The sequence below is a fragment of the Rickettsia australis str. Phillips genome, from assembly GCF_000273745.1.
Classification (GTDB): Bacteria; Pseudomonadota; Alphaproteobacteria; order Rickettsiales; family Rickettsiaceae; genus Rickettsia; species Rickettsia australis.
This window is the reverse complement of sequence record NZ_AKVZ01000013.1, coordinates 1-87,923: the sequence shown is the minus strand read 5'-3', so window position 1 is coordinate 87,923 and position 87,923 is coordinate 1. Positions and strand designations below refer to the sequence as shown.

The following is an 87,923-nucleotide window of genomic DNA, read 5'->3' as shown; positions in this document are numbered from 1 at the left end:
ATCATCATCCGGCATTAATTCATTTGCATTTTCCATTATTGCTTGACTGAGTTTATGTAATTGCTCTTGATTAAGCTCTTTATCTAAAAAACTTATAAAAGCTTTTCTTTGTTTTTGCTTACTTGCAATGCTAAAAGCCTGCTGCATCTTTTGTAAAATCCTCAAATCAAAATTTTCGTTATCTATTTCTTGGATAACTAAATTTGCTAAATTATGTGATGCTTCATCACATAATTCTTCTCTTTCTAAGTTTCTTTGACCTAACCCGGAATAAACAGTGAATCCTGATTCTGTTTTTTGAGCTAATCTAGGATATTTTTCTTCAATTTCTATAGGTTTACTAATACAAGAGAGCATAATGTCTTTTAGCTTCATATAATTTATTCCTTAAATTCAAAAGACGTATTATATTTAGTTAAAAAAATATTAACAAGCACTTTATAAAAGATCAATATAAATTAATTTTTGTTAAGAGGGTGATGCAATAATGCTTTTTTTAGATGATTAGTTTGAAGATGAGTATATATTTGGGTCGTTGATATATCAGCATGGCCGAGTAGCTCTTGAATTACTCTTAAGTCTGCTCCGCCCTCAAGTAAATGACTTGCAAAGCTGTGGCGTAATATATGAGGAGAAATATGTTCAGGGTTAAGATTGGCATAAAGAGCAGCAGATTTTAACAGAATTGCAAAATTTTGCCTAGTCATATAACCTGCTAAAGCTGATGAGGGAAATAAATAAATTAGATTTTTTGGTTTAGCTTTATTCACAAAAATATCTCTAATTGCAAGATATTTAGCAATAGAGATAACTGCCTGTTCATTTATTATTATGACTCTTTCCTTATTACCTTTACCAAGTACCGAAAATATTTTTCTTACTTCTCCTTTAGATGTTTTATTAGTAAGAATATCGCTAAGTTTAAGACTCACAAGCTCCGAGACTCTAAGGCCGCTAGCATAAAGCAAATGAATCATCGCATTAAGCCTTATACCTTCAGGAGAATTATCTTGCGAGCAATATTCAAGTAGCGATTTAATTTGATCTATAGACAGTATTTCAGGAAGTTTATTTTGGTATTTCGGTAAATCTACGTTAAGAACCGGATTAAAGGCAGTATGATTTTCGCTAATTAAAAATTCATAGTAGCTTTTTATAGTTGAGATTTTTCTGTTGATTGAGCGTGCTTGTAAAGCATTACTTGTTAGATACTCAATCCAATCTCTAACATTTTCTGTGGTAATATTTAATTCGGATAATCTTTGTTTAGCAAGATAGTTTTGAAAATCGAATAGGTCACGCTTATAGCTAAGTATAGAATTTTTTGATAATGCTCGCTCGGCTAAGAGCATTTCTAGGAATTGCAAAATAAATTCCATAAGATTTTTTAATTTCTATAATGGAGGCCAGGGTCGGAATCGAACCGACGAATAGAGGATTTGCAGTCCACGGCATTACCACTTTGCTACCCAGCCTAGGTATCGTCCATTGCTAGGAGAAGCAAAGCCTCGACGTGGCAATCTCAGTAGTTTGTTATTATTTCATAAGATTGTCACGCTCCCTATGGTCGCTCGCAATGACGTTTTCAAAACACAGTAATACTACCAACATTCATCCAAAAAAGCAACTATTTTTATATTAAACTCCTAATCCTTGCAGGATATTTAAAACGATTTATCCTTCATCAAATTCAGGCACTGGCTAACGGAATCCACTATATCGTCATTTTTAATATGAGAAAAATTCAGTAATTCATTTAAAATTATGCTTGATTGTTTGGGTATTAGAACACTAGCTGATTGAAATAAAGGAACTACCGAGGCGCATCTTGTAACTTTATCGAGCCTTGGATTAATCCCAATCACGCTAATATTCTCGCCTAAACCCTATATCTTGAATCAATTGTTGACCGCTTGCTTTATCCTCGATTAATATAAATTTTGGCTGCTATTCTCTAGCTAATTTTTCCGTTATATTTTTAAGCTCAGGATAATTAATTTTTTTCCGTACTAATGATACTAGATAATATTTCTGATCAAAAATCCCCCATATAGTACAAACACGATAATCAAAATCTTTAGAAATTTTAATTGCCGTATCCCAGCTTTGCATAAAATAATCAAACTTCTCAGGTAGAATTTCATAAAAGCTAATATCCTCCATATTAAGCAAAGATGTCCCTAGCTATAGGTTCTTGTAAATATTGAGCATTATAATTATAGATACCTATTTCCTGCTCTAACTTTGCTAAGTAATCAGGAGGTTCTTTATAGCTATCTAAAATCTCACCGCTAAGATATTGATATTCTTTATTCATTAATTTAAAGGAGTAATCTTGAATGCTAATAGCTGGAATTTTCAAATAATGCCATGAATTGCTACTACTAAGTAGATAACCGGATAAATCATCTGTATGAAGAAGCTGTATAATTAGAACTATCGCTCCCTTATTACAATTATTTAGTCTATTCACAAAAGTTTGCTCAAACCAATCTATAATTTTCTTACGTATTTTATAAGAATGAATTTGTGTAGGATTATGAGGATCATCGATAATTAATATATTACCGCCCTCACCTGTTGCCAATCCTCCAACCGATGTTGCAAATCTAAAGCCGTTAGCTTTCGTTAAAAACTTACTTTTGTGATTATGGGTTTTACTAAGGATAGTATTTGGAAAAAGTTCCTTATACCAATCGGAATTTAAAATAAACCGGCAATCTAGTGAGTATTTAATGCTAAGTATTTGAGAATAGGTGGCAGTCATAATCCTTTTGGTGGGTTTAACCCCAAATAGATAAGCAGACCAAGCAACACTAACACAAATAGATTTTAAGCTCCTTGGCGGTATATTGATTATTAAACGATTAATATCACCGCTTTGCACGGCATTTAAATAATCGGTAATTATTCTTATATGTTGACTTGGGTAATACTCTGCTCCCTGATTAATAGTATTAAATACCTTAATGATAAAGCTATGAAAATCCTGCCGTAAAATAGAAATTCAGAATTCTTTAGAGTGGAGCATATAATAGTGTCATATAATGATTTACTGTCAGCCTGTGGCTTGACCACGGGGTCCATAAAAATAATAATAAAAAAAAGCCTGGATACCGTGGTCAAGCCACGGTATGACATATATCACAAATTATCATTGCCATTAATCCCCTATAGTATATAATTTTAAAAATAATATGTTTATTTATGAAGTTACTACGAATTGTTTTTATCACGATCATATGTGCTTACTCTTCTATATTTGCAGAAAATTTAGAGTCGGTTACTACAACTGAAGATATTGAAAATGATGTATTTATCCCGCTTGATGAAAATCATCCTATTCTAAATCCAAACGATAATATTAATAATAGTTCTGAATTTAAGAATTATACAAATGGTAAAATTATTGCATTAAATAAAATTACCGCTACTTCTGAAGAAATTAATTTTAAAGTCGGGGAAGAGAAATATTTCGGTAATATAAAAATCAAATTGCATAAATGTATAAAAAACCTTGATCCGTATAATGAAGATAATTATTTGTTGATGACCATAACGGAATATAAAATAGACGAAGATCCTAATTTACTCTTTCAAGGATGGATGATTTCTTCAAGCATTTCACTTTCAACATTTGAACACCCAATCTACGAAATTTTTGTTAAAGATTGTTTTTAATTGAAATGATAAATTATTTAACTTCAACTTTAATATTCCTAATTCCAAGCCTTGGAATGGTAGCGGGCTTATCGGTTGCAGCTACTGTTACAATTTTTTTGCTAATGTTATTTCTGCGAAGTATTAATCGTCATTGCGAGCGACTAAAAGGAGCGTGGCAATTTCATAAAGCAGGGCTCCTGAGATTGCTTCGTCAAAACTTACAGTTTTTCCTCGCAATGACAATAAAAACCGAACTATTATTCGTCGCTTGGTGCTTTATATCTTGTTTATTCGGAATTCATCCTATTAATAGCCTAGTTACTTTTGCTCAAGTTTTCATACTTTTATTTCTTGGATTTATAGTTAGTGATTCTGCTCTTTTCGGGAATCGCTTGCAGTTTAAAAAAGCTTTAATACTCGGAATTCTCACGGCAATATTATTATTCTTCATTGAATATTCTTCTCATGGTTTTTTAACAAGAATGTCCAAAACTAGTTTTGGCTTATATATGCTAGATCGAGGCTGTGCTTTACTTTCAATTACTTCTTGGGTAGCGATGATCATTTTACTCTCTAGCGGTAAAAGAAGACATGCATTAATGCTATATATATTAGTGCTTTATTTATTAAGTATTTCCGATAGTTTAGCAAGTTTTTTAGGCTTTAGTATAAGCGGAGTAATATTTATTTTAGCAAGAGTTATAAAGCCGATATTTTTCAAATTAATTGCAATAAGTTTAATTACCGGCTCGTTACTATTTCCAGTTATAGCTAAACAAATAGAACCACAAGATTTATCTGAAAAATATTTAGCTACACAACCTTCCGCTGCTCATCGTTTATTTATTTGGCATTTTGTTGCAAATAAAATCATCGAAAAACCGATTTTAGGCTATGGCTTTGCTTCTTCTAAATATATCAAAGTCAATAATAGTGCAATGATCAACTACAACGGAGAAAAATGGCATCCTTTGCCGCTACACCCTCATAATAATATATTACAAATTACTCTTGAACTCGGTACAATAGGTTTAATATTATTTTTATGCTTAGTTTATAAATATCTCAAACAAATTAGTAATCTCGAAAATAATAATTTCAAAGCAATTTCCTATGCATGTTTTATAAATTACTATATTATCAGCATGATTTCATATAATATTTGGCAAATATGGTGGATATCAAGCGGTATTTTGGTACTAGTGTTAATGAAATTACTAGTTAAACCTGATATTGTCGTTGATAATTGATGCTATTTGGTATAGATATAGAAATAAGTGTTTTATGTCATTCCCGCGTAGGCGGGAATGACATAAACCGCACTTATACTCATACAATAAAAACATATGCTACAAAACTCAGAGCTTTTACAAGAATATCTACCGATTGCTATATTTTTCGGTATTGCGGTATTGGTTTCCGGCTTAATAATGATTCTACCTAATCTATTATCAACAAAGAACTATAATAAAGATAAGCTAGAGCCTTATGAGTGTGGTTTTGAACCTTTTAGTGATGCAAGGTCAAAATTTGACATACGCTTTTACTTAGTTGCCATTTTATTTATCATATTTGACATTGAAATCGCATTTTTAGTGCCTTGGGCTATTAGCCTTAATATGATAGGTAAAATAGGCTTTTTCTCAATGATATTTTTCTTATTCGTACTTACTATCGGGTTCATATATGAATGGAAGAAAGGAGCTTTAGACTGGTAATTATATGAAACACAGTTTTTATCAAGAAGATGAATTATTAAATAATGGGCTTTCTAATAGAGGATTCTTACTCACTAAAGTTGACGACGTTATAGGCTGGGCGAGAGCTAATTCCTTATGGCCTATGACTTTTGGGCTTGCTTGTTGTGCTGTTGAGATGATGCAGGCAGCAGCAAGTAGATATGATATGGATCGCTTCGGTATGTTATTTAGACCAAGTCCAAGACAGTCCGACCTTATGATAGTTGCAGGAACACTTACTAACAAAATGGCACCAGCTCTACGTAAAGTATATGATCAGATGGCTGTGCCTAAATGGGTGCTTTCAATGGGTAGCTGTGCTAATGGCGGCGGCTATTATCATTTCTCCTATTCGGTAGTGCGTGGCTGTGATAGAATCGTACCTGTTGACGTATATGTCCCTGGCTGCCCTCCTACCGCCGAAGCATTAATTTACGGGCTTATGCAATTACAGAAAAAAATTAAACGCACTACAGGTTTTAAGTATGACGCTAGACAAACTCATTGAAAAACTTGCAGCTAAATCTAGCATTTTAATAACTCCGGTTATGGTTAAAGATTACCTAGCTTATAAAATCGAGCTGAATTTTTTATTACCGTTTTTAAAAGCTTTAAAAGAATCGGAAGCATTACGTTTTACCGTACTTACTGATTTATTTGGAGCTGATTTTCCTGAAAGAGATAAAAGATTTGAAGTAGTTTACAACTTATTAAGCTTAAAATTAAATAAGCGTCTTATAATAAAAGTATATATATCTGAAAAAGAAACTATACCTTCGGCAATGAATATATTTAGTACCGCTTGTTGGTATGAGCGTGAAGTGTACGATATGTACGGGGTAAATTTCGATGGCAATGACGATAAAAGACGGATACTAACCGATTATGAATTTGAGGGACATCCATTACGTAAAGATTTCCCGTTAACAGGTTATACACAAGTTAAATATGATGAGCAGCTAAAGAAAGTAGTTTATGAGCCGGTTAATTTAGATATAGAATATCGTGAGTTTGATTTTAGCTCTCATTGGCATAACCCGACTTACGTATTACCGGGGGATGAGAAGGCAGCCGATGTTATTCCCAAGAAAACAGAAGCTCGGAAATAGAATTACATCAAAACTGTCATTGCGAGGAGGGACATAGTCCCGACGCGGCAATCCAGGAAAGCAATCAGCTGTATATATTATTGCTAATAAATGAAACGGTACTATTTACATAGGAGTAATTTCTAATATTATCAAACGTATATATGAACACAAAAATAATACAACTAATGGGTTCAGTAAAAAATACGATTGTATAATGCTAGTATTTTATGAAATCCATGAAACTATGGATTCTGCAATAACTAGAGAAAAACAAATTAAATCAGACTCAAGAGCAAAAAAGCTTAATTTAATTGAGCCAATGAATGTAAATTGGAAAGATTTATATGATGAAATTATTTAACTGGATTGCCGCGTCGCTTCGCTCTTCGCAATGACAGTTTGGGTCTCCATGTAACAACACCTACTGCTTCTCTCAATGATGGATACTATGACTAACAACACAAAAACTATAACTCTAAATCTTGGTCCACAGCATCCGGCAACTCATGGAGTTTTAAGGTTAATTCTTGAGATGGACGGGGAAGTAGTAAACAACGCCGATCCTCATATTGGGTTACTGCATCGTGGTACGGAAAAGCTTATTGAGCATAAAACATATTTGCAGGCTATACCATATTTTGATCGCCTTGATTATGTTTCACCAATGTGCCAAGAACATGCGTTTGCTTTGGCAGTCGAGTCGTTATTAGAATGCGAAGTCCCACGAAGAGCTCAGTTTGTCAGGGTACTATTCTCAGAACTAACAAGAATTTTGAACCATACTTTGAATATTGGCAGCCAAGCTTTAGATATCGGTGCTACTACTCCTTTATTATGGCTTTTTGAAGAGCGAGAAAAAATTATGGAATTTTATGAGCGTGTTTCCGGCTCTCGTATGCATTCAAACTACTTCAGACCTGGAGGCGTTGCAGAAGATTTGCCTGACGGTTTACTTGAAGATATAGATAAGTTTATAAATCAGTTTCCTCCTAAACTTCATGATATTGAAAGTCTATTAAATGAAAATAGATTATGGAAACAGCGGCTAGTAGATATCGGCGTTGTGTCTCAAAAAGAGGCAATGGATTGGGGGTTTTCAGGACCGATGCTTAGAGGTTCAGGCATAGCTTGGGATTTACGCAAGTCAAACCCTTATGACGTTTATGATGAAATGGACTTTGAAGTACCAATTGGCAAAAACGGTGATTGTTACGACAGATATTTCGTTCGTATGCTTGAAATTTATGAATCTATTAAGATAATCAAGCAATGTATAGAGAAAATGCCGAAAGGTGCAGTTAAAACCGATGATCCTAAATTAACACCGCCGACAAGAGCCAAAATGAAAGAATCTATGGAAGCGATGATTCATCATTTTAAGCTCTATACGGAAGGATATGACGTACCCACCGGTGAGACTTATAAAGCAGTAGAAGCTCCTAAAGGCGAGTTTGGTGTATATTTATACTCGCAAGGAGTTAATAGACCTTACAGATGTCGTATTAAAGCACCCGGCTTTGCTCATTTGCAAGGACTAGATTTTATGTCTAAAGGTCATTTAATGGCAGATGTTATTACTATTATAGCTACGCTTGATATAGTATTTGGTGAGATAGATCGGTAGACTCGTTTACTACACTATTCATAATATTAGGAGTATATGAATACAAAAATTACAAATTTTACATTTGATAAGAAAAATTTAAATCTAGCAGAAGATATTATAAAAAAATATCCACCGGAAGGTAAAAGAAGTGCTATATTACCGCTGCTTGATTTAGCACAACGTCAAAATGGCGGTTGGCTACCCGTGCCTGCTATAGAATATGTCGCAAATATGCTAGAAATGCCTTATATACGAGCTTATGAAGTTGCAACTTTTTATACTATGTTTAACTTAAAGCGAGTTGGTAAATATCATATTCAAGTATGTACTACTACCCCTTGCTGGCTACGCGGTAGTGATGATATCATGAAAATTTGTGAAAAGAAATTAGGTATAAAACTCAAAGAAACCACAGAAGATCAAAAATTTACTTTAAGTGAGATAGAATGTTTAGGAGCATGCGTTAACGCTCCGGTCTTACAAATCAATGACGATTATTATGAAGATCTGACTCCAGAAAAAATGGAAAAACTAATAGATAAATTGCAAAATGAGTAAAATACTTTTATTAATAATTAAATTCTATCAATATTTCATTTCCCCGCTACTTGGCAATAATTGCCGATTTCATCCCTCCTGTTCTGAATATGCCAAAGAAGCTATAACAATACACGGCAGCACAAGAGGCTTGTGGCTTACCTTTAAAAGAATCATCAAATGCCAACCGTTTTGCAACGGTGGATATGATAATGTTCCAATCTCTATAAAAAATTATAAATCACTTAATAAAAAAATATAAATTATGTTTATTGTAAATCTTAAGTATAACAAAGAAATATTGATCAATGAAGGTGCAGCCCCTTCCTTCCGTTGAAAAATTTATTACGGAACATAGAAAATTTTTAAATACATGTTATGACAAAGGATATTTTATTTTATCAGGTCCTATATATCCAAGGATTGGAGGTATTATTTTAGCTAATATAGAAAAACTAAGTCAACTTAAAGATATATTAAGAGAAGATCCTTTTTATATAAACAATATAGCTGGATATGAAATTACTAACTTCACTCCTACAAAATGGCATAGCAACTTAAATATTTTTTTCAAAAACATGAATAAATTAATCCCATTACCTCGTGAATTTTTTACAAGAGATACTAACTTAGTAAGTACTGAGTTAATAGGTAAAGTCTTATATTTTCAAGATAAAACAGCCATCATTACAGAAACTGAAAGTTATATAGGGCAGGATGATCCTGCTTGCCATGCAGCACGAGGACGAACCAAAAGAACAGATGTAATGTTTGGTCCTGCCGGATTTAGCTATGTCTATTTAATTTACGGAATGTATTATTGTTTAAATTTCGTAACCGAGACTGAGGGTTTCCCTGCTGCAACATTAATAAGAGGTGTACATGTTATTTCACCTAATGATTTATATACTGCAGATACTTCAAAAGTTGGAAGTCAAATAAGCGGTGAGCCTGCACAGCGTATAAGAATCCAGCAATTTGGTGTACCAAATCTTAAAGTATCAAAGGTATATCTCAACGGTCCTGGTAAGTTATGCAAATATCTTGGCATTAATATCTCTCATAATAAATGCGATCTTATCAATAATAACGAATTTTTTGTCGGCGATATCGGCTTAAAACTCCCCTACTCTACTACTACCCGTATCGGTATTACCAAAGGCACGGATAAATTATGGCGTTATGTTGTTACAGATATCACTAATTTAATCTCTCAATTATAATGTATAGCCTTAATAAGGTCATATTGATTTACGGCGAAAGGACCTTTAAAAAGTTTATCTAATATAAATAATAAAAAAGCATTGATGATGAAGTGACACAAACTAAACCAACCAAAATCTTATGTAAATAAAGCTTGGTGCCAAGCATACAGACAAAAATTAAATTAAGCGGTCATTACACATATAACTATCCAATATTGAATATTTAAGGAAAAATAGGATATTTTAATCGTGTTATACCTTACGATATAAAGCTCTTTTATCTACTCAATGATTTCCTGCTTAGTAAATAGCTGCATTTGCTCGCTTGTTTTATAAGCTTGTAGTCGCTTATTAATATCTTGGAGGAAAATAAGAGCTTCATGAACGATTTTCTTGCCGTCTTTCATTAATTGCCATTCACGCTTGCATTACATCTTTGATATAATTTTTAATATCTAGATAAATTGCAGGTCTCATTTCATGGGGAAGCCAACCTACACTATCTACAAGCCTCATCAACACTATAGATTTTGCTGCCACCCATTCTTGTGCTTTATTAAAATGACCGAGTAAATAAATTAATACAAAACCGGTTGATACCACATACATACTACCGACTACAACCCAAAACCACCAAGACTTCTAAGCTCTTCTTTTTGAAAATTATTAGAAATAATGTATTTTGTTAATATAAACATCCAGCACAAAAACTCATCAAAACAATATTTATTATGATGAATAAAACAATATTAGGAACAGTGTAGATAAAGTCAATTATATGATTAAGCATAAGCATCGTAATTTTTACATTATGTCATTCCCACGAAAAACCTGCTTGCGTGTATCAGTTTTTTCGTCATTGCAAGCAAAGTTATGAAGTAATTGTATTACCGCATGTCAGGAATTTGTTATTATCTCATGAGATTACTACGCAGCATACAGCTGCTTGCAAAGCATTGTTGCGCGGGTACGAAGGTCGTCATTGCGAGAAGAAACTGTAAGTTTTGACTAAGCAACCCAGTTAAAAATTCTGATTTACAGAATTTTTTTAATTATTTTCTAGATTGCCACGTCGCTTCACTCTTCGCAATGACGACCTTCAGTATCCACGTGGGCAATACCTGCTCGCAATGACGACTTGGTATTCACGCAGGCAATGCCTTACAAGCTACACTTCCGTCTCTTCTAAGACCACCATAGAATCAGCAAGCTTAGTAATTTTTTCAATTTTTAACCGAGCTTCTTTTAGCTTTTTCTCACAATGATTCTTAAGTAAAATACCTCTTTCAAAGCTATTAACTGCCATCTCTAGACTCTCTTGTCCGTTATCTATTTTCTTAACAATTTCTTCAAGCTCTTGTAAAGCTTCTTCAAAGCTAATATTTTCTTCTAAAGTTTTAGTATTAGTCATTTATTTTTATTTTTTAATGGTTATCTGTAGTAGTGTTGTTGTCAGTTATTTGTGGTATCAGTAATTTTTTTAGCTCACTACTATCAAACGTTTTCTTAGGAGCAAAAATACTACCTTGCATTTTTATATTAAGATGTGCCAAACTATCTTTATCGGAACTCGTATTTGAGGTATTTAACTTAACAAGCCTTGCTGGTACGTAAAATGATAAAATACTAGATGCATCCATATCAAAATTATATATATTAACTGCAAGAGAGGCCGCACCTCTACTATATTGTGTTGCAAATTTTACTTGCTTTAAAAGGGCAATGCCTTTTTGTAGTTCAATATCACCTCTTATACCTCTAACATTTTCTTGTCCTGTGGTTATAGCACTATTTATATCTTTATCTAAATTTTGTACCTTATAATCAGCTGTATTAATTTTTTCTATAAAAGAATCAATTGCAAAATTATTAATATCTATATTGTTTATAGCAAATTGTGATTTTGTAGTAAGGTTATATAGCTGGCTTTGAAGAGTGTTACCGTTAGTCCCTAAACTGCCGCTTACACTTACTTCTCCGCTACTTGCAGTAAATATTTTAGGCATAAGAGCCGAAACTTTATCTAAATCTATTGTATTTAAAGCATATACGAAATTTATAGAATAAGGTTCCAATAAAATATTGCCGCTACCTTGAAGCTTGCCGCCTAATAATTCTGCTTCAATATTATTAAATTGTAATAGATTATTATTATTTGCTACATAAAATTTAACATTTTTCAATATTAAATTATTCTGTGATAATGTTGATAATGTCCCGTAAAATTGCAATATAGTTTTATCTAAACTATATTCATTTATTAATTTATTTCTTAAATTAAGCATTCCTGCCGGTGATAATAAATCAGTAGTAAGATTACCATCCTTAATTTCTACGGTCAAAGACGGTAATACACTCGAAGCATCCAAGTTCCAGCTAGTTGATAAATAGCTACCCACGGTTTTAAAATCTAAATTACTAATTTTTATATTAGCTGGTACGATTTTAGCAAGCAAATTCATTTTGTCAAATACATGATCGTTATACTTAACACTATCTATCAAAATATCTAAATTAGCTAAATATCCTATTGTTCTAATAGGAATAAATTTACTTGGATAATCTAAAGTTTTCATATCTTTAGTTAAATTTTTTGTAAATTCGATAAGAGGCGAAATTATTGGATACGTCCTACCGCTTAAGTCAAGCGAAGATATATTAAGCGTAGCATCTAAACGAGGTGTTTGAGCAATAAATTTACTAGAGAAATTTCCTGATAAAGTTAAATGATCTGTTTTAAGTAATAAATTTTTAAAAAATAAATCTATTAAAGTGAGTTTTAAATCCGACGACAAGCTAAAAGGAATAGCTTCTTTAATAGTAACATCATTAAATCCTAAAATATTCAGTAACGAATTTATATCATTGTGCTTTAAATATAGCTGTCCATCAAACATACTTCTAACAGTATTCTGTGTTACATTACCTGTAAGCTTAAATTCTCCACCTGACTTAATATTACCTGAAAGTTCATTGATATTTAAAGTATCCTGTGATAAGTTAGAAGAAAAAACTATTTTTTCTAGTGCTTCATTACTACTTAAAATTATTTCGTTAATTGCTATGTCTGCTTTAAGTAATTTATCAGCAAAAATAAATCTAATATTTGAAGGAGAATTATTAAATGTTACCTCTGCATTTGGAGAAATTAACGAACTTAGATCTATTTTAGGAAAATCTAATTTCACATTAGTAGTAATATTATCATTTTTAGCAATGTTAACAAATCCATTACCTGTAATAAAAGAGGAGGCTATTGCTATATCTTTTAGCTCTATTGCATCTTCATTATTTGAAATATTAAATTTAATATTTACTTCCTCATTGTGACTAATTTTATTAAAAATATGGTTTAAATCTGGTAATATATTATACATTACCGATGCTAAATTTTTAATCTGATATTCACCGCTACCGCTAGTAAGCTTAAAATCTTTGTAAATTTGCGATAGCTTAAAACCATAATCATTATTATCAATATCAAGACTAAAATCTATTATATCATCATGTTTATTAATTGAAACTGAAATTTCACCTATATAGTTACTTGTAGTTTTAAATATGTAATTAGACGATAAAGCATTTTCTTTTTTTAATATACAATTATTAAAATTTAAAATAGAATAATCTTGTTTATTAATAATACTTAGATTAGTAACATTTAGATTTAAATTTTGTAATTTATATTTAAAGAAATTCTTTATTAACTCTTCATTATTGTAAATATTTAATACATTAGAATTAGAATAAAACTTAGCATCTAATATGTCTATTTTATTAATTTTAGGATTAAATTTTATAAGCGACCACAACGAAAAATGCATTTTAATCTGCTCTAAATCTAATTCTCCTCCTTCCTTTATCGTCTCAATAATTAAATAGGGCAAAGGAAATTTATTCATCTTGATTTTGCCAATATTTTCTTTTGCAATTCCTAAATGACTGGTAAAATTATTAGTAACCGAATTATAGTTAACAAACGATAATGCAGCCAAAATTATAAATAACAATAATAAGAAACAAATTATGATGCCGGCAGCTATTTTTTGTATCATGTCTATAAAAAGTTTTTAAATATATTATTATATAATTATCAAAATTTAAAGGCAAATTAATGAATTCTTTAGAAAATTTAATTTTAGTCGGTGTAATAAAATCATGTCATGGAATTAAAGGTCATGTAATTTTAAAATCTTTTACCGAACCTGCTACCAAAATACTTGCAAGACATTTAGTAAATGAGTCAGGAGAAGATATACATATTAAGCTAATTAGCCAAAATGCCAAAGGAGGATTAATTTGTAGATTTAATGATATAACTACTAGAAATGAAGCAGAAAACTTAAAAGGCTATAAAATATTTTGCTTAAGAGCAAGCTTACCGGAACCGGAAAAAGATGAATTTTATATAGCGGATTTAAATCATTTACCTGTATTAGACCAAAATCATAAAGAAATAGGCAAAATTAAAAATATTCTTAACTTTGGTGCCGGCGATATAATTGAAATAGAATTTTTAGATCAAACAACTGAGTTATTACCTTTCAATAAAGAGTTTTTTCCTGTTATAACTAAAGATTATGTGACTTTAAATTATCCAAGAGGAGTTTAAATACTTAAATTTTTGAAGCTGTTTTTGTAATTCTCCAATATTCTTTTTTGTAAAACCGGTAAATTTAATAATTTCGTCTAAAGGCTTGTTCTTGCTTAACATTCTTTTTGCCATCTCTGCTAATTTCATTTCACCGATATTTATTCCTTCTGGCCTACCTTTTTCTATGCCTTTTAGCTCCCAACTACGTGCTATACTTACCATAATTTCCTCTTCTACTTACAGGGTTTAAATGTGATTTATTTCTATTCCTATTATATTATTTTGACTAATTTGGGCAAAGTATAACATAAAATTAATTCTATATAATCAATGCCGATATTAACTAATTCTATGTCATTCCCGTGAAAAGCGGAGCATTGTTGCATGGATCAGAAAACCTACTCGCTGTCATCCCGTGGGCCTGACCACAGGATCTCAAAAACAACTAAAAATACTAACAATTTTAGTATTTTAAACTGGATCCCGCGATCAAGTCGTGGGATAACATCTGGTAATACTTAATTGAGTAAATTATATGAATTTGACAATTAAGTCTTAGATACTATAATCAATATATGTATATAAATAGAAGGTTAAGCTCTATGCCTAAAAATTTCAAATACTCACTTATTATATTTATAAGTATAATATTGTTATTGATTGTTATTCCTTTCTTTATTCCTTTAGATAATTATAAAGGAGTAATAATAGATAAAGTTAAAGAGGCTACCAATAGAGATTTAACTATTAACGGCGATATAAAATTATCTTTACTACCGAATCCCGCAATATCTCTCTCAGAAATTAAATTATCATCAATAAACGGTACAAAAGAACCTCATCTAGTTTCCGTTGAAAGTGCTAAAGCATCATTGCGGCTTTTTCCTCTTTTGAGAGGAGCAATTGAAGTAGCTTCTATAGAGTTGCAAAAACCGATGATAAATCTAGAAGTCTTGAATAACGGACAAAAAAATTGGCAGTTTGCTACATCTAATAATAAGCCTAAAGAAAATAATGTTAGTTATGCAGAATCTACTAATACTAAAACTGAATTAGAACTTCCCATTTTGATTAGTCATTTTAAAATTATAGACGGTAAAGTAATATATATAGAAAAAAATAGTGAGAAAATATTTAACGATATTAATTTAGAGACTAAAATTAAAAGCCTTAAAGGTCCTATAGATTTTACTTTAGCTTTAAAGGCTTTGCAGCAGCAGATTAATATAGAGGGAAATATTGAAGAACTCAGACAAATAATTCCGTTAAGTGCTAATATTAATCTTGCCGGTGAAAAAATTAAAATCAAAGGAAATTTTGATAGTGAAAATCATTCTTTTATAGGTAAAGCAAATATTAAAGGTCATACTAAAACTTTAGGTATGCCTGCTGATTTACAAAATGACTACGAGCTAACTACGACAATTACTGCCGATAATAAAAATGTAACTATTAGAGATGCTAGACTTAATTATACAAATATAAAATTACTAGCAAATGCAAATTATGATATAGAGCATAATAACCTAAAATCAAATATTATTGTAAATCCAGGTAACATTATAACCGAAATTAGCTCTAATTTAGATAAGACAAATATTATGCTACAAGCTGATAGTTTAAAACCTATACTTGATGCTTTAAAGCTAAAGACCGATAAATTACCGCCTATTATTAACCAAAAACTTATACTTACTTCTAATGTAATTAGTAATTCTCAAACAATAAAATTACAAAATATTAGTTTATCGGTTGCAAATAGTAATCTAACCGGAGATATTGAGCTTAAAAACTTGGCTCAAGATATAACTATTTCTCATAATCTAAAAATTAATAATTTTGAGTCGTTTATGTCTCCCATGGGAGTAAGTAATTTAAGCAAGATTGGAGTATTGCAGTTAAACGGGGTAGTACAAAAAGTTAAAGATACTTTCCATATTAATAATAAAATATCTGCTTTTAATACTAATATATCTATTAAAGGTGCTATTAATTTAGCATCCCAGAAACCAAATTTCAATCTTAACTTATACAGTCCGTTAGTTAATTTGGATAAAATTCTTGCAAGCCATCGCCCTACTCCTGCTTTAAATAAAACTAGTAGTCCTGCTAATCAAAATATAGCTACAGCTAACAATAATTCTCCTTGGTCAAACAATCCTATTAACTTAGGGTTTTTAAATGAAATTGAAGGACAATTATCCGCAAATATTGATAAATTAACTCACGACTCATTAATCATAAATAATTTAAAAGCAAAATTAAATCTCATCAGCGGTAAGCTAAATATTACTTCAGTTAATGCAAGCATTTACGGTGGCGAACTAAGTAGCACCGGTTATGTGAGTTCAGGAAAAGAGCAAGACGCTGTAATCAAAATCGATTTAAAAAATGCCTATCTCAAAAATTTAACTCCACAATCAGGTAAAATAAAAATAACTGATGGGCGACTAAGCTTTAAAGCCGATCTTACTTCTCGCGGTAATAGCATTTATACATATGTTAATAATCTAAATGGACAATTTAACGTAAATAGCGATAACGGGAAAATAAGCGGATTTGATTTAAACCGAATCGCAGATGCGGTGGGTAATGCTAAAAATACCGAAGGAGTATTACGACTTATTAACAGTTCCTTTAGCGGAGGATCTACATCTTTCAAAAATTTAATGGCCAGTGGAAATATAACGCAAGGCAAACTTAATTTAAATGAATGTAGTTTAGATGCTTCACCTGCTAAAGCAAATGCAAACGGTCAAATTAACTTACCGCAATATATGATGGAGATTAGTGCAAGCGTTACTATTGCGGACTTACCACCTATAGCTGTTAAATTATACGGATTTATAAATAATCCGCAGCATAAGCTAGATATTCAGGCTCTTCAAACTTATTTAGTTAACAACGTATTTAATAGCGTTATTAAAGATCTAAAAAGCGGTGAGAAAAAACCTGAAAATATTATTAAAGATGCTTTAGGTCTTAGAAAGAAAAAAGATACAAATGCAGAGGAACAAAGTAGCTCTCTGCAGGAAAACAAACAAGCAGATCCTATAAATAAACTACTACAAAAAGGATTGAAAAAACTGTTTTGATGTGACCGTCACGGGTGTTGTGTGACTTATTATCCCTCTCTGTGATCCCGTGTGTGTAACTAAATATCTTTCAGATAAACCTCATTTATTCGGCTTTGTTGCGTGGCTCAATGTCATTCACACATAGGCGTGAATCCAGTAATCCTTAATGTCAGCACGTGGCTTACCACGAGGTCCAAGCTTTTATTTTTTCCTAGATCCCGTGAATAAATCACGGGATGACAGAGAAAAAAACTGGATTCCTGCCGTTGCTAAGAATGACATTGTACGCTTTTTCTGAGCCATACAACAACGCCTTCTTACAATAATGACATCTATTTTAATTAGGCATACCAACTATTCGCATTTAAGTGCATTCCTCAATTGATAAACTTCTATTATTGCCTCAGTATCTAATACCAAATTAGGTATGTTTTTTAGGGAAATATTGAATTGCTTCAGTAATTTTTGCTGCTTCTTCATCATAATTTGCCTTTTTCCACAAAATAATAAAATCTTCATATAATGATTTTTTATTTGGATTTAACCCTATAGCTCTTTTGATAGAAGCGAGTGCTTCCTCCGTATTTATTTCATGTAACTTATTAAAAAACTCTTCGTGGTAGTATGCTTTACTTAGATCTAGTTCAATAGCTTTCTTTAATGATTTAATTGCATTATCTTGTTGTTTTTCCATTTAAATAGAACTTAAGCTATGAAACACTTCAGCTTCCCTGTTGTTATATTTTTCAGTTTTATTATAAGTTTCAATAAAATTTGAAAGTTCTTCAGAATCAGTTTCAACGAATTTTCGTAAATTATCTTTGTCCTCTTGGTATTGATATCTGTTATGTAAATTGATACATTTTTTAAATAGCTCCACAATTTCATGTTTAGTCATAATCTATCCTCTTATTAATCTACTACAATATAAACAAATGAACTTGGTAAAGCTAATATCTACCAATATTATTTTTTCCATTCTATTTTCATCTTTTTATATTTCTTATTATCTTCTGCCTCTTGCCATTTGTTGAAAAATATATCAGCACTTTTTACTTTTTTTTGGGTCCCCCTCCTCTTTCTAATTTCTTATAATCATGTTCTTTGTCATATTTTTTCCCACCTTTATAATTAGCATAACATCTACTTCTAGTAAAACCCATTTGCAAATATTTACGAGCCATATCAGCTTCAACAAAATCATTATCCTCTTTTTTTAGCAATTTCAGGAGTTTTAAACTTCCAATAAGGCAAAATTTCATTTTTATATGGTTGACAAATTAATACTCCTTGCTCACCTTTACCTACTCTATAGCTTTTCTGGGTATTTACGATAATCAATATCATTTTGCTATTTATAATTTTTATTATCAAAGTTTAGATAGCTTGGTTTTTCCATCACTTATGATATGTTTGTAATTAATAATTTATAACTACAATTTCAATATAAGTAAATAAATCTGAAGCTTGTAAAGCTAAGTAAGTATTTTAAATAAACTTTAATTTAAAATCGTATGATTAAGAAAATAGTACAAAATACGCAAACTTTGCACATACGTCCTAATGGAAGATCAGCGGATTACATAACGCCTAACTTCATATATGGCTGTGCCGGAGGTTGCAGAAATAGTTATTGTTATGTTATGCGTCATAACTATGAGATATTATATATAAATGAAAATATAGATCAAATACTTGACATATTAGATAAACATATAGTAAATTTACCGACTACAATTCCAATCAAACAGATTCTAAATATTAGACATATGATATAGGTTGTTCTACCGATGTAAGCTTGCATTGGAAACACACTAATTGGCTAAAGATTTTAATTTCTTTAAAGAACACCCACGTGCTAAAGCAACTTTTACTACTAAATATGTTAATCATAAACTGCTTAATTTTAATCCTGACGGCAAAATAAGAATTAGATTTATCTTGATGCCGGCTAGGATAAATAAGATATTAGAGCCAAAAACGAGTCCAATTATCTAAAAAATAAAAGCGTTAAATATTTTTATTGAAGCAGGTTATGAAGTTCATCTAAACTTTTCTCTTATTATTGCTTATGAAGGATGGCTTATCGAATACGAAAAGCTATTTGAAGATTTAGATCAATACATAAACAACCAATATAAACCGTTTATAAAGGCGGAATGCATATTTTGAACGTATAACGATAAGCAGCATGAAAGAAATATTGCTCCAAATAGATTAGAGAGTGAAGCTTTAATTTGACAACCAAATATACAGGAAAATAAAGTAAGTGAATATGGAGGCAAGACTGTACGTTATAAAGCCGGTATTAAGAGTAATTTTATCCAATGATGGAGTGTGTTGTATGACAGGTTACTCCCTTGGCATCAAATCCGATATATCTTCTAACTCTTCCTACTTATCAAAATTACGAAACACAAGCATAAAATTTAAAAATTAAAGCTATATAGTAATAAATGCAGTTGAATTATAAATAAAAAATCACTTGCATGAAAATAAGCTTATGATATGTTTCTTCACGTTGAGTTTCAATTTTATCTTCCATAAAAGTAACCCAACACTATTATCTCTTAGCTAATATCGGATATAGTGCTAGTTGAGGACAAAAGTAAAAATATAAAAAACAAATAAAATATCGAATAGACAAAAAATCGTTTAGCTTGTTTGTTATCAGGGGTGTCATAGAATAAAGAACTGGAATAATATAGAAATACTAACCCAAGAATACCGGCAATTATTAGATATATAAAATTATTCATTCCAATAAAAAAAGGCATTAACGAAACAATAAATAAAAGAATGCTGTAAATTAGAACTTGTGCCTTAGTATATAAAGTCCCTTTTACTGCAGGCATCATCGGTACTTTACAGTTTTTATAATCATCGTTACAGAATAAAGCAAGAGCCCATGAATGCGGCGGCGTCCAAATAAAAATAATTAAAAATAATATAATTGACTCTAGAGATATAGTATTGCTTACCGCTGCATAACCTATCACAGGAGGTAATGCTCCCGATACTCCGCCAATAACAATATTTTGTATAGAACGACGCTTTAACCAAATAGTATAAATACAGATATAATAAAAAATAGTGAATAGCAGTAAAAAGGATGCAAGTAGATTAACACATAAAGCCATAAAAAATACTGCAAAAAATCCTGTTATCAAACCAAAAGATAAAGCCTCATCAGGTTCTATAGCACCTCTGACGATAGGTCTTTTTTGAGTACGTTTCATTAAGCTATCGATATCTCTATCGTACCACATATTAATTGCCCCTGCACTCCCTGCCCCAAGAGATATGCAAGCAAGCACAATAACAGAAATAAAAGGATGCACAGAATAGGGAGCAAGCCACATACCTACAAAACCTGTAAAAATTACAAGCGACATCACACGCGGTTTCATAAGTAAGATATAGTCTTTAACGGTACTTTGTGAATGATTGATTTTATCTAAATTGATTGGCGTTACTAAAGAACTCATATGAAATATTTTTTAATTAAATATAAAAAGTTTTAGGGTAAAAATCAATGATTGACTTTGATATAAGAAATGTATATATTTTCTTGTAATTCAAATATAATAGTTAAGGATATTATCAGTGACAAAAATTGTTCGTTCTAAATATAAAGCTAGTAGAAGACTTGGAGTAAGCCTATGGAGTGATAGCAAAGATGCTTTCAATACACGAAATTATCGTCCCGGACAGCATGGACAAAATACCATGATTAAAACTTCAGATTATGGTTTACATTTAAAAGCTAAGCAAAGATTAAAATGCCACTACGGTCGTGTCACTGAAAAACAATTTAGAAATATTTTTGCACTCGCTCAAAAAATGAAAGGTAATACCGGTGAAAACTTTATTGGGTTACTTGAAAGCAGACTTGATACTGTCGTTTATAGAATGAATATAGCTCCAACTATTTTTGCTGCAAGACAGCTAGTTTCACATGGACATATTAAATTAAACGGTAAGAAAGCCGATATAGCAAGCATACGACTAAAGGCAGGTGATGTTATAGAAATTAAAGAATCCGTCAAACAAATACCGCTTATCCAAGAATCCGTTTCAAAACAAGGTCAAACAACACCGGGGTATTTATCATTTGATGTACCTTCATTAACCGGTAAATATTTAAGAGTTCCTGCTCTTTCTGATGTCCCATATCCTTTTGAAGCAGAAGTTCATTTAGTAATCGAGTTATATTCTCGTTAATAGTTACAAAAAGGTAGGTTTTATTTACCTGCCTTTTGACTTTTGTCCCTACACCTACATTTTTCCTTTATATTATAATACCACTTATCACCTAATTCAGAAAAGTTTATTAAAGATAGATTAGTTAAGAATTTAACGTCTGAGCTAAAGAAAAACTGTAAATTAAAATTTTTTTATTATTTTTTCTGGACTGCCACGTCGCCTACGGCTCATCGCAAGGTATTGTTGCGTGGACTGGTAAATGCTCTTTATGTCATTCCCGCGAAAACGGGCATCCAGACAAAATTATAAATACAGAAAATTTTAATAAAAATAATGCTGCTTCTAACTTTTCCAAGAAGTTAGCATATGGAACGCATTTAATAATTAGCAGTATAACTGGTTTTATTGTAAATGGGACAAAAGGAAGCAGTCTTTTTGTTTCGGCAACTCTTGCTGATGAAATCTTAACAACCGAAAGGTATTTTCAGAAACATTATCTTACTTCTTCCACATTTAAAGGAAGTTTAATCTATCCTATCACTAGAAATTTCATCACAACTTTTCCTAATTATTCAGTACCAATTTCTTCTACAGCTGCAATAGTGGGCTTAGCATATTATGGGACTGATTTCTTAAATTATCAGGCAAATTTAAACAAACTTAACCCCTAATATTAGGGGATCCTAATATACTTTCTAATAATTAGAAAAATGAAATTAAAGATGTAACGCAAGGATTTTATCATATTTATAATAATCCAATTATTAGAAATATGGTTATAACAAACGTTTTAGATTTAATTGAAGCATGCATAAATAGTAGTTTTAACTATACCGGAAATGACGGCAATACATTAATTGCATTAACCTTACTCATACAGGACCCTAATGCTGCTATAGGACCTCTTATTTCTCAAGGAGCAAAAATCAGTATTTTATGGTGTGGAAAAATATAATAAGCACACTACTCCACTCATATAAAACTTCTTTAACACAAAATACTCAAGATTTAATTGAACAAAAAGCTTTAGAACTGTTACTAAACAAGGAATATAAAAGTAAAATCTTAGGATTAAAGGATACAGAAGCTATTACTAATAATTTATTTATTGATCTTCATAATACTTTTACTATTGGAATTTTACCACTCAAAAAATTATACAGCTTATTGCATTACAAGATATAATGCATTTAGTTCCAGGAGCTATTATATTTAATGAGTTTGACAATATTATATCAATTGGATATTTCTTACAGGAAAGAAGCGGGGAAAATTAACGAAAATAAAACTTCTATACGTAAGCAATATATCCTCTAACACTTCAAAAATATCTTGTTAACTGATTCTGCTCAATTTGTACAAAATCAATATGCCAAGCAACTTAAAGCTAACAAAGAAATATCAAAGAAAATGTTGTTTTTAGATAGCACAAAAAATACTATAATTACTATATTAGATATCTCAGATAAATTCATAAAATCACTTTACTATATTGATAAAGTAAAAAATGGAGAGATTACACTTGAGCAAGCTCTACTACTTATCCTTGGCTTGAAACTTTAAAATCATTCTTAACAAGTTCTTCATTAAAAATAATCTTTAGTGGAGCAGCTATATCACAAGCAAGAATTACAAAATTAATAGAGGCAATTTCTTCTGAAGATAAAAAAGGAATAACATGGTCTACTAATGATACAAATGATGAACTTGTTATTTCTGATTATAACCTAATTATAGAAGAAAGAACTATTTTGAGTTTTAAAAAATTAGTATTAAAATTAGGAGCACATTATCTTCTTTCAGCTCCCTCAGGGAAAAGCAAAACCACTTTTTTAAAGAGTTTAGTAAATTGTATTGCTGCCCCCTGTCATAGTGTTGGTAAAATTTCCATACCTACTATAAAAATCCAAAAATAATATTTATTGATCAGAATAGTTACATACCGGTTCAATCTACTTTATTTGAAGTAATAACCTCAGGTCTTGATCAATCAATCATTAAAAGTAATAAACAATCATTAGAAGAAAAAATTAATACATTATTTATAAAATTGGATCTAGCTACATTAATTACGCACTTAAGTGATAAAAATTATGATGTAATAAATGCACCAAGTGGATGTCAAAAGAGAAAAATTGGAATCATTAAAGCTATAATGTCAAACCCTAAAATATTAATTTTAGACGAGGTGTTTGCCAATCTTGATAAAATATCTATAAAAAATGCACAACAAGCTTTAAAAGAATTTTTACTGGAAAATCTAATGCTTGTAGTGCATCATGACGGTAAATCTTATGATTATAATAATGTTGATGCTCAGTATATAAATCTTAAAGATTTGTATGCTGAAATAAACTGATTAGGAGAATAGCTATTCTATTCACTCCTATATACTCTACTTTTTATTTATCATGAGTATATACTAAATCTAACTGTTCAATTATGGGAGTTTTTGAAGATTTCTTTATAGACTTCAAGGTTTTTTCTTAGCATTAGATCAAGAGAGAAATTATTAATTACCGTATGTCTTGCTGCTTCTTGGATTTTCTTAGCAGCATCAGTACCTAAAATTGATAAACAATAATCGATTTTCTGTACTAACGCTTCGGCATTATTTGGTTCTACGTGGAAACCGGTTATATTATTATTTATCGTTTCTACTGCCCCGCCTATATTAGTTGCAATAACAAGCTTCTCCATCGCCTGCCCTTCTATAATAGTACGTCCGAAAGCTTCAGGCTCGATTGAGGCAGAAACGATAATATCGGAAATCCCGTACAGGTTTATTATATCCGAATCATTACCGAAAATTTGAATTTTATTTTGAAGTTTTAGAGTAGCTATAAGCTCTTTGACTCTATTAGTAAAATTGGGATGTCTAGATATATCACCGACCATTAAACAATAAAAATCTCTATGTTTTAACTTACTTAATGCTTCTACTAGAACAAGATGTCCTTTCCAGCTTGTCATTCTAGAAGGCATTAATATTATCGGCACGTTGCTCGGTGCATCATATTTATCACGACATTTTTTAAGTTTTTCAGGCGTTAAATTTGCCGGATCGAAATAATCACAATTTACTCCACGTTCAATTACTACTATTTTATCTTCATCAATTTTATAGTTTGCAAGCAAATGCTGTTTTACAAAATTAGATACGGCAATAACTTTATTGCCTTTTAGCATTATACTATTATAATATTTTTTAAAACTATTCGGAATATTGTAAACCCCATGAAAAGTAGTCAAAAATTTAGCGTTAGTCCATTTTGTTGCTAGATATGAACTCCATGCCGGTGCCCTTGATCTTGTATGAACTATATCAACATTATATTTTTTGATTATTTCTACTATCAATTTTGCATTATTCAGAATTACGAAAGGATTTTTACTGCTACTATTCATTTCAATATGTAATATATCTTCCTTATCTAACTCTTTAACTAGAGTACCGCCTGCTGAAATTATGATAGGAGTATGACCAAGAATTTTAAGATATTTTGCAACTTCTATAGTACCTCTTTCAACACCTCCTGAGACTAGAGCAGGAACTACTTGCAAAATAGTATATTTATTGTATCGTTTACTTGACTTTAATGAAGGCATTAAATCTCAATCTATTAAAATAATTATTTAAAATGCACAAGCTTTATAATAAAACACAAGACAAATTTATTGTCTATGATAATTATAGAATAATTAATACAAATATTCCATCTGTAATTTTTTTACACGGCTTGATGTCTAGTATGCAATCAACTAAGGCTATCTATTTAATAGATTATTGTAAAAAAAACAATTATAATTTTATTGTTTTTGATAATTTCGGTCATGGAAATGCATCGGAACAATTTGACGATCAAACAATTAGTGATTGGTTAGAAGGAGTATCACTAATTTTAGACAAATTAATTGATAAGGAGGCGATATTAGTAGGTTCGAGCATGGGAGGATGGCTAGCACTTCTGACAGCTTTAAAATTCCCCGATAAAATAAAAGGGCTTGTATGTGTAGCCCCTGCTCCGGATTTTACCGAAAATATTTGGCAAAATATATCGTTAGACGATCAAAATAAGATACAAAAAGAGGGAATATTAGAAGTAAACGGTAAAAATTGTGAGCATAAATATCCCATGAGCTATAAATTGATAGAAGATGCAAAAAAACATTTATTATTGACAAAGAAACAGATTGATATCAATATACCGGTACATCTAATTCATGGAATGTTAGATGAAGACGTGCCTTATAATGTTTCAGTAAAATTATTAGAAAAAATAACTAGTAAACAAATAGTAATGAAGCTAATTAAAGACGGCCACCATAATTTGTCTAGAGAAAAAGATTTAAAGGTAATGACAAATTCCTTAGAAGAAGTGATAAGTGACGTTACAAAATAAATATAGATACCCGTAGTTATTTAGAACTGTATTGTATGAATTAGACAACTTGCTTTGTGTCATTCCCGCGTAGACTGGAATCCAGACAAATAACATTAATGTTGATATAGTTAAGTTGCATATTTGATAAAATAAACGTATACAAAACAAGTTTTTTATATGTTTTACTGGATTCCCGCCTACGCGGGAATGACATAAAATTATTCACATAAGTAATATCTAAGGGTAATAACGCAATCTAGATTTTAAATCAAAAATAAAAGATAAATATGTATAGCAAAATAAATAAAGTTCATGATTTTAAAGAAGTTATACAAGCAATAGAGAAAGCCGATAATACTAGCTTGGTGCTTTTTGACATAGATGAAGTAATTGTAATGGATAGCGATGAATCTAGGTTAACACATGATTATAGAAAAGAATTAATGGAAGATATTGAAAAAAGACTTACTAGAAAAGAATGCGAATTATTACTTAGCGTTATTCTTAAAAAAAAAAAGCGAGATTCGTTAATTCAGACATTTTAAAAATATTTGCTCTACTTAAAGAAAAAAATATTCCGGCAATGGGACTTACTAAACTTCCTACCGGTAAATTTGGTATAATTGAAGATATGATTGAATGGAGAATTCATGAACTCACTGAATTAAAGGTAAATTTTCAAGAATTTTCACCGTCAAAAGATGAGATAATAATAGAAGATTTTAATGCCGGTTACGGTAAACCTACATTAAAAGACGGCATAATTTACACTGCAGAATATGATAAAGGAAGCATACTTGAATATGTATTACGCAAAACAAATTATTATCCGCAATCAATAATATTTATCGATGATATAGAAGAAAACTTATTTTCATTACAAGAAACTTGTAAAAAACTAAAAATTAACTATCAAGGATTTGAGTTTACTGGTTCTGCTATCATTCCTGAACCTGAGCTTGATTCACAATTAGAAAAAATGAGATTTGAAATTCTAGAAAAAGAATATAAATGGTTAACGGATGAGGAACTTAAAAAGCATACTTTGTCATAACTTGTAGGTATTGTTGTGCATGGAGCGGTAAACCCAATATGTCACCCCCGTGGCTTGACTACGGGGTGACATAGGTGCAATTTATCCACGCAACAATACCTAACGCAGACACACTAACTAGATGACACCTATTCACTTAGAGTATAATATTATGCCTACAAAACTTATTGTTCTTTTTACCTTACTTATCTCACTTTCTACTATGGCAAGTAAAACGGAAGAAGCAAAAATTATAGGAGTAAAAGCAACTAAAGTACAAATTGCCGAACTTTACGACATATTTAATATTGTAGGACAATGCCAAAATGATAATAGCCGTGATTATTATGCTAATGCTACCGGAATAGTTGAAAAAGTCTCGGCACATCAAGGAGAAATAGTAAAAAAAGGGGATATATTGCTGGTTATAGATAAAAACATAGCAGAAACCACTAAATCTAGAGCAGCAGCTTTATTAAATACAAAACAAGAAGATTATAATAGAAAAGAAGCGTTATTTGCTAAAAAATTTGTAAGCAATGAGGAATATAAAAGGTCAAAAAGCGAACTTGAAGATGCAAAATTTAATTATTCCAAAGCTCTAAAAACATATAACGACATGATAATTACTGCACCCTACTCCGGTAAAATAGGCGTAATTAAATTTATGGTAGGCGATGAAGTCAAAATAGGCGACTATCTTTTTAGCATTACCGGAACAGAAAATTCACAAAGTATTTTTATTGAATTGCCGGAGTCTTTAAGCGGAAAAGTTGGAATCAATACTGAAGTTTTAATTGCAGGAACAATTAAAAGCACAATCGGAGCAGTATCGCATTACTTATCAGATCAAGGTACTTTAACAGCTAAAATTATTTTACCTATGGGGACAAAAATCCTGCATAATAGCTTTGTAGATGTTATGCTGATAATTAACCCTCATAAAAATCTAACCGTTCCTGAAAGTTGTATTCAACGAAATAATCAAGGTAATTTTATTTATAAAATAGACGGTGATACGGTAAAACAATTATACGTAAAAATCGGTACACGTACAAAAGGTCTAATTGAAATTACCTCTAACGATATTAAAGAAGGGGACTTAGTCGTTAACGAAGGTATGACTAAAATCGGTGACGGCTCAAAAGTTAAGATACTTGAGGAATAGTTATTTATATATGCTTTCTAAGCCATCTACATATTCTAGAGGTTGTTGCACGTATTCCTTCTTGCCTTATAGAAGTAATAGTTAACAAAATCAAAATTTTTGTTACAAAGCAATAGGTTCGTATTTTTTGAATTACATAATTATTGTTGAAAAAAGAAATATTACGTTTTTTATAGTCTTTATTTTTATTTTCTAATAATCTTAATTGTGTAACAGCTGCTAATAACAAATTAATAGTAAACGGACTAAATTTACTTAAATACGGATCATTAAGAACATAAGAAGTAATATTTATTAAACCTACTGAATATTTATTTGGGTCCATAAACGTATTAGTACCACCGCTAATTCGTACTTTAGACAATTCTTTGTCTATACCGCCTATTGAGTTTTTACTAGCAATCGATATCCATAAACAACAATCTTCACCGCTTCTTATATTTTCGGGAAATAAATTTTCTTGGAATAATGTCAAAGTTCCCATCACTGTCGGCATTGCTATTGGACAAGTTTGTATAACTTGAGGAAAAACATTTCCACTAAAAAACCCAGAATGAACAGATTCTATATATTTTGCTTTTTCATTTATTTTTTGATATGAAGTATGAGAAAATATACAATTATTTTCTTCCATAAACTGTAATTGGATTTCTATTTTATCCTTATAAAATAAATCATCCGAATCAAGGAAAGCAATATATTTTCCCATAGCATTTTTAATACCTAAGTTACGTGCAGCAGCAGGTCCTTCATTTTTTTTATAAAAATATCTTATTCTTTTATCTTTTTTGCATCTTGAAGTTAATTCTGATATATCATCAGTCGATCCATCATCTATTATAAGTATCTCAAAATTTTTGTGTGTTTGAATAAGTACACTTTCTATAGCTTCAATTGCCCAATTTATTCTATTATATACCGGTATAATAACACTAACTTTAGTATCATGTAATACTTGCTTAGCCATAGTATTTGCTAAGTCACAAGCTTTGTTATATGGAGTATTATTTGATAAAAAAGTAGCTGTACGAGTTAAAAATAAATAAGGAGAACCTTCCATTTTGATCATTTCTTCTTCTGTTAACTCATGAAGAAACGATGACCATAATACATTACATTCTTCGTTATGATTTGATATTTTTTTACTACCTTGCTCTGAATGAAAACGAGATTTAATTAGGATAGACTCGTCAAAATGAATAGGGGCAACACGGAAAATTTTAAACCATAAATCATAATCTTGTGTTGTCAGTAAAGCTTCATTAAATATACCAATTTCATGAAAATATTTAGCAGGAATTAATAACGAACAACCATGTATTAATCCGCGTAATAAAGGTAATAAAGAAATATTAAGTTTATCTATAGGTAGCACACTATCCGGTTTAATATAACGTAAAGAACTTCCTTTTTCATCAATTAATTCATAACCGCCATAAATGATAGTATCTTTATTATCTAATTTATTTAATATGTTAACTTGATGCTCGATTTTATTAGGATAATATATATCATCATGGCTAAGCCATGAAAAATACTTCCCCTCCATGTTTTTTATACCATAATTTAAAGCTGAACCACAACCACCGTTTTCTTTATGAAAATAGCGTATTTTATCACCGTATGATAATGCTACATTTTCTGTCTTCCCATTATCTTTAGAGCCATCATTAACAACTACAATTTCAATATTTTCATATGTTTGGGCTAAAGCACTATCTATCGCTTCACGCATATAATTAGCCCCATTATAGACAGGTATAATAATGGAAACTAAAGGACAATAAATATTTAAAGTTTTATCTTTTTTAGTTATCATAACTTTTAGAAATAATTTATAAAATGTTAGTTTTATTGTGTATTGCTAACTAAAGAAAGATAATAATAAAAAGCTCGATGCCATCCAGTGGTTTAGGAACTAGAGCCAGTTAAAAATACTAAATTTATTAGTATTTTAAGTTATTTTCCTAGATCTAACTCCCAAACCACAGGATAACATCTCTCTTTAGTTAGCAATGCCTTTATTGTTTAAATTTTCTATAGAGCTTTAGAAAAATAGATTTTTCTTCTTCACTTTAAGCATTTTTATTTCTTCTAAAGCATTATTTAGCTCTGTTACAGTATTATTTAATTTCATAGTTTAAATTTTTCTCTTCGCTATTTTTAAATGCATTTCTAGTTTGCAGCAATTGTTTCAATATATCTTGAAATTTTTAGAAAACCTAGCTTTTCTAAAAATTCTGGAGTCCAAGCTGAGATTGGATAGTGAAATAATTGCTTTATAGGCTTTAAATCTGAGTGACTGGATGTACAGATTATAGAATTAGGAGGATTTTTTTCAGAATGTGTGTCGTTAGTTACGCCATCTAATTCTTCATATACAAATTCTTTGTTCTGGTATGATTCAAAGTATTTTTCAGTAATCCAATTAACTAAATGATATATATTCCCTTCCGGTTCATTAAAAGGTACATTTACTATTAATCGTTTTTTACATTTAAAATTAAGTGCTAGATTTAACCCATCTTCAATATGCTCAAGTGCATGTCGTGATACAATATAATCATATTCTTCTGCCTTTTTAATAAAACTAACTAAATCAGATTTAATATATTTAATATTAGATGCTCCATAATTTTGTTTAGCATAAATTATAGCTTCTTTACTGATATCTATTGCGGTAATTTCTACTCCTAATATACCGCTAAGCATAAGTTCCATGTCCTGTTCCACAACCTATATCTAGAATTTTTATTTTTTGATTTAGCATTAATGGGCTATTAAGTATATCAGCTTCTATAATTTTTTTAAAAAATTTATAACTACTTTTATTACGCATTACCTCTAAAACATCATGAGTTGCCCCAGGAATTAATCTTTCTCCATCATTATAAATTTCTTCTAACATAAATTATTTAAACTATTATCACTTTAATAAATATTCGGCGATAAATGCAGCAGGGTTTTCTACAGGATCAAGCATCTTTTTAAATTGATTTCTACCACTACTATTTTCATGATAAGGTAAATAATGATTTTGCTTAATAAATTCTATATAATTAATAATATCTTGCGGCTCATAAGCAAAATACATATATTTTTTTAATTCTTTAGATAGAGCATTGCTATTAAATTCATTATTCCAACCATTACTTAAGTAAATTATAGGCTTATCGGCAACTACTACTTCAGCAAGAGATGAAGTACCGTCACTTATTACAATATCCGACACCATTATATCATCTAGTAACGACCTGAATGCATGTGCAGAAACAGTAACATTCTTTAAAGAGTTAAATCTACTGAATATATTATCCATATCACTTTGGCTTAAGTAATTTTTACCGACCGCATAGGTAAATAGAGTAACATGCGGTCTTATAATAAAATGAATATCAGGATGTTGTAATGCATAATTATAGAAAAAATATTGATAATTTAAGAAAGTAGAACCTCCTTCATATAAGTCTCTATTTTTAAACGATAATTCCCATCTAGGAAGCCATAAAATGGTTTCCGAGTTTGGTTTTTCTTTAATATTATAATTCCTTACTTCATAGTATGGTTGATAACCTGAAACAATAACTCTATCCTTAGGAAATTTATAATTACTCATAAAGATATCCTTTGTACTTTCTGAATCAACAAATACCGTCTCTATGAAACTTGATAACTTATCATCATCAATATTTTTTTGATGAAAGATATGCGGACCATAGACTATATACATAATTTTTGTTTTAGTTCCTCTAAAACTCTTATACAAATTAGCAGCTGTAAAAGGTTCTGATATATAGCCTTGAAAATTTTCGTAAGGGTTTTGCGTAAAGATAAAATCCGGCTGATAATTTTTTAATTCAGAAATTTCACATTTTGTATTAACATTTGAATAAGAAGCATACTTACCGCATGGATATATCACATCTTGTGTATCAAATTTACTAATAAACTCGGTATCTATTCCTCCTTGAATATTGGGATGAGGATGAGGTACTATTACAATTTTGACATCATGACCTATTTTTTTCATCTCATTATACATCGCGTATACGCCTTTGCCGCCGAATGTCTCTGTACTAACAAGAAAAACTATTTTTTTATAAGAATTTCCTTTGGAATAACAAAAAGAAGATATAAGAGTTATTAGTAATAAAACACTTAAAAATAAAAGGTTAAGTTTTATTAATTTAAAGAATTTCATGTTTTTGATATGATAACAATGAATAAGATTACTTCTTAAACCACACCGTACGGTTAACATAATCCACATAACTTAAAACTATACGCAATATTTTCTTTGATACAAGTCCTGCTTCGGCATAATCCTGCACAATACTCTTCTGCTTTGAAAAATTGTCTCTGCAAAACTTTGGAGAACTCGCATGCTCACCTATTAAATATAGGCTGTGCGTGCTCGCTCCTCGTTTTACATTCCAATTCTCCAAATCATTTGAGTATATTTTTTGCGTATCTTTATTATTCTCGTGTTCTGCCGTAATGGCTTTCACCGATTGTAGTACCCGTGCAGCCTTAAAGCCCGACATAATAAGCGTTCCGGCGTCCATACCTTCAGGACGCTCATGTGCTTCTCGAATATTTAAAGCAGGTAAATTAAGTATAGATGCTTCTTCAGTAATGGTACCGCTATCGGATAAAATACAAAACGCATTCATCTGAAGTTTGACGTAATCCGTAAAACCAAAAGCCGGTAAAAACCTTATTTTATCACCAAGCTCTTTCCTCTCCCATAAATCCTCAAGTCTTTTTTTAGTCCTTGGGTGTGTTGAGAAGATTACAGGAAAGCTATACTCTTTAATAAGCATTTGTAAACTACTTAATAATTCTTTCAGATTACTTTTGACGTCGACATTTTCCTCACGATGTGAGCTAATTAAGAAATACTGCTTTGCTTTTAACGATAATTTATCTAAAATATCGGACTTTAATATTTTAGGCATAAAACGGTCAAGAACCTCAGGCATATGCGATCCTGATTTAAAAATAAGCTCAGGCGGTAAACCTTCAGAAATTAAATAACGTCTTGCATGCTCGGTTAACGTAATGTTAACATCACTAGTATGATCAATGATTTTACGGTTTATTTCTTCGGGTACTCTTTGATCAAAACAACGATTTCCTGCTTCCATATGGAAAATAGGAATTTTACGACGTTTAGCAGCAATTGCCGATAAGCAGGAATTAGTATCACCGTAAAACAAAACGGCATCGGGCTTTTCTTTCTCAAGGACTGCGTCAACTTTTTCGATAATAAGCCCAATAGATTTTGCTGTATTATCTGCTGCTACTTCTAAGAAATAATCGGGTTTTCTAATTCCCATATCATCAAAAAACACCTGATTTAATTCATATGCATAATTTTGACCGGTGTGAACTAGGATGTGATTAGTATATTTATCAAACTCGGAAATCACGCAGCATAGTTTAATCAGTTCAGGACGAGTACCGACAATAGTCATTACCTTAAGCATTTTTTAGCTCCTCTTGTATGTAATCAAGAGTCAGCAACAACTTTTTTACTTCTTCTAAATTTAAACGTTTTGTATTATGCGAAGTGTAATCCTCTAAAAGTGCTACTTTCTTTTCGCCTTCAACAAAATATTTTGCATAATTAAGATCACGCCCATCCATAGGAATACGGTAATAACCACCTAAATCATCTGCCTTTGCCATATCTTCGGATGATACTAACGATTCATAATGCTTCTCTCCATGACGTGTACCGATAAAACGTATTTTGTTTTTACTGCCGAATATATCTTGTAACGCTTTTGCAAGTATCTCAATTGTACTTGCTGGAGATTTTTGTACAAAAATATCACCCTGACGACCATGCTCAAACGCATATAAAACCAAATCTACGGAATCTACAAGCGACATTAAAAAACGTGTCATTGAAGGCTCGGTAATAGTTAATTCTTTACCTTGTTTTATTTGATTAATAAAAAGAGGAATCACTGAACCGCGAGATGCCATAACATTACCGTATCTAGTAACGCAAAGCACAGTTTCACCTTGGCTACACATACGAGCTTTTGCTATTGCTAACTTTTCCATTAATGCCTTAGATAATCCCATTGCATTAATTGGATATACAGCCTTATCGGTACTCAATACAATAACTTTTGCTACTTTATTATTAATAGCAGCACTTAAAACATTTTCAGCACCTAAAACGTTAGTATTGATTGCTTCCATCGGATAAAATTCACAAGTCGGCACTTGCTTTAAAGCAGCAGCATGAAATACATAATCTACACCATGCATCGCCTCATCAATACTTTTATAATTACGCACATCTCCGATATAGAATTTAAGTTTCGGATTACTTAAAGCAATACGCATATCTTCTTGTTTTTTTTCGTCTCTACTGAAAATTCTAATTTCGTTAATATCGTTAATAATATCGGATTTAAGAAAACGAGAAAGCACCGCATTACCAAACGAACCGGTGCCTCCTGTAATCATTAAAGTTTTATCTACAAACATTATATATTTAGTACCTATTTTGTTATTGTTTACCTCATCATTGCGGTTTGATTTCGCCGTCATTGCTAGGAGATGCGTAGCATCGACGCGGCAATCCAGAAAATAATTAAAAAATTCTGTAAATCAGAATTTTTAACTGGATTGCTTCGTCGAATTACTACGTAATTCTTTTCGCAATGACTATTTACCCAAACTCATACATACGCTTCACAAGCTCAGACCACTGCGGCGGGTTATAACCCGTCACTTCATTAAAACGTGTGCCATCCATTGAGCGATCTATTACAAGCTCATCTGACGGAATAATATCGATTACTTTATTATATATTTCCGCTACTAATTTTAACAATTCTAACTTATTAATTGGTTTTGATGCAACATGATAAAGCCCATGCAGTTCTTTATTCGGTAATACAAAATCCCTTATTATTCTTGCAAGTTCTACTGTCGGAAATCCTGAATAAATAGCTTTTTCAAAACCTTTCACTTGCCCTTCTGCACTTAAAAACCAATTGATTAAGCTTCTATTACCTGCTAGCTCATGACCTATAATGGAAGTACGCAGCGTAATAGCATGCGGATAATCTACTTCGCCAAGGAATTTAGAACGACCGTAAAGGTCATCACAATCAGGAAAATCGCTTTCCTTATAATTACCTTTTTTTCCTGAAAATACACAATCAGTACTAATATGGATTAACCTTGAATTAGCTAATTTACATAAATTAGCTAGCCTATGCGGTAACAAACTATTTATTGGTAATACTTTTAACGGGTCGTTTGCATCAGCTAGTTGTTTTACAAGCCCTATACAATTTATTACTACATCGGGTTTTATTTTATTAAATACCTCAACTAACGAATCGTGGTTCTCAACATCTACATTTATAATTAATTGATCGGATAAATTCTTAGAAAGGTAAGAACGAGCTGAATTATTTCGGGTTGTCGCATAAACATCAAATTTTTTATCACTGCTTAAAAATCTGAATATGCTATTACCTAGCATACCGGTAACACCTAGAATTAATATTTTCATAGTATATTTTATTTATTTTTACCGAATCGGTTTTATCATAAATAATATATCTTTACAATAAGGTTTTTGCAAAGCTAGAAATATAGATTATTAGCAAATTAATTTATCTTTTCCTCTTTTCTCATAAGATTTAATTCTTAATGTAAACCAATATCTTGATACTTATCTAGTATGTTTCTTGCTTTTGCTATATTCGAATAAAAAGTCGATATTATTAATTCTGAATCATTATACTTAATTATTACTTTATCTCCTATTTTAAGTTTTAATTTCTGTCTTACTTTTATAGGAATAGCAAGTCTATCGTTATTATCAATATAACTTTTCTGTATTATCAGAAAAAATAATTAAATTACTTTATTGAACTTTTTTATATTTTATTTTTTTGATAAAATGAATCAATTTAATAAATTACTTTGGCAATAAGTTTATTTTATTGATATTATAGTCATTAATTAAATTATTATATTTATATATTATGACCATATAGATATATGAAAGGTAGTAATGCACAAATATCAGCTACTGAATTCACAACACATTTTTTAAACCTAGTTGATCAGGTCAAAAATAAGCGTAATTCTTTTATTATAACAAAAAGAAAGTTACCGGTTGCTAAAATAGTCCCCTTAGGAATTAATAAAGTAGAAAATAGACAAAGTTATTTTGGATTCTTAAAAGGAACAATAAAAATAAATGATTATATAGTAAACTGTTCTTTTGAATCTGAATGGGACACAGGTAATGACTAATATTAAAGATAATCTAGTAAACTTAATTTTGGATACTCATATATTAATTTAGTATGCGGAGGGAATAAAATTATCTAAACATCAAATAGAATTAATAGAAAAAGCAAGAGAACATAATATGCTATATATCTCTGCTATATCTATTTGGGCAGTAGCTATGCTTGAAACAATAGTAAAATAGTGCTTTCAATTAGCCTAAATGACTGGATAAATAAGCTATTACTATTCCAGGCTTAAATCTAATTGATCTCTTGGTTTCAGTTCTAATAGAAAGCTGTTTTTTATCTAATTATGAACATAAAGATCCAGCTGATAGATTTATTATAGCCTCTACTAGAAACAATAACTCATATTTATTCACTTGTGATCAAAAAATTACAGAATACGCTAATTTAGGATATTTAAAAAGAATTGTTGTCATTTGAAAACATTAAAGATGACATTACTTAATAGATATAGAGGAAAATATCAAATTAACTTGCCAGAGCAAAGGTTCTTATTCTACCTTCTTTAATTTCCCAACCTTCATCTTCTGCAAGCTCTAAATCATATTGGTTTTGTATATTCATCCACCAACGAGGATTAACACTAAAATATTTACCTAAACGCAGTGCCGTATCAGCGATAATGGAACGATGATGTTTAATTATATTATTGATTCTAGTAACAGGTACACCAATATCACAAGCAAGATTGCTGTGACTAATACCCATAGGCTCCATAAATTCTTCTAGTAAAATTTGTCCCGGTGAAATAGGAGGTAATTTGTTTGTCATAAATTCTTGGTTTTGCTGCATGGACTGTTTTATGTCATTCCTTCGTAGACGGGAATCCAGTAAAGCCTATAAAAACAAGTTTTTATAGGCTTATTTTGTCGAATATGCCTTCTATATCGATATTGAAGTTATTTTTCTGGATCCCCGCAAAAGCCGGTATGACATCGAGTAGGTTTTTCGATACACGTAATAACTCATCAATTCTTTCCTAATTAAATATTTTTCATAGAATCAAGCACAGTTTCAAGAATCATACTAGCAGCTACTGCATCATCGTTATTATTACGGTCTTTTCTTTTCATACCAAATGATTTAAGGAAATTATTTGCAGCTTTTGTAGTTAATCTTTCATCCTGTAAATATATAGGCAAGTTTATAGATTTTGTAAATTCTTCGGCAAATTTCATCACTATATTTGTTTGCTCCGTTACTGCTCCACTCATATCAATCGGTAGACCTATTACAACACCACAAACTTTATATTTTTCAACTATATTAAGCAAAGAAGTAATAACAATTTTTTTATTTATCTCGGTTATAGTATTTAACGGCATAGCAATACTACGTTCTTGATTAGATAATGCGATTCCTAATTTTTTGCTTCCGTAATCAATAGCTATAAGCGGAGAGTTCGGAATTAAAAGCCGATAAAATTCTTGAAGATTTTTTATTATCATGGTAGTTATTAATTCCACTTATATTATACTCGTTGAACTTTGTATCACTACTATTGATTTTATATTACTTATTTATGCTAAAAACTATCCAAAAACACATAGATATCAAATTAATTAAATTATCGGCGGTTTTAGCGTTTGTTTATTGTTTGTTATTTAATACCGCAATATTGATTTATAAATTTGATTATTATAAAGCAATAATCTTTAAAGGGATATTAGAGTTATCAAAAGATTATTGTTATATTTATATATTTTCTTTTATAACATTTTTCGGTCTTAGCGTACATAGATTAGTATTAAAAGTCGGCGTAGGGTTTTTATTTATAACATCCGCTATTGCTAGTTATTACATTTATTTCTTCAAAATCAATCCTACTAAACAAGTAATAGGTAGCTTTTTCTCAACGGATTTAAACGAAGTCTATGAATTAACAAGCATTAAGTTAGTAATATGGATAATTTTTTGCCTTTTTACCTGTTTTTATACTCTCAAATCGTTTGCAGCCGAAAACTCTAAATCATTCGTAACAAAATTATTATCTGCCGCTTGCTTACTTATTTTTGTATATAATATTATTACTCCTTCATTTAAGATACTAAAAAATTATTTTCCTATTCAGTATTTACATAATAGCTACCTTAATTTTGCTGGAAATTTCAGTGATAAAAATGATGCATGTATAGATATTAGCAAACAATATAATTTTATAGATAACTCCGACGCTGATATTATAGGCGTTTTAGTTATAGGAGAGTCGGCAAGATTTGACCATTTCGGTATTAACGGTTATGAACGAGATACAACCCCTTACTTAAAAACCACCCCAAATCTAACTTCCTTCAAAGCTAAATCCTCTTCTAATCTTACTTATCTTTCCGTACCGTCGTTACTTTCACGCTATCCTGCAAGTCAAATTGAAAATACTAGACAAGAAAACAGTTTTTTATCAATTTTAACAAATCTTGGCTTTCATACTACTTGGATTGGTACCCAAACTTTAATGAGGAGTTTTGCAAATTTTGACCTAAGTAATATATATAATGACATTAATTTTACTATAGTACCGGGCGGCTCTGCCCTATTTTCTTTAAATGATCATGATGAAAAAATATTGCCTTTCATAAAAGAAATAATAACAAACTCAGAGAAGCAATTTTTAGTAGTTCACACTTCCGGCAGCCATTGGAACTATAACGCGAGATATCCAAAAGAGTTTGAGTATTTTACCCCTACCTGTCCTATTAAGGTTAAGGGAGATGCAAGCGATTGCGATAAGCTTGAGTTAGTTAACAGTTATGATAATTCTATTTTATATACCGATTTTTTTTATCTAATTTAATAGATTTGCTTAAAGATAAAAATGCATTTTTATTATATGTATCCGATCACGGCGAGTCCCTCGGAGAAAATGGTTATTACGGTCACGGCGGTCCACTACTTGCAGAACAAATCACCGTACCTCTTATAGTTTGGGTATCAGATGATTTTCAAACCAAATATCCTAAATCAGTATCTTCAATTAAAAATTATGCTAATACCGAGATTAGCCATGATTATGTATTTCATTCAATCCTTGACTGTTTAAATATAGATTCCGACATAATAGATAAAAACCTAAGCATATGTAAATCTAGTGAAAAATTATTGAATTATTAAAAAATTTATATATAAATTAAGAATTCTATAATTATATGATTTATTATTATGTATGATATACCTAAACTAGACGATTATTATTATAGATTTTTACAAAGTATTTTACTTAAAACACTAGAACAGAATAAAGCCGCTGAAACTTATTTATTACAGAAAGATTTAAATAGTGCTTTACATGAGATAAAAAATATAAATGAACAACTTGAAGAATATTCAAATATTCTTCCTTTACTCAAAGTAATTAAAACTTATTTCATAGATAAAAAATATATAATTAAGTATGACTAAAACAGTTGGTCAAAGTTTTGATGTCATTGTTACGTGGAGTGATTTTTTCTTCATTGCGAGAAGAAACTGCAAGTTTCGACGAAGCAAGGAAGAAAAAAAATTCTGTAAATTTTTTAAATTATTTTTCTGGATTGCCACGTCGCTTCGCTCCTCGCAATGACGATTCGGGTATCCATACAACAATACCTAGTGGGAATGCGACGGACCAAACTATATCATAAAAACAACTTTTTTAAGCAATGCCAAGTATTGTGTTATTTAAATTATTTTCTTATAATCAAAAATAATATAGAATGGAATAGGCTTCTTACAAAATTCTCTTATAGAGAGGCATTTGAAGGCGACACGGAAGCACTTGCCACCGAAGTGTACACACTAGTACGTGAGGATGCGAGTCTAGGCTCGACATACAAATTACCCCTAGAAGTAGAATGTTGTAAGAAGTCTAATAAAAAGGTATTGAATTATGGAATATGCATTATTAATTTTCAGTATTATAGCGATTTTAGTGATAATACAAATGGTTAAAGTTGTACCTCAACAACAAGCATGGGTAGTAGAAAAACTTGGAAAATTTGATAAAGTACTGCAGCCTGGTTTAAATTTACTAATCCCTGTAATTCAGAGAGTAGCATACAAACATACTTTAAAAGAAGAAGCTATAGACGTTACCGCTCAAACAGCTATTTCAAATGATAACGTAACATTATCTATCGACGGTGTTTTATATGTTAAAATCATTGACCCGATGGCCGCATCTTACGGTGTTAATAATCCTTACTATGCCATAACACAGCTTGCTCAAACTACTATGCGTTCGGAAATCGGTAAGCTCCCTTTAGATAGAACTTTTGAAGAGCGTGAAACATTAAACGTAGCAATTGTAACAGCTATTAATCAGGCTGCTATAAATTGGGGCATACAATGTATGCGTTATGAAATTAAAGATATTCAACCTCCGCAAACTATCCTTAAAGCTATGGAATTGCAGGTAGCGGCAGAGCGTCAAAAAAGAGCTCAAATTCTAGAATCGGAAGGTAATAGACAAGCAAAAATTAACCATGCAGAAGGTGAAAAAGCACAAATCGTACTAAATTCAGAAGCTTCTTATACAGATCAAGTTAACAGAGCAAAAGGTGAAGCTGAAGCAATAGGCTTAGTCGCTACCGCTACGGCAAATAGTATTGAGATTGTTGCAGCTGCCGTACAAAAAACAGGAGGAAGCGATGCAGTAACTCTTAAAATAGCCGAGCAATATATTAGTGCATTCGGTAATTTGGCTAAAGATACCAACACCGTAATTTTACCCGCAAATCTTTCAGAACCGAGTAGTTTTGTAACAGGAGCGTTAACTATATTTAACCAATTAAAAGCTTCTTCAGAAAAGAAAATAGATAAGTAGCAATTTATAAAGATTTGTTATTGTAATAATAATGAGTTTTATATATCATATCAGATTATTAATTAATAAAAGGTTATGAATATGTCAGTATTTGTCGGCAAAACTGCTCCGGATTTTACAGCTAAAGCTATTATGCCTAATAATAATATAGACGAAAAGTTTAAACTTAGCGATTATGCTGCAGGGGATAATATAGTGTTATTTTTTTATCCCCTAGATTTTACTTTTGTTTGTCCATCGGAAATTATAGCATTTCACAATAAGCTTGGTGAATTTACCGAAAGACGTGCTAAAGTAGTAGCTGTTAGCGTTGATTCCCATTTTAGCCATTTAGCTTGGAAAAATACTCCGCATAATAAAGGCGGACTTGGACAAGTACAATTTCCAATGGTTTCCGATATAAAAAAGGATATTTCTTCAAAATATAACGTACTTAATGAAGACGGTGTTGCTTTGCGTGGAACTTTTTTAATTGATAAGGATTTCATAGTACGTCACATGCTAGTTAACGACTTACCTATCGGTCGTGATATTAATTATACATTAAAAGTAATCGATGCTTTAACTCATCATCAAAAACACGGTGAAGTTTGTCCTGCCGGCTGGCATCAAGGTGAGGAAGCAATTACCCCGTCACATGAAGGTATAGCACATTATTTAAGCTCACATGCTGAGAAACTGTAGTATTATGTCATTCCCGCGTGGATCGGTTTTTTTATCATTGCAAGAATCAACTACAAGTTTCAACGAAGCAATCCAGTAAAAAATTCTGATTTACAGAATTTTTTTAATTATTTTTCTGAATTGCCGCACGAACTAAAGTTCGCTCACAATGACGATTCGATTACACACCACAATACTAATTAAACTTACCTAATGCTAAAAGCATTATTGTCTGCTCCTCAAATATCTTATGATATTGAAACAATTAAGATTTTACGTCTTATTAGGAGTGAAAATATCGGTTCTAAAACTTTCTTTAGTTTAATGCAATTATTCGGTGATGCAGGAACTGCTATAGATAATTCTCCGGATTTTTCATTACGAGGCAAAAAGTCAAAACAAATTAAAATTTTCAGTAAAAGCGATGCTGAAAAAGAAATAGAACTGCTTGAAAAAAATAACGCAAAAATCATCACCTATAATGCTCCAGAATATTCAAAATTATTACTTGAAATTTATGATCCACCACCAATATTAAGCCATAAAGGTACTATAGAGTTATTAAATCATAATAAATGCGTTGCAATGGTAGGCGCAAGAAATGCTTCTGCAAACGGAAGAAGCTTCGCTCATAAAATTGTACAAGACGGTTATATAACTGCTTCATGACTCGCAAGAGGAATAGATAGCAGTATACATCAAGCTGCAATTTCTCAAACTATCGGAGTTATTGCAGGCGATATTGATCATATATATCCACCGGAAAATCAAAAACTATTTGAAAATTTAGCAGAAGAAGGTTTAATATGAGCTGAGTTACCTATCAACTCTACCCCGCTTGGAAAACATTTTCTACAGCATAATAGGATAATATCGGGACTAGCCTTAGAAATGGTGATTATTAGAAGCAAGCTTAAAATCCGGTTCATTAATAACTGCAAAATTTGTACTTGAACAAAATAGGGAAATATTTGCCGTTCCCGGCTTTCCTTTAGATCTAAGATGTCAAGGTACAAATAAATTGATTAGAGAGGGAGCATATTTAGTGGAATCAGTGGATGATATTGTAGCTAATTTACCGCAATATGAAGAATTTATGAAAAAAGATGATGGATTATTTAAGGATTTTGTTGAGCTAGGCACAGTAAATACGAGATATGTTAAAGGAGAGCGTACTGCTATATTGGAATTATTATCGGCAGCACCTATAGATTTTGAATATTTATAAAAAGAAACGGCATTACCGCTTCCTATTATATACGGTAATATTAGAATTAGAACTCGCCGGCAAAGCAATACGTCACACCGGCAATAAAATATCATTAGTTTATAATAAATAGATGAAATTAGTAATAGTAGAATCGCCAGCAAAGGCAAAAACGATAAATAAATATTTAGGTGATGAGTTTAAGGTCATTGCATCATTCGGTCACATCAGAGATTTACCTTCAAAAAAAGGCTCGGTATTGCCTGATGAAAATTTTGCAATGAAATACGGTATTTCCGATAAAGCCAGTAAATATGTAGATGCCATAGTTAAAGATGCTAAAAAAGCTGATGCAGTATATCTTGCAACCGATCCTGATCGTGAAGGTGAATCTATCTCATGGCATGTTGCAGAGGTAATAAAAGAAACGACTAAAGTTAAATCCGATGATTTTTTTAAAAGGGTAGCCTTTAATGAGATTACTAAAAAAGCAATTATTCATGCCGTTGAGAACCCTAGGAAACTTGACACTAATTTAGTAAATGCCCAACAAGCAAGAAGAGCTTTAGACTATTTAGTTGGCTTTACCCTTTCACCTCTTTTATGGCGTAAGTTACCGGGATGTAAATCGGCGGGACGTGTGCAATCCGTGGCTCTGCGATTAATATGTGAGCGAGAAGATAAAATAGAGCGTTTTAAGTCAGAAGAATATTGGGATATTAGCCTCAAAATACAAAATAGTAATAATGAACTATTTACTGCTAAATTAACTCATGTAAACGATCAGAAGTTAGAAAAATTCTCAATTATTAACGAAAAAGACGCCAAAGATTTAACTGAAAAATTAAAATCTCAAAAATTTCATGTTGATAAGATAGAAAAGACACAACAAAAACGTGCACCGCAACCTCCTTTTATTACTTCATCACTACAACAAGAAGCAGCAAGAAAATTAGGTTTTAGTGCTAAAAAGACTATGCAAATAGCACAAAAACTTTATGAGGGCGTTGACATAGGTAAGGAAACTATAGGACTTATTACCTATATGAGAACCGACGGCGTTACATTATCAAATGACGCAATAGCAGATATACGTAAGTTAATTGATACAAGCTATGGCGATAAATATTTACCGAGTAGCCCTAGAATTTACAAATCCAAAGTAAAAAACGCACAAGAAGCTCATGAAGCGATAAGACCGACAAATATCACTTATACTCCCGATAACTTAAAAGAACAGCTAGAAAAGGATTATTATAAGCTTTATGAGTTGATTTGGAAAAGAACTATAGCCTGCCAAATGGAAAATGTGATAATGGATGTGGTGGTTGCAAGTTTAGCTTCGGAAAATAAAGAATATTTAGCAAAAGCAAACGGATCGACTATCACCTTTGACGGATTTTATAAAATTTATCGTGAAAGTGTAGATGATGAAGCTGAAGAAGAAAATAAAATGCTACCGCCTTTAAAAGAACAAGAACCGCTTAAAACTAAAGCAATTATTCCGAGTCAGCATTTTACTGAACCACCTCCAAGATATTCGGAGGCAAGTTTAGTGAAAAAACTTGAAGAGCTTGGGATCGGTCGCCCTTCGACCTATGCCAGTATTTTATCGGTTTTACAAGATCGCAAATATGTAACGCTCGAAAAAAAGCGTTTTATACCTGAAGAGCTTGGACGTCTAGTAACGGTATTTTTGGTTGGGTTTTTCAGAAAATATGTAGAATATGATTTTACTGCAAGTCTTGAAAACGAGTTAGATGAAATAGCAGCAGGCAAGCTTGAGTGGAAAGCCTCATTAAATAATTTTTGGAGCGGTTTTAACCATAATATTGAATCGGTAAACGAACAAAAAATAACCGAGATTATTAGCTATGTACAGAAAGCCCTTGATTATCATTTATTCGGTGAAAATAAAGAATCTAAAGTTTGTCCTTCATGTAAAACAGGCGAGCTTAGCTTAAAGCTCGGTAAGTTCGGAGCGTTTTTAGCATGTAGTAATTACCCTGAATGTACTTTTAGAAAATCTATTGTTAGCGGTAACGATAATAACGAAAATGAAGGCGAACTTTCCGCTATTCCTCATGAGAATAAAATTTTAGGCACTGATAAAGACGGGATAGAAATATATCTGAAAAAAGGACCTTATGGACCTTATATTCAACACGGCGAACAAGAAGGAAAAGTAAAGCCAAAACGTAGCCCCGTGCCTGCTAGCTTGAATCAACACGACATCACACTTGAGATGGCATTAAAGCTTCTAAGCCTACCGCTTAAAATCGGTATTCATAAAGATAGCGGCGAGGAAATTATGATAGGATACGGTAAATTCGGTCCTTACATAAAATATATGAGTAAGTTTATCTCTATACCTAAAAAATATGATTTTCTAAATTTAAGCTTAGATGATGCGATGAAGCTAATTGAAGAGAATAAGGCGAAGTTAGAAAAGAAACAGGGGTAATCGTTGTCATAACGTGGCTTTACCAGCGTTGTTGCATAGCTCGGTTTTCCGTCATTGCGAGAAGCAACTGCAAGTTTCGACGAAGCAATCCAGTAAAAAATTCTGTAAATCAGAATTGTTTTATTATTTTTTTGGATTGCCGCACGGTCTTCGACCGCTCACAATGACAATTTCCGAACGATGCAACAAGGCTGGCTTGACCACAGCATGACATAGTTCTTGAATAGGATGACAATTAATAAAATTACTTATTTATGACAAAAGTTATAACACGATTTGCTCCGTCACCGACCGGTATGTTACATGTCGGAAATATCAGGGCAGCATTGCTTAACTGGCTATATGCAAAGAAGCATAACGGGCAGTTTATTTTAAGATTTGACGATACGGATTTAGAGCGTAGTAAACAGGAATATAAAGATGCTATAGAAGAAGATTTAAAATTTTTAAATCTTCATTGGGATCAGACATTTAATCAATTAAGTCGTTTAAGTAGATATGATGAAATCAAAAATCTATTATTAGATAAAAAAAGATTATATGCCTGCTATGAGACTCCGGAAGAACTAGAATTAAAGCGTAAATTTCAGTTATCTAAAGGTCTACCGCCGATGTATGACCGTGCTAGCTTAAATCTAACAGAAGAGCAAACACAAAAATATATAGAACAAGGAAGAAAACCGCATTATAGATTTTTGGTAAATCATGCACCGATTAGCTGGCATGATATGATCAAAGGCGAAGTTCAATATGACGGCAAGGCTTTAAGCGATCCAATAGTGATAAGAGCAGACGGTAGTATGACCTATATGTTATGCTCGGTTATTGATGATATTGATTATAATATTACTCATATTATTAGGGGTGAAGATCACGTTAGCAATACCGCTATTCAAATTCAAATGTTTGAGGCTTTAAATACTACTCCTACGACTTTTGGACATTTAAGTTTAATAATCAATAAAGATGAGAAAATTTCTAAACGAGTGGGAGGGTTTGAGGTCACAACTCTTAGAAAAGAAATCGGGATCGAAGCTATGGCAATAGCTAGCTTTTTTAGCTTACTTGGTTCATCGGCACAAATCTTGCCTTATAAATCAATGGAGAAGCTAGCAAATCAATTTGAGATCAGTAGTTTTTCTAAAAGCCCGACTATTTATCAACCAGAAGATTTAGAAAGATTAAATCATAAATTATTGATAAGTTTAGATTTTGACGAAGTAAAAGACCACCTTAAAGAAATAGATGCCGAGTATATTGATGAAAATTTTTGGTTATCGATAAGACCTAACTTGCAAAAATTACGTGATGTAAAAGACTGGTGGGAAATTTGTCATCAAACGCCGAATGTAGAAAGTCTAAATTTAGATCAGGAATATTTAAAACAAGCAGCAGAATTATTACCGCAAGGTGAAATTACTAAAGATAGCTGGAGCATTTGGACTAAAGAATTAACAAATATAACAGGCAGAAAAGGTAAGGAGCTATTTCTACCTCTTCGCCTTGCTTTAACCGGCAGAGAATCAGGACCGGAAATTGCAGGTGTTTTACCTTTGATTAGTAGGAAAGAGATAGTAAAACGATTAACTAGTGCGTAACTCTCTATGTCATTCCTAGCTAAAAGCAATTGTTGCGTGTCTTGAAAAACCTGTTCTAAGTCATCCCTGCGAAAGCGGAGATCAACTACTTTAAAACTTTTTAAAAGCTCGCTTTATTATGGATTCCTGCTTTCGCAGGAATAACATAAAAGCATGATGATAATATTTTACTCTATTATATTAGTATTACTAGCACCAGCAAGTTCTGCTGTATCACCGTAGATATTATCAGCAATAAGCGAAACTATACCTGCTGCTCCTGCCCTTAAACCTTCCACAGTTTCACAAGCTACATATCCTGCAGCTATCCCTGCTTTTATTGTATTTTTTGCACATTTGATAGAATCGTACGGCGAAATTGCAATTGCTCCTAAAGCACAAACACCTATAAGAACAAGCGGATTGTAATACGCAAAAGTTGCAAGCCTTGCTACAGTTGCGTGAGTAAATGTAGCTATAAAAGAATAATTAGTGCTTACATCAGAAATAATACAGCCCTTGCACCCTTCTCTATAACATTAATAGCATGTTCTGTTGCCAAGATAGCATTGTGAAAATGAATTGTAGCACTATCAAAATAACTAGATGTTTTTTTGAGGTTTGTGGCCCTGTATAGATTTTTGTCATGATTTTTCCCCTTATAATTAAATCGTGATGCAATTATAACTGAAATATTAGAACATATCAATGGACATTATTAATAAATAATTGAAAAATTAATAATATGTTAAAGCACACAAACAATATTGAGATGTTAAAAAACTTTTTGATTTTTAGCTTATCTTCTTTAGACAAATTAGGCTTGAACCTATATATATCTTTTTTACTAGCACTTTCAGGTCTAAAATTAAACTCACCTTTAGTTGTTTGGATTGTAACTATCTGATCAGGAGAACCACATTTAGGAAAATCATATTTTATAACTATGTCCCCATTTCTAAGTCCGGATTTATAAGAGTTACTATTTGCATCAATATTTTTTATTGTATAATTATTGATTAAAGCATATTTATCAAAACCACGGTCATATGCCCCCATTTTTATTTTCTCGATCGGCAGCATTTTAGTCACATCAGCTAAATCTATACTATCCCTTTTGGAACATAATTTTTAACTATTTTTTTAAAATAATCGCTTGAAAAAGCTTGTTTTTTTGAGATTTTAAACAAATCAAGCATAACATTATCCAGCGATTTACTCCTATTATTCTCTTTAATGAGATTATCCAAATAAAGTGCAAAAACAAACCTACGATAATACGGTAATTTCTCTACTGCATAATCTGTCCAATAATCTGTTTTGATTAAACTATTAGGTTCCATTTATTACAAGTGATAAATAATAATCCTGCAAGAATTGGTTAAATGCTTCTACAAACTCTTCAAGTGTTATACTTCGGCACGCAAAGCTAAAACTCTGCTATAATAATCGGTAAACCCCTCACTCCACCAATAATTTAATTCTTCTAAATTATTACGTATTTTCTTCCCTGTCCAATTATGCAAATGTTCATGAGCAAGTAACGTTATATAATCCTGTTTGTCCAAACCTTGAGGAATAAACGCAGTAAAACTATTTGTTCCACCTGTTCCTCCCATGTGATTAGGCTTATAACCTTTAATTAAACTGATTACATAATAAAGAAAATCATTATCATGGAAAAATGCTCTTTGTCCCTTGATAATTTTATTTATATAAGAAGCTATTTCTTCATCTTTAAGATCACACTGACCATGCAGAGAAAGATATACAGGATTTTTTGATCGACAATTTTGTAAACACGTAAATCACCCGCTGCATAAACTGCACTATATAATTCAATCGGCGTAGCTTTAAATTTCGTGCTTTTACTAAGCCCATAATCTGATATCGCTTGCCAAGCTTCAGGAATATTATTCCATTCAATATTAAACTCTACTATGTCATTTCCATTTAAACCGCCGGAAGTAGTAAAAAGCCCATAACCCGGTGAATGAATTAAATTTTGTCTCATTATTGCTTCGTGGACATCACAAGGATTACCGGCTTTTTGATATATTTCATAGCTTAAACGGATAATATTGATTTTTCCCGTATTTAAAGCTTCATTCGCGTCTTGATTTCTAAACTGCAACTTTCCAATTAGATATTCTAGCTTAACATTTTTGATTTGCTGATAGTATGAACTGCTTGCCCAAACATAGGGTAAATCTAAAATAACTTCACCGCTCATATCGCCTATTATTTCCGTTTCAACTTTAATAGCTGCAACATCCATATTAGACAAAGGTGTTATTGTGTAATTTATTTACCAATAAGTATTTGCAAATACTAGATTTGGAATTAGAATTATGAATATTATCAAAAAATTTCTTAGACAGTACATTTGCAAAACTCATGGATTTTAAAGATTATTTAGATTGTTGTACGACTCTCGATGCCATTTCTGCGTGGCATTGTTGCACGTAGCAGTTTCACCTCTGTCATTCCGTGGCGTGACCACAGGATCCAGTTAAAAATACAAAAATTATTAGTATTTTAATTGTTTTTATGGACTCCGTGGTCAAACGAACTAGGTGACACAGTAGGTTTTACCGCTCCACGCAACAATAGCTGCTCGCAATGATGATATCTATGTAGGTATATATTCTATTTAATAATTATTCCTGACCATTAATTTATAAGCTTCTTCATCTTCAAGCCATTTAGCGTTTTCTATTAAATATGATTCTTGAAATTTAGCAAGTTTTGGATCAGGTTTGCCTATTAAGTTTTTAAGCCCGTCAAATAAAATGCCTAAAAAACCGATGTTATTCTTTTTACAATAATCTCTTACATCTTCCACATGTTTCGCATGGTCATCAATAAATACAATAAAACTAGCATTTAGATGTTCAGAACATTTCAATAAAATACCGCTCTTTGAATGATTACCGGTTATGCATATACCTTTATAAAAAATAGCATCATCTTTTCGTCCTGAATTATAAATTGCTAATTTTTCATTATTTGAACACTCTATACCCAGCTCTTTTAATTCTTTATATAGCCAATCTTGCATAAAAGGAATGTGTAAGAGCATAAACGGGAAACTGTGCCTTGAGCTTATTTATACCTTCTACCCACTCTTCATCAATTAATATTGCCTTTCGCTGCAATCGCCAATTACTGACAATTTCTTCATAATTACTTTTATTTTCCTTAATTCTATCAATCATTTTATTATAAGGCAGCTTTTTAAAAGTTTTTAATTTAGGCACAATTAATAGTATCGTCAACATCAATAAATATAGATGCAACATCAGGAGCATTTTTTATTATTAAATCATAGATTTTTGCAGTACTATCGGTAGTTTCAAAATCTTTCATACATTATTAAAATCAATATCAAGTTCTTCAGTCAAAATAGCCATCAACTCAAGCCCTACTCTATTTTTCCATTTTCCTTGTTCATAAAAAAAGTGATAAGGACCACTAACCGGCGACGATAACCAAATTTCTTTGGCTGCACTTTGTTTATTTATTACATATATACCCTCATCAGTATCAAGATTTAATATATCACCTTGTAAATCTACATCTATACTTACTTCTTTGTCTTGCTCTTCTATCGTGTCTGCTATATATGCAATTGTTATGTCAGCTATTTTACTAAATTCTGTATTATTCATAATATATATTTATCTAATTAATACATGTTGTGATAAACAAGTATATCTATTTGTCAGGATCAATTTCCGGCTCAGGCATTTTAATCAAACTGTTTCTATAAGTTTCAACAAATCTATTATGATCATTAAGATTGTTAGAAAAATTATGCCCGCCTTTACCGTCAACTACAAAAAATAATGCATCCGTTTTAGCAGGTTTTACCACTGCTTCTAAAGATTTTAGCGACGGACATGAAATCGGACCTGGCGGTAAACCTTTTATATAATAAGTATTATATGGTAGTTCTTGCAATAAATCTTTTTTTGTTAAAGCTCTTGCTAATTTAAATTTTCCTTCAGTCAAAGCATATATAGTAGTCGGATCGGCTTGTAGCTTCATATTTTTCTTTAAACGATTAATGAATACTGCAGCTATTATAGGCTTTTCTGCATTTGAGCTGGCTTCTTTTTCAATTATCGAAGCTAGAGTTAATACCTCAAGTCTAGTTTTTAACGGAGAATCCGGTGAAAGATTTTGCATTACCTTATCTAAGTTAGCAGACATTAAATTTCTCATTTGATCGATTATCTGCTCTTTTTGATCTCCATAAGAGAAAAAATACGTTGATGGCATTAAAAAACCTTCCGGTATTATCCCTTTTATTTCTCCAAGTAATCGACTTTCTTCATTAATTTTCTTTATAACCTCATTAACTACCGTACCTTCCGGAACAATTATCTTGTGTATTATAGATTTACCGCTTGCTAATATTCTTAAAGTTTGCAAAGGCGATATATTACGGGTAAACACATATTCGCCACTTTTAAGAGGTCTTTTTATAGAATAAATTTTAGCAATTACCTTAAAAATTCTCGGATATTTGATGACTCCATTAGAATAAAGTTTTGTAACTATTTGATTGACAGATAATTTAGGTTCAATAATTATCGTTTTATTTTGAGTAAGATTACCAGGCACAAAAATATAAAATATACTAAAATTTAGCATAGTAATAAATATAGTTAGAGATAATATAATTAAAAAAAGTTTAGTTTTTAATAAGTTTTTTAACATAATAACTATTATTTTTATAAGACTTAGAAATATTGATAAAAATTACCACGAAATATGGTTTTTTCTTGACATTCAAAATAACATATAGTAAAACTAACTTGAAGTTTGGTTGAAGTTAAATATTTGCTAGATTTAAACTATATAGTTTTTACTAAATAAATCAATAGTTTTAATATTTGGTAATTAAAATATTAAAATTAGATGACTAATGAGCAACAAATTAATGGTGTAAACCAATTTACTATAACAATAGTATACTCCTGTAAAATGAAAAGTTAGAATTTGTATTACAAACAAAAAATATAAATCTTTATTCATAGTTCATATTACTATACCGGCGTTAATACTGATCTTATAATGGGCATTATATATTATGATACAAGATCACAATACCGATCTAAAACACGAAGAACATACTGAAAGGTTAAAAGCTTTACAAAATAAGTTAGGAAACTTGTCCGGTTTCTTGACAACAATGCGTTCTGATAACAATGAGGAATACAAAAAAGTTTCCAATGATTTAGAAATTTTAATGAAACAAATTAATACTATAAGAAAAAACATGGAAATATATTTTGTTATTATATTAATATTAATGTTTATTATAATTCAGAAAATGTTGTGGACCACCGGTTCAAGTACTATTCTCTTTTAACAACTTTATTTTAGGTTCTAAGAACTCCTGTTTAATAATTTCTGCCGCTATATAAGAAGGTGATTGATTTGATTCAAACCCTAATTTCTGTAAAATTCTTTGACTTTCTATTACCTGCTTATAAGCTTTTTTAGAATTAAATAATAACTCTTGAAGCTTATTACTAATAAGACTAGCTCGGCAATTAAATTGGATAAATTCCGGAATTATTTCGCTACCTGCTATAATATTTATCAACGTAACATATTTTATTTTTATCAATAGCCTGATAATAAAAAAGCTTATAAGATTAACTTTATAAGCCACAACCATAGGAGTACCGGAAGCTACTATCTCTAAAGTATTGGTGCCGGATTTTGCTAAAGCTGCATCTGCAACAGCATAAGTTTTAAGTCTCGCACTTGAAAATAAATAATGAAACTTAACATCTTCTAGAAACGGTTTTATTATTGCCTCATGAGCAGGATTTGCAAGAGTAAATATAACTTTAAGATTATTACAACTCTTGAATATTTCTTCAATAGAAGAAATAAAAACCGGTAAATGCTTTCGAATCTCTCCTTTTCTGCTTCCAAGAGTAACACATAAAACTCTCGCATTCTTATCTATTTTAAACTCTTCACGTAAAGCGATTTTATCACTATAAAACTCTTGCTCCATAATCGGATGACCTATATATCTACAGTCAAGACCGACTTTAGTAAAATATGGAGGTTCAAACGGTAGTAAAGCAAATAAACAATCATAAATTTTAGCGTATTTTACTGCTCTACCCTCTTTATATGCCCAAACTGATGGTGCAACGATATGAATCATCTTCAGCTTTGGTAAAAGTTTGCTTACTCGCTTTGCCACACGATAAGTAAACCCCGGTGAATCTATGGTGATTAATAAATCAGCTTTACTATTTATTATATCCTTCACAGTTTTACCAATTAATTTTTTAAGCTTAAAAATATGAGGCACAATCTCTACAAAACCCATTAAATTTATGAAAGTAATAGGAAATAAGCTTTTAAAGCTACCAGCTTCCTCCATACATTTACCGCCGATGCCGGTAAACTCTACTCCTTTATTACTTTTTAAGTTTTGAATTATGCGTCCACCAATAAAATCTCCTGACGTCTCACCGGCTATAAAGTAAATTTTTGTCATTATTTATAATCTTTATTTATCTGTCATACCTGCAAAAGCAAGAATTTGTCGCCTTGCTTGTTTTATCATCCCCACTTTCATAAGATGTTGTTGCGTGGATCAAGAAAACCCACTCGATGTCATTCCAGCGTAGGCGGAAATCCAGAAAAAAGTATAGATAAAGCAAATGTTTGGCATTACGATTTATCTTGCTTTATGCTGAATTCCCGCCTACGCTGGAATGACATTGTACGCTTTTTCCAAACCCCATGCAACAAACCCAAGACCCTGCAGGAATTACATCGAGTAGGTTTTTCAAAGCATGCAGCTAATTACATATTATTAAATTCCATTGAATGATAACTTAAAGCCTCAGCAATATGCATTTTCAATACACTTATCTTCATTCTCAAGATCAGCAATCGTGCGTGCTACTCTAAGTATCCGGTTATAAGCACGCATTGATAAACGAAATTTATTTGCCGCTTTATTCAGTAAATCTCTACCTTCATCCACAGGCATAGCATAATCTATTAACAACTGCCCATCATAATCTCTTATTTGTTTTAATATTATAGCCCTCATATCTCTTTTCTTGAATTAAACTTACTGTCTCGACTCTTGGCAGCTATATATTCAGATTCTTCCTCAGCGTTATCTACAATCAAGTCATAATTATAAACATTAATACTAGATACTTCTATATGCAAATCAAATCTATCCATTAATAGGTCCCGATACTTTCATTTGATAGTCATTAGCACATTTTGGAGCTTTCATGCATTTCTTTATAAGGATCGCCTAAATAACCGCATTTACAAGGATTCATAGCTGCTATTAACTGAAAAATTGCCAGATATTTTATATGAGCATTTAATCGTGAGATTAGTATTTCACCGTTTTCAATATGCTATCTTAATGCATTAATAACATGCTGTGGAAATTCAGGTAGTTCATCTAAAAATAATACTCCGTTATGAGCTAACGTAATTTTCCCAGGCTTTACTTTTTTCCCGACACCGCCACCGACCATAGCGGCAAGTGAGCATGAATGATGCGGAGTTCTGAACGGTCTTGCTTTGGTAAGTTTACCGTCTAAAAATTTTCCCGCAATACTTATAATCGTGCTGCATTCTAAACTTTCATTTGTAGACATTTTAGGGAGTATACTGGGAAGACAGGGCAAGTCTTGATTTACCGGTTCCGGGAGAACAGAACATTAAAAGATTATGTCCTCCTAATGCTGCAATTTCTAAAGCTCGTTTAGCAATTTTTGGACCTTTTATATCTTTAAAATCGTGATAATTTATTGGCTCATTTTGCAATGTAGCTTCCGGAGGAGTTAAAACTTGTGAACCTTTAAAAGGATTTACTAGTTCAATTAAATTACCTGCAACAAGTATATTATCATGACCTGACCAAGCAACTTCTGAACTATTTTTACTTGAACAAATAAGTCCTTTACCTCTAGCAGAAGCCCAATCGCTGCAGGTAGAACTCAGCTTACCGGTAAGATTGAACAGTCTAATGATAACTCTCATATTATCAAATATTCCGCAATTTCAAGTTCAGGTAAAATATTTATTGCGGTAAGTATTGAACAGGCAATTGCAAGATCAAATATGGCTTCCTTCTTCTACTAAATCTGCCGGAGCTAAATTTATTAAAATCTTTTAGGTAGTGCAAGCCATATAGAAGATAACGCTGCTTTAACTTGTTCTTTCGACTCGGCTATAGTTTTATCGTCAAGCCCTACTATAGTAAAAGCAGGGATACCTGGTGATATTTGTACCTGCACATCAACATCGATAATATCAATTCCATTAAACGTTAGACTTGCTATATGAATTATCATGCAATTTTTCTTCAAATGCTATTTTGCGAGGTTATAGATGTTGTGGCATTGCTCTATGTCATTCCCGTGTAGGCGGGAATTAAGTAAAAAAGTATGAATACGGTAGATTTTTAAAGCTAAAAGCTCGATTTATCTCGCTTTACCCTGGATTCCCGCCTACGCGGAAATGACATGAAAGAGACGCACAACAATTCTATCTCAACCATCGATTTAAAAAAATACTACAGAACAAACTTAGCTAAGTCAAGATTGGTTATTATTTTTGATAATTGATTTTCTACGAATTTATCGTCAATAGTTATTTTTTTGCCTTTCATTTCGCTAGCTTCAAAGCTTATATCTTCAAGCAAATTCTCAAGTATAGTATGCAGCCTTCTAGCCCCTATATCTTCGACTTCTAAATTAACGGTGATCGCATAATCCGCTATCTTCTCAATAGCAGAATCCGTAAATGCAAGATACACGTCTTCAGTACCTATTAACGCTGAATATTGCTTTATTAAACTAGTTTCAGGTTCAAGCAATATTTTAATCATATCATCTTTGGTGAGCGAATTTAATTCTACTCTAATCGGTAACCTTCCTTGTAACTCCGGTAATAAATCAGAAGGTTTAGCAATATGGAAAGCACCCGAAGCAATAAATAATATATGATCTGTTTTAACCGGTCCATATTTAGTATTAACCGTTGTTCCTTCTATCAAAGGTAGCAAATCTCTTTGTACACCCTCTCTACTTATTTCGGCATTTTTTGCTCCGGAACTACCGGTCGAAGCTATTTTATCAATTTCATCAATAAAAACTATCCCGTCATTTTCAGCTAAATTTATAGCTTGCTGAATAATTTTTTCTTGGTCTATTAATTTTTCTGATTCCTCAGGTATAATAATAGCCATAGCATCTTTCACTAGCATTTTTTTTGTTTTAGTCTTACTGCTGCCAAGAGCTCGTCCAATCATATCACCGAGGTTAAGAACGCCCATAGATGTTCCTGGCATGCCCGGTATTTCAAAACTTCCACCACCAACAGGTGTAGTATCAGCTACGCTAATTTCGATTTCCGTATCATCAAGTTCGCCGTTTAAAATTTTTTTTTGAACTTTTCTCTAGTTTCACTACTAGAAGTTTTACCTACTAAACTATCTAATATTCTCTCTATCGCTTTCTCACGGGCATTAATATCTACTTCCGTTTTTGCTAAAGTTTTTTCAGTATTAACGGCTATTTCAACTAAATCACGAATTATTGATTCCACATCACGCCCTACATATCCGACTTCGGTAAATTTAGTTGCTTCTATCTTATAGAAAGGAGAATGAGTCAACTTTGCAAGGCGTCTTGCTATTTCCGTTTTCCCGACACCGGTTGAACCAATCATTAAAATATTTTTCGGTACTATTTCATTACGTAAATTACCTTCTACTCTTTTACGACGACAGCGGTTTCTAAGTGCAATAGCAACAGCTTTTTTGGCCTTTTCTTGACCTACGATAAATCTATTAAGTTCATTAACTATTTGAGAAGGGGTAAGCCCCATATGGTCTTTTTTATAGGTAGTTTTAGTAGCTTTCATACAACTTTTTCCATTATAATATTATGATTAGAAAATACACATAAATCTGCAGCTATATTCATAGATTTTAAAGCAATTTCTTCAGCAGTTAAATTATTCTCGTAAGACATTAAAGCACGAGCGGCAGATAGTGCAAATAAACCGCCTGATCCTATTGCCGCAACATTATTTTCAGGCTCTACGACATCACCGTTGCCAGTTAAAATTAATATATGACTACGATCAGCAACAATCATCATTGCTTCCAAACGTCTCAAATATTTATCGTTACGCCAATCTTTTGCAAGCTCAACTGCACTTCTAAGTAGATTATGTTTATGTTGCTCTATCTTTACTTCAAGTTTTTCAAATAACGCAAAACCGTCAGCCGTAGAACCCGCAAAACCGGCAATAATTTTATTATTTGCTATAGTACGAAGTTTTCGTGCTGTAGATTTTAGTACGGTATTACCATGCGAGACTTGTCCATCTGCTGCTATAATTATTTCTTCGTTCTTTTTTAAACAAAGTATTGTTGTGCCGTGTAAGGCTAAATTATCTGACATAATATAAAATTTATTGATATTAAGTTGTTAATTAGGTACTATATAGTATTGAATTACTCCTAAATAAAATGAAGAGTTATTCGACACAACTTCAAAAAGAGCTAAGAGTTTAAAGTCCTCGGAATGGAAGCCTACTTAAATATAGTTCGTACCGCAGCTCTTGTAGAACATTGTCACCAATTTTTGAAGTTCTATCTTAGTACATACTCTGCTGATTTCAAGAATTGAATTTGTTATCTTCACGGATTCATGTATTCAATTCTTGAAATCAGCAGAGTATACTTGACTAATCCGGTTTAATTAATTATTGTCCCTTGAATTTTCAAGGCTTAAACTTAAATAATGAATATATACGCAATATACATTAACTCCACACAAAAAAGTAATAATTTTATTGTTATTGAAGCAGGCTTTTCATGGATAGCTGCTCTTTTAAGTATATTTTGGGCATTATACCATAAAATGTGGTTAGTTGTTGTTATTACCGTAATAGCGAATATAATCGTTACAGCGATTAATATCGGAGCGTTAAAGTGTATATTACAGATATTCTTAATGTTAGGCTTTGGCTTTTTTGCTTCAGATATTAGAGAAAATTATTTAAAAAGAAATAATTACCGACTAGAAGATATAATAATTGCCAACTCTAGCATTGAAGCTGAATTGAAATTTTTGGAGCGTAGTGTGTTTGTTTAATGAATAGAAAATATCCTTTATGTCATTCCCCGCGTGGCGTTGTTGCGTGGACCAGTTTCCCGTCATTGCGAGAAGAATTACATAGTAATGCGACGAATCAATCCAGTAAAAAATTCTGTAAATCAGAATTTTTTTAATCTTTTTCTGGATTGCCACGTCGCTTCGCTCCTCGCAATGACGGTTTTGGTATCTACGCAGGAATGACATAAGCGAGCCATACAATAACACCTTGTATTAGGAGCAAATGATGTATAACAAAGAAAATGTTTTTGCAAAAATTATAGATAAAAATCTTTCGGCAGAAATAATTTATGAAGATGAACAAATTTTAGCATTCAAAGATATAGCACCCGTAGCACCTGTACATATTATCGTTATACCTAAAAACGAATATATAGATTATGCTGATTTTATCTCTAAAGCTCAAATAGACGAAATAAAACATTTTTTTGTTAAAATTTCTGATATAGCAAATGAAGCAGGTTTAAATAAAGACGGCTATCGTTTAATAACTAATAAAGGCGAAAAATCGGGACAAACTATTTTGCATTTCCATTTTCATATTATCGGCGGCGAAAAACTCATTGGATTAATAAATAAAAATGATTAAAAAGTACAATATTGCAGTAATCGGAGCTACAGGAAATGTAGGGCGTGAAACTCTAAATATTCTAGCTGAGCGTAATTGCCCCATTAATAAAATTCATGCTATAGCTTCAGATAACTCTATCGGACGAGAAATAAGTTATGGAGAAAAAATACTGCAAATCAGTAGTTTAACTAATTTAAATTTTGATGATATCGATATTGCTTTTTTTTGTGCAGGTTCAGAAGTTTCAAAAGCATTTATACCAAAAGCTACTGCTAGTAATTGTGTAGTTATCGACAAATCCTCACTTTTTAGAATTGATGATCGAGTGCCTTTAATTGTACCTGAGGTTAATTTATCAACGCTTAAAGACTTTACCGCTAAAAATATTATAGCTAATCCTAATTGTATAGCGATTCCACTTGCAGTAGCATTAAAACCGCTAGATAATGAAATAAAGATTAAAAGAGTAGTGATATCTACTTATCAATCGGTATCAGGAGCAGGTAAAGCAGGAATGGACGAACTCTACGAGCAAACAAAATCTAAATATGTTTTTGGAGATAATAATCCTAAGAAATTTCCAAAACAAATTGCATTTAATCTTTTTCCTTATATAGGTGATTTAAATAAAGACGGCTATACAAGTGAAGAAGCAAAAATTGCTTTTGAACTAAACAAAATTATGGGCAATCACTTTAAAGCTAGTGTTACTTCTGTGCGAGTACCGGTATTTATCGGTCATTCTATATCGGTTAACATAGAATTTAACAATAAAATGGACGCTAACATCGCTAAAGAAATATTACAAGATGCCAATGGAATTGTTACAATTTCTAATAATAATGACCTTGCTTATATCTCGCCCGTTGAAGTGGTAGGCGAAGATGCCGTATATGTCTCCCGCATTAGAAATGACGTAAGTAAATCTAATACGATAAATCTATGGATTACATGTGATAACTTACGTAAAGGAGCAGCTTTAAACAGCGTCCAAATTGCTGAAGAATTAATTAATAATTATTTATAATATAACTAATATGGATAATAAAAATAATAATCTAAATAAAAAAAACCCGCTAGTAATAGCATTAGGCGAATGTAGAACAGCTTTTTGGATAGTCTTTTGGTTTGCTTTTGTCATTAACTTACTAATGTTAATTACGCCTCTTTACTCACTACAAGTGCTTGATAGAGTCCTTGGAAGCGGTAATCTACAAACATTATTATTTCTATCGATAATAATCGCATATATTTATTTTGTTTACGGATTATTACAAATTGCTCGTTCTTTTACACTTATAAAGGTAGGAGAATGGCTTGATAGAACAGTATCTCCCGTAATTTTTGCTTCTTCAATTTCTGCGGCTGCAACACGAACAAACATGGGTTCTAGCCAATTATTACGTGATTTTCAAGCTGTCAAAACATTCCTAACAAGTACTGGAATTAATACTTTATTCGATGCCCCTTGGAGCCTTATCTATATTGCCGTTATTTTCTCAATTCATCCATATATCGGTCTTATTACCGTTTTTGGTGCAATTATCATAGTTTCAACCGCTTTCTTTAACGCTGCCGCTACTAATAAAACGCTCGGTGAAGCTACCGAGTTTTCGATAAAAGGTATGACACAAGCCGATATTGCAAATAGAAATGCAGAAGCAATTGAAGCAATGGGAATGATGACGAATGTTACAAAAAATTGGCATAAATTTAACATATTAGCACTTGATAAACAATCAGTTGCTAGCTATCGTAACGGTGTTATTTCTAACTTTTCAAGGTTTATCCGTAACATAATGCAAATGGCTGTTACCGGAGTCGGTGCTTACATTGTTGTAAAATCTCACAGTGCAGATATGACTCCCGGTAATATGATTATGAGTTCCATCATAGTCGGTAGAGCTCTTGCTCCTTTCGATAATGCTATTGAGCTATGGAAAAGTATGAGCGGTGCTATTAAATCATACAAAAACATTAATAATTTATTTAACACTTATTCTTCTAGAGATGAAGCAATGCCAATTCCGAACGTTGATGGTCATCTTACTGTTGAAAATATTTATTATGCTCATCCTATACCGAAACATTTACCACAACCTCCCATACCGAAATATATCTTAAAAGGCGTTAGTTTTGCAATACAGCCGGGCGAAGTTTTAGCAATTATCGGTCCTTCAGCTACAGGAAAATCAACTTTAGCTAAAATCATAGCCGGGGTATGGAAAGAATCATCAGGTTCCGTACGTTTAGATAGTGCTGAAATTTATCGTTGGAATAGAGAAGATTTCGGTAGACATGTCGGTTATCTTCCTCAAGGAATAGAACTTTTTAGCGGTAGTATTAAACAAAATATAGCTAGAATGGAAGAAGATGCCGATCCGCAAAAAGTTATTGAAGCAGCTAAAATAGCCGGAGCTCATGAAATGATATTAAGATTCCCTGACGGTTATGATGCTGATATCGGTCCTGCAGGCTCTAATCTATCAGGTGGTCAAAGACAACGTATCGGGCTTGCTAGAGCTTTTTACGGCAATCCAAAACTCATCATTTTAGATGAACCCAACGCTAATTTAGATGAAGCAGGTGAAGTTGCCCTTGCAAGTGCCTTAAAACAAGCAAAACTTAAAAGAATAGCAGTTCTTGTAATTTCACATAGACCATCAGTATTATCCATTGTTGATAAAATTCTAATATTACAGGATGGAGCAGTTGCAGTCTACGGAACGGGAGAAGAGATTCAACAACACTTTAAAACTTTAAAAAACGGTACAATTCATATTAATAACTAATAATATCATACTAAATTAATGTCATGCCGTGACTTGATCACGGCATCCAGTTAAAAATACTAATAATATTAGTATTTTTATTGTTTTTATGGACCCCGTGGTCAAGCCACGTGGTGACACACAGTGGATTTCACCGACCTACGCGGGAATGACATCGGAAACAACGGAGACAGACAATGACTAAATATAATAATGATTAAATATTATGCAGGATTTAAAACACAATAAACCTCAAATTACTCCGGAACAGTTGAAACAATTATTATCCTTAAGGGAAGATGCGTTAAACCTTAAAGGTCAAAGTTCTAAACGTAAGGCTTTAATAAATACTACATTAAAGAAAACCTCTCATGCTATAGAATTCTTATTAATAAAACTTGATAGATTTGTTAATTTTATTACCAAGAAAACCGATAAAGATCGTAATAACGTAGCCCAAGCTGCAAGGTCACCTATACTTTTCGGTATTTATGTTATTATCTTTTTAGTATTAATAGGCGGATTATGGTCTGCTCTTGCTCCACTTGATAGTGGTGCTGTAGCTGTCGGCATCGTAATGCCAAGCACAAATAAAAAAACGATTCAACATCATGAAGGTGGAATAATTAATGCTATTTACGTTAAGCAAGGTGATAAAGTTAAAGAAGGTGATAAATTAATAGAACTTGAAGAAACTAGAATCAAAAGCGAACATGAAAATATTCTTGGTCAGTACCGTAATTTTTTAGCAACTGAAAATCGTTTAATTGCCGAACGTGATCATTTAGAACAAATCGAATTCTCGGATTTTTTAATGCAGGATATAAATTTACCGGAAGTAGCTAAAATAATTCATACACAGGAAAATTTATTTAGATCTAGAAAAGAAGTATATAACTCAGAGAAAGATGCATTATATCAAAATATTGCTCAACTTGAGAAAAAAATTGAAGGTTTAGAGGCAAAAAAAGTTGCCGCTTCAAAAACTGCTGAAGTTTATCAAGACCGTTTAAAAGCTTTAAGAACGTTAAAAGAAAAAGGCTTTGTACAAAAAGCAGCCTTATTAGACCAAGAGGCAAAAGTTGCGGCTTCAAAAAGCGATGTTGCAACAACTGAAGCCGAAATAGCAGGGATACGCCATGCTATTACCGAAACTCAAATTAAAATTATAAATCAACAAAATAAATACACTGAACGGACTTTAACAGAGCTTCGTGAAGCTCAAGTACAAACAGCATCTCTTAAAGAAAAATATAATTCCCTGACGGATTCACTTAATCGTGTGATAATCAGATCACCTGTTGACGGTATAGTTAATAATTTAAAATATCATACAATAGGCGGTGTTATAAGTCACGGACAACCTATTATGGAAATTTCACCAATTAATGACCCATTAATAATAGAAGCAAAGGTATCTCAAAAAAACATTGACTCAGTACATGAGGGCTTAGTTGCAAAAATACGTTTCAGTGCATTTAAATCAAGAACAACTCCAACATTTACCGGTAAAGTAGTAAGCATATCTCCCGATATAGTACAAGATGAAAGACAATATCCGGGACAACAGCAAGATAATTATTATGTTGCAAGGGTTGAAATCGATATGGATGAATTTGATAAAGTTGCTAAAGTTAAAAATTTGGAATTACACCCCGGTATGCAAGCTGAGGTACAAATCGTAACCGGTACTAGAACACTACTTAGATATTTACTTGATCCCGTTACTGATACTGCATTTAAAGCTTTCAGAGAAAAATAGATAATTTGAAAATTTTAGGTTAGATCATTTTACATAATCTAGATATTTTGTAACAATATTTATTAAAAATTCTTAATTCTTTATTGACTTTTAACTAAAAAAGTATAACCTATTTTGTAATCTAATTATGTATAAAGGTTATGCTAGGCTACGAAAAAGAACAAAGAAGTTTAAATAAAGAACAAAAACAAGCTGTCGGATTACTTTCTATAGGTACATTTCTAGAGTATTTTGACCTTATGCTTTATGTGCATATGGCGGTGCTTTTAAATAATTTATTTTTTCCGGAATATGATTCCTTCACTTTTTCGCTGCTTACTGCCTTTTCTTTCTGTTCTACCTATTTGCTAAGACCTATAGGAGCGTTAATATTTGGGTATATAGGCGATCATTTTGGACGTAAGATTGTAGTTGTTTTAACTACCCTATTAATGGCTATTACGTGTGTGATTATAGGTAGTATGCCAACATATGCACAAATAGGTATAACAGCCTCTTGGATTCTTACTATATGTCGTATAATTCAAGGTATGTCAGCAACTGCAGAAGCACGAGGTGCAGAGCTGTACTTAACCGAAAATTCATCTCCTCCTATACAATATCCATTAGTGGCAATTATAACCGTATTTTCTGCCATAGGCACGACTGTAGCACTAGGTATTGCATCAATTTTTACTAATCAAAATATTTATCAACATGAACCAAGTTGGCGTATAGCCTTTTTTGTTGGTGCAACTATTGCTTTTGTAGGTACTATTGCGAGGACTAGTTTAAAAGAAGCAGATGCATTTTCAAATAAAAAAATAAATTAAAACTAAGACTTCAAGAAAATAATATTACGCTTGAAGAAATTGACAAAGATATTCTAGATCAACAAGTTCCAAACGCCACTTCTATTTGGTATTTCTTTATCCAGTGTGCTAGACCTCCGTGTTTTTATTTCGTGTATATATATTGTGCTGATATATTAAAAAGAGAATGCGGATTTACTCCCTATCAAATTATAAATCAAAATTTTTGGGTATCTATAATAGATTTACTCGGTATTATAGGTCTTGCATTTATTAGCTATAAAACCCATCCTTTAAAAATCCTAAAGGTAAAATTATATCTCTTTTTTACCTCCCTCATTTTTTTCCCTATAATGTTAAATTATCACCCTACTCCTTTATATATTTTTATTTTTCAATGTTTAGCTGCATTATTCGTATTTGATCATGTACCGGCAGCTCCTATATTTTATAAATATTTTCCGGTTTTTAAGAGATTTACATATACTAGTGTGCTAAGTGCAATAGCAAAATTATTGACTTATATTATAACCTCATTTGGTTTAGTTTATATTACCAATTATCTAGGATATTGGGGATTATTGTTAATTTTCATTCCGGTAGGTACAACTTTCTTCATGGGAGTAACTTATTTTGAAAAAATGGAAAAGAGTCGAAATTTATAATTTTATTAAAAGTAGAATTTATATTAAACTTTAAATTATTTTTATAACATTCAGCATATATAAGCTCTGAAACTGAAGGTATTTCAAGTATTTCACTTAACACTAAAAAGTTTTTTAATGTCTCTTTAATTATTTTATGAGCTTTTTCAGGCGATTTTGCTTCTAAAGTTTGTAAATTATGTATTCTATCAAAAAGTTTTATAAGAGCAGTATCGTATCTTTTTTGTTTAATTAATAAAATAAGACTTTTCGCACTACTTATTTTTCCACAAGGTTTGATTCTAGTTAGACCTTCTACATGCCTTGCTACTTCTTCATCAAAAATATTGCTAATCATTTCTTCAGTAAGTTCAGTATCTTCAATAGTGTCGTGAAGTAATGCAGCTTGTAGCATTCTAAAAGTAAAGAGTTTAGGCACTTCTTTTGCTACAAATTCTGCTACCATCATTGTTACTGCGATTGGATGAGAATAATAAGGATCACCTGATTGACGCATTTGCTCACCATGATATTTACGAGCATAATAAATACCTTTTTTAACTTCTCTAATATCAATAGGTTGTTTTACTTGGGTATTTAAAAATAAAAGTCTTTCGATTAATTTATCTGAATATTTACAGCTTTCAAAATTTTTTTCCCAATATTCTATATCTTTCATAAAAGCTCCCAATTCTATATCTATTATTTTATTGGTTTTTCTTATGATTACCTTTTATATTTTCTGTTTAAAATCCAATTATTATTTATTAAGATTCTCTATATTTAATAATTTTTCTATTTTTAATGCTAAAGAGTAATTATATATTAAAAATAGTTTTTTACAAAGGTTTATATTTCATCCTTAACTATCACCTATATTTTCTTATTACAACAATATTAATATCTTTATTTTCGTGATAAAAGACCTACATATTTAAGCATAGGCTACAATTTTAGCTGCTTTATATCAAGGTATAATAAATATTATAGGAGTTGGGGCTTTATCTATTTTTGCTGCTATTACCTATACCTATTTTAATTTACAGCTCAATAAAGTACTAAAAATCCTATTATTTATATCTATTTCAGTTTGTTTTACCGCTCTTGCTTTTCATAAAGTTCCGGGATTTTTTAACCTACTTGCTATTGATAAAATACAGTTATAGAAATTATCCATACCATTTTCTATGTATCTAAATTTTGATAAGATAATACCGGCTTTAATAATTTTTTCTGTCAGTGATTTATATATTTTAGAAAAACAAGCACTACAAATGCTATAAGATATACTTCTCTTACTCTATTACTATGTATAGTAATAATTATGGTTCTATCTTTAGAAAGCGGTTACGCGTTATTTGAGCCTAAAGTCCCAAGCATATTACCGATATTGGCAATTAATCGTTTGTATGGCTCTGAGGAAGTATTCTTTCGATGATTTTTACAAAGAACATTACAAAATCTTTTACCGAAACCGTAGATTTTAGCTGTTATTATAGCATCTTTAATATTTGGATCGTACAATTTTCAAGGCGGACTAATATATATATAGCGTTAAGCTCTATATGCGGGTTCTTCTACGGTTATGCATATTATAAAACAGGCAAAATATTATGCTCTATGATAGTCCACTTTGGTCTAAATCTATACCATTTATTGTTATTTACTTATCCTGCTCTTAAAACTTTGTGAAATAAATATAATGTTAATAGACAAAGCTATAGAGTGCTCTTATTTATAAATAGTAAACATAATAACTAAGTTTTATGAATAAAGACATTCCCACGGATTTATTACCTTCAGAATATGATTTAACAAGCTCTAGTAATACTACTTTGATCCTATTTTTAATGGGAGCAACCTTATTATTCTTGATATGATATTGCTGCTATTGTTGTTTTGATAACGAGCGAAAAGATATGTGGCTTGAATTCATCGGTGATCACCACGAACACAATGAATAATATTTTTCAATTTTATTACATGGCCCTTAATGTCATGCCCGCTTTTAGCTAGGAATGACATTAGACGAGCTATGCAATAAGACTACAATTTACTCGGATCAAAGCTAAAATTAATCTCTTTCCAATGGTTAAAGCGTGCAGGATCAAGATTTTCAATAGGGCTTGCTTGCCATACTGCTCTAATTGTATTATCTGCTAAAGCTTCACAAACGCTAGCCGTAATATCAGGACAGATTTTTTCTTTTACCTTTGCCTGCTCAACGTTACCTGCTTTATCTAGCGTAATGCTAATAATGACTTTTACCTTATTATTACCTCTAACCCCTGCTGGTACATTACTCCAATGTCTTTCAATCTGTCTTTTAATTAAAGATGTTTCACTGTCGGAAAGAGCTAGCCCATCCGTATAAACTCCTTTAGCTTCTTTTGCATTATAAGCTTTTTTCGATCTTTGATGCTTATTAGATTTTACATTATCCCCTTCCGAAGATTGCTCTAAATTCTTAAGTAGAGAGTCAAGCTCATCGGTTTTAGGCTCTTTTTTCTTTACCTCTTTTAGTTTCTCTTCCGGTTTGTTAACAACAACTTCCTCTTTTTTCTCTTCGGGTTTCTTCTTTGCTGCTGTTTGTTTTTTTTCCTCTTCTTTAGGCTTTTCTTCCTTTACTTCTTCTTTCTTCTCAAGTAACGCTTCTTTCGCTTCTTCAGGCTTTGGTGCTTCTATAGATTTTTTCTCTTCTATTTTTGGCTTTTCTTCTATTGTTTTAGCATCATGCTCTTTTGCTTTTTCTTCTTTAGGCAAGTCTTGCGGTTCTTCTGCTTTTGGCTTACTCTGCTTAGACTTTTTAGCGTCTTCGTTTTCTATCGGAGCTTCTTGTTGCTTTGTTTGGGTTATGATATTTGGTTTATCGCTAACAGATAAAATCTCAAAAGTTATAGTTTGCTCTTCCGATAATTTTTCAAAAAGCGATGGCATATCAAGTAGAAAAAAACATAAAAGAAGTAAATGCAGAACAACAGAGAAGCTAAGGAAAACCGTAAAATTATCCCTATTTTGATTACTTTTCATTATTTTTAATATTTGAAATAAGAGCTACACGTGCAAAGCCGGCAGCATGAATTTCGGCAACTATCTCTACTACCTGCCCATAAGAAACATTTCTATCGCCTCTTACAAAAATTCTAGCATCCTTTTTTTCTTTAGTGATATTTAAAAGCTTGTCGGTTAAATATGTTCTCTCTATAGGAGTTTCAAACAGGAAAATTGCACCTTTATTATTGATAGTAACGACTAGCGGTTCATCCTGTCCTGAAATCGGACTTGAATTTGTCTCAGGTAAATCCACATTTACGCCTGAAACAAGCATTGGAGAAGTGATCATGAAAATAATTAGCAGCACAAGCATTACGTCTACAAGCGGCGTAACATTAATTTCGCTAACGACCGCTCTTTTGCTTTTTCTATTACTGCCGGCAAGCTTTATAGCCATTACATCTGCTCCTGATCAATTGCCTTAGAAAGTATAGAATTTAGCTCGCTACTAAAATCTTCAATTTTATTGTTGATAAGAGTAATGCGGGAAATCAGATAATTATAAAAAATTACTGCCGGAATAGCAGCAAATAAACCTATAGCCGTTGCAAGTAGTGCTTCAGCAATCCCTGGGGCTACTACTGCAAGAGAAGTATTCTTAGAAGTGGCAATCGACTGAAAGCTGTGCATAATTCCCCACACAGTGCCGAATAAACCTACGAAAGGAGCACTTGATCCAACAGTTGCGAGGAAGCTTAAATTCTTCTCAAGCTTTTCGACTTCCCTATTTTGAGCTAGGTACATTGCACCAGTTATACGCTCTTTATGGTTGTTTCTTAATACATCGGAAAGCCCTTTAGTACTTAAACTCTTACACTCATCCATAGCCGAGACAAATATCAAAGCTAGCGGATTATTAACCGACCTTTTTATGCTTTCATATAATTGCTCTAATACTCCACCGGACCAAAATACATTTTCAAAATTCTTCATTCTTCGCTGCACTTGTGCTAGCTTAAATATTTTCTCTAAAATAATAGCCCATGACCAAATGGAAGTAATAAGCAGCATCAACATAACTGACTTACCGATAATGTCGGAAGCACTTATTAAAGCAAAAAGTGATAAATGATCTTGCGTAACAATTTCTAAGCTATCGCTAATATTAGTATCTGCACTCATTGAATGTATATTATTTAATTATTCTAAAATTAAATAATATATTCATATTTTACTTTTGTCATTAGGTTATGTGAAAAATTTTCGTTGTTGTTAGGGAGAGTGTTGATACCAAGGCGTCATTGCGAGCAGTCGTAGACTGCGCGTGGCAATCCAGAAAAATAATACAAAAAATTCTGTAAATCAGAATTTTTTACTGGATTGCTTCGTCAATTACGCTGTAATTTCCTCGCAATGACGTTAAAACCGATCCACACACACGGGAATGACATAAACGGACTAACAACGTTAGTCAAGCCACGGGATGACACATATTTTTTAAATCATTAATTTAATATCTCTTGGCTTATCTTAATTTTTTATATAAAGCGTTGCTCTTAAATTTAATTTAGAGTTGCATGTTAAATTAATTGAATATTTTAAAAACTTGAATCTATAGCTTTCGGTCCATGGCTTAATAAATACAAACAATTATTTACCTCAAAAGAATTGGCTACTAAGATGTTTGACATAATCATTGAAGCTAAGAACAATAACCAACATTCTAATGAAGAATTAGTAATATTATCTAATGACGTGCTTGAAAGAGAGATAGGAGAAAATATAAAGCAATCAGAAGTTACTGTTATCTTTTTTTCGAATCATAGAGAAAATTTATATGCTATATTTATGTGGCTAACTAACTTTCAGTTAGAGCAATATTCTAGGTTTATATTAAATCTTCTAAAAAGTTATAAGGATTATAAAGATTATTTTTTACAAGAAGAACAACAAAGCGGATATTCAAAAATCAAAGCTTTTAATGATGCTCAAGATAAGAAATGGCTAGCAAAAAATATTTCAATTTATCAAATCACAAACCATCAAATCATTACCTATTGTTTCAAGCAAATATTATAAAATTGCAAAAATATTTAGAATATCATTATGAATATAATACTGCAATTTATAAACCTAAATTTCTAGGTTCTGTGGATAGCGATTATAATTATTTTTGCGATAATATATTAATAAAATAATTATTTATTAAGAATATTAATATGTCGAAATCAGAAAATATACAAAAATCCGATAAAGCTCCTAAAATTATACGTGAAGATATTTTTTTAGACCTTATGGTCTCCCATCTTATTTTATTCGCTATATGGATGACGGCACGACCATATACAGTGAATCTGAATCACTTTATTCTAATTATAAAGTTAAAGTTATCGGTCATGATCCCAGATATTTTCATAAATATTGCGCTGGATTAGGATTTGAATAGACATTGCTTTATACGGTAGTTTAGCTCTTCAATGTCATTCCCGCCTACGCGGGAATGACATTAGGGCTATCTCAAGCAACCCCATATTTTAAATTAAAAAATCTATTGTCTTCTTAAACTCCTTTGTTATCATATTGTAGCAGTTCTTAAGCCCAACTAATACTAAATGATATTCATGAAAAATGCAGAGTATTCAATTACTTTTAAGCTTGATATTGCCAAGATTTATACCACCCCCAATATATTATCACCAACTAGTATAAGAAATTTTAGACAAATTACTCTTGGTCTTGATGTAGCAGCAATAGATAAAAACTTTTGATGTATACGACTTTCAATGTCGCTATAACAGTAATGACCTACATCTTTCAGTATTTAAATAGTGAAAAAGCTATAGTAAGTAGCAATCAAACTATAGCAATTAAGTATTCACTACTGAAACGATTATTATCTAAGTATCCATACGCAAGTTCCAAAGACCCAAATTATACGTTACCTCAAATAATACTCTAACATCCAATGAAAAAGCATAAGTTCTCAATACAGTTAGTACGACTTTAATAGCAGATAGCAAGACTAAATTAACTACTGAAAAATCCAAAAAGATTTTCCAAAATGTTGAAAATGCTCTACAAAATGATTCTTGTAATGAAAATACTTTAGAGAGTGGGGTAGTTACTGCCTTATTAAATAATAACCAAGAAAAAGTACAAGAATATGCAAGTACATTAAGTACAGAAAAACAAGAAGAAATTATTGCAAGCTATTCTCCTCATAATAAGCAAGTAGAAAATTTAGAGCAATTAACTTTTGAATATGATGCAAAAAATAGGCTATTCTAATACAAATTTTTGGGATATTCCTAAAGAAGGTACAATTAAAAAGTTGATAATCAAGAAGTAGCACAAGGCACTGCTATACTCCGAGGTAAATATAGAGAATTCGATTGTTACGGTACAATGTCTAAAAAACTCTATAATATTTTTGATAAAAGTAAAATTATACCTTTTATCTCTGCTTTAAAAAAAGGAATAATATATCCACAAACACGGAGTAAATGGAGTTAAACTTATTAAGAACAGTATCTTTGAAGTTAAAGATCATCGCGAGGATCGCTTATTCACAAGTAAATTATATTTTAATGAACAAGGATTATTATTAAATTTTGATGACCACGGTAATCATGAGGCAGTAAAAAAGCTTATTGATCATCATTTAGAGTTTTATAATGTGGAGTAACATTTATGTCATTCCCGCAAAAGCGGGAACCCAGTACTTTAAAGGTTATACACAATAAGTTTTTAAAATTAAAAGCTCGATTTATCTCGCTTTATGCTAGATTCTCACCGTTGCTGGAATGACATCAGCGTTCACGCAACAATGCCAGCTTACAATGACAATCCTAAAACTTAGGATAATTTAATAGCAGAACTTAAATAATCATTACCGTATTTCTCAAAATAGTCATCATATTTACCTTTAAAATCAACAATATTTTTCTTATGGAAAAGAGCAATAATTCTTGTTGCTATGGATTTTGCAAAATCACGATCGTGTGTTACTAATATTACCGTATCCTCAAAATCAATGAGAGATTTTTTTAAGAGCTTCGCGTGACTCTATATCAAGGTGATTTGTCGGTTCATCAAGAACCAAAGTATTACTTTTTTCTAGCATCATTTTAGCAAGTAATAACCTTGCACCCTACCAGCCGCTTAGACTTAAAACATGTTTATTTACTTCATCACTACGGAACAATACTTGTCCAAGCGTATTTCTAATAGTATTTTCCGTGTCCTTTCCAGATTGCTTTCTAAGCCAATCAATAATACTAATATTTTCATTAAGTAGCTCATGATGGTCTTGAACGAAATAAGATATTTGTGATTCGTACTCCCACTCATAACTACCTTGATCTGCTGCTATTTTATTCACTAAAATTTTTAATAAAGTAGATTTACCTATACCGTTTGCACCGATAATAATAATTTTTTCTCCTCTTGACACGTTAAAACTAACTTTATTTAATATTTGTTTATCCTCAAAACGTTTAGTTATTTGATCCATTCTTAATACTAATTTTCCTGAATTTCTTAGTTGTTTCAATCTAAATAGCGGACTAATTCTTGAAGATTTCTGTATATCCGGTAATTCTATTTTTGCTAGCTGCTTTTCTCGGGAAGCACTTTGCCTTGCTCTTGTCCCTGCTCTAAATTTATCAACCCAAGCCTGTATATTTTCTATTTTCTTTTCTAAGAAATTTCGCTCGCTTAACTTTTGAGCAGCTATTATCTGCTTTTCCTGAACAAAATTATCATAATTACCTACGTATAGTTTTATTTCTCCATAATCTATATCCAAAATATCTGTTGCAACATTATTTAAAAAAGCTAAATCATGTGAGATAAAAATTAATATTCCTTTAAAAGAGTTTTTTAAATAATTCTCAAGCCAATATATCGAAATAATATCAAGATGGTTTGTCGGTTCGTCGAGTAGTAAAATATCGGGATTATTAAATAAACTTTGTGCGAGTAATACACGAAGTTTATAACCTCCTGACAACGCAGAAAGCGGTTCATAATGATATTTTTCGGCTATGCCCAAGACCTACAAGCAAGCTAGCCGCAAAAATTTCAGCAGTATAACCATCATTGTTCAAGTTCACCAAGCTTATACCCATCTTCATCACTACATTCTTGCCGTTTTAATATCTCTTCTTTTTCCTGTAAAGCTTTCCATAACTCCTTATTTCCTGCTATTACCGTATCTATAATTTTAGTATTTTCATAAAGAAATTGATCTTGTTTTACACAACCTACTTTAGAGTTTTTAGATATATTAATATCACCGAAAGCTGGCTCTTCTTCCTTAGTTAAAACTTTGAAAAAAGTTGTTTTTACCTGCTCCGTTAGCACCTACTAAACCATATCGTTTATTATTTTTAATATACAAATTTACTTCAGTAAATAGTATTCTCGCACCATAACTCATGGCTAAATCGTTTATAATAATCATATTTTTAGATGTAGTGGTTAAATTCAGGAATAATTGAAAAGGTTTTAGAAAAGTTATAAATATTTAATATTTCTTCAATAACTCAAAAGCTTTTGCAAAATCTACTATATATTCTTCTTGTTTTTCTAAATCTTTAAGTTTGATGCTATTATTTGCTTGTTCTGCATCACCTATAAAAATAATAAATTTAGCATTTTCATTAAGAACACGCTGCATCCTTTTAGCTATTTTACCTAAGGGTTCTATAATAGTAGCAATATTTTGTGAACGCAATTTATCTACAATTTCTAAAGCGTAAGTAATATTATTTACGCCTATAGGTAATACAAATACCGGCTTTACTTCAGATATATTATATTCTCGCATTAAAGCAATACGCTCAATACCGGCAGCAAAACCGATAGCCGGCACATCATCATTATTACCCATGATTCGGCTAAGCCCGTCATATCGACCACCGGCAAGAATAGTAGATTGACTCCCAAGCTTTTTTGTAGTGAATTCAAAAGCAGTATGGCAGTAATAATCAAGCCCTCTAACCAAACGTGGATTTATGCTATATTTCACACCTAAAATGTCTAGATACTTTATTAACTCATCAAAATATTCTTTGGATTCATCAGTGTAATATTCAGATAAAATCGGAGCATCAGCAACTATTTTTTGATCAATTTCGCTTTTAGAATCAAGTATTCGCATTGGATTTTTAATCAGCCTTATTTTGCTTTCTTCCGATAATTGATCTTTAAAATCATTTAGATATTCTACCAGCTTTTGTTGATAAGCACTTCTTGATTCACTACATCCAAGAGAGTTAAGCTCCAAGAGAGTATCCTGCTCTATTGCGAGTGCTTTAAGTATGTCTATCGCTAACTTCAAAGTTTCAGCATCAGTAATAGCTCCTTTAGCTCCGATATATTCATAATTCAGTTGGTGAAATTGACGTTGACGCCCTGCTTGCGGTCTATCATAACGAAAAACAGGACCGGTAGAGAAAAGTTTAAGAGGTAGCTTGTGCTGCAAACTATTTGAGATGAAGCTTCTTATAATACCGGCCGTAAATTCAGGTCTAAGAGCTACAGATTCATTGCTTTTATCTAGAAAACTATAGATTTCTTTACTTATTACGTCAGAACTTTCACCCATCGAGCGGTTAAAAACCTTGGTATACTCGAGTATTGGAGTACTCATTTGCTTATATCCGTAGAATACTCCAACATCTCTTGCTTTGTTAATTATATAGTCGTGGACTTTATAATCATCCGGCAATAGATCTTTCATTCCTCGAAGTGGCTGCAGCTTTTCAGTCATTTGGTTAATTTTGTGGTTTTATTAATGTCATCTCGCATGTAGCGAAAAAACCGCTCGGTGTCATACCATGACTTAACCACGGTATCCAAAAAAATTAAAAAATACTGGATCCCACGGATCAAGTCGTGGGATGACACTGAAAAATACTAACTTTGTTCCTTCTTCATAAAAAACGATCTTATAGTATATAAAACAAATATCGTAATAAACCAATATATTAATGCACGACCTGCCATTAATAAATTAAATTCACCGTCATATATTTGAATAAATAGTAAATATGCACAAGCAATTAAAATAAACGGTACAATAATAAATACTAAAGGACATTTAAAAGGTCTTTGAGCATCAGGTAGCTTTACTCTAAATAATACTACTATTATTGTAACGGTTATATAATCAATTAATGCTCCCATTGAAGTGAATTGCGTTAATAATTCCGTAGAACAAAATCCTCCAAGGATAGCGGATAAAGAAGCAAATATTATAATCGTAATATACGGACTGTCATATTTTGGGTGCAACTTTGCAAAACTTTTCGGTAGTAAACCGTCACGTGCAATAGCATAAAAAATACGAGAAGTACCGTAAATATTCATCATCAACACCGTCATCATACCGCAAACCGCACCGGTTGCCACGATAGCAGAGCCAATCTTGCTATTATTGATAGTTAAAGCATAAGCAAGCGGTTGGTCGTTATTTAATTGGTCAAAAGGTGCAATACCGGTAACAAGCCCTGCCATTGTTACATAAACTATAGTAGTTAGAACAAGCGAGCCGATAATACCGATCATTATATCACGTTTTGGATTTTTACATTCCTCAGCTGCAGTTGCAATCGTTCCAAAGCCTGTAAAAGCTAAAAATAAAATAGATGCACCTACTAAAACATTACTAAAGCCGAAAGGCATAAAGTTACTCCAGTTAGTAGCATCGAAATGAGGAGCAGCAGCAATTATAAATACAAATATTGCAATCATTTTTATGAAAACTAAAATTGCATTTAGTCGCTTACTATCTTTAGTCCCTAAATATAAAATAAATCCAATAAATACCGAGATTAAAAATGCCGGTAAATTTATTATACCGCCGTTTGTCGGTACGGTAGTTAATTCTTTCGGTAAATTGATTCCGCCTGCTGCTAATATTCCTTGTACGTAGCCCGACCAGCCTGCAGCTACTATTCCTGCAGCAACGCCTAGCTCTAATATTATAACACTACCAATCATCCAAGCAAATACTTCGCCGAATGCTACATAGGAATAAGTATAGATACTTCCTGAAGTTGGAAGCATTGCAGCAAGCTCAGTATAAACAAGTGCTACAAAGATACAGGTAATACCTGCAATTGCATAAGATAACATTACCGCAGGTCCTGAATATTTAGCCGCAATTATACCAGTCACGACAAATACGCCAGTACCAATCATTGCACCAAGACCTAGTAATATTAAATCTAATGCTCCAAGCGTCTTACTAAGACCGCTTGAGCTACCTATCTCTTTTACTGATTCAAAACTTTTCTTCCTTAAAAAACTCATTAGTTTCTCCTGTTTTAGTGAGTGATCTATCATTCCCGCGTAGGCGGGAATGACATCAAATGCTTTTAAAGAGCCATACAACAAGGTATAATCTACCTTATATCTCTAGTAATCCATCCGCCGCCGAGTACTCTTTCACCAGCATAAATAACACATGCCTGCCCAGGGGCGACGGCTTTTTCTTCTGATAAAAATCTTATCTTCATTTTATCATCACCGAGTTTACTTATTTCGGCTAAACGAGGCGGTCTTGTTGAGCGGATTTTAACGGCTACTTCTAGCTTTTCGTTATCTTTAATCTCATCTGCAAGCCAATTCACATCTTTAATTATAAATTCCTGCACATGTAATGCAGCCTCAGGTCCTACATATACTATATTGTCCTTAGGATCAATCTTTACTACATATAAAGGCTCGTTATAAGCTATACCAAGCCCACGACGTTGCCCTATAGTGTAGTTAATTATACCGCTATGCTCTCCTAGCGCAAACCCGTTTATGTGAATAATCTTACCGCTTTCACTGCTATTTGGACGTATTTTATTTATTACGCTCTTATAATTTCCGTCAGGTACAAAACAAATATCTTGGCTGTCGGGCTTATCTGCTACCTCAAGCCCAAATTTACTAGCAAGCTTTCGTGTTTCATTCTTAGTAAACCCTCCTAGAGGGAAACTTAAATATTCCAATTGCTCTTTATTGGTCGTAAATAAAAAATAACTTTGATCTTTTACCGGATCAAGTCCTGTATGTAACTCCGCTCCGTTATCGCCGTTTACTTTTCGTACATAATGACCGGTAGCAAGCTGAGCTGCTCCAAGCTCTCTAGCCGTTTTAATTAGATCCCTGAACTTTATCGATTTATTACATTGCACGCATGGCAACGGTGTTTCGCCATGTAAATAGCTATCGACGAAATTATCTATTACCGACTCTTTAAATTTGCTCTCATAATCAAGTACGTAATGGGGAATACCTAGCTTATTTGCTACCATTTTAGCATCGTAAATATCCTGACCGGCACAACAGGCATTTTTTTTCCCTACTGCCATACCGTGATCATATAACTGCAAGGTGATACCTATAACATTATGTCCCTGCTCGTGCAGCATGGCGGCAACTGCCGAACTATCAACCCCGCCTGACATAGCAACAACTATAGTAGACTGCTTATCCCCTAAATTAATCATATCAACCTTAAACAAACAGCAAATTATACTAAATTTATAATTAAATTACAACACTATCTTTTAATATATTAAAATGCTATAATTGATATAATCGGCGTTGTCTCAAAAGGATTGCTTGGTAAGGTTGATTAACACTCCGATGTCATTCCCGCGCGGGAATGACATCGCACAGTTTTTTGGTTCATGCAGGCAATACCTCCTTACAATGACATAGACTAAAGAACTCAAAAATCATATGTTATTTAAAATATTATACAAAACGATTATTACATTAGCTCTAATTTATTTTCTACTTATTATCTTAGAATATGCACATCAAGGTTTTATTAATGACTTATCATTACAAAAAGTAGATTTATCTATTCAGAATTCTATAAAAGAACCTATTTATTTAGTTTCTTATGCCGACGGTCCGGAGTATGTTTATCGTAATCAAAATGTAACCACTCATTATGCAATTAATAAAGGTATAGATTTCATATTGAACTATAAGAAAAAGCATATACCTCAAGTGTTTATAGAGAAAAATCAAGAAATTTTTAATGAGCCTGCAGGAGCTGGTTTATGGCTATGGAAACCTTACATTATACTTGAAACAATGAAAAAAGCACCGGAAGGAGCTATTATAGTATATTTAGATTCAGCTTTTGTTATTAAAAAGCATATCAGTAGTTTAACAAATCTTTTAGGCGATAATGAGATATTACTAGTACATGATCGCGATCGTAAAAACGGTAGTTTTATTAAAGGTGAAACCTTTGCCTTAATGGATTGTCTAAACGAAGAATGTAGAAATGACGATCATATTTGGAGTGCCGTTATTGTTGTGCGTAATACCAAGCTTTCTCGTTCTTTTATTGAAAAATGGCTAAAAAATTGTGAAGATATTAGAATTCTTTCAGGCAAAGATTATAATATTCATCCTAATTATGATGAATATAAATGGCATCATTCCGACCAATCGGTACTTAGCCTTATATATCACAAAAATCCACAATCGGTTAAAGTAATAGAATATGAAGAAACAGCACCTTTCTTATCTTGGTTTCACCGTAAATATTCAAATAGCTCACCATTAAAGCCATGGTATAGCATATACGGTATAGATCCTATAATTAATTTTAATACTAACGGTAAAGTTTTACCTTCCACTACTCTTATAAACACTCCGCCGATTGTTAGGCTACGTAAGTGGGTTATAGAACATCAATGATGGGCTTTGTCTGCATGGTTCTTGAAAAACACTCCGTTGTCATACTGTGGTCAAGCGAACTAGGTAACAGCTATACTTTAAGTAAATGAAGAGTTGGTATACGCAGCTCAATTTGGCAAAGAGCAAAGAGTCTGTAAGCCGAAGGACCGCAGCGTATTACTTAGAGGACCGGAGGACTTACAAGACGACGTAGCCAATTTTCAAATTCAGCGAGTATATAGCGCTCTTACTTTAAAGAAGCTATAAGATAAAGTAAGTACTTTAATGTCTTGCATTTCAGGATCAAGTTCAAAAGCCTTATCTATATAAAATGTAACCGGCATTAAGACTTTTTCGCCGGCTTTTAATAATTGTTCTTCAAAACAAAAACAATGAATTTTTACGAAATATTTTCCTGCTTTATTTGGAGTAACATTATATACGGAAGTGCCTATTATATCGTTATTACTTAGATTCTCCGTTTCATAGAACACTAGAGTATTCTGCCCCGGAACAATTTGCACTCTTTGCTGCCTTGGAATAAACCGCCAAGGTAAATCTTTATCAACATTAGCATCAAACTCGATAATTATAGGTTTAGTGCCTTTTACCTTAGAATATACACTCACCGTTTCTTTTGCAGTAGTACCGCCATATCCTGTAACTTTACAAAATAAATTATAGATAGGTACGGAAGCAAAACTTAGTAACACCATACTAATTATTAATCCCAGCAAGGAAAAAGCTAGATTTTTATTGGATTTTTTAGACATTATGTGCTTTTATTTAAAAATACTCTAGAAAAAGTTTATTTTAGATCATATATGTGTTAGTATAAAGAAAAATAGTAAGGTTGGTATGACTAATAATATTAATGCATTAGCAATCTCTAGTGAGTCAGGGTTTTATAACTACTTACAGAAAATCAATAAAATTCCTTCACTTACGCAAGAAGAAGAATTTTTATTAGCGAAATCCTATTTAGAAGAGAATGATTTACAAGCTGCACATAAATTAGTCACAAGTCATCTTAAGCTTGTTGCAAAAATTGCAAGCGGCTATAGGACTTACGGTCTTCCTATTACCGAATTGGTTTCAGAAGGTAATATAGGTTTAATGCAGGCAGTAAAAAAATTCAATCCCGAACTTGGTTTCCGCCTGTCAACATATGCGATGTGGTGGATTAAAGCAGCCATACAAGAATATATATTAAAATCTTGGTCATTAGTAAAGATGGGAACAACGGCTGCACAAAAAAAATTATTTTTTAGTCTTAATAAAGTTAAGCATAAAATTACTAATTTATACTCAAGGGCTATTACTACCGATGATTTTGCAAAAATAGCAGATGAATTAGGCGTTTCGGTTAATGAAGTTTCCGAGATGAATACTAGAATTTCAGGTCCTGATTTATCGTTAAATAACTCTATAAATAGTGATGATGCAGAATCAGGAGAACTGATAGAACTATTACCAGAAACACGCCCTACTCCTGAAGCTATGGTTATTAATAAGCAAAATTTTACCAGTAAAAGGGAGTTACTATCGAGTGCTATGAAGATTTTAAACGATAGGGAACTTCGTATTTTAACAGAGCGTAAATTAACTGATACTCCTAAAACTCTAGATATTTTAAGCAATGAGTATAATATTTCTAAGGAACGTATTAGACAAATAGAAAATACAGCTTTTGAAAAAATCAAGAAGTTTATTTTAAACCATAGTAGAGAAGTAGCTTAAGCCTTATTGGATTGTCATCCAGTGTCTTGACCTGCGCATTGGCTGCATGGATCCAAGAACCCACTCTATGTCATTACCGCTTCCGCGGGAATGACATAAAATGATCCACGTAATAATACTTTCACAGGAATGACATCAATTCAGCACTCCTGACCATTCAGGATCAGAAGCATCCGCCGGTGTTATAATTTCTCTTTCATTATGACCTGTTAGATCAATTGCAAAAATTTTGTTTTTTCCCGGAGCTTTAGCGCTCGACGGCCAACCTTTAGCAAACATAATAACTCGTCCGTTAGGTGACCAACAAGGGCTTTCGACTAAATATCCGCTTGTTATTATCCTTTCACTATTCTCATCATCTTGGGGACATGCTTTCATAATTCCAATATTAAAAGTTTTTCCTTCAGCTCCTCTAATAATCTTAGTAAATGCTATATAGTCTCCTCTAGGCGACCAGCTAGGAGTAGTGTAAGAACCTCCACCGAAACTAATACGCTGAACGTCACTTCCGTCCGAATTCATGATATATAATTGAGGCACACCGTTTCTATCAGAGTTATATACAATTTTTTTACCGTCCGGTGAATAGCTAGGAGAGGTATTAATACCGAATCCGTCAGTTAATTTATGAAGCCGTTTAGTAGCAAGGTCAATTTCGTAAATATGAGTTGAGCCGTTTTTAGCTATTGACATTACGGCTTTTTTACCGTCCGGTGAGAATCTAGGAGCAAAAGATATACCAGAAAAGTCACCTACTATGCTTTCTTTACCTGTTTTTAAATCCTTTTCATAAACAAGAGCTCTTCTTTTAGTTGCGTATGAAACATAAAAAATCTTATCCGCTGAACGAGCAAATCTTGGGGTTAATACTAGTGACTTTCCATTGGTAAGGTATTTATTATTAGCACCGTCATAATCCATCAAAGCAATTCTTTTTATTTTTGGTAAAGAAGTGCTTTCTGATACATACACTATTTTGGTATCAAAATAACCAGTATCACCAGTAATTTTTTCATAAATTTTATCAGCAATTTTATGCGCTGCTCTTCGCCATAAATTTTCCGGTACTTCAAGAATTTCGCCGGCAAGTTGTTTTTCAAGCAATGTATCCCATAATATAAAGCTAATTTTAAGCTTACCGCTTTCTAGTTTTTTAACTTCACCGTTTACTAAAAGGCTAGCATTAATTTGACGCCATGCAGCAAAAAGCGGCTTATATTCTATTCCTGTTTTCTCTTCTATAAAAGATGCAGAGGAAATAGGACGGAATAACCCCGAAAACCTTAAATCATTAGAGATAACTTTAACCACATCATTACCCAGTATGTCATCAGCAGAACTATCGGCATTAAATTTATTAACTGCTATAGGCGTAGGATCAGCTCGCGCATGCTCAATATTTATTGTTTCAAGTGCATAACCTTTAAAGCTAAATAATAGTAATAGTATAAAATATATAATATTTCTCACTCAAAATACTCCTTGTTATCAAATTCCGTTATGGTTGTTGTATATCATTCCTGCGGAAGCAGTAATCCAAATTTTTTGTTGTCATCCCGTGAATAAATCATGGGATGACACAAAGGAAAGAACTGGATTCCCGCCTACGCGCGAATGACATAGAACTAACCAAAAATCTTCATTAATTCTTCCCACTCTCTTTTAGTCATACCACTACTCTCATGGGTAACTTTTGCACCGTTTATCATTCTTTTAATTACGCCTAAACCTTTACGTGAAATATTTGCTCCCTGCAAACGATATTCCTCAAAAGCTTCGTAAGTAAAAGGAACCCAAGCTTTGACTATCTCAAGCATTTTTTCGGCATAAACTCTAATTTCATATTGTGCGTGAGGGTCGGCACGCAATCTTAAGAAATGAAGCAAATTATGTAAATTAATTTTCCAATACCATTCCGTATAATAATTTAAAGTTAAATTCATACGAGCAAGCTCTCTTGCTATTCCTATGGTATTCTCATCTATAATATTACCATCTTCATCGGCATTCATCAGCTCCTTATAATGCACGTAGCACTGTCTAGCATCTTCCTCTAAGATTGCAATGACCTTTTCGGCCACTTCTTTCGGTAAGCTATCCCCTTCCCTACATTGTTTATTTACGGCAGATTGGGAAGCAATATTTGCCGGTTCTGGTAAATAAAATTCGTTGCCTAAAATAGAGTACCTTGCCGAATATTCATTAACACTAGCTGTTCTATGCCTAATCCATTGTCTTGCAATAAATATCGGTAATTTAATATGGAACTTGATATCACACATCTCAAAAGGAGTGGTATGATAATGACGAAGCAAATAGTTTATCAGCCCTTTATCTTGGTTCAACTGCTTCGTACCCTTACCGTAAGAAACACGAGCCGCTTGTACTATAGCACTATCATCCCCCATATAGTCGATCACTCTAATAAAGCCGTGATCTAACACTTTTATAGGCTCGTATAAGATTTCTTCAAGTGCCGGAACTGTTACTCTTTTTGTGGTGTTGTGCATTCTATCCTCTGTATTCTTTAATTATCATAATAATGATTCCATATTTTTAATACTTTTATTCTTTTATTTTTTTCATCAACTTCATAAAATAATCTATGTTGTATATTAATTCTTCATAAATACATCCCTGAATGTACTCCTAAAGCTTTTTATATGGAGGTCGAGTTTGAAAAGGATTTTGAGCTATTAAATCTAAAAACTATAAGCAAATCTCTTTATGATTTGATTTTATAATTTTCTTAAAATCTTTTTTCGCATCATGCGTATAATATAATGTATACACTATCACTAATCTAATTTTGTACTACACTCAGAGTAAGGAGTATTTTTACCTTTAAGTAAAGACGCACTTAATTTTTTATTTAACGATACTAGTAAAGTTTCTTGTATATCTTCCCAATCTTCTTCAGAAATTAATATAGCATTATTTCTTTTGCCTTTTATTAAAGTTGGTTAATGATATAGCGTAACTTCATCAATTAGCTTATTTATATATTTAGATTCTTCATTTGTGACTAAATGATTTACATTTTACCTTTTTATTTTAATTGATAAACTCTAAGACAAATAACTATATAAATTGTTACCGTTTCTTTTTAGCCATAATTTTGCCAGTTGGTATTCAGGATATATATCCTCAACTAGTTCCCAAAAATTTGCACTATGATTCATTTCTTTTAAATGTGCCATTTCATGAGCTACTAAATATTTCAGTACTGCAAAGGGAGCAAAAACTACTCGCCAATTAAAAGCAAGATTCCCTTTGCTACAACAGCTTCCCCAGCGAGTAACATTTTCCATTATTCTAATATTGGAATAAGTTAAATTATGTTTTTTAGATATATTCTCTACTATTATTTTTATTTCTGCTAATAATGTCTTTTTAAGAAATACTTCTATACTAAGTTTTTTTAGTACTGTACTACAATATACTTCTAACGTAGAATCATTTAGTTTTATCTGATTTTTAGACGAATCAATATGTATTATTTCATAAGATTTGCCCAAAATAGAAATCTTATCTTCATCCTTTGGTATCACAGTTACATTACAACCTAATTTCTGCCTAACCCAATATTCTTTACTTAACAGAAAATTATGACCTTTCTCTAACTTTGCCTTAAGAGGCAATACAAGCTCTGCACCTTTAGGCGTAATTCGTATGGCTATATTTTTAGCTTTACCACTCCTTCTTACTATAACATTTTGAGGTTCACCGTATTTAGTAAGAATAATAAAATCTTCCATTTAAAATTCTATATATTTACTCGGATCAACCGCTATTTTGTTTTTACGCATCGCAAAATATAACTTATGTTCTACATGTCCGATAACACTATTTTTAGTAATTTTATCACCTTTTTTAAGTAACAAATCATCTAAACTCGCATATGCTACTTCTAAATCGTCTTTATCTAACTTAACTATTACTAAATTACCGAATTGTTTATTAAAACCTGAATATATTACCGTTCCTGCTGCTATCGATTTAACGTCGCTATATTCTTTAACGGCAATATCTATCCCTTTACTTTTACCGGCTTTAAACTCCGTAATAATTACCCCGTTTAACGGTTTTACAAAGTTTGACTGCTCTATCGCTTCTTCATATTCATTCCGAGATATAGGAATCTCAATATCATCATTATCATCTTCTATAATTTTTGCCTTTGGTTCTTCAAGTCTACCGCTAACTTTTTCTGATACGGAATCGTCTTCCATAGTTCTTTGAACTATCAACCCCTCATCATGTTCTAATGCGGTAGAATTATTATTTGCAGTCACATCTCCTACTTTATACTCAATTGGAGCAGGCGGCTGTTCAACACAAGCAACTAAACAAAAACATATAACGATACTCAGTACAAGAGGATATTTCATATATTGAACAAAACTATTATTTACATTAGAAAACAAATCTTACATAGTATATAATTTTTATCATTATTTTCCATCAAAAAATTAACTATGAAAACTTATAATATTGTCATAGCTAGTGATCACTCAGGTTATGAGCTTAAGTCTGAAATTATCAATTATTTAGAGCAGAAATCTTTAAAGGTTTATGACTGCGGAACGAATAATACGCAAACCGTCGATTATCCTGATTATGCTAAGAAAGTAGTAGATATTATTATTGAAAAATCAGCTCCTATCGGTATTTTAATTAGCGATACAGGAATTGGTATGTCTATAGCCGCTAATCGTAGCTCGAAAATAAGAGCAGCTTTGTGCCATAATATGTTAACCGCTGAAAACGCTAAAGCTCATAATGACGCTAATATCTTAATACTCGGAGCAAAAACCATAGATCACAAAATAGTGTTTGATATTATAGATAAGTTTTTAACCACTAAATTTGAAGGCGGTAGGCATAACGTTAGATTGTTAAAAATAAAATAAAAATTATATTGACTTTACTCACATTATCTAACTATGTTTTACATAGTACTCATGTAAAAATAGTGAAATAAATCTACAAGATTTTCGTATACATAAAAGACTAAATCTTAATCCTTCAGTAATTGAAGAAATTTATACAAAAATTTCTGAAATTGAAGAAGTAAAAAATAGTTGGTCTATTACAGAACAAATCTTACCTCAAACACTAGGTCGTCTTACACGTTCAGTAATTATCACTTCAACCGGCTCCTCCAATCGTATTGAAGGTCATCAACTTACTGATTAGCAAGTCGAAAGTCTATATAAAAATCTAAGTGTTAAAAAATTTAAGACCATGGTGAGCAAGAAATAGTTGGATATTTAAAGTGTCTTGAATTTATCTTTAATAATTATGCAGAAATTAGTATTACGGAAGCATTGATATTAAAATTACATAATTATATGTTGGTTCATAGTGAAAAAGACGCAAGACATAAAGGAAATTATAAATTTGGATCAAATCATGTAGAAGCAAAAGATCATAATGGCAATGTAGTCGGTACAATATTTGATTCAATTCCACCTTATTTAGTAAAAAACGAAATACAGGAGTTAATAGATTGGTACAATTGGACGGTTGATATTAAAACTAAGCACCCTTTAATCATTATTGCTAATTTTATTTTTGAGTATTTAGCAATTCACTCATTTCAGGACAGAAATGGTAGAACAAGTAGATTACTAACTAATTTATTGCTTTTAAAGCATAGTTATTTATTTCTCATGAACACATTATTGAAGCAAATAAAATTGATTATTACATGGCACTTAATAAAACTCAAGCTACATGGAAGACAAAATCAGAAAATATTACCACTTGGTTGATTTTTTAAATGTGGTTAAATCACAAAGTACTAGGGCATTACAAATAATTAAAAATGATAATATAGAGTATTTGTTATCTGCAAAATAACTAATGATCTGGAATTGGATTAATACAAAATATATTAACGAATTTAGTTGTAAAGACGCTGTAAATGCACTTGGTTTTCCTGCACGAACTGTTGCGTCTATAATAAAAAATTATCTAATTTAAAACGTTTAGAGCGTCTTGGACAAGGAAAAGCTACACGTTATCAGCTTATTAATATTGATGATATTAAGAGGCTATTCTAGTAAACAAATTCTAACCGATAATGTAGTTCTTTGCAGCTAGGTTCTGCGTACGATTTCTCAATAGCCTCTAAGAGCAAATAGTGGACACAAGCCTCAACATTGTTAATTCGCTTACAGCTTTATCAAAAGTAACAATATAATTACAATCTTTAAATATATTCAGCTTACCTATTAATATATCAGAAAAATCTGTTTTATAATTTTCATATTCTAAAACAGATAACCATAAGACTTGTTGATTCTCAAAACAAAATTCAACTGTACTAAATATTGCCTTTAATACCGAAATTATTTGCCCTTTTGAATATTTATAGCCTTTTTCTAGTACCCACACTAATTCACATATAACTATATTATTTATAAATATTGAATTTTCTTGACCGCAATATCTTGCTATTAATTCTATAGCTTTGATATTTTGGACTTTATCGTCCCCGATTAAGTAACGAATGAGAGTATTTGTATCAATTCTTATCATAAGAACCTTTAATAATTTCATTCATTTCATCTATAGTTAGAGTATTTTTAGGTTTTGATAAAATATGTGTTCAACTGATTTATTTATAGGTATTACCATAAAAGCATTATCTTGCACTATAGCTCTAACTTACTTTCGGTAAATAAATTTAATTTCTCTCTAATATAACTTGGAATTGCCATTTGCCCTCTATTAGTGAGAAATACAAGTTGTGCTTTCATAATGATCTAATTGTAAATATTTTCAGTATAAATTAATAATAACAGAAATAATTTAATAATGCAGCATTATAATTAAATTTCCTATAAAAATATATATTTAACTTGATGAAACATTATTATATATTCGATAAACCATAATATGAATAATACTGCTTAATATGAATCTTCAAGAATTTAAACAAAAATATAATTACGATGTTGCAACGAAAATGATGCAACAATATCTAGATATTAAATTTGCTCATTTAGATTGTTTACTACTATTTAGAATGGGTGATTTTTATGAGATGTTCTATGATGATGCAATCTTAGCCAGCAATGTTTTAGGTATTGCCTTAACAAAAAGAGGTAAAAACGGTGAAGCAGAAATTGCGATGTGCGGAGTACCTTATCATGCTCTTGAGCATTACTTAACTAAACTAATCGAAGAAAATTATAAAGTTGCTATTTGTGACCAGCTTGAAACCCCTGAAGAGGCAAAAAATAGAGGCGGCTATAAAGCGGTAGTTACTAGAGACGTTACACGTATTATAACTCCAGGAACTATAATTGAAGAAAATTTAATTGCTTCAGCCGAACCTAATTATTTAGCAAGTCTCGTAATACCGAAAAATAAAGAAACGGCTAGCCTCTGTTATGTTGATCTTTCTACTTCCGAAATT

General features: G+C 31.8%; 91 protein-coding genes, 1 tRNA gene and 12 pseudogenes. 49 read left to right on the top strand and 55 right to left on the bottom strand.

Annotation, left to right across the window (positions count from 1 at the left end):
- The 5 genes and pseudogenes from A452_RS0102240 to A452_RS11835 form a co-directional block, all read right to left on the bottom strand.
- Window positions 1-375: pseudogene (locus A452_RS0102240) on the bottom strand (DUF5410 family protein); the annotation flags it as partial.
- Window positions 376-458: 83 nt separating this feature from the next.
- Window positions 459-1,379: a site-specific tyrosine recombinase XerD gene (locus A452_RS0102235; protein WP_014412882.1), complete on the bottom strand. Its 921-nt coding sequence runs from the start codon at window positions 1,377-1,379 to the stop codon at window positions 459-461.
- Window positions 1,380-1,400: 21 nt separating this feature from the next.
- Window positions 1,401-1,475, bottom strand: a tRNA-Cys gene (locus A452_RS0102230).
- 472 nt (window positions 1,476-1,947) lie between these two features.
- A complete protein-coding gene (locus A452_RS11840) occupies window positions 1,948-2,172 on the bottom strand; it encodes a hypothetical protein (protein WP_231289954.1) in 225 nt (74 codons plus the stop codon).
- Window positions 2,165-2,887 (bottom strand): hypothetical protein, encoded by a 723-nt coding sequence (locus A452_RS11835; protein WP_231289955.1) that lies wholly within the window; start codon window positions 2,885-2,887, stop codon window positions 2,165-2,167. The genes A452_RS11840 and A452_RS11835 overlap by 8 nt, the downstream gene beginning before the upstream one ends.
- Window positions 2,888-3,207: 320 nt before the next feature.
- On the opposite strand from A452_RS11835, the gene A452_RS0102220 reads away from it, so the two are divergent.
- From A452_RS0102220 to A452_RS0102180, 11 genes and pseudogenes are all read left to right on the top strand, one after another.
- Entirely contained in the window at window positions 3,208-3,681 is a 474-nt protein-coding gene (locus tag A452_RS0102220; RefSeq protein ID WP_014412883.1) for a DUF2155 domain-containing protein, read from the top strand.
- Window positions 3,682-3,689: 8 nt separating this feature from the next.
- On the top strand, window positions 3,690-4,913 hold the full coding sequence (locus tag A452_RS0102215; RefSeq protein ID WP_025999548.1) for an O-antigen ligase family protein: 1,224 nt from the start codon (window positions 3,690-3,692) through the stop codon (window positions 4,911-4,913).
- A 96-nt stretch (window positions 4,914-5,009) separates the two neighbouring features.
- The gene (locus A452_RS0102210) at window positions 5,010-5,381 is read left to right on the top strand and encodes an NADH-quinone oxidoreductase subunit A (RefSeq protein ID WP_014412885.1); all 372 of its coding nucleotides are present in this window, start codon (window positions 5,010-5,012) and stop codon (window positions 5,379-5,381) included.
- A 4-nt stretch (window positions 5,382-5,385) separates the two neighbouring features.
- The gene (locus A452_RS0102205) at window positions 5,386-5,910 is read left to right on the top strand and encodes a NuoB/complex I 20 kDa subunit family protein (RefSeq protein ID WP_014412886.1); all 525 of its coding nucleotides are present in this window, start codon (window positions 5,386-5,388) and stop codon (window positions 5,908-5,910) included.
- Complete coding sequence (locus A452_RS0102200; protein WP_014412887.1) at window positions 5,888-6,511, top strand: NADH-quinone oxidoreductase subunit C; 624 nt, start codon at window positions 5,888-5,890, stop codon at window positions 6,509-6,511. Before A452_RS0102205 ends, A452_RS0102200 begins: the two co-directional genes overlap by 23 nt.
- A gap of 103 nt (window positions 6,512-6,614) precedes the next feature.
- On the top strand, window positions 6,615-6,854 hold the full coding sequence (locus tag A452_RS08035) for a GIY-YIG nuclease family protein (protein ID WP_338009658.1): 240 nt from the start codon (window positions 6,615-6,617) through the stop codon (window positions 6,852-6,854).
- Window positions 6,855-6,941: 87 nt separating this feature from the next.
- Window positions 6,942-8,117, top strand: a complete 1,176-nt coding sequence (gene nuoD, locus A452_RS0102190; RefSeq protein WP_014412889.1) for an NADH dehydrogenase (quinone) subunit D — start codon at window positions 6,942-6,944, stop codon at window positions 8,115-8,117.
- A gap of 36 nt (window positions 8,118-8,153) precedes the next feature.
- Entirely contained in the window at window positions 8,154-8,657 is a 504-nt protein-coding gene (nuoE, locus tag A452_RS0102185; protein WP_014412890.1) for an NADH-quinone oxidoreductase subunit NuoE, read from the top strand.
- Window positions 8,650-8,898, top strand: coding sequence for a membrane protein insertion efficiency factor YidD (gene yidD / locus A452_RS09480; protein WP_014412891.1), 249 nt, complete (start codon window positions 8,650-8,652; stop codon window positions 8,896-8,898). The genes nuoE and yidD overlap by 8 nt, the downstream gene beginning before the upstream one ends.
- A 46-nt stretch (window positions 8,899-8,944) precedes the next feature.
- Window positions 8,945-9,109, top strand: a pseudogene (locus A452_RS12745) (YciI family protein); the annotation flags it as partial.
- Window positions 9,110-9,214: 105 nt separating this feature from the next.
- Window positions 9,215-9,859: a DNA-3-methyladenine glycosylase gene (locus tag A452_RS0102180; protein WP_025999547.1), complete on the top strand. Its 645-nt coding sequence runs from the start codon at window positions 9,215-9,217 to the stop codon at window positions 9,857-9,859.
- A 263-nt stretch (window positions 9,860-10,122) separates the two neighbouring features.
- On the opposite strand, the gene A452_RS12950 is transcribed toward A452_RS0102180, so the two are convergent.
- From A452_RS12950 to A452_RS0102160, 4 genes are all read right to left on the bottom strand, one after another.
- Window positions 10,123-10,248 carry a hypothetical protein gene (locus tag A452_RS12950; RefSeq protein ID WP_269208707.1) on the bottom strand — a complete coding sequence of 42 codons (126 nt, stop codon included), beginning with the start codon at window positions 10,246-10,248 and terminating at the stop codon, window positions 10,123-10,125.
- 10 nt (window positions 10,249-10,258) lie between these two features.
- Window positions 10,259-10,450, bottom strand: a complete 192-nt coding sequence (locus tag A452_RS12945; protein ID WP_025999546.1) for a hypothetical protein — start codon at window positions 10,448-10,450, stop codon at window positions 10,259-10,261.
- Between the two features lie 559 nt (window positions 10,451-11,009).
- Window positions 11,010-11,252 (bottom strand): exodeoxyribonuclease VII small subunit, encoded by a 243-nt coding sequence (locus A452_RS0102165; protein ID WP_014412893.1) that lies wholly within the window; start codon window positions 11,250-11,252, stop codon window positions 11,010-11,012.
- A gap of 13 nt (window positions 11,253-11,265) precedes the next feature.
- Window positions 11,266-13,896 carry an AsmA-like C-terminal region-containing protein gene (locus tag A452_RS0102160; RefSeq protein ID WP_014412894.1) on the bottom strand — a complete coding sequence of 877 codons (2,631 nt, stop codon included), beginning with the start codon at window positions 13,894-13,896 and terminating at the stop codon, window positions 11,266-11,268.
- 59 nt (window positions 13,897-13,955) lie between these two features.
- On the opposite strand from A452_RS0102160, the gene rimM reads away from it, so the two are divergent.
- On the top strand, window positions 13,956-14,453 hold the full coding sequence (gene rimM, locus A452_RS0102155; RefSeq protein WP_014412895.1) for a ribosome maturation factor RimM: 498 nt from the start codon (window positions 13,956-13,958) through the stop codon (window positions 14,451-14,453).
- On the opposite strand, the gene A452_RS0102150 is transcribed toward rimM, so the two are convergent.
- Window positions 14,430-14,657, bottom strand: a complete 228-nt coding sequence (locus A452_RS0102150) for a hypothetical protein (protein ID WP_014412896.1) — start codon at window positions 14,655-14,657, stop codon at window positions 14,430-14,432. The two genes, rimM and A452_RS0102150, sit on opposite strands and share 24 nt — an antisense overlap.
- A 162-nt stretch (window positions 14,658-14,819) precedes the next feature.
- On the opposite strand from A452_RS0102150, the gene A452_RS11050 reads away from it, so the two are divergent.
- Entirely contained in the window at window positions 14,820-14,957 is a 138-nt protein-coding gene (locus tag A452_RS11050) for a proline/betaine transporter (protein WP_162828818.1), read from the top strand.
- Window positions 14,958-15,037: 80 nt separating this feature from the next.
- The gene (locus tag A452_RS0102145; RefSeq protein ID WP_025999545.1) at window positions 15,038-17,530 is read left to right on the top strand and encodes an AsmA family protein; all 2,493 of its coding nucleotides are present in this window, start codon (window positions 15,038-15,040) and stop codon (window positions 17,528-17,530) included.
- Window positions 17,531-17,933: 403 nt separating this feature from the next.
- Here the strand turns inward: A452_RS0102145 and A452_RS08025 are convergent, their stop codons facing one another.
- From A452_RS08025 to A452_RS11825, 3 genes and pseudogenes are all read right to left on the bottom strand, one after another.
- Window positions 17,934-18,206: a hypothetical protein gene (locus A452_RS08025; protein WP_014412897.1), complete on the bottom strand. Its 273-nt coding sequence runs from the start codon at window positions 18,204-18,206 to the stop codon at window positions 17,934-17,936.
- Window positions 18,207-18,410 (bottom strand): hypothetical protein, encoded by a 204-nt coding sequence (locus A452_RS0102135; protein ID WP_014412898.1) that lies wholly within the window; start codon window positions 18,408-18,410, stop codon window positions 18,207-18,209.
- Window positions 18,411-18,564: 154 nt separating this feature from the next.
- A pseudogene (locus A452_RS11825) lies at window positions 18,565-18,859 on the bottom strand (DUF4385 family protein).
- A 167-nt stretch (window positions 18,860-19,026) separates the two neighbouring features.
- Here A452_RS11825 and A452_RS12735 point away from each other — a divergent pair.
- Window positions 19,027-19,290, top strand: coding sequence for a hypothetical protein (locus A452_RS12735; RefSeq protein ID WP_025999544.1), 264 nt, complete (start codon window positions 19,027-19,029; stop codon window positions 19,288-19,290).
- A gap of 40 nt (window positions 19,291-19,330) precedes the next feature.
- Window positions 19,331-19,510 (top strand): hypothetical protein, encoded by a 180-nt coding sequence (locus tag A452_RS12730; RefSeq protein WP_025999543.1) that lies wholly within the window; start codon window positions 19,331-19,333, stop codon window positions 19,508-19,510.
- 572 nt (window positions 19,511-20,082) lie between these two features.
- On the opposite strand, the gene cyoE is transcribed toward A452_RS12730, so the two are convergent.
- Entirely contained in the window at window positions 20,083-21,000 is a 918-nt protein-coding gene (gene cyoE, locus A452_RS0102115) for a heme o synthase (protein ID WP_014412899.1), read from the bottom strand.
- A 118-nt stretch (window positions 21,001-21,118) separates the two neighbouring features.
- On the opposite strand from cyoE, the gene rpsD reads away from it, so the two are divergent.
- The 5 genes from rpsD (at window position 21,119) to A452_RS09450 (ending at window position 24,077) form a co-directional block, all read left to right on the top strand.
- On the top strand, window positions 21,119-21,736 hold the full coding sequence (gene rpsD / locus A452_RS0102110; RefSeq protein WP_014412900.1) for a 30S ribosomal protein S4: 618 nt from the start codon (window positions 21,119-21,121) through the stop codon (window positions 21,734-21,736).
- 754 nt (window positions 21,737-22,490) lie between these two features.
- On the top strand, window positions 22,491-22,673 hold the full coding sequence (locus A452_RS0102105; RefSeq protein ID WP_014412901.1) for a hypothetical protein: 183 nt from the start codon (window positions 22,491-22,493) through the stop codon (window positions 22,671-22,673).
- Window positions 22,655-22,903 carry a hypothetical protein gene (locus A452_RS11820; protein ID WP_014412902.1) on the top strand — a complete coding sequence of 83 codons (249 nt, stop codon included), beginning with the start codon at window positions 22,655-22,657 and terminating at the stop codon, window positions 22,901-22,903. The genes A452_RS0102105 and A452_RS11820 overlap by 19 nt, the downstream gene beginning before the upstream one ends.
- 147 nt (window positions 22,904-23,050) lie before the next feature.
- Window positions 23,051-23,281, top strand: coding sequence for a hypothetical protein (locus tag A452_RS0102090; protein WP_014412903.1), 231 nt, complete (start codon window positions 23,051-23,053; stop codon window positions 23,279-23,281).
- A gap of 349 nt (window positions 23,282-23,630) precedes the next feature.
- Complete coding sequence (locus A452_RS09450; RefSeq protein ID WP_410524391.1) at window positions 23,631-24,077, top strand: ATP-binding cassette domain-containing protein; 447 nt, start codon at window positions 23,631-23,633, stop codon at window positions 24,075-24,077.
- Between the two features lie 77 nt (window positions 24,078-24,154).
- Here A452_RS09450 and A452_RS0102080 read toward each other — a convergent pair whose 3' ends face one another.
- Window positions 24,155-25,327, bottom strand: a complete 1,173-nt coding sequence (locus tag A452_RS0102080) for a glycosyltransferase family 4 protein (protein ID WP_014412905.1) — start codon at window positions 25,325-25,327, stop codon at window positions 24,155-24,157.
- A gap of 32 nt (window positions 25,328-25,359) precedes the next feature.
- Here A452_RS0102080 and A452_RS0102075 point away from each other — a divergent pair, with 32 nt between their 5' ends.
- From A452_RS0102075 to A452_RS0102065, 3 genes and pseudogenes are all read left to right on the top strand, one after another.
- Window positions 25,360-26,121 (top strand): alpha/beta hydrolase, encoded by a 762-nt coding sequence (locus A452_RS0102075; protein ID WP_014412906.1) that lies wholly within the window; start codon window positions 25,360-25,362, stop codon window positions 26,119-26,121.
- A 269-nt stretch (window positions 26,122-26,390) separates the two neighbouring features.
- Window positions 26,391-27,157: pseudogene (locus A452_RS08010) on the top strand (DUF2608 domain-containing protein).
- A gap of 148 nt (window positions 27,158-27,305) precedes the next feature.
- A complete protein-coding gene (locus tag A452_RS0102065) occupies window positions 27,306-28,304 on the top strand; it encodes an efflux RND transporter periplasmic adaptor subunit (RefSeq protein ID WP_025999541.1) in 999 nt (332 codons plus the stop codon).
- 4 nt (window positions 28,305-28,308) lie between these two features.
- Here the strand turns inward: A452_RS0102065 and A452_RS0102060 are convergent, their stop codons facing one another.
- From A452_RS0102060 to A452_RS12940, 7 genes and pseudogenes are all read right to left on the bottom strand, one after another.
- Window positions 28,309-30,123, bottom strand: a complete 1,815-nt coding sequence (locus tag A452_RS0102060) for a glycosyltransferase family 2 protein (RefSeq protein ID WP_014412909.1) — start codon at window positions 30,121-30,123, stop codon at window positions 28,309-28,311.
- A gap of 608 nt (window positions 30,124-30,731) precedes the next feature.
- A pseudogene (locus A452_RS08005) lies at window positions 30,732-31,212 on the bottom strand (class I SAM-dependent methyltransferase); the annotation flags it as partial.
- Between the two features lie 18 nt (window positions 31,213-31,230).
- The gene (locus A452_RS0102045; protein WP_025999549.1) at window positions 31,231-32,574 is read right to left on the bottom strand and encodes a hypothetical protein; all 1,344 of its coding nucleotides are present in this window, start codon (window positions 32,572-32,574) and stop codon (window positions 31,231-31,233) included.
- Entirely contained in the window at window positions 32,534-33,793 is a 1,260-nt protein-coding gene (wecB, locus tag A452_RS0102040; RefSeq protein ID WP_014412911.1) for a non-hydrolyzing UDP-N-acetylglucosamine 2-epimerase, read from the bottom strand. The genes A452_RS0102045 and wecB overlap by 41 nt, the downstream gene beginning before the upstream one ends.
- Window positions 33,786-34,811 (bottom strand): UDP-glucose 4-epimerase, encoded by a 1,026-nt coding sequence (capD, locus tag A452_RS0102035; protein ID WP_014412912.1) that lies wholly within the window; start codon window positions 34,809-34,811, stop codon window positions 33,786-33,788. The genes wecB and capD overlap by 8 nt, the downstream gene beginning before the upstream one ends.
- A 184-nt stretch (window positions 34,812-34,995) precedes the next feature.
- Window positions 34,996-35,850 carry a dTDP-4-dehydrorhamnose reductase family protein gene (locus A452_RS0102030; protein ID WP_014412913.1) on the bottom strand — a complete coding sequence of 285 codons (855 nt, stop codon included), beginning with the start codon at window positions 35,848-35,850 and terminating at the stop codon, window positions 34,996-34,998.
- A gap of 137 nt (window positions 35,851-35,987) precedes the next feature.
- Window positions 35,988-36,137 (bottom strand): hypothetical protein, encoded by a 150-nt coding sequence (locus tag A452_RS12940; RefSeq protein WP_410524390.1) that lies wholly within the window; start codon window positions 36,135-36,137, stop codon window positions 35,988-35,990.
- A gap of 207 nt (window positions 36,138-36,344) precedes the next feature.
- On the opposite strand from A452_RS12940, the gene A452_RS0102025 reads away from it, so the two are divergent.
- Window positions 36,345-36,602 carry a type II toxin-antitoxin system Phd/YefM family antitoxin gene (locus tag A452_RS0102025; protein WP_014412914.1) on the top strand — a complete coding sequence of 86 codons (258 nt, stop codon included), beginning with the start codon at window positions 36,345-36,347 and terminating at the stop codon, window positions 36,600-36,602.
- Between the two features lie 473 nt (window positions 36,603-37,075).
- Here A452_RS0102025 and A452_RS0102020 read toward each other — a convergent pair whose 3' ends face one another.
- Window positions 37,076-37,399, bottom strand: coding sequence for a HigA family addiction module antitoxin (locus A452_RS0102020; protein ID WP_014412915.1), 324 nt, complete (start codon window positions 37,397-37,399; stop codon window positions 37,076-37,078).
- A 191-nt stretch (window positions 37,400-37,590) separates the two neighbouring features.
- On the bottom strand, window positions 37,591-38,055 hold the full coding sequence (gene ruvX / locus A452_RS0102015; protein WP_014412916.1) for a Holliday junction resolvase RuvX: 465 nt from the start codon (window positions 38,053-38,055) through the stop codon (window positions 37,591-37,593).
- Window positions 38,056-38,129: 74 nt separating this feature from the next.
- Between ruvX and A452_RS08000 the strand changes: the two are divergent.
- The 9 genes and pseudogenes from A452_RS08000 (at window position 38,130) to gltX (ending at window position 47,337) form a co-directional block, all read left to right on the top strand.
- Window positions 38,130-39,715 (top strand): annotated as a pseudogene (locus tag A452_RS08000) (phosphoethanolamine transferase).
- A 48-nt stretch (window positions 39,716-39,763) separates the two neighbouring features.
- Window positions 39,764-40,003, top strand: coding sequence for a hypothetical protein (locus A452_RS0102005; protein WP_014412918.1), 240 nt, complete (start codon window positions 39,764-39,766; stop codon window positions 40,001-40,003).
- 466 nt (window positions 40,004-40,469) lie between these two features.
- Complete coding sequence (locus tag A452_RS0101995) at window positions 40,470-41,405, top strand: SPFH domain-containing protein (protein ID WP_014412920.1); 936 nt, start codon at window positions 40,470-40,472, stop codon at window positions 41,403-41,405.
- A gap of 81 nt (window positions 41,406-41,486) precedes the next feature.
- Entirely contained in the window at window positions 41,487-42,089 is a 603-nt protein-coding gene (locus A452_RS0101990) for a peroxiredoxin (RefSeq protein WP_014412921.1), read from the top strand.
- A gap of 192 nt (window positions 42,090-42,281) precedes the next feature.
- Window positions 42,282-42,878: pseudogene (locus A452_RS11815) on the top strand (DNA-processing protein DprA).
- Between the two features lie 121 nt (window positions 42,879-42,999).
- Window positions 43,000-43,059, top strand: a pseudogene (locus A452_RS12475) (DNA-processing protein DprA); the annotation flags it as partial.
- A gap of 30 nt (window positions 43,060-43,089) precedes the next feature.
- Complete coding sequence (locus A452_RS11810; protein ID WP_238533850.1) at window positions 43,090-43,296, top strand: hypothetical protein; 207 nt, start codon at window positions 43,090-43,092, stop codon at window positions 43,294-43,296.
- Between the two features lie 112 nt (window positions 43,297-43,408).
- Window positions 43,409-45,739: a type I DNA topoisomerase gene (gene topA / locus A452_RS0101970; RefSeq protein WP_014412923.1), complete on the top strand. Its 2,331-nt coding sequence runs from the start codon at window positions 43,409-43,411 to the stop codon at window positions 45,737-45,739.
- 254 nt (window positions 45,740-45,993) lie between these two features.
- Entirely contained in the window at window positions 45,994-47,337 is a 1,344-nt protein-coding gene (gene gltX, locus A452_RS0101965) for a glutamate--tRNA ligase (protein WP_014412924.1), read from the top strand.
- Window positions 47,338-48,021: 684 nt separating this feature from the next.
- Here the strand turns inward: gltX and A452_RS07985 are convergent.
- The 8 genes from A452_RS07985 to mltG all read right to left on the bottom strand — a co-directional run bounded on the left by A452_RS07985 (window position 48,022) and on the right by mltG (window position 52,041).
- Entirely contained in the window at window positions 48,022-48,399 is a 378-nt protein-coding gene (locus A452_RS07985; RefSeq protein ID WP_231289958.1) for a hypothetical protein, read from the bottom strand.
- A 20-nt stretch (window positions 48,400-48,419) separates the two neighbouring features.
- Window positions 48,420-48,659 (bottom strand): hypothetical protein, encoded by a 240-nt coding sequence (locus A452_RS11805; protein WP_081482370.1) that lies wholly within the window; start codon window positions 48,657-48,659, stop codon window positions 48,420-48,422.
- Window positions 48,660-48,725: 66 nt separating this feature from the next.
- Window positions 48,726-48,935, bottom strand: a complete 210-nt coding sequence (locus tag A452_RS11800) for a M61 family metallopeptidase (protein ID WP_231289960.1) — start codon at window positions 48,933-48,935, stop codon at window positions 48,726-48,728.
- Window positions 48,936-49,039: 104 nt separating this feature from the next.
- Window positions 49,040-49,594, bottom strand: a complete 555-nt coding sequence (locus A452_RS10355; RefSeq protein ID WP_014412926.1) for a hypothetical protein — start codon at window positions 49,592-49,594, stop codon at window positions 49,040-49,042.
- A 375-nt stretch (window positions 49,595-49,969) separates the two neighbouring features.
- On the bottom strand, window positions 49,970-50,377 hold the full coding sequence (locus tag A452_RS11795) for a DUF2608 domain-containing protein (protein WP_231289962.1): 408 nt from the start codon (window positions 50,375-50,377) through the stop codon (window positions 49,970-49,972).
- Window positions 50,358-50,576, bottom strand: coding sequence for a hypothetical protein (locus tag A452_RS11790; RefSeq protein WP_231289963.1), 219 nt, complete (start codon window positions 50,574-50,576; stop codon window positions 50,358-50,360). Before A452_RS11790 ends, A452_RS11795 begins: the two co-directional genes overlap by 20 nt.
- A gap of 105 nt (window positions 50,577-50,681) precedes the next feature.
- Complete coding sequence (gene cyaY, locus A452_RS0101935) at window positions 50,682-50,987, bottom strand: iron donor protein CyaY (protein WP_014412927.1); 306 nt, start codon at window positions 50,985-50,987, stop codon at window positions 50,682-50,684.
- A 46-nt stretch (window positions 50,988-51,033) separates the two neighbouring features.
- Window positions 51,034-52,041: an endolytic transglycosylase MltG gene (gene mltG / locus A452_RS0101930; protein ID WP_014412928.1), complete on the bottom strand. Its 1,008-nt coding sequence runs from the start codon at window positions 52,039-52,041 to the stop codon at window positions 51,034-51,036.
- A 373-nt stretch (window positions 52,042-52,414) separates the two neighbouring features.
- On the opposite strand from mltG, the gene A452_RS0101925 reads away from it, so the two are divergent.
- Window positions 52,415-52,696 (top strand): hypothetical protein, encoded by a 282-nt coding sequence (locus A452_RS0101925; protein WP_014412929.1) that lies wholly within the window; start codon window positions 52,415-52,417, stop codon window positions 52,694-52,696.
- On the opposite strand, the gene lpxB is transcribed toward A452_RS0101925, so the two are convergent.
- From lpxB to hslV, 7 genes and pseudogenes are all read right to left on the bottom strand, one after another.
- Window positions 52,676-53,851 (bottom strand): lipid-A-disaccharide synthase, encoded by a 1,176-nt coding sequence (lpxB, locus tag A452_RS0101920; protein ID WP_014412930.1) that lies wholly within the window; start codon window positions 53,849-53,851, stop codon window positions 52,676-52,678. The genes A452_RS0101925 and lpxB overlap by 21 nt on opposite strands.
- Window positions 53,852-54,202: 351 nt before the next feature.
- Window positions 54,203-54,415 (bottom strand): magnesium chelatase subunit ChlI family protein, encoded by a 213-nt coding sequence (locus tag A452_RS13105; RefSeq protein ID WP_017208495.1) that lies wholly within the window; start codon window positions 54,413-54,415, stop codon window positions 54,203-54,205.
- A gap of 172 nt (window positions 54,416-54,587) precedes the next feature.
- A pseudogene (locus A452_RS12470) lies at window positions 54,588-54,986 on the bottom strand (ATP-binding protein).
- 1 nt (window position 54,987) lies between these two features.
- Window positions 54,988-55,371 carry an ATP-binding protein gene (locus A452_RS12465; protein ID WP_081482369.1) on the bottom strand — a complete coding sequence of 128 codons (384 nt, stop codon included), beginning with the start codon at window positions 55,369-55,371 and terminating at the stop codon, window positions 54,988-54,990.
- Between the two features lie 122 nt (window positions 55,372-55,493).
- Window positions 55,494-55,685, bottom strand: coding sequence for a magnesium chelatase domain-containing protein (locus tag A452_RS11775; RefSeq protein WP_017208492.1), 192 nt, complete (start codon window positions 55,683-55,685; stop codon window positions 55,494-55,496).
- A gap of 221 nt (window positions 55,686-55,906) precedes the next feature.
- Window positions 55,907-57,258, bottom strand: a pseudogene (gene hslU / locus A452_RS07945) (ATP-dependent protease ATPase subunit HslU).
- A complete protein-coding gene (gene hslV / locus A452_RS0101885; protein ID WP_014412932.1) occupies window positions 57,255-57,803 on the bottom strand; it encodes an ATP-dependent protease subunit HslV in 549 nt (182 codons plus the stop codon). The pseudogene hslU and the gene hslV overlap by 4 nt, the downstream one beginning before the upstream one ends.
- A 342-nt stretch (window positions 57,804-58,145) precedes the next feature.
- Between hslV and A452_RS0101880 the strand changes: the two genes are divergently transcribed.
- The 6 genes and pseudogenes from A452_RS0101880 to A452_RS07940 all read left to right on the top strand — a co-directional run bounded on the left by A452_RS0101880 (window position 58,146) and on the right by A452_RS07940 (window position 65,080).
- On the top strand, window positions 58,146-58,499 hold the full coding sequence (locus A452_RS0101880) for a DUF2628 domain-containing protein (protein WP_014412933.1): 354 nt from the start codon (window positions 58,146-58,148) through the stop codon (window positions 58,497-58,499).
- A gap of 247 nt (window positions 58,500-58,746) precedes the next feature.
- Window positions 58,747-59,109, top strand: coding sequence for an HIT domain-containing protein (locus tag A452_RS0101875; RefSeq protein ID WP_014412934.1), 363 nt, complete (start codon window positions 58,747-58,749; stop codon window positions 59,107-59,109).
- Complete coding sequence (asd, locus tag A452_RS0101870) at window positions 59,102-60,118, top strand: aspartate-semialdehyde dehydrogenase (protein WP_014412935.1); 1,017 nt, start codon at window positions 59,102-59,104, stop codon at window positions 60,116-60,118. The genes A452_RS0101875 and asd overlap by 8 nt, the downstream gene beginning before the upstream one ends.
- A gap of 10 nt (window positions 60,119-60,128) precedes the next feature.
- The gene (locus A452_RS0101865; protein WP_014412936.1) at window positions 60,129-61,883 is read left to right on the top strand and encodes a type I secretion system permease/ATPase; all 1,755 of its coding nucleotides are present in this window, start codon (window positions 60,129-60,131) and stop codon (window positions 61,881-61,883) included.
- Between the two features lie 205 nt (window positions 61,884-62,088).
- Window positions 62,089-63,624 carry an HlyD family type I secretion periplasmic adaptor subunit gene (locus tag A452_RS0101860; protein ID WP_014412937.1) on the top strand — a complete coding sequence of 512 codons (1,536 nt, stop codon included), beginning with the start codon at window positions 62,089-62,091 and terminating at the stop codon, window positions 63,622-63,624.
- Between the two features lie 140 nt (window positions 63,625-63,764).
- Window positions 63,765-65,080 (top strand): annotated as a pseudogene (locus A452_RS07940) (MFS transporter).
- Here A452_RS07940 and A452_RS0101850 read toward each other — a convergent pair.
- Window positions 65,031-65,738, bottom strand: a complete 708-nt coding sequence (locus A452_RS0101850; protein ID WP_014412939.1) for an HD domain-containing protein — start codon at window positions 65,736-65,738, stop codon at window positions 65,031-65,033. The pseudogene A452_RS07940 and the gene A452_RS0101850 overlap by 50 nt on opposite strands.
- A 755-nt stretch (window positions 65,739-66,493) precedes the next feature.
- Here A452_RS0101850 and A452_RS09410 point away from each other — a divergent pair.
- Complete coding sequence (locus tag A452_RS09410) at window positions 66,494-66,751, top strand: CPBP family intramembrane glutamic endopeptidase (RefSeq protein ID WP_231289965.1); 258 nt, start codon at window positions 66,494-66,496, stop codon at window positions 66,749-66,751.
- Between the two features lie 354 nt (window positions 66,752-67,105).
- Here the strand turns inward: A452_RS09410 and A452_RS0101845 are convergent, their stop codons facing one another.
- From A452_RS0101845 to tolQ, 3 genes are read right to left on the bottom strand one after another with little or no spacing between them, the layout of a single operon-like run.
- Window positions 67,106-68,089, bottom strand: a complete 984-nt coding sequence (locus tag A452_RS0101845; protein ID WP_014412941.1) for a periplasmic protein TonB, links inner and outer membranes — start codon at window positions 68,087-68,089, stop codon at window positions 67,106-67,108.
- On the bottom strand, window positions 68,079-68,510 hold the full coding sequence (tolR, locus tag A452_RS0101840; protein ID WP_014412942.1) for a protein TolR: 432 nt from the start codon (window positions 68,508-68,510) through the stop codon (window positions 68,079-68,081). The genes A452_RS0101845 and tolR overlap by 11 nt, the downstream gene beginning before the upstream one ends.
- Window positions 68,510-69,235 (bottom strand): protein TolQ, encoded by a 726-nt coding sequence (gene tolQ / locus A452_RS0101835; RefSeq protein ID WP_014412943.1) that lies wholly within the window; start codon window positions 69,233-69,235, stop codon window positions 68,510-68,512. Before tolQ ends, tolR begins: the two co-directional genes overlap by 1 nt.
- Window positions 69,236-69,733: 498 nt before the next feature.
- Between tolQ and A452_RS11770 the strand changes: the two genes are divergently transcribed.
- Both A452_RS11770 and A452_RS11045 read left to right on the top strand, forming a co-directional pair.
- Entirely contained in the window at window positions 69,734-70,132 is a 399-nt protein-coding gene (locus tag A452_RS11770; protein ID WP_017208490.1) for a hypothetical protein, read from the top strand.
- 542 nt (window positions 70,133-70,674) lie between these two features.
- Window positions 70,675-70,821: a hypothetical protein gene (locus tag A452_RS11045; RefSeq protein WP_017208489.1), complete on the top strand. Its 147-nt coding sequence runs from the start codon at window positions 70,675-70,677 to the stop codon at window positions 70,819-70,821.
- Between the two features lie 1,382 nt (window positions 70,822-72,203).
- Here A452_RS11045 and A452_RS11765 read toward each other — a convergent pair.
- The 5 genes and pseudogenes from A452_RS11765 to mnmA all read right to left on the bottom strand — a co-directional run bounded on the left by A452_RS11765 (window position 72,204) and on the right by mnmA (window position 77,562).
- Window positions 72,204-73,106: an ABC-F family ATP-binding cassette domain-containing protein gene (locus A452_RS11765; protein ID WP_017208487.1), complete on the bottom strand. Its 903-nt coding sequence runs from the start codon at window positions 73,104-73,106 to the stop codon at window positions 72,204-72,206.
- A gap of 137 nt (window positions 73,107-73,243) precedes the next feature.
- A pseudogene (locus A452_RS12720) lies at window positions 73,244-73,517 on the bottom strand (ATP-binding cassette domain-containing protein); the annotation flags it as partial.
- Window positions 73,518-73,580: 63 nt separating this feature from the next.
- The gene (gene hisS, locus A452_RS0101800; RefSeq protein ID WP_014412946.1) at window positions 73,581-74,828 is read right to left on the bottom strand and encodes a histidine--tRNA ligase; all 1,248 of its coding nucleotides are present in this window, start codon (window positions 74,826-74,828) and stop codon (window positions 73,581-73,583) included.
- A gap of 146 nt (window positions 74,829-74,974) precedes the next feature.
- Window positions 74,975-76,372: an amino acid permease gene (locus tag A452_RS0101795; protein WP_014412947.1), complete on the bottom strand. Its 1,398-nt coding sequence runs from the start codon at window positions 76,370-76,372 to the stop codon at window positions 74,975-74,977.
- Between the two features lie 92 nt (window positions 76,373-76,464).
- Window positions 76,465-77,562 carry a tRNA 2-thiouridine(34) synthase MnmA gene (gene mnmA, locus A452_RS0101790; protein ID WP_014412948.1) on the bottom strand — a complete coding sequence of 366 codons (1,098 nt, stop codon included), beginning with the start codon at window positions 77,560-77,562 and terminating at the stop codon, window positions 76,465-76,467.
- Between the two features lie 235 nt (window positions 77,563-77,797).
- Here mnmA and A452_RS0101785 point away from each other — a divergent pair, with 235 nt between their 5' ends.
- Window positions 77,798-78,775 (top strand): glycosyltransferase family protein, encoded by a 978-nt coding sequence (locus A452_RS0101785; protein ID WP_014412949.1) that lies wholly within the window; start codon window positions 77,798-77,800, stop codon window positions 78,773-78,775.
- A gap of 206 nt (window positions 78,776-78,981) precedes the next feature.
- Here the strand turns inward: A452_RS0101785 and A452_RS0101780 are convergent, their stop codons facing one another.
- A complete protein-coding gene (locus tag A452_RS0101780; protein WP_014412950.1) occupies window positions 78,982-79,527 on the bottom strand; it encodes a cytochrome c oxidase assembly protein in 546 nt (181 codons plus the stop codon).
- Between the two features lie 85 nt (window positions 79,528-79,612).
- On the opposite strand from A452_RS0101780, the gene rpoH reads away from it, so the two are divergent.
- Entirely contained in the window at window positions 79,613-80,494 is an 882-nt protein-coding gene (gene rpoH / locus A452_RS0101775) for an RNA polymerase sigma factor RpoH (protein ID WP_014412951.1), read from the top strand.
- 135 nt (window positions 80,495-80,629) lie between these two features.
- On the opposite strand, the gene tolB is transcribed toward rpoH, so the two are convergent.
- From tolB to A452_RS0101755, 4 genes are all read right to left on the bottom strand, one after another.
- The gene (gene tolB, locus A452_RS0101770; RefSeq protein ID WP_014412952.1) at window positions 80,630-81,964 is read right to left on the bottom strand and encodes a Tol-Pal system beta propeller repeat protein TolB; all 1,335 of its coding nucleotides are present in this window, start codon (window positions 81,962-81,964) and stop codon (window positions 80,630-80,632) included.
- A gap of 155 nt (window positions 81,965-82,119) precedes the next feature.
- Window positions 82,120-83,004: an FAD-dependent thymidylate synthase gene (gene thyX, locus A452_RS0101765; RefSeq protein WP_014412953.1), complete on the bottom strand. Its 885-nt coding sequence runs from the start codon at window positions 83,002-83,004 to the stop codon at window positions 82,120-82,122.
- Between the two features lie 558 nt (window positions 83,005-83,562).
- Complete coding sequence (locus A452_RS0101760) at window positions 83,563-84,252, bottom strand: M48 family metallopeptidase (protein ID WP_014412954.1); 690 nt, start codon at window positions 84,250-84,252, stop codon at window positions 83,563-83,565.
- The gene (locus A452_RS0101755; RefSeq protein WP_014412955.1) at window positions 84,253-84,921 is read right to left on the bottom strand and encodes a murein hydrolase activator EnvC family protein; all 669 of its coding nucleotides are present in this window, start codon (window positions 84,919-84,921) and stop codon (window positions 84,253-84,255) included. It lies immediately after the preceding gene.
- Window positions 84,922-84,972: 51 nt separating this feature from the next.
- Between A452_RS0101755 and rpiB the strand changes: the two genes are divergently transcribed.
- Together rpiB and A452_RS11755 are read left to right on the top strand one after the other, a co-directional pair.
- Window positions 84,973-85,407 (top strand): ribose 5-phosphate isomerase B, encoded by a 435-nt coding sequence (gene rpiB / locus A452_RS0101750; protein ID WP_014412956.1) that lies wholly within the window; start codon window positions 84,973-84,975, stop codon window positions 85,405-85,407.
- 417 nt (window positions 85,408-85,824) lie between these two features.
- The gene (locus A452_RS11755) at window positions 85,825-86,271 is read left to right on the top strand and encodes a Fic family protein (protein ID WP_231289968.1); all 447 of its coding nucleotides are present in this window, start codon (window positions 85,825-85,827) and stop codon (window positions 86,269-86,271) included.
- 358 nt (window positions 86,272-86,629) lie between these two features.
- Here the strand turns inward: A452_RS11755 and A452_RS0101735 are convergent, their stop codons facing one another.
- Together A452_RS0101735 and A452_RS11750 are read right to left on the bottom strand one after the other, a co-directional pair.
- A complete protein-coding gene (locus A452_RS0101735; RefSeq protein ID WP_014412958.1) occupies window positions 86,630-87,040 on the bottom strand; it encodes a PIN domain-containing protein in 411 nt (136 codons plus the stop codon).
- Between the two features lie 116 nt (window positions 87,041-87,156).
- A complete protein-coding gene (locus A452_RS11750) occupies window positions 87,157-87,261 on the bottom strand; it encodes an AbrB/MazE/SpoVT family DNA-binding domain-containing protein (RefSeq protein ID WP_014412959.1) in 105 nt (34 codons plus the stop codon).
- A gap of 158 nt (window positions 87,262-87,419) precedes the next feature.
- Between A452_RS11750 and A452_RS08970 the strand changes: the two genes are divergently transcribed.
- Window positions 87,420-87,923, top strand: a 504-nt coding sequence (locus A452_RS08970) for a MutS N-terminal domain-containing protein (RefSeq protein ID WP_458692630.1), incomplete at its 3' end; no start/stop codon positions are given.

Coding starts and splice junctions, on each gene's coding strand:
- rpoH (WP_014412951.1), top strand. CDS start 79,613: ATGACTAATAATATTAATGCATTAGCAATCTCTAGTGAGTCAGGGTTT.
- A452_RS0101850 (WP_014412939.1), bottom strand. CDS start 65,738: ATGAAAGATATAGAATATTGGGAAAAAAATTTTGAAAGCTGTAAATAT.
- A452_RS13105 (WP_017208495.1), bottom strand. CDS start 54,415: ATGAGGGCTATAATATTAAAACAAATAAGAGATTATGATGGGCAGTTG.
- nuoE (WP_014412890.1), top strand. CDS start 8,154: ATGAATACAAAAATTACAAATTTTACATTTGATAAGAAAAATTTAAAT.
- A452_RS0102160 (WP_014412894.1), bottom strand. CDS start 13,896: ATGATACAAAAAATAGCTGCCGGCATCATAATTTGTTTCTTATTATTG.
- A452_RS0101760 (WP_014412954.1), bottom strand. CDS start 84,252: ATGGAAGATTTTATTATTCTTACTAAATACGGTGAACCTCAAAATGTT.
- A452_RS0102145 (WP_025999545.1), top strand. CDS start 15,038: ATGCCTAAAAATTTCAAATACTCACTTATTATATTTATAAGTATAATA.
- A452_RS0102020 (WP_014412915.1), bottom strand. CDS start 37,399: ATGCAGCAAAACCAAGAATTTATGACAAACAAATTACCTCCTATTTCA.
- A452_RS11800 (WP_231289960.1), bottom strand. CDS start 48,935: ATGGGAGGAACAGGTGGAACAAATAGTTTTACTGCGTTTATTCCTCAA.
- A452_RS0102235 (WP_014412882.1), bottom strand. CDS start 1,379: ATGGAATTTATTTTGCAATTCCTAGAAATGCTCTTAGCCGAGCGAGCA.
- A452_RS0101925 (WP_014412929.1), top strand. CDS start 52,415: ATGATACAAGATCACAATACCGATCTAAAACACGAAGAACATACTGAA.
- A452_RS11820 (WP_014412902.1), top strand. CDS start 22,655: ATGGTGTGGAAAAATATAATAAGCACACTACTCCACTCATATAAAACT.
- A452_RS11805 (WP_081482370.1), bottom strand. CDS start 48,659: ATGGAACCTAATAGTTTAATCAAAACAGATTATTGGACAGATTATGCA.
- A452_RS0101880 (WP_014412933.1), top strand. CDS start 58,146: ATGAATATATACGCAATATACATTAACTCCACACAAAAAAGTAATAAT.
- hisS (WP_014412946.1), bottom strand. CDS start 74,828: ATGACTGAAAAGCTGCAGCCACTTCGAGGAATGAAAGATCTATTGCCG.
- rimM (WP_014412895.1), top strand. CDS start 13,956: ATGAATTCTTTAGAAAATTTAATTTTAGTCGGTGTAATAAAATCATGT.
- A452_RS11050 (WP_162828818.1), top strand. CDS start 14,820: ATGGATCAGAAAACCTACTCGCTGTCATCCCGTGGGCCTGACCACAGG.
- A452_RS0101865 (WP_014412936.1), top strand. CDS start 60,129: ATGGATAATAAAAATAATAATCTAAATAAAAAAAACCCGCTAGTAATA.
- A452_RS10355 (WP_014412926.1), bottom strand. CDS start 49,594: ATGGATGTTGCAGCTATTAAAGTTGAAACGGAAATAATAGGCGATATG.
- mnmA (WP_014412948.1), bottom strand. CDS start 77,562: ATGATTAATTTAGGGGATAAGCAGTCTACTATAGTTGTTGCTATGTCA.
- A452_RS0102135 (WP_014412898.1), bottom strand. CDS start 18,410: ATGACTAAACATGAAATTGTGGAGCTATTTAAAAAATGTATCAATTTA.
- tolR (WP_014412942.1), bottom strand. CDS start 68,510: ATGGCTATAAAGCTTGCCGGCAGTAATAGAAAAAGCAAAAGAGCGGTC.
- cyoE (WP_014412899.1), bottom strand. CDS start 21,000: ATGAGTTCTTTAGTAACGCCAATCAATTTAGATAAAATCAATCATTCA.
- rpiB (WP_014412956.1), top strand. CDS start 84,973: ATGAAAACTTATAATATTGTCATAGCTAGTGATCACTCAGGTTATGAG.
- yidD (WP_014412891.1), top strand. CDS start 8,650: ATGAGTAAAATACTTTTATTAATAATTAAATTCTATCAATATTTCATT.
- nuoD (WP_014412889.1), top strand. CDS start 6,942: ATGACTAACAACACAAAAACTATAACTCTAAATCTTGGTCCACAGCAT.
- A452_RS12735 (WP_025999544.1), top strand. CDS start 19,027: ATGATTAAGAAAATAGTACAAAATACGCAAACTTTGCACATACGTCCT.
- A452_RS0102030 (WP_014412913.1), bottom strand. CDS start 35,850: ATGAAAATATTAATTCTAGGTGTTACCGGTATGCTAGGTAATAGCATA.
- topA (WP_014412923.1), top strand. CDS start 43,409: ATGAAATTAGTAATAGTAGAATCGCCAGCAAAGGCAAAAACGATAAAT.
- A452_RS0101990 (WP_014412921.1), top strand. CDS start 41,487: ATGTCAGTATTTGTCGGCAAAACTGCTCCGGATTTTACAGCTAAAGCT.
- ruvX (WP_014412916.1), bottom strand. CDS start 38,055: ATGATAATAAAAAATCTTCAAGAATTTTATCGGCTTTTAATTCCGAAC.
- A452_RS0102025 (WP_014412914.1), top strand. CDS start 36,345: ATGAAAGGTAGTAATGCACAAATATCAGCTACTGAATTCACAACACAT.
- hslV (WP_014412932.1), bottom strand. CDS start 57,803: ATGTCAGATAATTTAGCCTTACACGGCACAACAATACTTTGTTTAAAA.
- A452_RS11770 (WP_017208490.1), top strand. CDS start 69,734: ATGTTTGACATAATCATTGAAGCTAAGAACAATAACCAACATTCTAAT.
- A452_RS07985 (WP_231289958.1), bottom strand. CDS start 48,399: ATGCTGCCGATCGAGAAAATAAAAATGGGGGCATATGACCGTGGTTTT.
- thyX (WP_014412953.1), bottom strand. CDS start 83,004: ATGCACAACACCACAAAAAGAGTAACAGTTCCGGCACTTGAAGAAATC.
- A452_RS0102150 (WP_014412896.1), bottom strand. CDS start 14,657: ATGGTAAGTATAGCACGTAGTTGGGAGCTAAAAGGCATAGAAAAAGGT.
- lpxB (WP_014412930.1), bottom strand. CDS start 53,851: ATGACAAAAATTTACTTTATAGCCGGTGAGACGTCAGGAGATTTTATT.
- A452_RS12945 (WP_025999546.1), bottom strand. CDS start 10,450: ATGTATGTGGTATCAACCGGTTTTGTATTAATTTATTTACTCGGTCAT.
- A452_RS0102080 (WP_014412905.1), bottom strand. CDS start 25,327: ATGCCTTCATTAAAGTCAAGTAAACGATACAATAAATATACTATTTTG.
- A452_RS0102205 (WP_014412886.1), top strand. CDS start 5,386: ATGAAACACAGTTTTTATCAAGAAGATGAATTATTAAATAATGGGCTT.
- cyaY (WP_014412927.1), bottom strand. CDS start 50,987: ATGAATAATACAGAATTTAGTAAAATAGCTGACATAACAATTGCATAT.
- asd (WP_014412935.1), top strand. CDS start 59,102: ATGATTAAAAAGTACAATATTGCAGTAATCGGAGCTACAGGAAATGTA.
- mltG (WP_014412928.1), bottom strand. CDS start 52,041: ATGTTAAAAAACTTATTAAAAACTAAACTTTTTTTAATTATATTATCT.
- A452_RS0101995 (WP_014412920.1), top strand. CDS start 40,470: ATGGAATATGCATTATTAATTTTCAGTATTATAGCGATTTTAGTGATA.
- wecB (WP_014412911.1), bottom strand. CDS start 33,793: ATGCTTAAGGTAATGACTATTGTCGGTACTCGTCCTGAACTGATTAAA.
- A452_RS0101735 (WP_014412958.1), bottom strand. CDS start 87,040: ATGATAAGAATTGATACAAATACTCTCATTCGTTACTTAATCGGGGAC.
- capD (WP_014412912.1), bottom strand. CDS start 34,811: ATGTTTGTAGATAAAACTTTAATGATTACAGGAGGCACCGGTTCGTTT.
- A452_RS0102210 (WP_014412885.1), top strand. CDS start 5,010: ATGCTACAAAACTCAGAGCTTTTACAAGAATATCTACCGATTGCTATA.
- A452_RS11775 (WP_017208492.1), bottom strand. CDS start 55,685: ATGATAATTCATATAGCAAGTCTAACGTTTAATGGAATTGATATTATC.
- A452_RS0102060 (WP_014412909.1), bottom strand. CDS start 30,123: ATGATAACTAAAAAAGATAAAACTTTAAATATTTATTGTCCTTTAGTT.
- A452_RS0101780 (WP_014412950.1), bottom strand. CDS start 79,527: ATGTCTAAAAAATCCAATAAAAATCTAGCTTTTTCCTTGCTGGGATTA.
- A452_RS0102105 (WP_014412901.1), top strand. CDS start 22,491: ATGGTTATAACAAACGTTTTAGATTTAATTGAAGCATGCATAAATAGT.
- A452_RS0102200 (WP_014412887.1), top strand. CDS start 5,888: ATGACGCTAGACAAACTCATTGAAAAACTTGCAGCTAAATCTAGCATT.
- A452_RS11045 (WP_017208489.1), top strand. CDS start 70,675: ATGAAAAATGCAGAGTATTCAATTACTTTTAAGCTTGATATTGCCAAG.
- A452_RS0102045 (WP_025999549.1), bottom strand. CDS start 32,574: ATGTGGATTATGTTAACCGTACGGTGTGGTTTAAGAAGTAATCTTATT.
- A452_RS0101795 (WP_014412947.1), bottom strand. CDS start 76,372: ATGAGTTTTTTAAGGAAGAAAAGTTTTGAATCAGTAAAAGAGATAGGT.
- A452_RS0102180 (WP_025999547.1), top strand. CDS start 9,215: ATGAATAAATTAATCCCATTACCTCGTGAATTTTTTACAAGAGATACT.
- A452_RS0102075 (WP_014412906.1), top strand. CDS start 25,360: ATGCACAAGCTTTATAATAAAACACAAGACAAATTTATTGTCTATGAT.
- A452_RS09410 (WP_231289965.1), top strand. CDS start 66,494: ATGATTTTTACAAAGAACATTACAAAATCTTTTACCGAAACCGTAGAT.
- A452_RS0102165 (WP_014412893.1), bottom strand. CDS start 11,252: ATGACTAATACTAAAACTTTAGAAGAAAATATTAGCTTTGAAGAAGCT.
- A452_RS0101875 (WP_014412934.1), top strand. CDS start 58,747: ATGTATAACAAAGAAAATGTTTTTGCAAAAATTATAGATAAAAATCTT.
- A452_RS0102005 (WP_014412918.1), top strand. CDS start 39,764: ATGTATGATATACCTAAACTAGACGATTATTATTATAGATTTTTACAA.
- A452_RS12950 (WP_269208707.1), bottom strand. CDS start 10,248: ATGAAAGACGGCAAGAAAATCGTTCATGAAGCTCTTATTTTCCTCCAA.
- A452_RS0101845 (WP_014412941.1), bottom strand. CDS start 68,089: ATGAAAAGTAATCAAAATAGGGATAATTTTACGGTTTTCCTTAGCTTC.
- A452_RS0102220 (WP_014412883.1), top strand. CDS start 3,208: ATGAAGTTACTACGAATTGTTTTTATCACGATCATATGTGCTTACTCT.
- tolQ (WP_014412943.1), bottom strand. CDS start 69,235: ATGAGTGCAGATACTAATATTAGCGATAGCTTAGAAATTGTTACGCAA.
- gltX (WP_014412924.1), top strand. CDS start 45,994: ATGACAAAAGTTATAACACGATTTGCTCCGTCACCGACCGGTATGTTA.
- A452_RS11750 (WP_014412959.1), bottom strand. CDS start 87,261: ATGAAAGCACAACTTGTATTTCTCACTAATAGAGGGCAAATGGCAATT.
- A452_RS0101785 (WP_014412949.1), top strand. CDS start 77,798: ATGTTATTTAAAATATTATACAAAACGATTATTACATTAGCTCTAATT.
- A452_RS08025 (WP_014412897.1), bottom strand. CDS start 18,206: ATGGAAAAACAACAAGATAATGCAATTAAATCATTAAAGAAAGCTATT.
- A452_RS12465 (WP_081482369.1), bottom strand. CDS start 55,371: ATGAGAGTTATCATTAGACTGTTCAATCTTACCGGTAAGCTGAGTTCT.
- A452_RS11795 (WP_231289962.1), bottom strand. CDS start 50,377: ATGCAAGATTGGCTATATAAAGAATTAAAAGAGCTGGGTATAGAGTGT.
- A452_RS0101860 (WP_014412937.1), top strand. CDS start 62,089: ATGCAGGATTTAAAACACAATAAACCTCAAATTACTCCGGAACAGTTG.